Source organism: Phenylobacterium haematophilum (assembly GCF_014196295.1).
In the GTDB taxonomy this organism is placed as follows: Bacteria; Pseudomonadota; Alphaproteobacteria; order Caulobacterales; family Caulobacteraceae; genus Phenylobacterium; species Phenylobacterium haematophilum.
This window is the reverse complement of the sequence record NZ_JACIDK010000002.1, coordinates 659679-767188: the sequence shown is the minus strand read 5'-3', so window position 1 is coordinate 767188 and position 107510 is coordinate 659679. Positions and strand designations below refer to the sequence as shown.

115 protein-coding genes, 1 tRNA gene and 1 riboswitch (2 of these 117 cut by a window edge) are annotated in these 107510 nt (G+C 68.7%); of the genes, 64 read left to right on the top strand and 52 right to left on the bottom strand.

Annotated features, from left to right (window positions below; genetic code table 11):
- A protein-coding gene (locus GGQ61_RS09745; RefSeq protein ID WP_221220934.1) for a TetR/AcrR family transcriptional regulator C-terminal domain-containing protein crosses the window boundary here: on the top strand, positions 1-169 show its final stretch. Its footprint begins 446 nt before the window's first position; only the last 169 of its 615 coding nucleotides appear in the window; its start codon lies beyond the left edge, outside the window; it ends in the stop codon at positions 167-169.
- Entirely contained in the window at positions 169-1101 is a 933-nt protein-coding gene (locus tag GGQ61_RS09740) for a fatty acid desaturase family protein (protein ID WP_183771934.1), read from the top strand. Before GGQ61_RS09745 ends, GGQ61_RS09740 begins: the two co-directional genes overlap by 1 nt.
- Here the strand turns inward: GGQ61_RS09740 and GGQ61_RS09735 are convergent.
- The gene (locus GGQ61_RS09735) at positions 1098-1685 is read right to left on the bottom strand and encodes an HdeD family acid-resistance protein (protein WP_183771932.1); all 588 of its coding nucleotides are present in this window, start codon (positions 1683-1685) and stop codon (positions 1098-1100) included. The genes GGQ61_RS09740 and GGQ61_RS09735 overlap by 4 nt on opposite strands.
- Positions 1686-1783: 98 nt before the next feature.
- Between GGQ61_RS09735 and GGQ61_RS09730 the strand changes: the two genes are divergently transcribed.
- Positions 1784-2446, top strand: coding sequence for a 50S ribosomal protein L11 methyltransferase (locus GGQ61_RS09730; protein WP_183771930.1), 663 nt, complete (start codon positions 1784-1786; stop codon positions 2444-2446).
- A gap of 46 nt (positions 2447-2492) precedes the next feature.
- Positions 2493-2834: a VOC family protein gene (locus GGQ61_RS09725; RefSeq protein ID WP_183771928.1), complete on the top strand. Its 342-nt coding sequence runs from the start codon at positions 2493-2495 to the stop codon at positions 2832-2834.
- A 116-nt stretch (positions 2835-2950) separates the two neighbouring features.
- Here the strand turns inward: GGQ61_RS09725 and GGQ61_RS09720 are convergent, their stop codons facing one another.
- Complete coding sequence (locus GGQ61_RS09720; protein WP_183771926.1) at positions 2951-3352, bottom strand: hypothetical protein; 402 nt, start codon at positions 3350-3352, stop codon at positions 2951-2953.
- Positions 3353-3406: 54 nt separating this feature from the next.
- Here GGQ61_RS09720 and ggt point away from each other — a divergent pair, with 54 nt between their 5' ends.
- The 4 genes from ggt (at position 3407) to GGQ61_RS09700 (ending at position 6373) form a co-directional block, all read left to right on the top strand.
- On the top strand, positions 3407-5170 hold the full coding sequence (ggt, locus tag GGQ61_RS09715) for a gamma-glutamyltransferase (RefSeq protein WP_183771924.1): 1764 nt from the start codon (positions 3407-3409) through the stop codon (positions 5168-5170).
- On the top strand, positions 5170-5745 hold the full coding sequence (locus GGQ61_RS09710) for a YdeI/OmpD-associated family protein (RefSeq protein WP_183771922.1): 576 nt from the start codon (positions 5170-5172) through the stop codon (positions 5743-5745). Before ggt ends, GGQ61_RS09710 begins: the two co-directional genes overlap by 1 nt.
- Positions 5745-6086 (top strand): MmcQ/YjbR family DNA-binding protein, encoded by a 342-nt coding sequence (locus GGQ61_RS09705; protein ID WP_183772470.1) that lies wholly within the window; start codon positions 5745-5747, stop codon positions 6084-6086. Before GGQ61_RS09710 ends, GGQ61_RS09705 begins: the two co-directional genes overlap by 1 nt.
- A 98-nt stretch (positions 6087-6184) precedes the next feature.
- The gene (locus GGQ61_RS09700; RefSeq protein WP_183771920.1) at positions 6185-6373 is read left to right on the top strand and encodes a hypothetical protein; all 189 of its coding nucleotides are present in this window, start codon (positions 6185-6187) and stop codon (positions 6371-6373) included.
- 394 nt (positions 6374-6767) lie between these two features.
- Here the strand turns inward: GGQ61_RS09700 and GGQ61_RS09695 are convergent, their stop codons facing one another.
- Positions 6768-6989 carry a hypothetical protein gene (locus GGQ61_RS09695; RefSeq protein WP_183771918.1) on the bottom strand — a complete coding sequence of 74 codons (222 nt, stop codon included), beginning with the start codon at positions 6987-6989 and terminating at the stop codon, positions 6768-6770.
- A gap of 143 nt (positions 6990-7132) precedes the next feature.
- Between GGQ61_RS09695 and GGQ61_RS09690 the strand changes: the two genes are divergently transcribed.
- From GGQ61_RS09690 to GGQ61_RS09670, 5 genes are all read left to right on the top strand, one after another.
- On the top strand, positions 7133-8656 hold the full coding sequence (locus tag GGQ61_RS09690) for a UbiD family decarboxylase (protein WP_183771916.1): 1524 nt from the start codon (positions 7133-7135) through the stop codon (positions 8654-8656).
- A 95-nt stretch (positions 8657-8751) separates the two neighbouring features.
- Positions 8752-9153, top strand: coding sequence for an MAPEG family protein (locus tag GGQ61_RS09685; RefSeq protein ID WP_183771914.1), 402 nt, complete (start codon positions 8752-8754; stop codon positions 9151-9153).
- 43 nt (positions 9154-9196) lie between these two features.
- Positions 9197-10528 (top strand): TldD/PmbA family protein, encoded by a 1332-nt coding sequence (locus tag GGQ61_RS09680; RefSeq protein ID WP_183771912.1) that lies wholly within the window; start codon positions 9197-9199, stop codon positions 10526-10528.
- Complete coding sequence (locus GGQ61_RS09675; protein WP_183771910.1) at positions 10528-11322, top strand: 3'(2'),5'-bisphosphate nucleotidase CysQ; 795 nt, start codon at positions 10528-10530, stop codon at positions 11320-11322. Before GGQ61_RS09680 ends, GGQ61_RS09675 begins: the two co-directional genes overlap by 1 nt.
- A 17-nt stretch (positions 11323-11339) precedes the next feature.
- Positions 11340-11576, top strand: a complete 237-nt coding sequence (locus tag GGQ61_RS09670) for a DUF4170 domain-containing protein (RefSeq protein ID WP_183771908.1) — start codon at positions 11340-11342, stop codon at positions 11574-11576.
- A gap of 31 nt (positions 11577-11607) precedes the next feature.
- Here the strand turns inward: GGQ61_RS09670 and GGQ61_RS09665 are convergent, their stop codons facing one another.
- Together GGQ61_RS09665 and GGQ61_RS09660 are read right to left on the bottom strand one after the other, a co-directional pair.
- Complete coding sequence (locus tag GGQ61_RS09665) at positions 11608-12273, bottom strand: fused DSP-PTPase phosphatase/NAD kinase-like protein (protein WP_183771906.1); 666 nt, start codon at positions 12271-12273, stop codon at positions 11608-11610.
- Between the two features lie 79 nt (positions 12274-12352).
- Complete coding sequence (locus GGQ61_RS09660; protein ID WP_183771905.1) at positions 12353-12910, bottom strand: hypothetical protein; 558 nt, start codon at positions 12908-12910, stop codon at positions 12353-12355.
- Positions 12911-13071: 161 nt separating this feature from the next.
- Between GGQ61_RS09660 and GGQ61_RS09655 the strand changes: the two genes are divergently transcribed.
- Genes GGQ61_RS09655 through lpxK form a run of 5 tightly spaced genes read left to right on the top strand, consistent with a single transcriptional unit; the run spans position 13072 to position 18825 of the window.
- The gene (locus tag GGQ61_RS09655; protein ID WP_183771903.1) at positions 13072-14844 is read left to right on the top strand and encodes an ABC transporter ATP-binding protein; all 1773 of its coding nucleotides are present in this window, start codon (positions 13072-13074) and stop codon (positions 14842-14844) included.
- An 8-nt stretch (positions 14845-14852) separates the two neighbouring features.
- Complete coding sequence (locus tag GGQ61_RS09650; protein ID WP_183771901.1) at positions 14853-15542, top strand: lysophospholipid acyltransferase family protein; 690 nt, start codon at positions 14853-14855, stop codon at positions 15540-15542.
- Positions 15543-15572: 30 nt separating this feature from the next.
- Positions 15573-16577 carry a cation diffusion facilitator family transporter gene (locus tag GGQ61_RS09645; RefSeq protein ID WP_183771899.1) on the top strand — a complete coding sequence of 335 codons (1005 nt, stop codon included), beginning with the start codon at positions 15573-15575 and terminating at the stop codon, positions 16575-16577.
- An 8-nt stretch (positions 16578-16585) separates the two neighbouring features.
- Positions 16586-17836, top strand: a complete 1251-nt coding sequence (locus GGQ61_RS09640; protein WP_183771897.1) for a 3-deoxy-D-manno-octulosonic acid transferase — start codon at positions 16586-16588, stop codon at positions 17834-17836.
- A complete protein-coding gene (gene lpxK / locus GGQ61_RS09635; RefSeq protein WP_183771895.1) occupies positions 17833-18825 on the top strand; it encodes a tetraacyldisaccharide 4'-kinase in 993 nt (330 codons plus the stop codon). The genes GGQ61_RS09640 and lpxK overlap by 4 nt, the downstream gene beginning before the upstream one ends.
- Here the strand turns inward: lpxK and GGQ61_RS09630 are convergent.
- From GGQ61_RS09630 to GGQ61_RS09615, 4 genes are all read right to left on the bottom strand, one after another.
- Positions 18822-20768, bottom strand: a complete 1947-nt coding sequence (locus tag GGQ61_RS09630; RefSeq protein ID WP_183771892.1) for a transglycosylase domain-containing protein — start codon at positions 20766-20768, stop codon at positions 18822-18824. The genes lpxK and GGQ61_RS09630 overlap by 4 nt on opposite strands.
- A gap of 66 nt (positions 20769-20834) precedes the next feature.
- Positions 20835-21902 (bottom strand): phosphotransferase family protein, encoded by a 1068-nt coding sequence (locus tag GGQ61_RS09625; protein WP_183771890.1) that lies wholly within the window; start codon positions 21900-21902, stop codon positions 20835-20837.
- An 88-nt stretch (positions 21903-21990) separates the two neighbouring features.
- Positions 21991-23265, bottom strand: a complete 1275-nt coding sequence (gene purD, locus GGQ61_RS09620; RefSeq protein WP_183771884.1) for a phosphoribosylamine--glycine ligase — start codon at positions 23263-23265, stop codon at positions 21991-21993.
- Between the two features lie 186 nt (positions 23266-23451).
- Positions 23452-24465: a 2'-deoxycytidine 5'-triphosphate deaminase gene (locus GGQ61_RS09615; protein WP_183771882.1), complete on the bottom strand. Its 1014-nt coding sequence runs from the start codon at positions 24463-24465 to the stop codon at positions 23452-23454.
- Between the two features lie 137 nt (positions 24466-24602).
- Between GGQ61_RS09615 and metZ the strand changes: the two genes are divergently transcribed.
- Complete coding sequence (gene metZ / locus GGQ61_RS09610) at positions 24603-25787, top strand: O-succinylhomoserine sulfhydrylase (RefSeq protein WP_183771881.1); 1185 nt, start codon at positions 24603-24605, stop codon at positions 25785-25787.
- Here metZ and GGQ61_RS09605 read toward each other — a convergent pair.
- From GGQ61_RS09605 to GGQ61_RS09590, 4 genes are all read right to left on the bottom strand, one after another.
- A complete protein-coding gene (locus GGQ61_RS09605) occupies positions 25762-26850 on the bottom strand; it encodes a carboxylesterase family protein (protein WP_183771879.1) in 1089 nt (362 codons plus the stop codon). The genes metZ and GGQ61_RS09605 overlap by 26 nt on opposite strands.
- Positions 26851-26893: 43 nt before the next feature.
- A complete protein-coding gene (locus GGQ61_RS09600; protein WP_183771878.1) occupies positions 26894-27802 on the bottom strand; it encodes an Hsp33 family molecular chaperone in 909 nt (302 codons plus the stop codon).
- A 66-nt stretch (positions 27803-27868) separates the two neighbouring features.
- The gene (gene argF, locus GGQ61_RS09595; RefSeq protein WP_183771877.1) at positions 27869-28798 is read right to left on the bottom strand and encodes an ornithine carbamoyltransferase; all 930 of its coding nucleotides are present in this window, start codon (positions 28796-28798) and stop codon (positions 27869-27871) included.
- Positions 28799-28896: 98 nt separating this feature from the next.
- Positions 28897-30075, bottom strand: coding sequence for an aspartate aminotransferase family protein (locus GGQ61_RS09590; protein WP_183772468.1), 1179 nt, complete (start codon positions 30073-30075; stop codon positions 28897-28899).
- A gap of 226 nt (positions 30076-30301) precedes the next feature.
- Between GGQ61_RS09590 and GGQ61_RS09585 the strand changes: the two genes are divergently transcribed.
- Positions 30302-30712, top strand: coding sequence for a YbaY family lipoprotein (locus GGQ61_RS09585; RefSeq protein WP_183771876.1), 411 nt, complete (start codon positions 30302-30304; stop codon positions 30710-30712).
- Here the strand turns inward: GGQ61_RS09585 and GGQ61_RS09580 are convergent.
- From GGQ61_RS09580 to GGQ61_RS09570, 3 genes are all read right to left on the bottom strand, one after another.
- Positions 30709-31227, bottom strand: a complete 519-nt coding sequence (locus tag GGQ61_RS09580; protein ID WP_183771875.1) for a hypothetical protein — start codon at positions 31225-31227, stop codon at positions 30709-30711. The two genes, GGQ61_RS09585 and GGQ61_RS09580, sit on opposite strands and share 4 nt — an antisense overlap.
- The gene (locus tag GGQ61_RS09575) at positions 31224-31868 is read right to left on the bottom strand and encodes a TetR/AcrR family transcriptional regulator (protein ID WP_183771874.1); all 645 of its coding nucleotides are present in this window, start codon (positions 31866-31868) and stop codon (positions 31224-31226) included. Before GGQ61_RS09575 ends, GGQ61_RS09580 begins: the two co-directional genes overlap by 4 nt.
- Before the next feature lie 93 nt (positions 31869-31961).
- Positions 31962-32783 (bottom strand): ABC transporter permease, encoded by an 822-nt coding sequence (locus GGQ61_RS09570; RefSeq protein ID WP_183771872.1) that lies wholly within the window; start codon positions 32781-32783, stop codon positions 31962-31964.
- Between the two features lie 254 nt (positions 32784-33037).
- Between GGQ61_RS09570 and gcrA the strand changes: the two genes are divergently transcribed.
- The 4 genes from gcrA (at position 33038) to GGQ61_RS09550 (ending at position 36217) form a co-directional block, all read left to right on the top strand.
- Positions 33038-33553, top strand: a complete 516-nt coding sequence (gene gcrA / locus GGQ61_RS09565; RefSeq protein ID WP_183771870.1) for a cell cycle sigma 70 cofactor GcrA — start codon at positions 33038-33040, stop codon at positions 33551-33553.
- Between the two features lie 97 nt (positions 33554-33650).
- Positions 33651-35111, top strand: coding sequence for an exodeoxyribonuclease VII large subunit (gene xseA, locus GGQ61_RS09560; RefSeq protein WP_183771868.1), 1461 nt, complete (start codon positions 33651-33653; stop codon positions 35109-35111).
- A 46-nt stretch (positions 35112-35157) separates the two neighbouring features.
- On the top strand, positions 35158-35376 hold the full coding sequence (locus GGQ61_RS09555; protein WP_183771867.1) for a DUF2093 domain-containing protein: 219 nt from the start codon (positions 35158-35160) through the stop codon (positions 35374-35376).
- Positions 35377-35470: 94 nt separating this feature from the next.
- On the top strand, positions 35471-36217 hold the full coding sequence (locus GGQ61_RS09550; protein WP_183771866.1) for a M23 family metallopeptidase: 747 nt from the start codon (positions 35471-35473) through the stop codon (positions 36215-36217).
- On the opposite strand, the gene GGQ61_RS09545 is transcribed toward GGQ61_RS09550, so the two are convergent.
- On the bottom strand, positions 36214-37128 hold the full coding sequence (locus GGQ61_RS09545; protein ID WP_183771865.1) for a lysophospholipid acyltransferase family protein: 915 nt from the start codon (positions 37126-37128) through the stop codon (positions 36214-36216). The two genes, GGQ61_RS09550 and GGQ61_RS09545, sit on opposite strands and share 4 nt — an antisense overlap.
- Before the next feature lie 125 nt (positions 37129-37253).
- Between GGQ61_RS09545 and GGQ61_RS09540 the strand changes: the two genes are divergently transcribed.
- Both GGQ61_RS09540 and hisN read left to right on the top strand, forming a co-directional pair.
- Positions 37254-37655, top strand: a complete 402-nt coding sequence (locus GGQ61_RS09540) for a helix-turn-helix domain-containing protein (RefSeq protein WP_183771864.1) — start codon at positions 37254-37256, stop codon at positions 37653-37655.
- A gap of 80 nt (positions 37656-37735) precedes the next feature.
- The gene (hisN, locus tag GGQ61_RS09535) at positions 37736-38551 is read left to right on the top strand and encodes a histidinol-phosphatase (RefSeq protein WP_183771863.1); all 816 of its coding nucleotides are present in this window, start codon (positions 37736-37738) and stop codon (positions 38549-38551) included.
- Here hisN and GGQ61_RS09530 read toward each other — a convergent pair whose 3' ends face one another.
- From GGQ61_RS09530 to GGQ61_RS09520, 3 genes are all read right to left on the bottom strand, one after another.
- Entirely contained in the window at positions 38552-40003 is a 1452-nt protein-coding gene (locus tag GGQ61_RS09530; RefSeq protein WP_183771862.1) for an alpha/beta fold hydrolase, read from the bottom strand.
- Between the two features lie 2 nt (positions 40004-40005).
- Positions 40006-40317, bottom strand: a complete 312-nt coding sequence (locus GGQ61_RS09525) for an SCP2 sterol-binding domain-containing protein (protein WP_183771860.1) — start codon at positions 40315-40317, stop codon at positions 40006-40008.
- Positions 40318-40418: 101 nt separating this feature from the next.
- On the bottom strand, positions 40419-40862 hold the full coding sequence (locus GGQ61_RS09520) for a DUF3617 domain-containing protein (protein ID WP_183771858.1): 444 nt from the start codon (positions 40860-40862) through the stop codon (positions 40419-40421).
- 158 nt (positions 40863-41020) lie between these two features.
- On the opposite strand from GGQ61_RS09520, the gene GGQ61_RS09515 reads away from it, so the two are divergent.
- Complete coding sequence (locus tag GGQ61_RS09515) at positions 41021-41632, top strand: MSMEG_1061 family FMN-dependent PPOX-type flavoprotein (RefSeq protein WP_183771856.1); 612 nt, start codon at positions 41021-41023, stop codon at positions 41630-41632.
- Here GGQ61_RS09515 and GGQ61_RS09510 read toward each other — a convergent pair.
- Together GGQ61_RS09510 and GGQ61_RS09505 are read right to left on the bottom strand one after the other, a co-directional pair.
- Complete coding sequence (locus GGQ61_RS09510; protein ID WP_183771854.1) at positions 41629-42516, bottom strand: class I SAM-dependent methyltransferase; 888 nt, start codon at positions 42514-42516, stop codon at positions 41629-41631. The genes GGQ61_RS09515 and GGQ61_RS09510 overlap by 4 nt on opposite strands.
- A gap of 66 nt (positions 42517-42582) precedes the next feature.
- Entirely contained in the window at positions 42583-43425 is an 843-nt protein-coding gene (locus tag GGQ61_RS09505) for a class I SAM-dependent methyltransferase (RefSeq protein ID WP_183772466.1), read from the bottom strand.
- A 260-nt stretch (positions 43426-43685) separates the two neighbouring features.
- Between GGQ61_RS09505 and GGQ61_RS09500 the strand changes: the two genes are divergently transcribed.
- A complete protein-coding gene (locus tag GGQ61_RS09500; protein ID WP_183771852.1) occupies positions 43686-44141 on the top strand; it encodes an Hsp20 family protein in 456 nt (151 codons plus the stop codon).
- A 116-nt stretch (positions 44142-44257) separates the two neighbouring features.
- Here the strand turns inward: GGQ61_RS09500 and GGQ61_RS09495 are convergent, their stop codons facing one another.
- From GGQ61_RS09495 to gpmA, 4 genes are all read right to left on the bottom strand, one after another.
- A complete protein-coding gene (locus tag GGQ61_RS09495) occupies positions 44258-45025 on the bottom strand; it encodes a crotonase/enoyl-CoA hydratase family protein (RefSeq protein WP_183771850.1) in 768 nt (255 codons plus the stop codon).
- 62 nt (positions 45026-45087) lie between these two features.
- Positions 45088-46347, bottom strand: a complete 1260-nt coding sequence (locus tag GGQ61_RS09490; protein ID WP_183771848.1) for a pentapeptide repeat-containing protein — start codon at positions 46345-46347, stop codon at positions 45088-45090.
- 80 nt (positions 46348-46427) lie between these two features.
- The gene (locus GGQ61_RS09485) at positions 46428-46871 is read right to left on the bottom strand and encodes a bifunctional diaminohydroxyphosphoribosylaminopyrimidine deaminase/5-amino-6-(5-phosphoribosylamino)uracil reductase RibD (protein WP_246370597.1); all 444 of its coding nucleotides are present in this window, start codon (positions 46869-46871) and stop codon (positions 46428-46430) included.
- Complete coding sequence (gpmA, locus tag GGQ61_RS09480; protein ID WP_183771846.1) at positions 46868-47581, bottom strand: 2,3-diphosphoglycerate-dependent phosphoglycerate mutase; 714 nt, start codon at positions 47579-47581, stop codon at positions 46868-46870. Before gpmA ends, GGQ61_RS09485 begins: the two co-directional genes overlap by 4 nt.
- A gap of 102 nt (positions 47582-47683) precedes the next feature.
- On the opposite strand from gpmA, the gene GGQ61_RS09475 reads away from it, so the two are divergent.
- The 4 genes from GGQ61_RS09475 to GGQ61_RS09460 all read left to right on the top strand — a co-directional run bounded on the left by GGQ61_RS09475 (position 47684) and on the right by GGQ61_RS09460 (position 51929).
- Positions 47684-47929 (top strand): hypothetical protein, encoded by a 246-nt coding sequence (locus GGQ61_RS09475; RefSeq protein WP_183771844.1) that lies wholly within the window; start codon positions 47684-47686, stop codon positions 47927-47929.
- Between the two features lie 14 nt (positions 47930-47943).
- Positions 47944-48906, top strand: a complete 963-nt coding sequence (locus GGQ61_RS09470) for a KpsF/GutQ family sugar-phosphate isomerase (protein WP_183771842.1) — start codon at positions 47944-47946, stop codon at positions 48904-48906.
- 96 nt (positions 48907-49002) lie between these two features.
- Positions 49003-50502, top strand: a complete 1500-nt coding sequence (locus GGQ61_RS09465; protein WP_183771840.1) for a phosphomannomutase/phosphoglucomutase — start codon at positions 49003-49005, stop codon at positions 50500-50502.
- Positions 50503-50624: 122 nt separating this feature from the next.
- Entirely contained in the window at positions 50625-51929 is a 1305-nt protein-coding gene (locus tag GGQ61_RS09460; protein ID WP_183771838.1) for a UDP-glucose dehydrogenase family protein, read from the top strand.
- A 57-nt stretch (positions 51930-51986) separates the two neighbouring features.
- On the opposite strand, the gene GGQ61_RS09455 is transcribed toward GGQ61_RS09460, so the two are convergent.
- Positions 51987-52142 (bottom strand): hypothetical protein, encoded by a 156-nt coding sequence (locus GGQ61_RS09455; RefSeq protein ID WP_183771836.1) that lies wholly within the window; start codon positions 52140-52142, stop codon positions 51987-51989.
- A 169-nt stretch (positions 52143-52311) separates the two neighbouring features.
- On the opposite strand from GGQ61_RS09455, the gene GGQ61_RS09450 reads away from it, so the two are divergent.
- Positions 52312-52506 (top strand): DUF2891 family protein, encoded by a 195-nt coding sequence (locus tag GGQ61_RS09450; protein ID WP_221220933.1) that lies wholly within the window; start codon positions 52312-52314, stop codon positions 52504-52506.
- Positions 52507-52575: 69 nt separating this feature from the next.
- Here the strand turns inward: GGQ61_RS09450 and GGQ61_RS09445 are convergent, their stop codons facing one another.
- Both GGQ61_RS09445 and glmM read right to left on the bottom strand, forming a co-directional pair.
- The gene (locus GGQ61_RS09445) at positions 52576-53589 is read right to left on the bottom strand and encodes an adenosine deaminase (protein WP_183771834.1); all 1014 of its coding nucleotides are present in this window, start codon (positions 53587-53589) and stop codon (positions 52576-52578) included.
- Positions 53589-54941 carry a phosphoglucosamine mutase gene (glmM, locus tag GGQ61_RS09440; RefSeq protein ID WP_183771832.1) on the bottom strand — a complete coding sequence of 451 codons (1353 nt, stop codon included), beginning with the start codon at positions 54939-54941 and terminating at the stop codon, positions 53589-53591. The genes GGQ61_RS09445 and glmM overlap by 1 nt, the downstream gene beginning before the upstream one ends.
- Before the next feature lie 111 nt (positions 54942-55052).
- On the opposite strand from glmM, the gene glmS reads away from it, so the two are divergent.
- Positions 55053-56873 carry a glutamine--fructose-6-phosphate transaminase (isomerizing) gene (gene glmS / locus GGQ61_RS09435; RefSeq protein WP_183771830.1) on the top strand — a complete coding sequence of 607 codons (1821 nt, stop codon included), beginning with the start codon at positions 55053-55055 and terminating at the stop codon, positions 56871-56873.
- 4 nt (positions 56874-56877) lie between these two features.
- Here glmS and GGQ61_RS09430 read toward each other — a convergent pair whose 3' ends face one another.
- Positions 56878-57177 (bottom strand): hypothetical protein, encoded by a 300-nt coding sequence (locus GGQ61_RS09430; protein ID WP_183771828.1) that lies wholly within the window; start codon positions 57175-57177, stop codon positions 56878-56880.
- A gap of 282 nt (positions 57178-57459) precedes the next feature.
- Between GGQ61_RS09430 and GGQ61_RS09425 the strand changes: the two genes are divergently transcribed.
- Positions 57460-58329: a UTP--glucose-1-phosphate uridylyltransferase gene (locus GGQ61_RS09425; RefSeq protein WP_183771826.1), complete on the top strand. Its 870-nt coding sequence runs from the start codon at positions 57460-57462 to the stop codon at positions 58327-58329.
- A 10-nt stretch (positions 58330-58339) separates the two neighbouring features.
- The gene (locus GGQ61_RS09420; protein WP_183771824.1) at positions 58340-59206 is read left to right on the top strand and encodes an NAD-dependent epimerase/dehydratase family protein; all 867 of its coding nucleotides are present in this window, start codon (positions 58340-58342) and stop codon (positions 59204-59206) included.
- 135 nt (positions 59207-59341) lie between these two features.
- Here the strand turns inward: GGQ61_RS09420 and chrA are convergent, their stop codons facing one another.
- Complete coding sequence (gene chrA, locus GGQ61_RS09415) at positions 59342-60679, bottom strand: chromate efflux transporter (protein ID WP_183771822.1); 1338 nt, start codon at positions 60677-60679, stop codon at positions 59342-59344.
- Between the two features lie 3 nt (positions 60680-60682).
- Positions 60683-61429: an alpha/beta fold hydrolase gene (locus tag GGQ61_RS09410; protein WP_183771820.1), complete on the bottom strand. Its 747-nt coding sequence runs from the start codon at positions 61427-61429 to the stop codon at positions 60683-60685.
- A gap of 72 nt (positions 61430-61501) precedes the next feature.
- Between GGQ61_RS09410 and GGQ61_RS09405 the strand changes: the two genes are divergently transcribed.
- The 3 genes from GGQ61_RS09405 to infC all read left to right on the top strand — a co-directional run bounded on the left by GGQ61_RS09405 (position 61502) and on the right by infC (position 64301).
- Positions 61502-62692 carry a glycosyltransferase family 4 protein gene (locus GGQ61_RS09405; protein WP_183771818.1) on the top strand — a complete coding sequence of 397 codons (1191 nt, stop codon included), beginning with the start codon at positions 61502-61504 and terminating at the stop codon, positions 62690-62692.
- Positions 62692-63666, top strand: a complete 975-nt coding sequence (locus GGQ61_RS09400) for a glycosyltransferase family 9 protein (protein WP_183771816.1) — start codon at positions 62692-62694, stop codon at positions 63664-63666. The genes GGQ61_RS09405 and GGQ61_RS09400 overlap by 1 nt, the downstream gene beginning before the upstream one ends.
- Before the next feature lie 113 nt (positions 63667-63779).
- Positions 63780-64301, top strand: coding sequence for a translation initiation factor IF-3 (infC, locus tag GGQ61_RS09395; protein WP_183771814.1), 522 nt, complete (start codon positions 63780-63782; stop codon positions 64299-64301).
- A gap of 36 nt (positions 64302-64337) precedes the next feature.
- Here infC and GGQ61_RS09390 read toward each other — a convergent pair whose 3' ends face one another.
- Positions 64338-64964, bottom strand: a complete 627-nt coding sequence (locus GGQ61_RS09390) for a TetR/AcrR family transcriptional regulator (protein ID WP_183771812.1) — start codon at positions 64962-64964, stop codon at positions 64338-64340.
- Between the two features lie 96 nt (positions 64965-65060).
- Between GGQ61_RS09390 and GGQ61_RS09385 the strand changes: the two genes are divergently transcribed.
- Positions 65061-65552 (top strand): PaaI family thioesterase, encoded by a 492-nt coding sequence (locus tag GGQ61_RS09385; protein WP_183771810.1) that lies wholly within the window; start codon positions 65061-65063, stop codon positions 65550-65552.
- Here the strand turns inward: GGQ61_RS09385 and GGQ61_RS09380 are convergent.
- A complete protein-coding gene (locus GGQ61_RS09380) occupies positions 65549-66487 on the bottom strand; it encodes a homoserine O-succinyltransferase (RefSeq protein WP_183771808.1) in 939 nt (312 codons plus the stop codon). The genes GGQ61_RS09385 and GGQ61_RS09380 overlap by 4 nt on opposite strands.
- A gap of 43 nt (positions 66488-66530) precedes the next feature.
- Positions 66531-66636: riboswitch (SAM-I-IV-variant riboswitch) on the bottom strand.
- Positions 66637-66917: 281 nt separating this feature from the next.
- Here GGQ61_RS09380 and GGQ61_RS09375 point away from each other — a divergent pair.
- From GGQ61_RS09375 to GGQ61_RS09365, 3 genes are read left to right on the top strand one after another with little or no spacing between them, the layout of a single operon-like run.
- Positions 66918-68159: an MFS transporter gene (locus tag GGQ61_RS09375; protein WP_183771806.1), complete on the top strand. Its 1242-nt coding sequence runs from the start codon at positions 66918-66920 to the stop codon at positions 68157-68159.
- Entirely contained in the window at positions 68156-69361 is a 1206-nt protein-coding gene (locus GGQ61_RS09370; RefSeq protein ID WP_183771804.1) for an MFS transporter, read from the top strand. The genes GGQ61_RS09375 and GGQ61_RS09370 overlap by 4 nt, the downstream gene beginning before the upstream one ends.
- A 35-nt stretch (positions 69362-69396) precedes the next feature.
- Positions 69397-70296: an EamA family transporter gene (locus GGQ61_RS09365; protein ID WP_425500992.1), complete on the top strand. Its 900-nt coding sequence runs from the start codon at positions 69397-69399 to the stop codon at positions 70294-70296.
- Here GGQ61_RS09365 and GGQ61_RS09360 read toward each other — a convergent pair.
- A complete protein-coding gene (locus GGQ61_RS09360; protein ID WP_183771802.1) occupies positions 70293-71000 on the bottom strand; it encodes a DUF1345 domain-containing protein in 708 nt (235 codons plus the stop codon). The two genes, GGQ61_RS09365 and GGQ61_RS09360, sit on opposite strands and share 4 nt — an antisense overlap.
- 192 nt (positions 71001-71192) lie before the next feature.
- Here GGQ61_RS09360 and rpmI point away from each other — a divergent pair, with 192 nt between their 5' ends.
- The 5 genes from rpmI (at position 71193) to GGQ61_RS09335 (ending at position 76112) form a co-directional block, all read left to right on the top strand.
- On the top strand, positions 71193-71393 hold the full coding sequence (gene rpmI, locus GGQ61_RS09355; protein WP_183771800.1) for a 50S ribosomal protein L35: 201 nt from the start codon (positions 71193-71195) through the stop codon (positions 71391-71393).
- Between the two features lie 13 nt (positions 71394-71406).
- Entirely contained in the window at positions 71407-71763 is a 357-nt protein-coding gene (rplT, locus tag GGQ61_RS09350) for a 50S ribosomal protein L20 (protein WP_183771798.1), read from the top strand.
- 117 nt (positions 71764-71880) lie between these two features.
- The gene (pheS, locus tag GGQ61_RS09345; protein WP_183771796.1) at positions 71881-72984 is read left to right on the top strand and encodes a phenylalanine--tRNA ligase subunit alpha; all 1104 of its coding nucleotides are present in this window, start codon (positions 71881-71883) and stop codon (positions 72982-72984) included.
- Between the two features lie 155 nt (positions 72985-73139).
- Entirely contained in the window at positions 73140-75515 is a 2376-nt protein-coding gene (gene pheT, locus GGQ61_RS09340; RefSeq protein WP_183771794.1) for a phenylalanine--tRNA ligase subunit beta, read from the top strand.
- A gap of 51 nt (positions 75516-75566) precedes the next feature.
- Complete coding sequence (locus tag GGQ61_RS09335; protein WP_183771792.1) at positions 75567-76112, top strand: TIGR00645 family protein; 546 nt, start codon at positions 75567-75569, stop codon at positions 76110-76112.
- A gap of 11 nt (positions 76113-76123) precedes the next feature.
- Here GGQ61_RS09335 and GGQ61_RS09330 read toward each other — a convergent pair whose 3' ends face one another.
- Both GGQ61_RS09330 and GGQ61_RS09325 read right to left on the bottom strand, forming a co-directional pair.
- Positions 76124-76882, bottom strand: coding sequence for an alpha/beta fold hydrolase (locus GGQ61_RS09330; RefSeq protein ID WP_183771782.1), 759 nt, complete (start codon positions 76880-76882; stop codon positions 76124-76126).
- 21 nt (positions 76883-76903) lie between these two features.
- On the bottom strand, positions 76904-77530 hold the full coding sequence (locus tag GGQ61_RS09325) for a DUF1134 domain-containing protein (protein ID WP_183771780.1): 627 nt from the start codon (positions 77528-77530) through the stop codon (positions 76904-76906).
- Between the two features lie 143 nt (positions 77531-77673).
- Here GGQ61_RS09325 and lepA point away from each other — a divergent pair, with 143 nt between their 5' ends.
- Positions 77674-79479 carry a translation elongation factor 4 gene (gene lepA / locus GGQ61_RS09320; protein ID WP_183771778.1) on the top strand — a complete coding sequence of 602 codons (1806 nt, stop codon included), beginning with the start codon at positions 77674-77676 and terminating at the stop codon, positions 79477-79479.
- Here lepA and GGQ61_RS09315 read toward each other — a convergent pair.
- Complete coding sequence (locus tag GGQ61_RS09315; RefSeq protein ID WP_183771776.1) at positions 79448-79849, bottom strand: DUF2784 domain-containing protein; 402 nt, start codon at positions 79847-79849, stop codon at positions 79448-79450. The genes lepA and GGQ61_RS09315 overlap by 32 nt on opposite strands.
- Positions 79850-79956: 107 nt before the next feature.
- On the opposite strand from GGQ61_RS09315, the gene GGQ61_RS09310 reads away from it, so the two are divergent.
- Complete coding sequence (locus GGQ61_RS09310) at positions 79957-80094, top strand: hypothetical protein (protein WP_056017034.1); 138 nt, start codon at positions 79957-79959, stop codon at positions 80092-80094.
- Positions 80095-80098: 4 nt separating this feature from the next.
- Here the strand turns inward: GGQ61_RS09310 and GGQ61_RS09305 are convergent, their stop codons facing one another.
- Positions 80099-80260, bottom strand: coding sequence for a hypothetical protein (locus GGQ61_RS09305; RefSeq protein ID WP_183771774.1), 162 nt, complete (start codon positions 80258-80260; stop codon positions 80099-80101).
- Positions 80261-80420: 160 nt separating this feature from the next.
- On the opposite strand from GGQ61_RS09305, the gene GGQ61_RS09300 reads away from it, so the two are divergent.
- Positions 80421-80801: a DUF983 domain-containing protein gene (locus GGQ61_RS09300; RefSeq protein WP_183771772.1), complete on the top strand. Its 381-nt coding sequence runs from the start codon at positions 80421-80423 to the stop codon at positions 80799-80801.
- Between the two features lie 56 nt (positions 80802-80857).
- Positions 80858-81571 (top strand): DUF599 family protein, encoded by a 714-nt coding sequence (locus GGQ61_RS09295; RefSeq protein WP_183771770.1) that lies wholly within the window; start codon positions 80858-80860, stop codon positions 81569-81571.
- On the opposite strand, the gene GGQ61_RS09290 is transcribed toward GGQ61_RS09295, so the two are convergent.
- Both GGQ61_RS09290 and msrA read right to left on the bottom strand, forming a co-directional pair.
- The gene (locus GGQ61_RS09290) at positions 81568-81906 is read right to left on the bottom strand and encodes an MmcQ/YjbR family DNA-binding protein (RefSeq protein WP_343056102.1); all 339 of its coding nucleotides are present in this window, start codon (positions 81904-81906) and stop codon (positions 81568-81570) included. The two genes, GGQ61_RS09295 and GGQ61_RS09290, sit on opposite strands and share 4 nt — an antisense overlap.
- Positions 81903-82556: a peptide-methionine (S)-S-oxide reductase MsrA gene (msrA, locus tag GGQ61_RS09285; protein WP_183771768.1), complete on the bottom strand. Its 654-nt coding sequence runs from the start codon at positions 82554-82556 to the stop codon at positions 81903-81905. The genes GGQ61_RS09290 and msrA overlap by 4 nt, the downstream gene beginning before the upstream one ends.
- 155 nt (positions 82557-82711) lie before the next feature.
- Between msrA and GGQ61_RS09280 the strand changes: the two genes are divergently transcribed.
- Positions 82712-82801: transfer RNA gene (locus GGQ61_RS09280), tRNA-Ser, on the top strand.
- 9 nt (positions 82802-82810) lie between these two features.
- Here GGQ61_RS09280 and GGQ61_RS09275 read toward each other — a convergent pair.
- Positions 82811-83914 carry a S1C family serine protease gene (locus tag GGQ61_RS09275; protein ID WP_183771766.1) on the bottom strand — a complete coding sequence of 368 codons (1104 nt, stop codon included), beginning with the start codon at positions 83912-83914 and terminating at the stop codon, positions 82811-82813.
- Positions 83915-84074: 160 nt separating this feature from the next.
- On the opposite strand from GGQ61_RS09275, the gene GGQ61_RS09270 reads away from it, so the two are divergent.
- Positions 84075-87998: a CHAT domain-containing protein gene (locus GGQ61_RS09270; RefSeq protein ID WP_183771764.1), complete on the top strand. Its 3924-nt coding sequence runs from the start codon at positions 84075-84077 to the stop codon at positions 87996-87998.
- A 3-nt stretch (positions 87999-88001) separates the two neighbouring features.
- On the opposite strand, the gene GGQ61_RS09265 is transcribed toward GGQ61_RS09270, so the two are convergent.
- Both GGQ61_RS09265 and GGQ61_RS09260 read right to left on the bottom strand, forming a co-directional pair.
- Positions 88002-88397, bottom strand: coding sequence for a DUF6491 family protein (locus tag GGQ61_RS09265; protein WP_183771763.1), 396 nt, complete (start codon positions 88395-88397; stop codon positions 88002-88004).
- A 101-nt stretch (positions 88398-88498) separates the two neighbouring features.
- The gene (locus GGQ61_RS09260) at positions 88499-89890 is read right to left on the bottom strand and encodes an L-serine ammonia-lyase (RefSeq protein WP_281372649.1); all 1392 of its coding nucleotides are present in this window, start codon (positions 89888-89890) and stop codon (positions 88499-88501) included.
- Between the two features lie 88 nt (positions 89891-89978).
- Between GGQ61_RS09260 and GGQ61_RS09255 the strand changes: the two genes are divergently transcribed.
- The 7 genes from GGQ61_RS09255 to GGQ61_RS09225 all read left to right on the top strand — a co-directional run bounded on the left by GGQ61_RS09255 (position 89979) and on the right by GGQ61_RS09225 (position 96903).
- Positions 89979-90515 carry a GNAT family N-acetyltransferase gene (locus tag GGQ61_RS09255; RefSeq protein WP_183771761.1) on the top strand — a complete coding sequence of 179 codons (537 nt, stop codon included), beginning with the start codon at positions 89979-89981 and terminating at the stop codon, positions 90513-90515.
- 425 nt (positions 90516-90940) lie between these two features.
- Positions 90941-92515, top strand: coding sequence for a flavin monoamine oxidase family protein (locus tag GGQ61_RS09250; RefSeq protein ID WP_246370596.1), 1575 nt, complete (start codon positions 90941-90943; stop codon positions 92513-92515).
- 56 nt (positions 92516-92571) lie between these two features.
- Complete coding sequence (locus tag GGQ61_RS09245) at positions 92572-93063, top strand: RidA family protein (protein ID WP_183771757.1); 492 nt, start codon at positions 92572-92574, stop codon at positions 93061-93063.
- A gap of 102 nt (positions 93064-93165) precedes the next feature.
- Positions 93166-93681, top strand: coding sequence for a Rid family hydrolase (locus tag GGQ61_RS09240; RefSeq protein ID WP_183771755.1), 516 nt, complete (start codon positions 93166-93168; stop codon positions 93679-93681).
- Entirely contained in the window at positions 93678-94877 is a 1200-nt protein-coding gene (locus GGQ61_RS09235; RefSeq protein ID WP_343056101.1) for a DSD1 family PLP-dependent enzyme, read from the top strand. The genes GGQ61_RS09240 and GGQ61_RS09235 overlap by 4 nt, the downstream gene beginning before the upstream one ends.
- Before the next feature lie 69 nt (positions 94878-94946).
- Positions 94947-96059 (top strand): S-(hydroxymethyl)glutathione dehydrogenase/class III alcohol dehydrogenase, encoded by a 1113-nt coding sequence (locus tag GGQ61_RS09230; RefSeq protein WP_183771753.1) that lies wholly within the window; start codon positions 94947-94949, stop codon positions 96057-96059.
- A 19-nt stretch (positions 96060-96078) separates the two neighbouring features.
- Positions 96079-96903 carry a phosphate/phosphite/phosphonate ABC transporter substrate-binding protein gene (locus GGQ61_RS09225; RefSeq protein ID WP_183771751.1) on the top strand — a complete coding sequence of 275 codons (825 nt, stop codon included), beginning with the start codon at positions 96079-96081 and terminating at the stop codon, positions 96901-96903.
- Between the two features lie 55 nt (positions 96904-96958).
- Here the strand turns inward: GGQ61_RS09225 and GGQ61_RS09220 are convergent, their stop codons facing one another.
- On the bottom strand, positions 96959-98041 hold the full coding sequence (locus GGQ61_RS09220) for a hypothetical protein (RefSeq protein WP_183771749.1): 1083 nt from the start codon (positions 98039-98041) through the stop codon (positions 96959-96961).
- A 408-nt stretch (positions 98042-98449) separates the two neighbouring features.
- On the opposite strand from GGQ61_RS09220, the gene GGQ61_RS09215 reads away from it, so the two are divergent.
- Positions 98450-99241: a hypothetical protein gene (locus GGQ61_RS09215; protein WP_183771747.1), complete on the top strand. Its 792-nt coding sequence runs from the start codon at positions 98450-98452 to the stop codon at positions 99239-99241.
- Here GGQ61_RS09215 and GGQ61_RS09210 read toward each other — a convergent pair.
- Genes GGQ61_RS09210 through GGQ61_RS09195 form a run of 4 tightly spaced genes read right to left on the bottom strand, consistent with a single transcriptional unit; the run spans position 99214 to position 104685 of the window.
- Entirely contained in the window at positions 99214-100014 is an 801-nt protein-coding gene (locus GGQ61_RS09210) for an aminoglycoside 3'-phosphotransferase (protein ID WP_221220932.1), read from the bottom strand. The genes GGQ61_RS09215 and GGQ61_RS09210 overlap by 28 nt on opposite strands.
- Before the next feature lie 41 nt (positions 100015-100055).
- Positions 100056-101936 (bottom strand): acetyl/propionyl/methylcrotonyl-CoA carboxylase subunit alpha, encoded by a 1881-nt coding sequence (locus GGQ61_RS09205; protein WP_183771745.1) that lies wholly within the window; start codon positions 101934-101936, stop codon positions 100056-100058.
- Positions 101937-101938: 2 nt separating this feature from the next.
- Positions 101939-103531 (bottom strand): carboxyl transferase domain-containing protein, encoded by a 1593-nt coding sequence (locus GGQ61_RS09200; protein WP_183771743.1) that lies wholly within the window; start codon positions 103529-103531, stop codon positions 101939-101941.
- Positions 103528-104685: an isovaleryl-CoA dehydrogenase gene (locus tag GGQ61_RS09195; RefSeq protein WP_183771741.1), complete on the bottom strand. Its 1158-nt coding sequence runs from the start codon at positions 104683-104685 to the stop codon at positions 103528-103530. The genes GGQ61_RS09200 and GGQ61_RS09195 overlap by 4 nt, the downstream gene beginning before the upstream one ends.
- Positions 104686-104794: 109 nt before the next feature.
- Between GGQ61_RS09195 and GGQ61_RS09190 the strand changes: the two genes are divergently transcribed.
- Together GGQ61_RS09190 and GGQ61_RS09185 are read left to right on the top strand one after the other, a co-directional pair.
- A complete protein-coding gene (locus tag GGQ61_RS09190) occupies positions 104795-105649 on the top strand; it encodes a LysR family transcriptional regulator (RefSeq protein WP_183771739.1) in 855 nt (284 codons plus the stop codon).
- A gap of 81 nt (positions 105650-105730) precedes the next feature.
- The gene (locus tag GGQ61_RS09185) at positions 105731-106111 is read left to right on the top strand and encodes a YidH family protein (protein WP_343056120.1); all 381 of its coding nucleotides are present in this window, start codon (positions 105731-105733) and stop codon (positions 106109-106111) included.
- Here GGQ61_RS09185 and GGQ61_RS09180 read toward each other — a convergent pair.
- The 3 genes from GGQ61_RS09180 to GGQ61_RS09170 form a co-directional block, all read right to left on the bottom strand.
- Positions 106108-106533, bottom strand: a complete 426-nt coding sequence (locus GGQ61_RS09180) for an META domain-containing protein (RefSeq protein WP_221220930.1) — start codon at positions 106531-106533, stop codon at positions 106108-106110. The genes GGQ61_RS09185 and GGQ61_RS09180 overlap by 4 nt on opposite strands.
- The gene (locus GGQ61_RS09175) at positions 106533-107114 is read right to left on the bottom strand and encodes a beta/gamma crystallin-related protein (protein WP_183771735.1); all 582 of its coding nucleotides are present in this window, start codon (positions 107112-107114) and stop codon (positions 106533-106535) included. The genes GGQ61_RS09180 and GGQ61_RS09175 overlap by 1 nt, the downstream gene beginning before the upstream one ends.
- A gap of 157 nt (positions 107115-107271) precedes the next feature.
- Positions 107272-107510 carry the 3' portion of a GNAT family N-acetyltransferase gene (locus GGQ61_RS09170; protein ID WP_183771734.1) on the bottom strand. It continues 289 nt past the right edge of the window, so 239 of the gene's 528 nt are visible here — the last part of the coding sequence; its start codon lies off the right edge, out of view — the gene reads right to left on this strand; its stop codon occupies positions 107272-107274.

The following is a 107510-nucleotide window of genomic DNA, read 5'->3' as shown; positions in this document are numbered from 1 at the left end:
GGCGCGCGGATGGAGCGGCGGCGATGATCCCGCCGTCACCGCCCGCCGATTCTGGACCCTCGCGCTGGGCGTGACCCTGCGCGACGGAGCGACCGGCGCCACGACCCAGGAAGCCGTCGATGAGATGCTGGCCCTGCTGCGGCTCGGCTCGGGAGGAGGAGAAAACTGATGGCCGCAGCCGCCCGCCTTGCGCCCAAGGACTTCTTCACCGACCAGGAATGGGCGCCGATCTCGGCCCGTTCATACTGGCGCGGTCCGGCGATGATCGCCCATGCCTGGGCGCTGATCATCGCCGCCGGCGCCATGGTGGTCATCTGGCCGCTGACCCTGCCGCTGGCGGTGATGATCATCGGCACGCGCCAATTGGGACTGGCCATTCTCATGCATGACGCCGCGCACGGCGCGCTGCACAAGAACCTCAGGGTCAACGACTTCATCGGCGAGTGGCTGACGCCCGGCGGCCTGCACCGCTATCGCCCCTATCACCTGACCCACCACCGCTTCGCGCAGCAGGGCGAGGATCCGGACCTGGTGCTGTCAGCGCCGTTCCCGATCACGCCGCTGTCGCTGCGGCGCAAGATCATCCGCGACCTGACCGGCCAGACCTTCTTCAAGCAGCGGTTCGGCGCGTTCGTCGCCAAGCTGAAGATGCGCAAGGCCGGACAACCGATGCTGCCGATCATCGTCCAGGAGATCAAAGACAAGCGCCGCTGGCTCGGCTTCGGTCTGGCGGTGACGGCCGCCGGCGCGCCGTTCGGGCTGTGGTGGATCTGGCCGGTGCTGTGGGTGTTGCCGCAGGCGACCTGGCTGCCGCTGGTCACCCGGCTGCGCAACATCGCCGAGCATGCCTGCATCGACGTGGGCGAGCCCGACCCGATGCGCCAGGCGCGCACTACCCAGGCGAACTTCCTCGAGCGGCTGCTGATCGCGCCCTACTACGTGAACTATCACTGCGAGCATCACATGTTCATGCATGTGCCTTGCTACAACCTGCCCCGGGTGCACCGCGCGCTGCGCGCAAAAGGCGTCGACGAGCGCATGCTGATCGAACCGGGCGGTTACCTGAAGGTGCTGAAGCTGGCCTCGTCGAAGGCGGCCTAGAGGCCGGCCTTCTTCCGCGCCGACCGGAGCTGGAAGGCGAGAAACAGCAGCACGACGCCAAACACCAGGCCATAGATCCCGAGCCACCAGGTCAGCACCACTCCGCCAGCCATCGGCGCCAGGATCAGAACAATCCCGAACAGCAGCGACACCACCGCCGAGAAGGCCAGCCATCCGCGCGCCGGCGCCGGCCCGCGGCGCATCGCCGTCACCAGCTTCACGCCGCCGGCGAACAGCGCCCAAACCGCGACGATGAGGACGAAGGTGATCATGCCGAGGCCCGGCATGAAGAACAGGATCAGGCTGGCCAGAATATTGGCTATCCCTTCGACCGCCAGCAGGCCCCAGGAGTGGCGCTCGCGCATCGCCCGAAAGGCGCTGGCGATAGACAGGAAGCCGTCCGCCATCAGGTAGATCGAGAACACCAGCACCAGCGACAGCGCCGTCGCCACCGGCGCGAAGATCGCCAACAGTCCGAACAAAATCCCGACGACGCCGCGCAATGCGATCGCCTGCCACGAGACGCCTTCGAACATCGAGGTCAGCACCGGGTTGGGGGAACGCAATCCTTGATCTGTCGTCATGGCCTTCTCCCGCTTGGAGGGAAAAAGGCGAAACCTGGGCGTTCGGTTCCCGCCAATCGCGGCGCGCGCGCTTCGCTCGCGCATGCTAGGGGGCGCGGGTGATCATCCAGACCTTCGAAGGCCGCCGCGCCTTCATCCTCGAAAACACCCGCATCCAGCCCCCGCCGCACACGCCGGAGCTGAACCTTCACCTGGCCGACGAGGTGACGCCGATCTGGCGTCTGACCGAGGAGGCGCTGGCCGAAATCGGTCTGCCGCCGCCGTTCTGGGCCTTCGCCTGGGCCGGCGGCCAGGCCTTGGCGCGTTATGTCCTCGACCACTCGGACGAGGTGGCGGGCAAGCGGGTCCTCGATTTCGCCTCGGGTTCGGGCATCGTCGGCATCGCCGCGATGCGGGCCGGCGCCGGCCACACCTTGGCCACCGACATCGACCCGTTCTGCGGGGCCGCGCTGGCCGTGAACGCCGAACTCAACGACGTGCGGATCGACTTCACCGACCAGAACCTGCTGGACGCTCCGCCGCCCGACGTCGACGTCATCCTGGCCGGCGACATCTGCTACGAGAAGCCTCTGGCCGACCAGGTCATGAACTGGCTGGCCGCCGCGCACGTGCGTGGGACCCGGGTGCTCATCGGCGATCCAGGCCGCAGCTACTTCCCGCGCGTCGGGCTGGAGAAGCTGGCCGAATACGAAGTGCCGACCACGCGCGAACTCGAAGACCGCGAGGTGAAAAAGACCGCGGTGTGGACTCTGCCGGCCTGACCGGCGAGATTGGAACGAATTGAGAACTGAGGTAGCGGAGAGCGTCATGCGCGAAGACGGCAAGATCGACTATGTGGAGCTGCCGGGCGGCGACCTCGTCGCCACCAAGAGTTTCTACCAGTCGGCCTTCGGCTGGACCTTCACCGATTATGGCCCCAGCTACGCCGCCTTCGAGGAAGGCCTGGACGGCGGGTTCGACGCCGACGCCGTGGCCCAGGCCGAGAAGCCGCTGGTGGTCCTCTACGCCCATGACCTGGAGGCCATGGCCGCCAAGGTGCAAGCCGCCGGCGGGGCCGTCGTCAAACCGATCTTCAGCTTCCCAGGCGGCCGGCGCTTCCACTTCCGCGACCCGTCGGGCAACGAACTGGCGGTCTGGTCGGAGAGCTAAGCCGTCGCCGAACCATCACGCGCACCGACTATCGTCGCGTTCAGGACGATGGCGCGCGGGCCGGCATAAGCTGCGGCGAGCGCCGGACGCGATATCCTCAGCGATATCGTCGCCGACTAGGTCAGTTGCGAGATCATGGTCGGATCGCAGGTCGTGGCGAGCGCCACACCCGCACGATCTTTGGCGAGCGGCAGGAGCCCTTCATGCGCGCTGGCCGAAGGCAAGGTCATCGCGTAGCAGGCCTCGGCCGGGCCGCTCATCGCGCCCAGCAGCCGGACCATGTCCTGCTCAATAATCCAAGTTTCGGCGGCGATTTCGTCGGGCGACGCCTGCTGGCCCGCCATCTGGCTGAACGCCAGAACGGCAAGCAACGCCGCCGACGCCGCCAAGGCGTCGATTGTTCGCATGTCTATCCCCAAAGCCGGCATATAGCCGAGCCACCCCGCAAAGGGCAATCGAACGGGCACGGAAAGTCCCTGCGACAAGGTTGGAACGGCCCGCAGAACCAGCGCGCGCAAGGCAAACTTCACCTTATAGTGCCGCGTCGCCGAGCATCGATTTGTGGAGTTCCCATGCGCCGCCGCACCTTCCTCGCCGCCCTGCCCGCCACGGCCCTCGCCGGCGGCGCGATGGCGCAGAGCCGCGCCGACAATCCCAACCGCGACCGGCCCGACGTTCACGGCGGCGACCGCATCGACGGCGCGACCTTCGCCTCGCGCAGCGCCGCCTGGGGCGCGAACGGCGCTGCGGCGACCGCTCACCCGCTGGCCAGCATGGCCGCGCTCGACGTCCTGCGGCTGGGCGGATCGGCGGTGGACGCGGCGATCGCGGCCAATGCGGTGCTGGGCCTCGTCGAGCCCATCGCCTGCGGCATCGGCGGCGACTGCTTCGTCATGGTCTGGGACCCGAAGACCCGCCGGGTCGAGGGGCTGAACGGTTCCGGCCGCAGCCCAAAGGGCCTGTCGCTGGAAACGGTGCGCGGCCGGGCCAAGAACGGCCTGACCCCCCCCTACGGCGCAGTGTCGGTCAGCGTCCCTGGCGCAGTCGACGCCTGGTGGACCCTGCACCTGCGTTACGGGAAACTGCCGTGGAAGGACCTGTTCGCCCCGGCGATCATCTATGCCGAAGAGGGGCACGCGGTGTCCCAGAACGTCGCCTACTACCTTGACCGCTCGCTCAAAAACTTCTCGCGTCCGACGGCGGGTATCGAGGAGGTGGAGAACTTCAGGAAAGTCTGGGCGCCGGACGGCCGCACGCCGAAGGAAGGCGAGGTCTTCAAGAACCCGGCGCTGGGCCGCACCTATCGCCAGATCGCCGCCAATGGGCGCGACGGGTTCTATGGCGGCGAGGTCGCCCAGACCATCGAGACCTATTTCAAGCGGATCGGCGGCTGGATGACCAAGGCCGATCTGGCCGCCCACCACGCGCGCTGGGACCCGCCGCACAAGGTCAACTACCGCGGCGTCGATGTCTGGGGCCTGTCGCCCAACAGCCAGGGCCTGGCGACGCTGCAGATGCTCAACATCATGGAAACCTTCGACTTCAAGGCGATGGGCTTCCAGTCGGCGGCGGCGATCCATCATGCCGTCGAGGCCAAGCGCCTGGCCTTCGAGGACCGCGCCAAGTTCTACGCCGACCCCGACTTCTTCGAGGTCCCGACCGAATGGCTGCTGTCGAAGGAGTATGCGCGCGAACGCGCCAAGCTGATCTCACCCGGCAAGATCCTGACGCCGGTTTTCCCCGGCCAGGCGCCGAGCCGCGGCGACACCACCTACTTCACCACCGCCGACAGGAACGGGATGATGGTTTCGATCATCCAGTCGAACTATCGCGGCATGGGCTCGGGCCTGTCGCCCGACGGCTTGGGTTTCATGTTCCAAAACCGCGGCGAGTTGTTCGCGCTGGAGGACGGCCACCCCAACATCTATGCGCCGGGCAAGCGGCCATTCCAGACCATCATCCCGGGGTTTGCGACCAAGGGCGAGGATCCCTGGCTGTCGTTCGGGGTGATGGGCGGCGACATGCAGCCCCAGGGCCAGGCGCAGATCATCTCCAACATGGTCGACTTCGGCCTCGGCGTGCAGGAGGCCGGCGACAGCCCGCGCTGGCGCCACGGCGGCTCGAGCGAGCCGACCGGCGAGGCGCAGAAGGGGATCGGGGTGCTCAACCTTGAGAGCGGCGTGCCGGAGGCGACCAAGGCGGCGCTGGCGGCCATCGGCTGGAACCTCGCGCCCGATCCCGGCGGCTATGGCGGCTACCAGGCCATCGAACGCTGGCCCGGCCGCTACGCGGCGGCGACCGAGATGCGCAAGGACGGCGTAGCGTTGGCCTACTGATGGCGCCGACCTTCTTCGAGACGCCCGAGGCGTTCCGCGCCTGGCTGGAAGAAAACCACGAGACGGCGATCGAGCTCTCTGTCGGCTTCCGCAAGAAGGTTACGGGCCAAGCCTCCATCACTTGGCCGCAGGCCGTCGACCAGGCGCTGTGCTTCGGCTGGATCGATGGTGTTCGCCATTCGATCGACGAGGATAGCTACCGCATCCGCTTCACGCCCCGGCGTCCAAAGGGGATCTGGAGCCAGATGAACATCCGCAGGATCGAGGAGCTGCAGGCCTTGGGCCTGGTTCATCCTGCGGGACTGGCCGCGTTCGAGGCGGGTAAAGGCCGCACGAACGAGTACTCGCATGAGCGGGGCGCACAGGTCTTCTCCGAGGCCGAGACGGCGAAGTTCCAGGCGAATGCGCCAGCCTGGGCCAACTTCCAGGCCTTCCCGCCGTCGTATCGCAAAGTCGCCATCCACCGCGTGGTCAGCGCCAAGGGAGCCGAAACCCGCGCCAGGCGGATGACGATCCTGATTGACGCTTGCGCGGATGGGGTGAAGCTGGTCTCGGCGACCAAGAGGCAAGCGTGATGACCCCCGATGAAGTCCGCGAACTGGTGCTGGCGTTTCCGGGCGCCGAAGAGGGGACATCCTACGGCCAGCCGTCGTTCAAGGTGAACGGCAAGTTCTTCACCCGGCTGCGTGGCGAGGACCAGAGCCTGGTGCTGCTCGACGTCGGCCACGATGAGCGCGAGATGCTGATGGAGGCCGCACCGGCGACCTTCCACATCACCCCGCACTACAAGGACTATCCCAGCGTCTTGGCGAGGATCGAGAGTCTTCATCCCGGATCGCTGCAGAACTTCCTGGATCGCCGTTGGCGCAAGATCGCGCCGAAGAAGCTCATCAAGGCCCGCGACGCAGGCGCCTGAGCGCCCTACGGAAGATTTCGTGGAACGGAGATGGCGCGCAGCCGCTCAGAGGGGCGATGGTCCGCGCACTTCGCGACGCCAACGGACAGGAGATCCCCATGGCCCAGCCGAAACCGCTCGAACGGTTTGAGTTCGAGGAAACCGACGAGGGCTATCTGCTGACGGTCGCCGGCGCTGGCGGCGAGCCGGTCGCGCTTGAGGTCTCGCCAGACCAGATGGACGCCATCATCGACGCCCTGAACGAGGTCCTGGGCGGGGACGACGACTTCGACGATGACGACGACTGAACCCTACGGGTCGCCAGGCCGGTCTGCACCTGGGCTGAAGCCTGAGCGAGGGTCGCGATAGCAGTCCGAGCGTGATGGCCTGCTTGACCATCCGGACGTTGCCAGCTTGAGCGCCGCCCGCTTCCAGAGCGGCGGCCTCCAGGCGCTTCTGAAGACGCGCGACGTCGGGAGGACTGGCTGCGTCGATGTCCCCGACCCGCACGAAGGCAGAGCCGTATCCGGCGGGAGGGGCGACCGCGGCGCCCGCGACCATGGCGAGCGCAGTCGAAACTTTTGAGCACGGCGTTTCGCTACCGCCAAAGTAAGTCGCAGCGGCGAGGGACGGCAGCCTCGTCGCGCACAACGCTTGACAGATATGGGGTTTGCGGCCGCCGCACCATTGAAAGCCGGACGCCTAGAACTCGTCTTCCATCGCCGAGCGGAACTGCTCGAAGATCTCGGCGGCGCGTTCGTTGCTCGGCTGCTCCGGCTCCGGAGCAGGCTGCGGCGCGACCGCGCCGACCAGCCGGCCCGCCACCGCGCCGTTCTGGACCAGAAGCAGTTCCTCGCCCTCCCCTACGGCGACGAGCAGTTGGGCGAGCTTGGGCGGGAGATCGTCGAGGTCGATGCGTTTCATGACCCTCCGATTTTATCGGCGGCGTGCAGGTGACACCAGACCCGCCCCGCCTTTGCGGCACTGGAGCAGGTTGCGGGCGGAAAACCGCTTCGCACTTTTCCTCAACCCGATCTAGACCAAACGACAGCACGAATGGAGAGCGCATGGCCTATCGGTCGCTGAGGGATTTCATCGCCAAGCTGGAAGCGGCGGGCGAGTTGGTGCGGGTCAGCGAACCGGTCTCCAGCGTGCTGGAGATGACCGAGATTCAGCGCCGCTTGCTGGCGACCGGCGGGCCCGCGGTGCTGTTCGAGAACGTGATCCGCGCCGACGGCGAGCGCTCGACCATGCCGTGCCTGGTCAACCTGTTCGGCACCGTCAAGCGGGTGGCCATGGGCGTGACCCTGGAGGGCCAGGAGCGCACCACCGCCGGGGAACTGCGCGAGGTCGGCGAACTGCTGGCCTTCCTGCGCAGCCCCGAGCCGCCGCGCGGCCTGAAGGACGCCTTCGAGATGCTGCCGCTGGCGAAGACCGTGATGTCGATGCGTCCGGCCACGGTGAAGAAGGCGCCGGTGCAGGAGGTCGTCTGGACCGGCGACCAGATCGACCTAACCAAGCTGCCGATCCAGACCTGCTGGCCAGGCGAGCCCGCGCCGCTGATCACCTGGCCGTTGGTGGTGACCAAGGGCCCGTCGGACGAGCGCGAGGACGACTACAACCTCGGCATTTACCGCATGCAGGTGCTCGGGAAGGACAAGACCATCATGCGCTGGCTGGCGCACCGCGGCGGCGCCCAGCATCACCGCCGCTGGAAGGCGGCCGGCAAGCCCGACGCCCTGCCTGCCGCGGTGGTGATCGGCGCCGATCCCGGCACCATCCTGGCCGCCGTGACGCCGGTGCCCGAGACGCTGTCGGAGTATCAGTTCGCCGGCCTGATGCGCGGCGCCAAGGTCGACCTGGTCCAGGCCAAGACCGTACCGCTCCTGGTCCCGGCCCAGGCCGAGATCGTCATCGAAGGCCACGTCATGCTGGACGAGTACGCTGACGAAGGTCCCTACGGTGATCACACCGGCTACTACAACTCGGTCGAGCAGTTCCCGGTATTCAAGGTCAGCGCCATCACCATGCGCAAGGACCCGATCTACCTGACCACCTTCACCGGCCGTCCGCCGGACGAGCCCAGCGTGCTGGGGGAGGCGCTGAATGAGGTGTTCATTCCGTTGCTGCGCCAGCAGTTTCCGGAGATCATCGACTTCTGGCTGCCGCCTGAGGGTTGCTCGTACCGGATCGCCGTGGTCTCGATGAAGAAGGCCTATCCCGGCCACGCCAAGCGCGTGATGATGGGCGTCTGGAGCTTCTTGCGGCAGTTCATGTACACCAAGTGGGTGATCGTCGTGGACGACGACATCAACGCCCGCGACTGGAAGGACGTCATGTGGGCGCTGTCGACCCGCATGGATCCGGCCCGCGACATCACCCTCGTCGAGGGCACCCCCATCGACTATCTCGACTTCGCCTCGCCGGAGAGCGGCCTCGGCTCGAAGATCGGCCTGGACGCGACCAACAAGTGGCCGCCCGAGACCCATCGCGAATGGGGCGAGAAGCTGGGCATGGACGAAGCCACGGTGAAGGCCGTCACCGAGAAGTGGGCGCGACTGGGACTGCCCGGCGGCGGAGCAGAGGTCTGACCTCACGAAGGACGTGACCGGGGCAAGCCTTGCCCTTTGCATGAATCCAAGTCCAACTGCGCGCCTTCGCGGGGGCGAAAGAGGGACAATCGAGTATGGACGCCGTGACATCCGGCCACGCCGCGGCCCTATGGGTCGGGCTGCACCTGATCCTGCTGCTGGCGCTGTCGCTGCTGGTCGTGCGCCAACGCCGACGCCACAAGGTGGCGCTGGGCGACGGCGGAGTGCCGGAACTGGCCCAGGCGATCCGCGCCTTCGGCAATGCGACCGAATACGTCCCCGCCGCCATGGTCGGCATCGCGGTGCTGGCCATGGTGGACGCGCCGCCGCTGGCGGTGCACCTGACCGGCCTTCTGTTGTTCGTCGGACGGGGCCTGCACGCCTTCGGGCTGTCACGCAGCGGCGGCGCCTCGTTCGCCCGCTCGATCGGGGTCACCCTCACCTGGCTGGCCTATGTCTTCGCCAGCGTCGCCCTGCTGTTCTACGCCATCGCGTGAGCCGCCGCTTGCCGCGGGGCGCACATCCCGCCATATGGCCTTGATGGATGAAAACCTCCTCGCCGATGTCGTTTCCGCCGCGCTGAAAGCCGGCGCCGACTCCGCCGAAGCCGTCGGGGCGCAGCGCGCCGCCCTCGGCATCAATGTCCGCATGGGCGAACTGGAAGAGGTGGAGCGCGAAGAGAGCCGCGATCTCGGCCTGCGGGTCTTTGTCGGCCAGCGACAGGCGACCGTTTCCGGATCGGACATCTCGCCCGAGGCCCGCGCTAAACTGATCGAGCGCGCCGTGGCGATGGCCAAGCTGGCCCCCGAAGATCCCTATGCGACCCTCGCCCCCAAGGAGCGTCTGGCCCGGGGCCCGTTCCCCGACCTGGACCTTTACGATCCGCAGGAACCGTCTCCGGAATCGCTCGAGGAAGTCGCCCGCGCGGCCGAGGACGCCGCCCGCGCCAACCCCAAGATCACCAATTCCGACGGCGGCTCCGCCTCCGCCTCCTCGTCGCATTGGCGGCTTGTAACTTCGGAGGGCTTTTCCGGCGTCTATCAGGCCTCGGCCTTCTCGATCACCGCTTCGGCGATCGCCGGCGACGGAGAGACCATGGAAAGCGGCTACGACGGCCGTTCGGCCCGCTGGCGTGGCGATTTGCCGAGCGCTCAGTCGATCGGCGAAGAGGCCGGCCGCCGCGCCGCTCAGCGCCTCGGCGCGCGCAAGATCGACTCCACGACCGCTCCGGTGATTTTCGAGAACCGCGTGGCCATGTCGCTGATCAGCCCGCTGATCGGGGCGATCGCCGGCCCGTCGATCGCGCGCGGCACCTCATTCCTGAAGGACAAGCTGAACGCCCAGCTCTTCGCCAAGGGCGTGAACATCATCGACGATCCCCACAAGGTCCGCGGCCTCGGATCCTCGCCGTTCGATGACGAGGGCGTCGCCAACCGCCGCTGGGCGCTGATCGAGGACGGCGTTTTGACCACCTGGCTGATGAACACCTCATCGGCCCGGCAGCTGGGATTGGAGACGACGGGCCACGCCTCGCGCGGGCTGGCCGGCGCGCCCGGCGTGTCGACCACCAACCTGACCGTCGAGCCTGGCGCGCAAAGCCAGGCCGAACTGATCGCCGAGGCTGGCAAGGGCCTGCTGATCACATCGATGTTCGGCCCGTCGCTGAACGGCAACACCGGCGACTGGTCGGTCGGCTGTTCGGGCTTCTGGTTCGAGAACGGCGAGCTAGCTTATCCGGTCGCCGAGATCACGGTCGCCGGCAACCTGATCGACATCTACGGCCGGCTGGTGCCGGGCTCCGACCTGGAGATCCGCGGCTCGGCCAATTCGCCGTCGCTGCTGGTCGACGGACTGGCCATCGCCGGGCGCTGATGACGGACCCGGCCCAGGACCTCGAACTGATCACCCAGGCGGCGTTCGACGCCGGAGTGCTGGCCCAGAAGCTGCGCCGCGAGGGCCTTGAGACCGCCTACAAGGAAGGCGACTCGCCTGTCACCAACGCAGACCTCGCCACCGACGCGCTGATCAAGCAGATGCTGACCAGCGCTCGACCCGACTATGGCTGGCTGTCCGAAGAGACCGCGGACGACCCGGTTCGCCGCTCGCGCCGACGGCTGTTCGTGGTCGATCCAATCGATGGGACCCGCGCGTTCATCAAAAGCCGCCCCTGGTGGGCCGTGTCGATCGCCGTGGTCGAAGACGACAAGCCGATCGCCGGCGTGGTGTTCGCCCCGGACCTCGACGAGACTTACCGCGCGACGGCCGGCGGAGGCGCGTCGCTGAACGGCCAGTTGATCCGCGCCTCGCAGGCCGACACGGTCGAGGGCTGCGGCATGGTCGGCGATGCGCGGATGTTCGCCCATCCGGCCTGGCCGACGCCTTGGCCCCAGATGCGCATCGAGGCGCGCAACTCCACCGCCTATCGCCTGTGCGTCATCGCCGCAGGCGCGTTCGACGCCACCATGGCGCTGGTCGCCAAGTACGACTGGGACCTGGCCGCCGCCGACCTCATCGCTCGTGAGGCGGGCGCCTTCGTGGGCGATCACCGAGGGCAGCCGTTCGTGTACAATGGCGTAAAACCTGCACAACCGAGCCTAGTTTGCGCCGCTCCGCGCCTGGCCCCATTGATCCTTGAGCGCGTACGGCATATCGACCTACCCAACTGACCATTTTGGGGAACATCATGCCCGAGAAGCAGCTTCTACACCTAGTCATCGGCGGAGAACTTGAGGATCTGGAGCACAACACGTTCCGTGATCTTACCAAGATCGACCTTGTCGGCGCCTATGCCAGCCACGGCGAGGCGGTCGCCGCCTGGCGCCGCAAGGCGCAGGAAACCGTCGACAACGCGCTCATGCGCTATTTCGTGATCCACGCCCACAAGCTGCTCGATCCCGACAAGGATCCGCAGGACGATTAGAGCGGACGTGCAGCCTCCTCCTCGGGGGAGGCTATTCGCGCTTCAGGATGCCTTCGGTGAGCAGCCGGCCCCACATCTGGGCGCGGAAGTCTGCCTTGATCGCCGCCTCGTCGTAGGCCGGACTGTCGACCCAATCCAGGAAGCTCTGCCCCTTGGGCTCGCCCTCGGCCAGATAGCGCTCGAAGGTGTAATCCAGCACCCCGGTCTTGCCCTGCTTCACATGCAGGTAACGGATGTGCAACTGGTCCAGGGCTTCGCGGATCGGCAGGCCCTTGCGGAAGTGCATGTAGAACACGCTCATGATGCCGGCCCGATCCGCGCCGGACTTGCAGTGCATCAGCGCCGGGTACTCGATCGTCTCGAACAGTTCCTTGGCGCCATGCACGCGCGCGCGGCTAGGCACCTCGCGCGAGGTGATGGTGAAGTCGACCATCTTCAGGCCCAGGCGCTTGCAGGCGTCCTTCTCCAGCGCATGGAAGCTGGCGTCGAACCCGCCGCGCAGATTGATCACCGTCTTGATGCCGCGCTTCTTCCACTCGGCCAGTTGATGGGGCCACGGCTGATTGGTGCGCACCAGCTCGTCGCTGATCCAGTGGGCGTTGGAGAAGCCCAGGCGCAGGTAGGCGTGATCCTTCCAGAGATAGTCCAGAAGGGCGGCGATGCGCCCCTTGGGCGTGGTGAGGTCGAAATCGGCCAAGCGAGCTTCCTGCATTGCGCGCGCCTAGATAGGCGGTTCGAGGCGGCAGCGGAAGCCAGGCGCGACGTCTGGTCCTAGGTCACGGCTTCAGCACAGCGGTGAAGCCAGCGACCTTGCCGCTGCTGGGCATCAAGGCGCAAGTGAAGGTGAAGTCGCGCCAGGCCGAACCCGAGCGCACCTGCCCCGCGCCCGTCAGGCTGCGGGTGCTGACCAGGGTCAGGGTCTTGGGATCGTCGGTGCCCAAGAACACCCGGTCGGCGTTGGGCACCTGCTTCTTCAGCGCCGGCAAAGCGGCGGGCCGGCAGATCACCTCCGCGACCTTCTTGGTATTGCTCCATTTGTTCGCCAGGCGCCGTTCCTCGGGCGTCTTCAGCGCAGCGATCGACTTGGCGATCGCGATGTTCTGAGCCCGCGACAGCTCCGGCTCGCCGCCAAGCACGGTCGGGGGCGCGGCCGGCGGCGTCGCGACCGTCGTTGAGACAGGCGCAACCTTGACCAGCGGCGTCGCGGATGCGGCCTTGGCGGGCGTCGGGGCGGCCGGCTTGGCGACAGGCGCTGCGGGCGCGGCCGGCGTCGGCTGCGCGGCGGCGACCGCCGGTGCGAGCGCAAGGGCCAAGGCGAATGCGACGGTGCGCATAACAGTCTCCATATGGGGTGCGGATCGCCGCTGCGCCCGTCATACCGGGCCTGGATCGGCGGCGCCCCTCGGTTTCACCCGGACCGACACCATATGCCGCCTTTGCGTCGGGCCAAGACGCCTTCTTGACTTCCCCGCGCCGAGAGCCGACCCCAGGACCGATGAGCGAGCCCGCCGCCGAACTTTCCACCCGCGCCGTCGTCGCCCGTATCGCGCGCGTTTACATGGCGCCGCGCTGGAAGGGCTGGACCGTGGCCATGATCGCGGCCATCGCGGTGGCCTATCTGAGCGCCAGCCTGATCCAGATTCTGGAGCCGGCTATCAACGACCTGCTGGTCAACCACAAGCCCGGAACCCTGCTGGCGGTGCCGCTGACTATCGCCGGTCTCGCGCTGGCCCGCGGCCTGTCGCAGGTGATCCAGGCGACTCAGGTCAACCGCATCGGCAATGAGGTCGTCGGCCAGGTCCAGGTGCAGCTGTTCGGCAAGCTTGTGCGCGCCGATCTGGCGCGGCTGCGGGCCGGTCACACTGGATCGTTCGTCTCCTCCGTGCTCTACGACGCGGGCCTGATCCGCGAGGCCGCGACGGCAGGCGTCATCAACTACACCCAGCACCTGCTGACCGTGATCGGGGCGATCATTGTTATGGTCAGCAACGACCCGGTGCTCTCTCTGACCCTGGTGGTGGCCGCGCCGCTCTCAACCTGGGTCATGCGCCGGTTCTCCAAACGAACGGTCAAGGCCACCAAGGGCGCCATGGCCGAGACCTCGGCGCTCTCGACCGCGATCATGGAGAGCCTCGACGGCGTGCGGGTCGTGAAGATCGAGAACCGCGAAGCCTACGAGGAAGAGCGTGTCGCGGAGGTCGTCAAGCGCCGTCAGAAGTTCCTGGTCAAGGGCGCCAACGCGCGCGCGCGCGCCGCGCCAGCGACCGAAACCCTGATGACCCTGATCACCGCCGGCGTCATCGCCTATGCCGGCTGGCGTTCGCAGTCAGGCGGCATGAACGTCGGGGCCTTCGTCGCCTTCATCGGCGCCCTGGGGCTGGCGTCGCAATCGCTGCGCCAGCTCGCCAACCTGCAGACCGTGATGGCTGAGGGGCTGTCGGCCGCCCGTCGGCTGTTCGCCGCGCTCGACGTCGAACCCGAGGTCCGCGAACGCCCCGGCGCCAAGCCGCTGGTGATCACCGACGGCACCGTCGCCTTCGAGGATGTCGGCTTCGCCTACGGCGCCGAGGATCGCCCCGCGCTGCAAGGCGTCAGCTTCGAGGTTCGCCGCGGCGAGACCGTCGCCCTGGTCGGCCCGTCCGGCGGCGGCAAGACCACGATCCTCAACCTGATTCCGCGCTTCTACGACGCCAGCAGCGGCAAAGTGACGATCGACGGCGTTGACGTGCGCGACGTGACCCTGGCCTCGCTGCGCGACCACGTCGCCCTGGTCACCCAGGAGCCGTTCCTGTTCGACGAAACCATCCGCGCCAACATCGCCTATGCCCGGCCCGGCGCCACGCAGGAGCAGGTGATCGAAGCGGCCAAGGCCGCCGCCGCGCACGAGTTCATCAACGCCCTGCCCGACGGCTACGACACCCTGGTCGGCGAGGCCGGCGCGCGGCTGTCCGGCGGCCAGCGCCAGCGCATCGCGATCGCCCGCGCCTTCCTCAAGAACGCTCCGATCCTGCTGCTGGATGAGGCCACCAGCGCGCTTGACACTGAGAGCGAGGCCCAAGTCCAGATGGCGCTGTCGCGACTGATGCATGGACGCGCCACGATCCTGATCGCGCATCGGCTGTCGACCGTCCGCGGCGCCGACCGCATCTATGTCATCGAGAAAGGCAAGGTCGTTGAAACCGGCGACCATGCGAGCCTGATCAAAAGGCGGGGCCTTTACGCCCGGCTGGCCAAGAGCCAGGACCTCGACATGGAAGCTGCGCTTTGAAAAACCTGTTGCGTAACCCCGGCGTCCAGACGTTCCTGAGCTGGCTGCTGTGGCTGCACCTGGTCGTCACGCTGAAGAGCCGGCGTTGGACGCACGACAACCTAGCCTGCGTGGAGCCGATCCTGCAGGACGGCAAACCCGCGGTGGCGCTCTTCTGGCACGGCAGCATCCCACTGTGCCTGGGCTTGGCGCCCGTCTGGTGGCGGCGCGACAAGGTGCGTTGCATGGTCTCCCCGTCCGCCGACGGCGAGTTCATCGCCCAGGCGCTGTCGCGGGCCGGCTTTCCGGCCATCCGCACCTCCTCCGCCAAGAAGGGCGACACCACCAAGGCCCGCCAAGCCGTCGCGGCGATCCGCGAAGCGATGAACTGGGTCAATGACGGCGGGGTCCTGATCGTGACGCCGGATGGTCCGCGCGGTCCGGCCGAGGTGATCGCGCCCGGCTCCCTGCAGATCGCCCGCAAGACCGGCGCGCCGATCTACCTGATGGGCCTGGCGGTTTCGCCGGCCATCTTGCTCGACACCTGGGACAAGGTCACCTTCGCATGGCCGTTCGGCCGCGGCGCGACCGCCTGGGATGGCCCATTCTATGTGCCCGCCGACGCCGGCGAGGCCGAGATCGCCGCCCTGATCGCGGATCTGTCGGCCAAGCTGACGGCGACCACCCAGCGGGCCGAGGCCCTGGTCGGGCGGCGTTGATCCTTCCGCGCCAGGGTGACACATAGGGTCATGGCGCACGACCGTCACAACCATCGGCACGACGACCATGATCACGACCACGATCATGGCGCGCACGACCACGCGCACAGCCATGGTCATGCGCACGGCCACGCCCATGGTCCTGGCGGTCACAGTCACGCGCCCAAGGACTTCGGACGCGCCTTTGCGATCGGCGTCGGGCTGAATTTCGCCTTCGTCCTGGCCGAGGCCGCCGTCGGCATCTGGTCGGGCTCTTTGGCGCTGCTGGCCGACGCCGGCCACAATCTATCGGACGTGCTGAGCCTGCTGCTGGCCTGGGGCGCGACCATCCTCGCCAAATCGGCGCCGACCTCGCGCCGCACCTACGGCCTGCGCAAGGCGACGATCCTCGCCTCGCTGGCCAACGCCGTGCTGCTGCTGGTCGCCGTCGGGGTGATCGTGTCCGAAGCCGTTCACCGGTTCACCGAGCCCGCCCCCATCGCCACCTGGCCGGTCATGGCCGTCGCCGCGATCGGGGTCGTGATCAACACCGCCACGGCGCTGATGTTCATGAAAGGGCACGAGGACCTCAACATCCGCGGCGCCTTCCTGCACATGGCCGCCGACGCGGCTGTCTCGCTGGCCGTGGTGATCGGGGCCGGCGCGATCGCGCTGACCGGCCTGCTGTGGATCGACCCGGCGCTGAGCCTATTGATCGCCGCCGTCATCGTCATCGGCACCTGGGCGCTGTTGCGCGACTCCGTCGACCTCGCCCTAGACGCGGCTCCGCGCGGGCTGGACGTCGAGGCGGTGCGCACCTGGCTGCTGGCCCGGCCCGGCGTGACTGAGGTGCACGACCTGCACGTCTGGGCGATGAGCACCACCGAGACGGCGATGACCGCCCATGTCACCCGTCCGGATAACATCGACGGCGACGACTTCCTGCACGCCGCCTGCGAGGGTCTGGCCCACAAGTTCGGCATCGGCCATGCGACCCTGCAGGTCGAGACGGGCCACTCGGCGGCCTGCCGGCTCGCCAGCGCCCACGCGATCTGAGCCGGCCCTTGCGTCCGCTCTCCCTCGCGCTCTACGCCGCCGCCACCGGGCTGGCCGAACCGCTGGCGCCCAGCCTGCTGCGCCGGCGCGCCGCTCGCGGCAAGGAAGACCCGGCCCGCATCGGCGAGCGTCTCGGGCGCGCCGGCGTCCCCCGCCCGCCCGGACCGCTGGTCTGGCTGCACGGCGTCAGCGTCGGCGAGAGCCTGTCATTGCTGCCGCTGGCCCAGGCCTTGGCCCGGCCTGGCCTGACTTTGCTGGTCACCTCGGGCACCCGCACCTCAGCCGAGTTGCTCGGTAAGCGCCTGCCGCCAGGCGCCATTCACCAGTACGCGCCGGTCGATGCGCCGGGAGCCGTGCGACGCTTTCTCGATCACTGGCGCCCCGACGCCGCCATCCAGGTCGAGAGCGAGCTCTGGCCGAACCTGATCCTCGGCGCGAAGGCCCGCGGCGCAAAGCAGGCGCTGATCTCGGCCCGCATGACCCAGGCCAGCGCCGACGGCTGGGGCCGCGCGCCGGGCGCCGCCCGGGCGCTGCTAAGCGCCTTCGACCTCGTCCTGCCGCAGGATGACGACACCGAAGCGCGACTGCGGACCCTTGGCGCGGCCACCGGCCCGCACCTCAATCTCAAGAATATCGGCGAGGCGCTGCCCGCCGATCCGGCCGAGCTCGAGCGTCTGAAGACCGCGATCGGCGGGCGCCGCGTCGTGCTGGCCGCCAGCACCCATCCGGGCGAGGACGAGATCGTCGCCCGCGCGGCCGCCGGGACCGGCGCGCTGCTGATCGTCGCGCCCCGCCACCCCGACCGTGGCGAGGCGGTGGCCGCCCTGCTAACGCGAGCGGGCTACCGGACGGCCCGACGTGCTGCGGGAGAGCCGCTGACCGAGGCGACCACGGCATATGTCGCCGACACCCTGGGCGAGATGGGCGTGTTCTTCCGCGCCTGCGACGTCGCGGTGATGGGCGGCAGCTTCGTGCCCGGGATTGGCGGCCACAATCCGCTGGAGCCGGCCCGGCTCGGCGTTCCGATCCTCACTGGCCCCGATGTTTTCAACGCCGCCTCGACCTATGAGGAGATGTTCGAGCGCGTCGCGGCGATCAGCTGCGCTGATCAGGCCGCCTTGGCGCGCGACCTGCGAGGTCTGCTGAACGAGCCGCTGATCGCGCCGCGGATCGGCCGCGCCGCCCTCGCCTACGCCGAACGCCAGGGCGCGGCCCTGGACGAGGCGCTGGCCCTGCTCAAGCCCCTGCTGCCCGCATGAAGCTCTCCACGCCGCGCTGGTGGTACGCCCGCGAGGGCGCGCCGGCCCCGATCACCCGCGCCCTGCTGAAGCCTGTCTCCTGGGCTTGGGCGGCGGTCACGGCACGGCGTATCGCCGAGGCCGAACCCGTCGATCCCGGCGCGCCGGTGATCTGCGTCGGCAACCTGACCGTCGGCGGTTCGGGCAAGACGCCGGTCGTTCGCGAGCTGCTGCGCCGCCTGCCCGACGCGCACGGCCTGTCGCGCGGCTATGGCGGGTCCGAGCGCGGCCCGCTGCGGGTCGATCCCATCCGCCACACCGCTGCACAGGTCGGCGACGAACCGCTGATGCTGTCTGCGGATGCGCCGATCTGGGTGGCCCGCGACCGGGCCGCCGGCGCGCTGGCCGCCGTCGCGGCTGGAGCGAGCGCGATCGTCATGGACGACGGCCATCAGAACCCACGCTTAAAGAAGACCCTGTCGCTGGTCGTCGTCGACGGCGAGACCCGCAACAACGTCTGGCCGCTGGGCGACGGGTCGGTGTTCCCGGCCGGACCGTTGCGCGAGCCGCTGGCGGTCGGGCTGGCGCGAGCCGACGCGGTGATCGTCATGCTGCCGGCCGACCTGGCGCAGCCAGACCCGGAACTGCTGGCCGCGCTCGTCGCCAAGCCGGTGCTGATCGCGCGCCTGGAACCGGCGGAGCCGCCTCCGCCGGGGCCGCAGGTGGGCTTCGCCGGCATCGGCATGCCCTGGAAGGTCGAGCGGGCGCTGAAGGCGGCCGGCTGCGAACTGGTCGACTTCGTGCCGTTCCCCGACCACTTCGCCTATGACGCCGCCGCTCTGAAGCTCATCGAGGGCCGCGCCGAGATCTTCGACGCCGGCCTCGTCACCACCGAGAAGGACTGGGTGCGCCTGCCGCCGGCCTGGCGCGAGCGCGCCAAGGCCTGGCCCGTGCGGGCGGTGTTCGAGGACGAAGCCGCGCTCGAACGCCTGATCGCGCCGTACCGCTAGAAGATCGGCTGAACGGGCTGCTGGGCCGGCTGCTGCGGCGGAGTCGGCGCGGGCGCCGGCGCGGGCTCGGCCGGCGTCGCGACCGGGTCGGTCGGCTCCACCGGCATCAGATCGTCGATCGTCAGTTCCGGCGCCTCGACCGCGGGCGGCGCGACCGGGGCCAGACCGATCTGGCGGCCGTTGGCCCGCACCACGCCCTTGCTCATCGCGAACCGCGCAAAGTCGCGCCAGATCTCGGCCGGCAGGCCGGCGCCGGCCACGCCGTTCATCGGGCTGTTGTCGTCGTTGCCGACCCAGACGCCGATCACGAGATCCCCGACGTAGCCGAGATAGAGCGCGTCCCGGTAGTCCTGGGTCGTGCCGGTCTTGCCGTAGGCGTACGGCGAGACGTTGCCGCCGTTGGCGGTGCCGAAGGTGACCGCCGCACGCAGCATGTCGCGCAGGCCGTCGCGCTCCTTGGCCGGCAGTTCGTGCGCCGCGGGCTTGCGGGCCTGGATCACGCCGTAGGGCGTCACCGGATAGCGGCCGCCCGCGACGCCGGCATAGGCCGCCGTCAGGTCGAGCAGCGTCGTCGGCGCGGTGCCGAGCGCCAGCGTCAGGTCGGGCGGGAACTGCGAGTGCAGGCCCATATCCTCGGCGGCCTTGATGATCGCCCCGCGGCCGACCTGCTGGGCCAGACGCGCGGCCGCCACGTTGGACGAGCCGGCGAAAGCATTACGCAGGCGGATCTCTCGGTTGGCGTAGTGGCCTTCGTGGTTCTTCGGCGACCAGTCGGCGATGGTGACCGGCGCGTCGAGGATAAGGCTGTCCGGCGTCATGCCCTGGCGCAGGGCCGCCTGGTAGACGAAGAGCTTGAAGGCCGAGCCCGGCTGGCGCTGAGCGTCGGCGGCGCGATTGAACTGGCTGGTCTTGTAGTCGTCGCCGCCGACCATCACGATCACCCGGCCGTCCGGGCGCATGGCGACGAGCGCCGCCTGAGTGGCGTGCAGATAGCCGCCGTGGCGCTTCAGAGCGGTGCTGACGATCTCTTCGGCGCGGTCCTGCAGGACCGAATCCAGTGTCGTCGGGACCATCACTTCGCCATAGGCGGCCTCGAACGCCTCGCGGGCCTGGGACGAAACCCAGTCGGCGAAATAGGAGCCGACGGGCAGCTTCTCGCGGCCCGAGCGGACGCTGGCCGGGCGCACGCCGCGGGCCTGCTGCGGCGTTATGACGCCCTGCTCAGCCATCGCCGCGACGACGATCCTGGCCCTGGCGCGGGCCGCCTCAAGGTCCTCGGTCGGCGCCAGGCGCGAGGGCGCCTTGACCATGCCGGCCAGCATCGCGGCCTCGCCGATCGAGAGCGTTTCGGGCGTCTTGTCGAAGTAGTGGCGCGCGGCGGCCCGCAGGCCAAACACCCCGTCACCGAAGTACACGGTCGAGAGGTAGCGCGAGAGGATCTCGTCCTTCGACAGCCGCGCCTCAAGATAGAGCGCGATCATCGCTTCCTGAGCCTTGCGGCGCAGGCTGCGCTTGTTGCTGAGAAAGGCGTTCTTCGCTAGCTGCTGGGTGATGGTCGAGCCGCCCTGCTGGACCTCGCCAGCCGAGACGTTGCGCTGGAGAGCGCGGGTCAAGGCCTTCAAATCAATGCCGAAATGGCTGTAAAAGCGCCGATCCTCGATGGCGATGAACGCGCCGGGGACATACTTGGGCAGCTTGGTCGCATCGACCGGCTGCTCCTTGTACGAGCCGCGCCGGGCGAACGGTTTGCCGTCGGCGGTGACCAGCACCAGCGTCGGGTCAGGCAAGGGCTCCAACGCCCGCCCGAGCGGTAGCGACCAGACCATGAAGACGATCACGGCGGCCATCGCGAGCAGCGCGCCGGCAGCAAACTGCCAAGGGCGACGACGCCAGATCGGAGGCCGTTCGCGCACGACTTCTGGTGCGCCGGTAAGCTCGGTCATGGGGCTCCGTACTCGGACGTTGGGCGATCGGCCGATCGCCCTCTTCGCACGCCGCGGAGACGGTTGCTAGGCCCCCGCCCGCTGGGCGTAGTCCCAGGCCGACTTGGCCAGCAGCGGCACCCGTTCGGCCATCGCCGCGGCCTGCGGGCTGTTGGCCGTGCCGTCGCGGACCCGGCCGACGATGCCCTGGCAGATCCCTGCCAGGCGGAACATGTTGTAGGACAGGAACCAGTCGAGGTGATGCAGGCCCGAGCGACCGGTGCGGGCGCAGTAGGCCTCGACCGCTTCCTCGATGGTCGGGATGCCGTGCGCCTTCAGATCCGGTAGCTGCGAGATCGTGCCGTTGACCCAGTTCATCAGAAGGTAGGTGAAGTCGGCAAGCGGCTCGCCGAGCGTGCCCAGTTCCCAGTCGAGCACCGCGATCACGCGCGCTTCGGTCGGGTGGATGACCATGTTGTCCAGGCGGTAGTCGCCGTGGACGATCGAGGTGCGCTCCTGCTCGGGCAGGGTCTTGGGCAGCCACTCGATCAGCCGCTCCATCTCCTCGATATGGACGGTTTCCGACGCCTTGTACTGCTTGGTCCAGCGGTCGACTTGCCGGCCCATATAGTTCCCGGGTTTGCCGTAGTCGCCGAGGCCGATGGCCTGGTAGTCGGTGTTGTGCAGGTCGGCCAGGGTGTTGATCTTGGCCATGAAGATCGCATGGCGCTCGGCCGGCTCGTACTGCGGCAGCTGCTGGTCCCAGAGGATGCGGCCTTCGACCATGTCCATCACGTAGAACATGGTGCCGATGACGCTGTCGTCGGTGCACAGGCCGTATGAGCGCGCCACTGGGAAGCCGGTCGGATAGAGCGCCGTGATCACCTTGTATTCGCGGTCGACCGCGTGAGCCGACGGCAGCAGCTTGCCCGGCGGCTTGCGCCGCATGACGTACTTCTTGGTCGGGGTGATCAGCTGGTAGGTCGGGTTCGACTGACCGCCCTTGAACTGACGCACTTCCAGCGGCCCGGCATAACCCTCGACATTGGCCTGCATCCAGGCGGCCAGGGCGGCCTCGTCAAAGCGATGGGACTCCGCGACCTCCTTAGTCCCGCTGTTGAGCTGTTCGCGCTGCTGCTCGGCGGTGTCGGACATGGCGGTTCCCTCGGCGGTTCGTACACTTGTTTGAACCACCATACCGAGGCCAAGGCATGGCGAGCAAGCCGTTCCGCCGCGGGAACCGTCAGCGAGCGGTGAGCGCCCGCCAGCCGATGTCAGTGCGGTGGAAGCCGCCAGGCCAGTCGATCTTCGCCACCGCCGCATAGGCCCTGTCTCGGGCCTCCTGCAGGGTCGCCCCGAGGGCGCAGACATTCAGCACCCGCCCGCCCGAAGCGCGCAGGGTCCCGTCGGCGTCGCGCGAGGTGCCCGCGTGGAAGACCACCACCTCTGGCCCGAAGTCCTGTTCGGCGCCGCGGATGATCGAGCCGGTGACCGGGCTTTCCGGATAGCCGTCGGCGGCCAGCACGACGCAGATCGCAGACTCAGCGCGCCAGACCGGTGGCGGCATCTGGCCCAGCGTGCCGTTGGCGCAGGCGACGAGATAGGGAACCAGATCGCTTTCCAGGCGCAGCATCAGCACCTGGCATTCCGGGTCGCCGAAGCGAACGTTGAACTCGACGAGCTTGGGACCGTCCTTGGTGGCCATCAGCTCGACGAACAGCACCCCCTTGTACGGGGCGCCTTCCGCGGCGATGCCGGCGAAGGCGGGCGCGGCCAGCCGCGTACGGACCTGCTCGATCAGTTCCGGCGTGAAGACCGGGGCGGGCGAGTAGGTGCCCATGCCGCCGGTGTTGGGACCAAGCTCGCCGTCATAGGCGCGCTTGTGGTCCTGGACGCCGCCAAAGACGATGGAGTCCTTGCCGTCGCAGAGCGCGAACAGCGAGCCGATTTCGCCTTCGAGGAATTCTTCGATCACCACGCGGGCCCCGGCGGCGCCGAAACGACCGCCCAAGGCGTCGTCGATGGCGGCTTCAGCTTCGGCGCGGTCCTGGGCGATCACGACGCCCTTACCGGCGGCCAGACCGTCCGCCTTGATTACGTAGGGTGGGCTGAAGGCGTCGAGCGCGGCCTTACCGGCCTCTGCGGTTTCGCAGACCTTGTAGCCGGAGGTCGGGAGGCCGTGACGGTCGGTGAAGGCCTTGGCGAAGGCCTTGGACGATTCCAGCTGGCCGGCCGCGGCCACGGGCCCGAAGCACGGGATTTGGGCCGCATTCAACGCATCGGCCAGCCCGGCCTCGACCGCGGTCTCCGGGCCGATGACTACCAGGTCGGCGGCGATCTCCTTGGCCAGCGCGACCAGGGCGGGAACGTCAGTGACCTTGAGCGGCCGCAGTTCACCCAGCGAGGCCATGCCCGGATTGCCCGGAGCCATTACCAGACGCTTCACCAGCGGCGAGGCCGCGATCTTCCAGGCCAGGGCGTGTTCGCGCCCGCCCGAGCCGACGAGGAGGATGTTCATGCGCGAGCGTTTGGCGCGCGCAGGCGCAGCGGTCAAGGACGGGCCGCGCCGGAGCCCGCTTCGATCCAGCGCCGGACCGTCGCGCGGGCGCGCTCAGACGTCTTTGCCGTCGGCCGGCTTGGCGGAGCGGTGGGCCCTCGAAGTAGATCGACTGCTGGGCGCAGGCGGCCAGCATAGCACAAGCGCCTAGCGCCAGACCCGGAAATGCTTGGAGAGCTTGAGACCCTGGCGCTGATAGTGAGACCCGCCCTCGCCGTAGAGACGGGCAGGTTTTGCGGTCAGCGGTTCATAAACCAGCCGAGCGACGGTCTGGCCGTCCTCGAGCAGGAACGGGGTCTCGTGGCTGCGCACCTCGAGCACGCCGCGCGAGCCGACGCCGCCCGCCTCCTCGGTGCCGAAACCGGGATCGAAGAAGCCGGCGTAGTGGACCCGGAACTCTCCGACCGACGGGTCGATCGGGGTCATCTCCGCCGCCTCCATCACCGGGATCTCGACCGCTTCCTTCGAGGCCAGGATGTAGAATTCGCCTGGATCGAGCAGCAGTTCGCCGCGGCGCGGGATCAGCGGCTCCCAGAAGTCCTTGGGGTCGTGGCCGTCGACATGGTCCATGTCCACCACGCCGGCGTGACGGCGGGCCCGGAAGCCCGCGACGCCGTCTGAGAGGTCGACCCCGACGCTGCGGACCTGGAGCTTCGGCGGCTCGCCGCGCTTGAGGCGCAGCTGATTGAGGCGCGTGGACGTGCGCACCAGGATCGAGAAGGTCTGCGGGGCGATCTCGATGAAGGTGGGGCCGGCATAGCCCTCGGCGACATCGTCGAAGGCGACGGAATTGTTGGTCAGCAGCCGCACGAACACGTCGACCCGGCCGGTCGAGCTCTTGGGATTGGCACGAGCCGAAATGCCCTTCGGCAGCGCCAGGGCCTCCTGCAGTTCGGCGATATAGACGCAGCCCTTTTCGAGCACCGCGCCCTTGGTCAGGTCGAGCTCGTGCATCGCCACGTCCTCGATGCGCTGGGGCACCGTGCGGCCGAGGCCCGGCAGGAACGATGCGCGCACCCGCCAGGCCCGCGCGCCGAGGCGCAGGTCGAGGCTGGCCGGCTGCACCTGGTCGGCGTCGAACGGACGGGAGGACGTGATGGCGCCCGCGGCGATCAGGTCATCAATGGACTGGGAAGGCAGGATACCGGGGGCTTCGCTCATCGCCGCGACACTCGCCGCCCGCCACGAGTCTGGCAAGGCTTCGCACCGGCCTGGCTGCAAGCTGCGGCAGATTTTCACTGGTGGCGAAGGCCCAGGTCGAGGTTTAGAACCCCCAGCCTAAGCTGAAAGGAACCGCCATGGCCGAAGACACGCGCGATTGGGAACTCGAGACCAAGCTGGTGCGCGGCGGCATGGTGCGCACGCCCTACGGAGAGATTTCCGAGGCGCTGTTCCTAACCCAGAGCTTTTCGTACGAGAGCGCCGGCGCCGCTGACAAGCGTTTCTCCGGCGAGGAGCCGGGCTTCATCTACCAGCGCTTCGGCAACCCGACGACACAGATGTTCGAGGACCGCCTCGCGCTGCTGGAAGGCGCCGAGACCTGCAAGGCGACCGCCTCGGGCATGGCCGCCGTGCACGTGGCCCTGCAGGGCCTGGTGCGGGCCGGCGACCACATCGTGGCCGGGCGGGCGCTGTTCGGCTCCTGCCGCTGGATCCTGTCGGAGTGGATGCCGCGCTTCGGCGTCGAGGTGACCTATGTCGACGCCACCGACCTGGACGCGTGGAAGAACGCCGTCCGCCCCAACACCAAGGCGTTCCTGGTCGAAAGCCCGGCCAACCCGCTGCTGGAAGTGACCGCCATCGGCGCAGTCGCCGAGATCGCCCACGCGGCCGGCGCCAAACTGGTGGTCGACAATGTATTCGCCACCCCGGTCTTCCAGAAGCCGTTGGCCCTGGGCGCCGACATCGTCGTCTATTCGGCCACCAAGCACATCGACGGCCAGGGCCGGGTGTTGGGCGGCGCGATCCTGGGCGCCGAACCGCTGATGACTGAGTCCTACAAGGACATCCTGCGCCACACCGGGCCGGCGCTGTCGCCGTTCAACGCCTGGGTCCTGCTCAAGGGCCTGGAGACGCTGGAGCTGCGCGTCACCCGCCAGGCTCAGAACGCGGCCAAGATCGCCGACGTCATCGCCGCCCATTCCAAGGCCAAGACTGTGCTCTATCCGGGCCGTCCCGACCACCCGCAGGCGGCGATCATCGCCAACCAGATGACCGGCGGCGGCAACGTCGTGGCCTTCGACCTTGGCAGCCGCGAGGCGGCCTGGAGGTTCCTGGACACGCTGGAGATCGTCGACATCTCCAACAACCTCGGCGACGCCAAGTCGATGGCCACTCACCCCTGCACCACGACACACCGCTCGATGCCCGAGCCCGAGCGCCTGGAAATCGGATTGAACGAGGGCTGGGTGCGCATGAGCGTCGGCCTGGAAGGCGCCGGCGACCTCACCCGCGACGTCAGCCGGGCGCTGGACGCGGCGTAAGCGCGAGCCATTCGAGGATATGGCCGCTCATCTCTACCGGATAGGTGTGGGCGAGATCTTCGATCTCTCGATAGGCGACGTCGGCGCCGGCGGCCTCCAAGGCGTCGACCGCGGCGCGCGCCATGTCGACCGGAAACATCCAGTCGCGCGCGCCGTGCACGACCTGGATCGGCAGCCCGCGCAGACGATCCCCGTCGGCCGCCTGGGCCAGCATCGGATGGAAGGCGGCCGCGACGGCCGCGAGGTGCGTGAACGGCGAGGTCGGCTCTAGCCCGCTCACATAGCTGAAGGTGCCGCCGTCGCTCATGCCGGTGAGCAGCAGGCGGCGGCGGTCCAGGTTCCACCGCGCGCCGATCTCGCCGACGATGTGCGCCAGGTTGGGCGTGTCGAAGTCGGGGCCCGTCAGCGCCCAGGTCTGGCCGGCGGCCGTGGGCGCGACCACGATCGCGCCGCGGCTGCGGGCGGCCCGCAGCCAGCTCCACAGAAAGGCGCGGCCGTTCCCGGACCCGCCGTGCAACGCAACCACCAGCGGCCAAGTGCGGTCTGCCGTGTAATACTCTGGCACGTAGAGCGAGAACGCCCCACGCGCGCCAGGCTCGCCCCCCGCATGCATGACGCCGGTGTGAGGCGCAGGCGCATGAAAGCGGGCCTGCAACGCCGTATCCCCGCGCACCCCGGGCTCCAGGAAGAAGCGGTTCACGGGCGGCAGCAGGCCGGCCAGGGGATAGAGCGCCTCCTGAGCCCTGGGGGCATGGCGCAGGCCCCGGAACGCTTGCATCACATCGCCGGCTGCGACGCCCGCACGAAGCTCCTCGAAGCCTGACGTCACGGCGAGGCCGGCTTCCTCGAGCGGCTCACGGAGCGCCACCACCTGGCCCTGCCAGGCGGCCATCCGCTGAAGGGACTCACGCAGCGCATCCTCCGGGGTTCCGACCGCGGCCAGCAGCGCAGGCAGATCCGGCGGGTTCAGCCGCCGACCGATGAAGGCAAGCGCCTCCAGCGCACTAAGCAGCGCGCCGGTCAGGGCGGCCAGTTCGTCAAATTCGCGGTCGGCGTCGTGCATGACGCCATAGTCGCGTCGGCGGCGGCCGGAGGCCAGCCTGGTGTTAGGCCAGTCCGGCCGGATCGATCGCGTAGACCCGCGAGCAGTACTCGCAGGTGACCCGGATCTGACCGTCGTCCTCGACCATGTCGGCGCGCTCGTCCTCGCCGAACGACTTGAGAACTGTCTCTATGCGGTCCTGCGAGCAGCGGCAGAAGGCCTGCAGCGACTTAGGTTCAAACACCCGCACGCCGTCTTCGTGGAACAGGCGGAACAGCAGGGTTTCGGCCGAAATAGTCGGATCGAGCAGTTCGTCCTCACCGATCGTCTCGAAGAACGCCTGGGTGCGGACCCACGCTTCGGTGGTCGAGCCGCGGGCGTCGTCCTCGGCGATGTTCTGGATCAGCATGCCGCCGGCGCGCCATTGCGGGCCCTGACCGACGTCGGCCTGGCCCACGGCCAGGCGCACGCGGGTCGGGGTCTGCTCGGACTGGGCGAAGTACTGTTCGGCGCAGAGCGCCAGGGTCTCGCCCTCGATCGCCGTGACGCCCTGGTAGCGGTCCATGTCCGGGCCCTGGTCCACAGTCATGATGAACACGCCGCCACCCAGCAGACTCTTGGCGCCGGGGCGCACGAAGCCGGTCGTCAGCTTGGCGACCTCTTCCTCGTCGTATCGGCAATAGCCGCGCAGGGCGCCGCTGGTGTCGTAGTCGACCACCACATAGCGTACCGGGCCGTCGCCCTGGGCTTGGACGATCAGCCGGCCGTCGAACTTCAGGCTGGAGCCGACCAGCGCGGCGAGCGCGCAGGCTTCGCCCAGCAGGTTGGCGACCGGCTCCGGATAGGCGTGGCCGGAGAGGATTTCGTGCACCGCCGGGCCCAGCCGGACCAGGCGGCCGCGCACGGCTTCGCCTTCGATCTGGAAGGGGGCGACGATGTCGTCGGGGATGGCGTTCATGACGGTGTCGGACATGGTGGCGGCATATAGGGAGGCGCGGCCGAAGTTGCGAGCTTCAGCCGCCGCCTCCCCTTGTCGCGGTTAGATCGCCCCGAAGCACCAGGCGAGAATCGACTTCTGAGCGTGGATGCGGTTCTCCGCCTCGTCCCAGATCAGCGACTGCGGACCATCGATGACGTCGTCGGTGACTTCCTCGCCGCGGTGGGCGGGCAGGCAGTGCAGGAACACCCCGTCCTTGGCGGCCAGCGACATCAGGTCGCCGTCGACCTGATAGGGCTCCAGCGCCTCCATCCGCTCGGCGTGATCGACGTCGCCCATCGAGACCCAGGTGTCGGTGATCACACAGTCGGCGCCGCGAACGGCTTCGCGCGGGTCGTCGGTGGTGAACACCTGGCCCTGCAGGTCGGCGGCGCGAGCCAAGTCCATCAGGTCCGGATGATACAGCGCCGGGCTGGCGATGTTCAGCTTGAAGCCCAGCTTGGGCGCGGCGTGGATGAAGCTGGAGCAGACGTTGTTGCCGTCGCCGACCCAGGCCAGGGTCTTGCCGGTCACCGGGCCGCGATGCTCCTCGAAGGTCATCAGGTCGGCGATGATCTGGCAGGGATGTCCCTTGTCCGAGAGGCCATTGATGACCGGAACGGTGGAGGCGTAGGCCAGCCGTTCGACGTCCTCGTGGCTATTGGCGCGCAGCATGATCGCGTCGACCATGCGCGAGAGCACCTTGGCGGTGTCCTCGATGGTCTCGCCGCGGCCGAGTTGCATGTCGTTGGCCGTGGAGATGATGACGTCGCCGCCGAGTTGGCGCATGGCCGCGTCGAACGAGAAGCGGGTGCGGGTGGAGTTCTTCTGGAAGATCATCGCCAGCGTGCGCTCACGGCACGGGGCGTCGCCGTCGGGGCGCCCCTGCGGCCAGCCGCGGCGCGCGGCCTTGCGCGCCTTGGCGTCATCTAGGATGGCGCGCAGGTCGGAAGCTTCGATCTTCCAGAGGTCGACAAAGTGTCTCGGGGACATTGGATCCCTCCAAGCCGCCCGCGTCCGCAGTCAGCGGCGACGGGCGGCGGTGCTCAGGATGGGTTCCCGGCCGCGCCGGGAATGAGCGGGTCTATGGATCAGGCGGCGGCTTTGGCCTTGGCGCGAGCGGCTTCGCAGGCGCGGTCGAGCTTCTCCACCGCCTCGCGGGCCTCTTCGAGAGTGAGGGTCAGCGGCGGCAGCAGGCGCACGCAGTTGTCGCCGCCGCCGGCGATCAGCAGATGCTGGTCGCGCGCGTGCTGCATGAACTCGCGGTTGTTGGTGGCGAGCTTCAAGCCGATCAGCAGGCCCTTGCCGCGGATGTCGAGCACGACGTCCGGATAGCGGTCCTTGAGACCGTTGAACTGCTGGGTGAAGTAGCCGGCCAGCTCACGAACATGGTCCATAAGCTCGGGCTTGGACAGCTCTTCCATCGAGGCGAGAGCCACCGCCATGGCCAGCGGGTTGCCGCCGTAGGTGGAGCCGTGCGAGCCGACGGTCATGCCAGCGCCCGCCGCCGCCGAGGTCACGCAGGCGCCGACCGGGAAGCCGCCGCCCAGCGCCTTGGCCAGGGCCACGATGTCCGGCTTCACGCCCGCAGCCCATTCCCAGGCGAAAAGCTTGCCGGTGCGGCCGAGGCCGCACTGGATCTCGTCGAGGATCAGCAGCGTGCCGGTCTCGTCGCAGAGCTGGCGCATCGCCTGCAGCTGATGCTCGGTCAGGGCGCGGGCCCCGCCCTCGCCCTGCACCGGCTCGACGATGATCGCCGCGGTGGTCGGGCCGACGGCGGCCTTCAGCGCGTCCATGTCGCCGAACGGCAGCTGTACGAAGCCCGGCATGCGCGGGCCGAAGCCTTCGAGATAGGCCGCGTTGCCCGAGGCGTTGACCGCCGCCAGCGTGCGGCCGTGGAACGAGCCGTCAAAGCCGATGATGTCGATCCGCTCCGGCTGGCCCTTGGCCCAGTGATACTTGCGCGCGGTCTTGATGGCGCACTCGATCGCCTCGGCGCCGGAATTGGTGAAGAACACCTCGTCCAGGCCGGTGGCGTCGGTCAGCACCTTGGCCAGCTTTTCCTGGCCCGGGATCTTGAAGACGTTGGAGACGTGCCAGAGCTTCTCAGCCTGATCCTTGACCGCTTGAACCAGCTTCGGGTTCGAGTGGCCCAGCGCGTTCACCGCGATGCCGGCCATGCAGTCGAGATAGGCGTCACCGTCCGTGGTGAACAGGCGCGCGCCCTCGCCTCGTTCGAACGCCAGCGGGGCGCGGTTGTAGACGCCCATGATGTGGTCGCTGGGAACGGTCGCGGCTTGTTGCGCGGTCTTTTCAGTCACGGGGATCGCCCTCCGAAAACGTAAGCGTCCCCGCAGCGACGGCGGCGGGGACTGGAAGGCTTGGCGTTTTCCGCTGGGAACGCCGGTCTGTCAATGACCGCTTCTGTGAAGCTTCATGGACCACTCGGTCGCAGGGGTCCATGTTTGGCCACGTTTTTCGTCGAGGAGGCCCCGGATGAAGACTCTCTACGCTCTGGCTCCGCTCGCGGCCCTGGCCATCGCCGGGTGCGCCAGCACCGCCCCCGCCCCGGTCGCCAAGGGGCAGGTCACCGGCTCGGTGCTCTATCGTGAACGGATCATGCTGCCGCCGACAGCAACCGTGACCGTCAGTCTGGCAGATACTTCGCTGATGGATGCGCCCGCCAAGATCATCGACACCCAGGTGCTGACCGGCGGGTCGCCGCCCTACAAGTTCACCCTAAACTACGACCCCGCCCAGATCGTCGCCAACCACACCTATACGGTCTCTGCCCGCATCGAGGTCGACGGCAAGCTGCGCTTCATCACCGACACCCACACGCCGGTGATCACCCGCGGCGCTCCGAACCACGTCGAGATGATCGCCGTGGGCGTGCCCCAGAACTAGGGCGCCGGCGGCGGGCCGAGGAACATCGCGGCTGCCGCCTGCGGGTTGTAGAAGGCGAGATAGCGCGCCGTGCCCTCGGGTGGCAGCACTTCGACCAGCACACGGTTGTCGACCCAGAGCTCGACCAGATCGAAGACCCCGCCGCGATCGCAGTGCACGGCCCGCCAGCCGGCCGCGCGCCCCAGCTCCAGCACCTCGTCCACCGACAGCGCCGTCGTCAGGGCGACGTGCAGGCCGCTTGCGGCGTGATCGTCGCCGTCTTGGCGAATCTGGGTCTCCCAAGGCATGACTTCCGGGCCGTTCGCCGCGCGCTCAGGATCGCGGTCGCCCGCGCCTTGATGATGGGCGGTTGCAGCCGGCACCACCTCAACGCCGACGCCGGAGCCATCGCGGGCGATCGCCACCCATGAACCGGGGACGACGGGAAACGGCATCACTTCGCCGTCGATGATCTTTCCAAAGAGCTCGGCCGTTGCGCGGGTGTCGCGGGCCGGAATGGAGAAATGCGCAATCATGGCTTGCTCCGGGTTGTCCCGCGCTCGGCGGGCTTGATAGGCGCCGCGCCGCGGCGGCGAAGATCGTCCAGCAGGGTTTCGGCGGCCCAAGTCGCCGCATCGGCCGCCCGCTCGCCGGTAACGCCCCACTGCTCACGCAGCGAAACCCACCCATAGGCGGAATAGATCAGCTGCAGCATGGCGGCGGCTTTCTCCTGCTCGCTCGCCGGCAGGTCGGGCGCCGCCTCGGCGACCGCCGCCAGGAAAGCGGCGCGGCGCGGCTCGTTGAGGCTCTCACGCATCTCCCGGCCCTGCTGGCTGGTGATGGAGGCGACGATGTGCGCCGGCGCGGCGTCGAACGTCCCATAGAGTGCGGGCAGCTTGGCGACGATGTCCTCGGCGCTCTCGGGCATGCCGACCGTCACGCCGTTGCGGCGGTTCAGCCACTCCCACAGACCGCGCAGCAGCACGTCGCGGCTCGGGAAATGCCGATAGACGGTGACCTCGGTGACGCCCGCCGCGCCGGCGACGGCGCGATTGGTCACCAGCTCCACGCGGCCCTCGGCCTGCAGCAGGTCGGCCATCGCCGCCAGGATCCGCTCCCGCGTCGCCTCGGCCTGCTCCCGGCGCAGCCGCGAATTATATGTGCGTACGTCCGACATGATGTAAGTCAATATAACATCAATATGGATGGCACAACATGAAAAAGCCCTCCCAGACGGGAGGGCTTTGGCAGGTCGACAGGAGGGATGGCTTCAGGTCTTCAGCTTGTAGCCGGTCTCGAACATCCAGAGGCACAGGCAGGCGAAGGCGATCACCAGGCCCGCGGTCATACCGACCCCGGCGATCAGCGAGCCTTCCGCATGGCCGATGAAGCCGTAGCGGAAGCCGTCGATCAGGTAGAAGAACGGGTTGTAGTGGCTGGCCGTGCGGAACGGCTCGGGCAGCTTGTCGACCAGGTAGAAGGTCCCCGACAGGAAGGTCAGGGGCATGATGATGAAGTTGGTGACCACCGCCATGTGGTCGAACTTCTCGGCCCAGAGCCCGGCCATGATGCCCAGCATCCCCAGGATCAGCGCCGCGCCGATCCCGAAATAGAGCACCGCCCAGATATGGGTGATCGGCAGAGCCGCGAACGGCAGGATCGCGGCGAAGGTCACCGCCCCGACCACCACGCCGCGCGTCGCCGCGCCGAGCGCGAAGGCCAGCACCTGCTCCACAGGCGTCAGCGGCGGGGTCATGAAGTCGCCGACCAAGCCGTTGAACTTGGCCTGCAGAAGCGAGGACGAGGAGTTGGCGAAGGCGTTGTTGAGGACCTGCATCATGATCAGGCCCGGCGCCACGAACACCGCGAACGGCGTCCCATGGATCGGCGGGGCCGCGCCACGCACGGCGACCACGAACACCATCATGTAGAGCAGCGCCGTCACCACCGGGGCGGCCAGGGTCTGCATGCCCACTTTCCAGAAGCGGCGCACCTCGCGGGTGTAGAGGGTTCCGAATCCGGCCCAATTGAACCCGTGATAGTTGCGGGGCTGAGGCGGGATGACGGCGTCGGCGGCGGGCATGTCCTTCATGGCCCAGGATGTGCGCCCGCTTTCGGAACTTCGCAAGCGCCCGTCACGGCGCCGCTTTTCGGGCGAACCCTGTGGACAGAATCAATATCTGGTTTCTGTGGACGAAGCTGAGGGCGCCTATTGTGGCCGTTAATGGATGAGTTACGATATCTAGTAGTTGATGGCGGTCGGACTTTCGGACTGCCACAAGATGTAGATCCTGGCCACCCGCGGGGGCGGCGCTGGGAAAGCTTGCAAGCGGGTGGAGGCCAGACATGGGTTGGACTGACGAACGCGTCGAGAGTCTGAAGAAACTCTGGCAAGACGGCCTTTCGGCCAGCCAGATCGCGAAACAATTGGGCGGGGTGACTCGCAACGCCGTCATCGGCAAGGTCCATCGCCTGGGCCTGTCGGGGCGCGCCGCGCCGTCGAAGCCGGCTCGCCCGGCGTTCAAGGCGCCGCGTCCGGCCCGTCCTGCCGCCGCGGCCCCGGCCGCGCCGCGCCGCATCGCCGAGCCGACCGCGGTCGCCGCGGCCGCGCCGACCCCGGCGCCGGCGCCGGTGCGCTACGTCGAGGAAGCCCCGGGCACCGCGACGGTGCTGACCTTGGGCGCCCACATGTGCAAGTGGCCGATCGGCGATCCGTCGAGCGACAGCTTCACCTTCTGCGGTCGCCGGCAGGACGAGGGCCCCTACTGCATGGAGCACGCCCGCGTCGCCTACCAGCCGGTGCAGACCAAGAAGCGCGGCGGCGCCAACGAACTGGCCCGCTCGCTGCGCCGCTACATCTAGTATCCGGGGGGATGGGTTCCGGGCGCGCCATGCGGCAGCTTCGCTGCCGGGCGCGCCCGAACTTCTTTTTGACGGCGCACGCCGCTATCTCTGCCCTATGACCGACGTCGCGACCGACACCGACAGCAACGCCAAGGCCTATTCGGTTTCCGAGCTGGCCTTCGCCCTGAAGCGCACCCTCGAGGACGCTTACGGATTCGTCCGGCTGCGCGGCGAGCTTTCGAAGGTCACTCACCACTCCAACGGCCACGTATACCTGACCATCAAGGACGAGCGCGCCGCCATCGACGGCGTCGTCTGGAAGGGGTCGGTCAAGAACCTCTCCATCCGCCCCCAGCAGGGCATGGAGGTCGTGGTCACCGGCAAGATCACCACCTATCCGGCCGGCTCGCGCTATCAGATGGTCATCGAGACCATGGAAGCCGCCGGCGTCGGCGCGCTGCTGGCGCAGCTTGAGCGGCTGAAGGCCAAGCTGCACGGCGAGGGCCTGTTCGAGCAGGCGCGCAAGCGTCCGCTGCCGACCATGCCGGCCGTGGTCGGGGTCATCACCAGCCCGACCGGCGCGGTGATCCGCGACATCCTGCATCGCATCCGCGACCGCTGGCCCTGCCGGGTCATCGTCTGGCCGGTCGTGGTCCAGGGCGATGCGGCCGCCGGGCAGGTCGCCAACGCCATCGCCCGCTTCAACGCCATGGCTGCGGACGGCCCCGTGCCCCGGCCCGACGTGCTTATCGTGGCCCGCGGCGGCGGTTCGGTCGAAGACCTATGGGCCTTCAACGACGAGGCCCTGGCCCGCGCCGTGGCCGCGGGGACCATCCCGCTGATCTCGGCCGTCGGACACGAGACCGACACCACCCTGATCGACTTCGTCTCCGATCGGCGCGCGCCGACCCCCACTGCCGCGGCCGAGATGGCCACACCGGTCCTGGCCGAGCTTAAGGCCTATATCGGCGACCTCTCGGGGCGCCTGCACCGCTGCGGCGGACGCACGGTCGAGGACCGCCGCGGCCGCGTCGAGCATGCCGGGCGTGCGCTGGCCCGCGTGCCGGACCTGGTCGAAATGGCGGCCCAGCGGTTCAACCTCGCCTCGAGCCGGCTGGGCGCGGGACTGTCGCGCAACGTCGCGGCGCATCACACCGACCTGGTGCGGGTCTCTTCGCGGCTGTCGCCCGGTCTGCTCCAGCGGCCGCAGCAAGTTCACGCCGACCGGCTCGCGCGGCTGGTCCTGCGGCTGAAGCCGGCGATGGAGCGCGGTCTAGACCGCACCGCTGAGCGGCTCTCCAGCCTCGCCAAGCTCTATGCTTCGGTAGACCCCAGCGCGCCCTTGAAGCGCGGTTTCGCCCGCGTGCATCGCCCGGATGGATCGCTGGTGCGCGAAGGCGCCTCGCTGGTCAGCGGCGAGGGCGTGAAACTGGTCTTCGCCGACCAGAGCCGCGAAGCGACCATCGACGGGACGCCCAGCGCGCCCCCGCCGCCGGCGGTCCCCTCGGCGGCGCCAAAGCCGGCTCGTGCGCCCAAGCCGCCGCCTGCCCCGTCAAACCAGGGCGACCTGTTCTAGCCGCGACGCCCTGTTCTCGCCGCGCACGGCGCGCTACATAGACCTCATGAACGCCCACGACCGCGACCTCACCGGCTCCGATATCGCCTCGCTCCACTACGGCGACGGCGAATTCGTCGTGCTCAAGCCGGGACGCTACGTGATCTGCGCCGTCTCGAAGGTGAAGATCCCGGTGGAGGCCCTTCGCTACTGGAACCCAGCCCTCCAGGAAGCCTACGCCACGCCGGTCGAAGCGCTGGCGCGGTGGAAAGAGCTGCATCCCTGACGTACCGCTGAACCGCCGCACGGCGGTTCTCGGGCTGGCCTCCGCCGCACTCGCCGCTCCTGCTCGGGCAGCGGATCTGGCGCTGAACGGACGCATGCAGCAAAGCGGCTTCGCTATCGGTCGCACCTCGCCGCGCGCCAAGGTGTTCCTCGACGGCCAAATGCTCACCCGCGCCTCGGACGAGGGGTTCTTCTATCTCGGCTTCGACCGTGACGCCGGACCCAGCGCCCAGTTGCGCATCGACGCGCGCGGCGCCGACGTCGTGCGCCAGCTGCAGATCGACCGCGCCGAATACGACATTCAGCGCATCAAGGGCCTGCGACGGGTCTATCAGGGCCAGGCGAGCCCCGAGCTCGAAGCCCGGATCGCCGACGAAACCAAGCGCAAGGCCGCCGCCTTCGCCAGCGTCACCGACCGCGACGACTTCAAGAGCGGCTTCTCCGCGCCGTTGCGGGACTTTCGGGTCACCGCGCGCTTCGGCGGTCAGCGGATAATCGACGGGCGCCCGCGCCCGCCCCACTACGGAATCGATCTGGCCGCTCCCACCGGTACGCCCGTGTCGACCCCCGCCGGCGGCCTCGTAGTGCTGGCCGATCCCGGCATGCTGTTCGAGGGCGGACTGGTCATGATCGACCACGGCCAGGGGCTGGTGTCAGCCTACCTGCACCTCAGCAGCGTCGACGTCTCCAGCGGGCAGATTCTAGCCCGCGGCCAGCGCCTCGGCGCGGTCGGTTCCACCGGCCGGGCGACCGGACCGCACCTGTGCTGGCGGCTGAAGTGGCGCGGGCGGCACATGAACCCGATGCTGATGGTGGGGGCGCGCGGCCCGGCTGCGGCCTAGCGATTGCGCCGGTAGGTCTCGTTCGGCCAGCGCTTGTGGGTCCAGAACCACTCCGCAGGCCGTTCGCGCACCCACCCCTCGATCATGGCGTTGATCTTGCGCACCCCCGCGTCGATGTCGGCGGTGGTGTTGCCAGTGTGCTCCAGGTGGATCGGATCGTGCACCACCACTCGAAAGCGCGCCTTGCGCCCCCGCTGGACCGACATCGGCTGCAGCACTGTGTTGAAGCGCAGCGCCAAGCGCGAGGGCCCCGGCGCGGTGTGGCAGGTCACGCCGAAGAACGGCGCCGCCACACCGCCGTTGAATTTCTGATCGTTCATCAGCGCCACCGACTCGCCGCGCCCGAGCGCGGCCAGGAGTTCGCGCGCGCCGTCGCCGCCCTTGGGCGCAAAGTAGCGGACGCCGTAACGGAATCGATAATCGCGCACCCGCTTCTCGACATGCGGATTGTTCATCGCCCGATAGGTGATCTGGCACTTCACCGGTGAATTGACGATCGCCGCCGGCATCACCTCGAAATTGGCGAAGTGGCCCGAAACGAACACCACCGGCTCCTGGTTGGCGGCGATTTCGTCGAAGCGTTGGCCGTTTACGATCTCGACCCGGCCGGGCGAGCCGATGATCCGGTCCATGATCAGCAGTTCGAGGAAGGTGCGGCCGGTATTGTCCCACTGCGCCTTCAGCAGGTCGGCGATCTCCGCGTCTGACGCCTCGGGAAAGGCGATGCGCAGATTCGTCTCCGCCACCTTCTGGGCGCTGGTCAACGGGCCAACGGTCTTGAAGAACCACGCGCCGAAATCCGACACGAGATCGACCGGCAACATCCGCGCGAAGGCGATCACCACATCGAAGGCCAGGGCCTCCAACCGCCACAAAAGATCCTGCGCCACCGGGGGCTTGGCCTGCGTCATGTCCTCTACTAGTCGCGTCGTTCCCTGTCGCGCAACGCGAACAGCGCTCGCTTGGCGCGCGACTTGCGAATTTCCCTGCAGGCCGTCTCGCTTTGGGACGGGCGGCAAGCAGAGGGATTGGGGCGATGGAGTCCATGGGCAGCAATATCGACGTTCATCTCGGCAAGCGACTGCGCCGTCGGCGGCGCCTGCTGGGGCTCACCCAACAACAACTGGCTGGCGCCTGCGGCGTGCGGTTCCAGCAAATTCAGAAGTACGAGTGCGGCGCCAACCGCATCTCGGCGGCCCGTCTGTGGCAGCTGTCCGAGGCGCTCGAAGTGCCGGTCGGATACTTCTACGACGGCCTGTCCGACACTGCGCAGCGCGAGCATGCGCTGGGCGAAGGCCCGGGCGAGGCCGGCGGCGAGATGCTGGCCAGCAAGGAAACCCTGGACTTGATCCGCGCCTACTATCAGCTCGGCGAACGTCCGCGCCGCCGCCTGCTCGACCTCGCCAAGTCGCTGAACGGCGAACACGAGGCGGCCTGACGCCCGACTGCTTGCGCCCGACCAAGCGATCCCAGACATGGGGATATCGCGGAGGCCGGCGGCGAGGTAAAGCGGATGCCATGCCCACCCTTGCCGCCGGCCGTCTGGCCGAACTCGACGCCTTTCTTCTCGAACTCAACGCCGCCGCGGCGCGCGTGACCCTGCCCTATTTCCGGTCCGACCACGGACTGGAGGACAAGGGCGGCGTGCGCGGCTTCGACCCCGTCACCGCCGCCGACAAGGGCGCGGAGGCGGCGATACGCAAGCTGATCTCGGCCCGCTTTCCCGATCATGGCGTGATCGGGGAGGAATACGGCGAGGATCGCCCCGCCGCCGAGTTCGTCTGGGTGCTGGATCCCGTCGACGGCACCCGCGCGTTCATCGCCGGCCTGCCGCTTTGGACCACGCTGATCGGCCTGCGCCACCAGGGCCGCCCGGTCCTGGGCTCCATCGGCCAGCCCCATCTGGACGAGGTCTTCATCGGCCACGCGGGCGGATCGCGATTGGTCGCCAAGGGGCAAGTCACCCCCCTGAAGGTCCGCGCCTGTCCCAAGCTGACTGACGCGATCATCGCCACGACTGATCCCGAAGGCTGCTTCGACGGCGCCGAACTGGGCGCCTGGACCCAGGTGCGCGCGGCTGCGCGGCTGGCCCGGCTCGGCTGCGACGCCTACGCATACGCCATGGTCGCCATGGGCAAGATGGACATGGTGATCGAGGCGGGACTGAAGTCGTGGGACATCGAATCCGCCATTCCCCTGATCGAGGGGGCCGGCGGCCTTGTCACCAACTGGCGCGGCCAGCCGGTAGGGCCGAACGGTGGACAGATCGCCATCGCCGGGGACCGGGCCTGCCTCGACGAGGCCTTGGTCGCCCTTCGCCGCTCGGCCAAATAGTTAGTTCTTAGCCGGAGCCTTCTTGGCGGCCGCGGGCTTCGCAGTCGTCTTCGGCTTCGCTGCAGGCTTCGTTGCCGCAGCCTTGGGAGCGGCAGCCTTGGGAGCGGCAGCCTTCGCGGCGGCGGGTTTGGCTGCGGATTTCGGAGCCGCGGCCGGCTTGGACGCGGCCGCCTTGGCCGGGGCAGGCTTGGACTTGGCCGCCGCCTTAACGGCCGCAGGCGCCTTCGAGGCAGCAGGCGCCTTCGCGGCAGCAGGCTTAGCCGTTGTCTTCGCCACCGGCTTGGCGGCCGGCGCTGCTTTGGGTTTCGCGGCCTTCGTGGCGGCAGGCTTGGCTTCGGCCTTCGGCTTCGGCGCGGCCTTCGGGGCGGCCGGCTTCACCGCGGCTGCCGTCGCGACCGGCGCGGGCTCGGCAGCCTTGGGAGCGGGCCCTGGCTCGGCGTCAGCAGTCAGCGCTGGTGCGGGAGCCGGCGCGGCCGCAGGGGCCGGCTCAGCCGGCTTGGGCGTCGCCGGCGCAGGAGCCGAACGGCCCAGCAGGGCGTCCAACGCACGCAGGAAGATATTCCGCATTGTGTCCGTCTCCATCAGGATCTCGTGGAACGCGCCGGCGACACTGACGAACTCGCCAGCAGGCAGGTTCCTCGCGGCCGCGCGCTGGGCGGCGTTGTCGACGAGCCTGTCCTGTTCGGCAGAGACGATGACGACGGGAATCGTGACGCTTTTCAAGTTCTCGGGTCGCGACAGATAGGCCGTGGCCTTGAGCGCGAAGTCGATCCATCCCCAGGTCGGCCCGCCGAGGTCGAGCTCCGGCTCGGCGCGAACCTGCGCCCTGGCCCGCTCGTAGCGCGCCCGGTCGTGGGTTAGGATGTTGGTCTCGAAGGTTTCAGCCGGGCCGGCCGGCCGCGCGAAAGCGCCGCCGCGGCCGAGCAGAACGTTGAGGCCGGCCATCAACCGCGCCGCCGTCATCGGCGTCTTGCCGAGTTGCAGCCCCAGCATCGGGGCACAGAGGATCGCGCCCTGGAAGCGGGCCGCCTCGCCCTTGGCCAGCGCCAGCAGAGTCAGGCAGCCCCCCATTGAGTGGCCGATGGCGAACCATGGCTTGGGCAGCTGCGCCTCGTAGGCGGACAGTAGAGCCCGATAGTCGGCAAGGAAGGCGTCATAGCCGCGCGCGTGGCCGGCCAAACGATCTTGCAGTTCGCGATGGGACAGACCCTGGCCGCGCCAGTCGTGCGCCAGAACGACGTAGCCGCGCCCGGTGAGGTCCTCGATGACCTCGAAATACTTCTCGATCGGCTCGGTGCGTCCGCCGCTGAGCACGATGGAGCCGCGCACCTGACCGCGAGCAGGGAACAGCGCCGCCCGGAGCCGGGCCTTGCCCGCGCCCTCGAACCAGGTCGCCTCGCCGCCGGCCGGAACCGGCGCGCTTGGAATGGAGATCAAAGGCGCCGGCGACATGCTCATCCCAGTTTGGCGAACAACGCCTGCATCTGCGGCTGCAGCGACATGGCCAGGCCCATGTCCGAGACCTTCAGGCGGCCGGTGATGACCGCGGTCATCGGATTAAGTTCGCCCGCCCCGAGCGCCTTGAGGTCCTTGCGGCTGATCGAGACCGTCAGGTCAGCCGGCTTGTCCTCGTTGGTCACGCTCGCGCCGTCGATGTGGATGAAGCCTTCGCCGCGCAGATCGACCTTGAACGTCTTGCCAAGGCCGGCGTCCTCGCCCACGGCGGCGGCCACGCGCTGGGTCAGTTCTTCCAGGGTCGTCGTCATACGCACCGTCTCACATGCTCGTGAGCGTCAGCTTCGCCTCAAGCGCGAGCCAAGTAAACGGCTCAGCCAGGGTTTGAGCGGCGAATTCGACTCCGGCTTGGTTAAGAGGCGGGCGCGGCCGCCGGACAGGTCTCGCTGATGCGCTTGGCGGTGGTCGTGGCGTTGGCGCTCAGCGGCACCCCGGCATAGGTGGTGCTGATCTTGGCGTTCATCGTGAAGGTGGTCGGCGAGTAGGTTCCGGTCGCCTCCAACGCGGCCTGGCTGCCGTTCTTGGTGGCGCAGTTTCCCTTCAGGCGGATCTTGCCGTCCTTGAACACCCGGGTCGGGTAGTCGCACTTGTAGTGGCGATTGGACGGCCCCATCACGAACTTCGAGACCTCCGACGGCGTGATGCAGCGCTTCTCGGTCTTGGTCTGGCTGATGATCGCCGAGACCTTGTTCGTCACGTCCCAGTATCCAGGCAGGATGGTCTGCTCCTGCGCGGCGGCGGGAGCAGCCAGCATAAGGCTGGCGGGGATCAGGGCGAGCAGGGCGTTGCGGATCATATCTGGCCTTTAGCGCATCGAGTTCGCGCCAAGCTAGCAGCTTGCAGGTGACTGCATGCTGACAGAGCTGGGCGCAGGCTCGTTCATCTTGGGATGACAGCGCGCCGGTTCAAGCTCATACTTGCGAATAGATCTCAACAAGAGCGGGGAGAACGCATATGAAGACCCTCGATCTCGCCGGCATCGACGAGCTCTACAAGCAGCCGGGCAAGCTGGTTCTCGACAAGGTGTTGGACCATGTCGAGAAGCACGGACGGGCCTTCATCGGCCTGTCGCCGTTCTGCGTGGTCAGCTCGTCCGGGCCCGACGGCGCCGTCGACGTCTCGCCCCGTGGCGGCGAACCGGGCTTCGTGCACGTCAGCGAAGACGGGCGGACGCTCTATCTGCCGGACCGGCCGGGCAACAACCGGCTCGACACCATCCGCAACCTGCTGTCGGGCCCTGGCCGCATCGGCCTGATGTTCATGATCCCCGGCTTCGACGACGTGCTGCGGGTCAACGGCCGGGCGAGCGCCACCGCCGATCCGGACCTCCTCGCCAAGTTCGTCGAGTTCGGCAAGACGCCGCGTCTGGTGCTGATGGTCGCCGTCGAGGAGGCCTTTCTGCACTGCCCCAAGGCGATCATGCGGGCCCGGCTTTGGGAGGCCCAGGCGCAGGTCGAGCGGACCGCCCTGCCCTCCGGCGCGGAAATGATCTTCGACCAGCTGAACATGGGCAAGGTGCCCGTCCCGGACGAGCAGATCATCGCCAGCTACCGCGAGCAGCTCTAGGCGGCGGGCTTCACCAGCCGCAGGGTCATACGGTCGCTCTCGCCGACGGCGTCGTAGGACGTGCGATCGAAGTTCGGATCGGCCGGCTCGCCGCGCGGCGCGGTGAGCCTTACCGGCGGCAGGGTCCAGACCCCGAACGGGTGGTCGCGGTCGTCGGCCGGGTTGGCGTTGATCTCGCTGGTCTTGTCGAGCACGAAGCCGGCTTCCTGGGCCAGACGCACGACGTAGGCCTCTTGGACATAGCCGTTGGCGGCCAGGACGTCCTGCACGCCGCCAGGCGCGGCGCGGTGCTCCTCGACCCCCAGCACGCCTCCGGGCTTCAGAGCGGCGAAGGCGTCGCGGAATGCCTTTTCGGCGATGCCGGCGGCCATCCAGTTGTGCAGGTTGCGCAGGAACAGCACCAGGTCGGCGCTGCCGGCCGGCGCCACCGGGCCGCTGGTCGGCCCGAAGGCGGTGATCTCGACGTCGCCGTAGATCTTCGGCTTGGCCTTCAGGCGAGCGCGATAGGCCTCGACGATCTCCGTCGAGGCGGGATCGGTCGGTTCAAGATCGGCCGCGATCAGCTTGCCCTTATTGGCCGCCAGATAGGGCGCGAGGATGTCGGTGTACCAGCCGGCGCCGGGCCAGAACTCGACCACCGTCTGGCCCGGCTGCAGGCCCCAGAACTCCAGGGTCTCGATCGGATGGCGCCAGGCGTCGCGCGCCTTGTCGGCGGGCGAGCGCCAATCACCGGCCACCGCGTCCTGCAGCGTCATGTTGCGTGCGGCTTTGGTCGGCGCGGGCTCAGCCTCCCCCTTCTTGCCGCACGCGGCGAGCGCCAGGGCGCCGATCAGAGCGCCCCGCCGCGAGAAGGAAACCGCCGAACCTGCAAGAATACGCCGCATGTAATTCCAAACCCGCCATCGTCCCGAGCGGCTTACCTGACCCGGGACGATGGTCAAAGCGTGGCCCTACTGTTTGACGAACCGCAGGGTCATCCGGTCGCTCTCGCCGATGGCGTCGTACTTGGCGCGATCGAAGCTCGGATCGGGCTTGTCGGCGGCGGGCGAACGGCGGACCGGCGGCAGCGTCCAGACCCCGAACGGGTGGTCCTTGGTGTCCTTGGGGTTGGCGTTGATCTCTGACTTGGCGTCGAGCTTGAAGCCGGCCTTCTCGGCCGTGGCGATCACGAAGTCGGTCGCGACATAGCCGTCCGACGCCCCCGGAACCTGGGCGCGGGTGGGGTCGGAACGATGCTCTTCGACCGCCAGCACGCCGCCGGGCTTCAGCACGTCGTGGAAATCCTTGAACACCTTGTCGAGCATGCCCGGCTGGCCCATCCAGTTATGGACGTTGCGGGCGGTGATGACGACGTCGGCGGAGCCCGGCGCGCCGAGCGGCCCCGACACCGGCCCGAAGCCGACATAGGTGATGGGGCCGAACTTGGCCTGGTCGGCGTACTTGGCCTCGAAGTCGGCGCGGCCCTTGCGGGCGCCGTCCGACAGCTTGGGGTTCGCCAGGTCGGCGACGCCGGCGACATAGGTCCCGCCGGTGGCTTTGGCGTAGGGGGCGAGGATCTCGGTCCAATAGCCTGAGCCGGGCGAGATCTCGATGACCGTCGCCTTGGGCTTCACGCCCCAGAACTCAAGGCTCTCGTAGGGGTGGCGCGCCGCATCGCGGGCGACGTGGTCGGCGCCGCGCTGCGGACCGGCGATGGCGGCCTTGAGGGCGGCGTCTTCAGCCGAGGCGATCGCCGGCTGGGCGATGACGGCGATCGCCGCGGCGGTGGCGAGCGCGAACATACGGGGGGACATCTGCATCGAGCCTTCTGGTTGTTTTCCTGGACGTGGCGCAGCCTAGAGGGGTCGGCGCGGCTGGCAACCCGGCTTGCGCGCTTGGCAGCCAGGCCATGCAAGATTGTTGCGCCCCGCAGGTCTTGAACCGCGCAAATCGCCTCCCACCTAGACATCCGAAGGCGCTGGACACCCGGGCCTTCCGGACACCGCCGAGGCCGATCCCGGCTCGCGCTCCGTCCGACATCGCAACCTTGCTTGAGACAAGAAGGTATCTGGAAATGCGTACGATCGACTTCTCCCCCCTCTATCGCTCTGTCGTGGGTTTCGACCGCCTGGCTTCGCTGCTGGAAACCGCCAGCGCTGACGCCGCGGCCGGCTATCCGCCCTACAACATCGAGCGCACTGACGAGAACGCCTACCGCGTCGAAATCGCGGTCGCCGGCTTCCGTCCCGAGGAACTGAACATCGAGGTCAAGGAAAACCTCCTGACCGTCCAGGGCCGCAAGGCCGCCAACGACGACCAGCGCCGGTTCCTCCATCGCGGCTTGGCCGAGCGCAACTTCGAGCGCCGCTTCCAACTCGCCGACTACGTGGTGGTCACCGAGGCAAAGCTCGCAGACGGCCTGCTCTCCATCTCGCTGAAGCGCGAACTCCCTGAAGCGCTGAAACCCCGCACGATCGCGATTTCGACCGCGACCGAAGCCAACCTGATCGAAGGCGAGAAGGCCGCCTAACCTCCCCCTGAGGCGGCCCTCCAGCCCTCCGGGGCGGCGCAGCGACCTGCGCCGCCCCGCTCCCCTCCCAGACTTCGCAGGGCGGCTCCGAAAGGCGCCGTCCTTTCTTTTTCGCCTCAGAATGTCCCGTGCCGGCCTTGGCCGGACGTGAAGCGAGCTGCACCGTCGCGCGCCTCGCCGCTGGCCAGGGTGGCGCGGCCCAACTCCACCTCGAAGCGGGCGGCCGCCTCCCAGTCCATCGACCACTGGGCGATGGCCGAGGCGCGATCATTGCGCAGGCAGGTCTGGGGAAAGCCGCCGATCCTGGCGGCCAACTCCAGCGCTGCGTCGAGCGCGCCGCCGCTCGACGCCAAGCGATTGGCCAGCCCGATCTCGAAGGCTTCGCGCGCACCGACCGGGCGGCCGGTCAGGATCAGGTCCATGGCCCGCGAGTGGCCGATCAGCCGTGGCAGCCGCACCGTCCCCAGGTCGATCAGCGGCACGCCAAAGCGGCGGCAAAACACTCCGAACACCGCGTCCTCGGCCGCGACGCGCAGGTCGCACCAAGCCGCGACCTCTAGCCCGCCGGCGACCGCGTGGCCTTCGATCGCCGCGATCACCGGCTTGGAGAGGGCCAACCGCGTACAGCCCATCGGCCCAAGGTCGCCGTCGACATGGACCGGATTGCCCCGTCCCTCGCTGACGCCTTTGAGGTCGGCGCCGGCGCAGAACGCGCCGCCGCGGCCCTGCAGCACCGCGACGTCCAGCGCCTCGTCGGCGTCGAAGCTCTTGAAGGCTTTGTAGAGAGCTTGCGCCGTAGCCCCGTCGACGGCGTTGCGGCGCTCGGGGCGCTCGATGGTGACGATCGCGGTGCGGCCGCGGACTTCGACGCTGACGGTTTGCATAGGCGCAGCCTCCTTGGCGGAGGCCGAAGATAGCGCCTTGCCCGGGCGTCAGCCCAAGGGGCTCAGATCACGTCTTCAAGCCCGCGCGCGCCCCACTTCTGGGCGTTGGTCAGGTTGGCGTTGCGGACCATGGCGCTGGTGAAGTTGGCGCGGCTAAGGTCGGCGTCGACGAATATCGCGTGGCGGCAGTCGGCCCGCGCCAGGTCGGCGTTCTTCAACGTCGCGCCGGTGAGGTTGCTCGGCAGGGTGCGGTCCGCGCCCAGGAGCAGCGGCCCCATCTGCGCATCGCGAAGGTCCGCGCCCGACAGCTTGGCCCCGATCAGGCGCGCCCCGCGCAGGTCGGCCCGGCGCAGGTTGCAGTTGCGGAGGTCGGCGCCATCGAGTTGGGCGCCCTGCAGCTGCACGCCTTCCATGTCGAGGCCGTAGAACACCGCGCCCTTGGCCGAGAGGGCCGTCAGGTTGAAGCCGCGGATGGTTTCCAGCGCCCGCAGGTCGGCGTTGTCGAACACGCTCGGCGTGCCCTCGGCGCCGCCGGTCTCGCACCATTTGGCGTGGTCGCGGATCATGGTCTTGTAGGGCAGGTCCTGCACCGACTTGCCGACCGGGTCGTCGGTCAGCACGCCGCGCATGTCGGCCTGGGACACGTTCCAGGCGAAGGTCTTCGCGCCGACCAGGATCACGTCGCGCATGTCCGCGCCGGCGAGATCGGCGCCGGACAGGTCGCAGCCGGCCATATTGGCGCCGGACATATTGGCCTGCTTGAGGTTGGCCCGCACCAGCTTGGCGTCCTTGAGGATCGCGTCGCTGAAGTCGGCCTTGATCGCCATGACCCCCGAGAGCCGGGAGCGTTCGAGGTTGGCGCCCGCCAGAATCGCTCCGGAAGCCTCGCCCACCCGGTTGATGTGCTCGAGAACGCGCAGACCCTTGTCGCGGTCGCCGACGGCGATCGAGCCTTCGCGCAGGTCGGCCTCGAACATGTCGGCGCCGGTCAGGTTGGCGCCGCGCAGGCAGGCGCCGCGCAGGTCGGCCCGGCGCAGCGAGGCGTCGGTCAGGTTGGCGTTCTGCAGGTCAGCGCCGAACAGGTTGGCGTGATCGAGGCGAATGCCCTGCATCTGGCAGTCGGCGAGCACCGCGCCGGTCAGGTCGGCGTCGCAGAGATTTTTTCCGCGGAGGTCGAGCCCCGAAAGATCTTTCCAGGCGAACACGGCGCGGGCGCCGCCCGGCTTCGAGGTCCAAAGGCGGTCGTGCTTGGCGCAGACGGCGTCGAGCTCGTGCTGATCGAGCCTGCGCAACTCCTGGGCTGGAGCGCTCTGGGCGGACATCGGAAACCCCACTGACTTTCAGGGCCCGATCCTAGGTCCGCGTAATTAACACGCTCTTTCCGCGGGTTAGCTTGCGGTGGTTAATTTCGCGGCGGTTGGTAGGTTTCGTATAGGCCCGCGGCCTCGTCGGCGAGCACCCCGAGGCGGAGTAGAACCCCCGCGCCCGCCAATCGCTCGGCGCCCTGCCCGGAGGCGTAAGGCGAGGCGTCTTCGCACGCGATCACGACTTCCGCCACGCCCGCGCTCACCAGGCGCTGCGAGCATGAGGCCGCGCCCGACGAGCGCGCGCCACACGGCTCGAGCGTCACGTAGGCGACGGCGCCGCGCGCCAGATCGCCAGCCTTTTCAATAGCCTGCTCTTCAGCATGGGGCCGCCCGCCTTCGGCGGTCACCCCTTCGCCAACGATGACGCCGTCCTTGACCAGCACGCAGCCGACGCTGGGATTCTCCCCGGTCAGACCGACGTGCGTGCGCGCCAGGGCGATGGCGCGGCGCATGTGCACAAGGTCGGCGTCCGAGGTCATCCGATCGTCGGCAGGGCGGTGGCGCGGGCCTCGTCGAGGTAGCGTGCCGAGGTCGGCTTAAGGTTAGCGTCAAGTTCGATCAGCAGCGGATTTCCGGTAGGGATTTCCACAGCGATGATGCCTTCGTCCGACAGTTCGAACAGCAGCTTCACAATCGCGCGTAGAGAGTTGCCGTGCGCCGCAACCAGCAGGGTTTCCCCGGCCTTCAGGTGCGGAGCGATCTCGGCGTCCCAGTACGGCTGCACCCGGTCGAGCGTGGTTTTAAGGCTCTCGGTGTCAGGCAGCACGGCGCCGGCGTAGCGGCGGTCCTTGGAGAAATCGAACTCGCCGCCCGGCGCCAGCGGCGGCGGCGGCACGTCGTACGAGCGGCGCCACACCTTCACCTGGTCCTCGCCGTGCTTGGTGGCGGTCTCGGTCTTGTTGAGGCCGGTCAGCCCGCCGTAGTGGCGCTCGTTCAGGCGCCAGTCCTTAGTTTCCGGCACGAACACTTGGCCGGCGGCGGTCAGGGCCAGCCACAGGGTGCGGATAGCGCGGGTCAGGACCGATGTGTAGGCGCGGTCGATCTGCAGGCCGGCCGCCTTGATCAGTTCGCCGCCCTTCTTCGCCTGGGCTTCGCCCTCGGCGGTCAGGTCGACATCCACCCAGCCGGTGAAGCGGTCTTCGAGGTTCCATTGGCTCTGGCCGTGGCGAAGAAGGATCAAGGTGGGCAAGGCGCGGCGCTCCGTCTGTGGGTCGTCAGCGGGCTAAGGCCCGGCGCCCCCAGCGTCAAGGTCCGCTGGCCCCTGAGGGCGGCGCTGTCTATATGAGCATCCATGTCCAATCGCCTGTTCTTCCCCTTCGCCGCGCTGGCGGCGCTCGCGCTGGTGGCGCTGGGCGCCGTCTGGCCGCAAGGCCTGGGCGCGCGCTCGCCCGGCCCCTTCGGCCACACGCCGGTGCAGCAGACCGCCCAGGCCAAGGCTGCGATGCAGCGCGAAACCGAAGCCTCCGAACAGCGGATAAAGGCCGCGCGTGAGGCCGTCGCGGACATCCAGACCCAAAAGCTCAGCCCCACTAGATGACGGACGCCGCCCAGATGACCCAATTCGACGCCGTCGCCGTGGGGCGGCGGGTCCTGACCGCCGAGGCCGACGCCCTGCGCCTGCAGGCCGACACCCTCGGCGAGGCCTTCGAGAAAGCCGTCGATCTGCTGTACGCCGCCAAGGGGCGGGTGATCTGCACCGGCATCGGCAAGTCGGGCCACGTGGCCAAGAAGATCGCCGCCACCTTCGCCTCCACCGGCGCGCCGGCCTTCTTCGTTCACGCCAACGAGGCCAGCCATGGCGATCTGGGCATGATCGCCGAGGGGGACGTGATCCTGGCGCTGTCGAAGTCCGGTCAGAACCAGGAGCTGGCCGACGTCATCGCCTATTCGCGGCGCTTCCACATTCCCCTGATCGCGCTCACCGCCTTCGCCGACAGCCCCCTCGGCCAGGCGGCCGACGTGGCGCTGCTGCTGGCCGACGCCACCGAAGTCACTTCCGAGGTCAAGGCGCCGACCACCTCGACCACATTGCAGATCGCCATCGGCGACGCCCTGGCCGTCTCGCTGCTGGAGCGCCGGGGGTTCAGCGCCAAGGACTTCAAGATCTTCCACCCCGGCGGCAAGCTGGGTGCGATGCTGCGCACGGTCGGCGACCTGATGCACGGCAAGGAAGAACTGCCGCTGGTCGGCGAGGCGACGCCGATGTCCGAGGCGCTGCTGGTGATGACCGAGAAGGCCTTCGGCATCGTCGGGGTCACCGATGCAAGCGGCGCGTTGAAGGGCGTGATCACCGACGGCGACCTGCGCCGCCACCTCGACGGCCTGCTGACCCACACCGCCGGCGAGGTGATGACGGCGGGGCCGAAAAAGACCGCGCCTCCACAGATGCTGGCGGCAGAAGCCCTCGCGCTGATGAGCGACCCGCTGCCGATGGTCACGGTGTTGTTCGTCGTCGAGAACGGCCGGCCGGTCGGCATTCTTCGGGTTCACGACCTGGTTCGCGCCGGGGTCTGACCGATCGTCACGAAACGGGCGCCGAAGGTTCGCGTTCGCATGGTCTTAAGGTCTACGGGCCTTTAAGAACCTCGAGACAGAGATAACGGAGTTACGATGCTGCCCGTCCCGCGCGCCGATCTCACGCCCAATACGTTCGAATACGAAATCACCCCGCTGGTGAAGGCGACCGGCTTCCGCGAATACGACGCGCGCTGGCTGTTCGGGCCGGAGATCAACCTGCTGGGCATCGAGGCGCTGGGGCTTGGCCTGGGAACCTACATCCACGAACTCGGTCAGAAGAAGATCGTCGTCGGCCACGACTACCGGTCCTATTCGCTGTCGATCAAACAGGCCCTGACGGTTGGGCTGGTCGCCGCCGGCTGCGAAGTCATCGACATCGGCCTGGCGCTGTCGCCGACCGCCTACTTCGCACAGTTCGCGCTCGATGCGCCATGCGTGGCGATGGTCACCGCCAGCCACAACGAGAACGGCTGGACCGGCGTGAAGATGGGCGCCCAGCGGCCGCTGACCTTCGGCCCGGTCGAGATGGGCCGCCTGAAGGAAATCGTGCTCGGCGGCGAGGGCAAGGCTCGCGAGGGCGGATCGCTTACCCATGTCCAGGGCTTCGCCCAGACCTTCATCGACGACGTCTCCAAACGCGCCCAGATCAAGCGACCGCTCAAAGTCGTCTGCGCCTGCGGCAACGGCACGGCCGGCGCCTTCGCGCCGCAGGCCCTGCGCAAGATGGGCGTCGAGGTCGTCGAGATGGATTGCGACCTCGACTGGACCTTCCCGCGCTACAACCCCAACCCCGAAGATCACGAGATGCTCAAGGAGATGGCCAAGGCCGTCAAAGAGCATGGTGCGGATCTGGCGCTGGGCTTCGACGGCGACGGCGACCGCTGCGGCGTGGTCGACGACACCGGCGAGGAGATCTTCGCAGACAAGATCGGCCTGATGCTGGCCCGCGACCTCTCGGCCCTGCACAAGGACGCGACGTTCGTAGTCGACGTGAAGTCTACGGGACTGTTCGCGACCGATCCGGTGTTGGCCGCCAACGGCGCGACGACCGTCTACTGGAAGACCGGCCACAGCTACATCAAGCGCAAGACCGCCGAGATCGGCGCCCTCGCCGGGTTCGAGAAGAGCGGCCACTTCTTCTTCAATCCGCCGCTGGGCAACGGCTACGACTGCGGTCTGACCGCAGCGGCCGCGATCCTGTCGATGCTGGACCGCAACCCAGACAAGAAGCTCTCGGAACTGAAGGCCGCCTTGCCGGTCGCCTTCACCTCGCTGACCATGTCGCCGCATTGCGCCGACGAAGAGAAGTACGGCGTCGTCGATGACGTGGTCGCCGAATACGAAGCGCTGGCCGCCGCCGGCGGCACGATCCTCGGCCGCAAGATCGTCGAGGTGATCACCGTCAACGGCGTGCGCGTGGCGCTGGAGGACGGCTCATGGGTGCTGGTGCGGGCCTCGTCCAACAAGCCCGAAATCGTCGTCGTGGTGGAAAGCACGCAGTCGGAGGACGACATGCGCGCGCTCTTCCGCCAGGAAGTAAAGCCGCGCCTGGCCAGACGTCCGCAGGTCGGCGCCTATAATCAGGAAGTCTAGCGCCCCTGGCGCGCAACTTGCCTACTCAAAAGACCAATGTCCTATTCTGGATCGGCGTTCGATTGCGGGGATGCTCGCGGCGTGGTGAAGGACGGGGCGGGAACGGATCTCAAGGATAACCCATGCACGTCACTATGATCGGCACCGGCTATGTGGGCCTGGTGAGCGGGGCCTGTTTCGCCGACTTCGGTCACACCGTGACCTGCATCGACAAGGACGCCAGCAAGATCGAGCGTCTGCGCGCCGGCGGCATCCCCATTTACGAACCGGGCCTCGACGTCCTGGTGGCCAAGAACGTGCAGGCCGGCCGCCTGTTCTTCGACACCGACGCCGCCGAAGCGGTGAAGAAGGCCGACGCGGTGTTCATCGCCGTGGGCACGCCCTCGCGGCGCGGCGACGGCCATGCCGACATGTCCTATGTCCACGCCGCCGCCGAGGAGATCGCCGGCCTGCTGGACGGCTTCACCGTCATCGTCACCAAGTCCACCGTGCCGGTTGGCACCGGCGACGAGATCGAGCGCATCGTGAAGGCCAAACGGCCCGACGCCCAGTTCGCCGTTGTCTCGAATCCCGAATTCCTGCGCGAAGGCGCGGCGATCGAGGACTTCAAGCGCCCGGACCGCGTGGTGGTCGGCATGGAGGACGAACGCGCCCGCCCGGTGATGACCGAGCTCTACCGCCCGCTATTCCTCAACGAGACGCCGATCCTGTTCACCGGCCGGCGCACGAGCGAGTTGATCAAGTACGCGGCCAACGCGTTCCTCGCCATGAAGATCACCTTCATCAACGAGATGGCCGACCTCTGCGAGGCGGTGGGCGCCGACGTCCAGCAGGTCGCCCGCGGCATCGGCCTCGACAAGCGGATCGGCAGCAAGTTCCTCCACGCCGGTCCCGGCTACGGCGGCTCCTGCTTCCCGAAGGACACCCTCGCCCTGGTCCGCACCGCCGCCGACGCTGGCGCGCCGACCCGGCTGATCGAAACCACCGTCGCGGTGAACGACGCGCGCAAGAAGGCCATGGCGGCGAAGGTCGCCGACACCATGGCAGGCGACCTGAACGGCAAGACCGTTGGGGTGCTGGGCCTGACCTTCAAGCCGAACACCGACGACATGCGCGACGCGCCGAGCCTGGACATCATCCCGGCCCTGCAGGTGCTGGGCGCCAAGGTCCAGGCCTACGATCCGGAAGGCGCGCATGAGGCCCAGCACATGCTGCCGGGCGTCGAGTTCAAGTCCGATTCGTATGAGGCGGCGGCCGGCGCCGACGCGCTGGTGATCATCACCGAATGGGATCAGTTCCGGGCGCTGGATCTCGACCGCGTGAAGGAGGTCATGCGGACTCCGGCGCTGATCGACCTGCGCAACATCTATCGGCCGGACGACGTCCGCGGACGCGGCTTCAAGTACGCCTCCATCGGCCGCGCCTAGAAGATCGACAATCCGAGTACTGAAGGCGGCGCTCGCACAGGCGCCGCCTTTTTCGCGTCAGCCGGCCAGCACGCGAATGAGGGTGTTGCCGATCCAAAGAGCGCCAGCCCAGAAGGCGATGGCGAGCATTCCGACAAAGGCGAGGCAGGCGATCGAGGTCAGACCCCGAGCAGCACCCCGCGAAGCGCCTCCAAAGGCGACGGGTCGTGGCATGTTTCGCTCCCAGACTTTTCTTTTGTTCCCCGCCGGTCGAGCGGCGGGGACGGGAAGAGGCTGACACGAATTAACCGATCTGCAAAGACCCGCGCCCGGACGCGACAAATAGGCGCAAGAACAGAGACGGAGCTCACACCGATCTTCACGGTGGATAACTCGGCCGCCCTTGGCTCTTCCTGCCATTACGCAACGCACGGCGGCGTTTAGAGTTCACAACCTGCGCTGCACAGCCCGCGACTGGCGCCTCGGCGACGCCGGCGCCGACGCTTGGGAGCCGAGCGGAGACGCCTTCCTGTCGCCGACATTAGTGGAAGCCGAATGCCTTCGCCGGGTGGCGCCATCGGCAAATTTTCGAGCCTGAGCCGCTTCTTGGACGATCAGGTGATCATGGGGCCCGGTCTTGCTTCGCAAACCAGGATGACACCGATGATCAGGCCTTGGCCACGTAGGCGTCGATCTCGGCGAGGTGTCGGGCGATTTCGTCTGGGGCGAGGAACGAGCCGGTGAAGCTGTTCTTCGCCAGCGTGATCAGGTCATCGCGAGACAGGTCCAGGGCCTCTGCGGTTTCGATCCAGTTCTGGCCGAGATAGCCGCCGAAATAGGCTGGATCGTCGGAATTGATGGTCGCGCGCAGGCCGAGGTCCAGCATCCGCTTAAGCGGATGGGCGGCGAGGTCGTTGACCACGCAGAGCTTGAGGTTGGAGAGCGGGCACACGGTCAGGGTCATGCCCTCGCGCGCCAACCGCTCGGTCAGGGCGTCGTCCTCCAGGGCGCGGTTGCCGTGGTCGATGCGGTCGACCTCCAGCAGGTCGAGCGCCTCGTAGACATAGTCGGGCGGGCCTTCCTCGCCGGCGTGGGCCACGACCTTGAGGCCGAGCTTGCGGGCGGCGGCGAAGACCCGGGCGAACTTGGCCGGCGGATGACCGACCTCGGACGAATCCAGGCCAACGCCGGCGATGCGGTCGAGCCAGGGCTGCGCCCGTTCCAGGGTCTCGAAGGCCGCCTCTTCGGACAGGTGGCGCAGGAAGCAGAGGATCAGCTTGGAGGTGACGCCCAGCGTCTGCTCGGCCTCGTCCATGCCCGACAGAAGGCCCTCGATCACGACGGCGAACGGCACCCCGCGGTCGGTGTGGGTCTGGGGATCGAAGAAGATCTCGGCGTGGCGCCCGCCGTCGGCGGCGACCCGGCGGAAATAGGCCATCGCCAAGTCGTGGAAATCGGCCTTGGTCAGCAGCACCTGGGCGCCCTGGTAGTAGATGTCCAGGAAGTCCTGCAGGTTGGAGAAGGCGTAGGCGGCCCGCACCTCCTCGACAGTGGCGAAGGGCAAGCTGACGCCATTGCGCTGGGCGAGCTCGAACATCTGCTCGGGCTCGAGACTGCCCTCGATGTGCAGGTGCAGTTCGGCCTTGGGCAGGCCGCGGACGAAGGCGGCCAGATCGCCCATCAGGCCGCCGCCTTCTTCACCGCCCCGACGATGTCCTTGACGACCGCATGGACCAGCTTCTCGTCGTCGCCCTCGGCCATGACGCGGATCAGCGGTTCGGTGCCAGAGGCGCGGACCACGATGCGGCCGGTTCCGTTGAGGCGCTGCTCGGCGTCGGCGATGACGCCCTTCACGTGCTCGGTCTCCAGCGGCTTGCCGCCGGCGAAGCGGACGTTTTCGAGGATCTGCGGCACCGGCTCGAACTGGCGGGCCAGTTCGCTCATCGGCTTGCCGGAGTCCTTGAGCACGGCCAGCACCTGCAGCGCGGCCAGCAGGCCGTCGCCCGTGGTCGAGAAGTCGGACATGATCATGTGCCCGGACTGCTCGCCGCCGAGGTTGAAGCCGCCCTCGCGCATGCGGGCCATGACATAGCGGTCGCCAACCTTGGTGCGCTCGAGCTTGAGGTTGCGAGCGGCCAGGAAGCGTTCGAGGCCGAGGTTCGACATCACCGTGGCGACCACGCCGCCGCCATTGAGGCGATCGCGTTTGGCCCAGTAGTCGGCGATCAGGGCCATGATCTGGTCGCCGTCGACCACGTGGCCCTTCTCGTCGCAGATGATCAGCCGATCGGCGTCGCCGTCGAGGGCCACCCCGATGTCGGCGCGGAATTCCTTGACCGCACGCGCCACCGCTTCCGGGTGGGTCGAGCCGCAGTCCTCATTGATGTTGGTGCCGTCCGGACTGACCCCGATCTTGATGACCTCGGCGCCCAGTTCGTAGAGCACCACCGGAGCGACCTTGTAGGCCGCGCCATTGGCGCAATCGATGACGATCCGCAGGCCGGCCAGCGACAGGCGGCGCGGGAACGTCGCCTTGGCGATCTCGACGTAACGGGCCTGGCTGTCCTCGACGCGGGCGACGCGGCCAAGCTCCGTAGGCGGAGCGAGACCGACATGAAGATCCTCGCCCATCAGCGCCTCGATCTCGAGCTCGCGGTCGTCGGAGAGCTTGTAGCCGTCCGGGCCGAACAGCTTAATGCCGTTGTCGGTGTAGGGGTTGTGCGAGGCCGAGATCATCACCCCGAGATCGGCGCGCAGGCTGCGGGTCATCATCGCCACGCCCGGGGTCGGCATCGGGCCGAGCAGGCGCACGTCCATGCCGACGCTGGCGAAGCCGGCGACCAGGGCCGGCTCGACCATGTAGCCGGAGAGCCGGGTGTCCTTGCCGATCACCACCAGGTGGCGGCGCTCGTCCTGGGACTTGAACAGCTTGGCGGCGGCCAAGCCGACGCGCAGGGCCACTTCGGCGGTCATCGGATGGCTGTTGGCCTGGCCGCGGATACCGTCGGTGCCGAAATAGGCGCGTTTGGACATTCGTGTTCCCGAAACGATGCGAAACTCAGATTTAGTCGACGCCGCGTTTGCGAATGCTAAAGGCGACGCAGGATTATCACGCTTTCGAGCGACGAAAGGAACCAGGGCGACATGTGCGGCATCATCGGAATCGTCGGCAAGTCCCCGGTGTCCGGGCGCCTGGTCGAGAGCCTCAAGCGCCTGGAATATCGCGGCTACGACAGCGCCGGCGTCGCCGCGCAGGTGAACGGCGTGCTGGAGCGCCGCCGCGCCCCGGGCAAGCTGCGTGAACTGGAGGCGGTGCTGGAGCGCGAACCGCTGGTCGCCGCCACCGGCATCGGCCACACCCGCTGGGCCACCCATGGCGCCCCGACCGAGCGCAACGCCCACCCGCACATCGCCGGGCGCGTGGCCGTCGTGCACAACGGCATCATCGAGAACTTCGCCGAGCTGAAGGCCGAACTGCAGGACAAGGGCCGCGTGTTCGCCAGCGACACCGACAGCGAGGTGGTCGCCCACCTGGTCGACGAGAACCTGAACAGCGGACTGGAGCCGCTGTCCGCCTTCAAGGCGACCCTGGACCGGCTGAGCGGCGCCTACGCCCTGGCCGTGCTGGTCATCGGCGACGGCGACGTGATCATGGGCGCGCGCAACGGCCCGCCGCTGGCGGTCGGCTATGGCGACGGCGAGATGTTCGTCGGCTCGGACGGCATGGCGCTGGGCCCGTTCACCAACCGCGTCGCCTATCTGGACGACGGCGACTACGTGATTATCGACCACGCCGGAGCGAAGATCTTCGACGCCAGCGGGGCGCCGGTCGAGCGGCCGATCAAGACGCTCGCCGCCTCGGCCGCGGTCATGGAGAAGGGCAACTACCGCCACTTCATGGAAAAGGAGATCCACGACCAGCCGGAAGGGTGCCAGCGCACCATCGCGGCCTATGTGGACGCCCTGACCGACCGCACGACGATCCCGGGGGACATCGACTTTTCCAAGCTGGAGCGCATCCAGATTGTCGCCTGCGGCACCGCCTACATCGCCGGCATGCTGGGCAAGTACCTGATCGAGCGGATGGCCGACCTGCCGGTCGACGTCGAGGTCGCCTCAGAGTTCCGCTATCGCGAGCCGGCCCTGCGGCCGGGATCGCTGGCCATCGCCATCTCGCAGTCCGGCGAGACCGCCGACACCCTGGCCGCCTTCCGCTACTGCCAGGCCAAGGGCATGCAGAGCGCGGCCCTGGTCAACACCGTGGAGTCGACCATCGCGCGAGAGGCCGACGTGATCTGGCCGATCCATTGCGGGCCGGAGATCGGGGTCGCCTCGACCAAAGCCTTCACCGCCCAGGTCAGCATGCTGACCGCCCTGGCCGTCGCCGCCGCCCGCGCGCGCGGCAAGATCGACGAGACCGAAGAGAACCGGCTGGTGAAGGTGTTGCTGGAGGCGCCGCGGCTGATCGCCGAGTCGATCAACCTGGAAGACGCCGTCCGCGCCATCGCGGTCGAGGTAGCCAAGGCTCGTGACGTGCTCTATCTGGGCCGCGGCCCAATGTATCCGCTGGCCCTGGAAGGCGCGCTGAAGCTGAAGGAAATCAGCTACATCCACGCCGAGGGCTATGCTGCCGGCGAACTGAAGCACGGACCGATCGCGCTGGTCGATGAGGCCACGCCGATCGTGATCCTGGCGCCCTTCGACAGTTACTTCGAGAAATCCGCCTCGAACATGAGCGAGGTCATGGCCCGAGGCGGTCAGGTCGTCTTCATCACCGACCCCGAGGGCGAGCAGAGCGCCCCCGCGGGCGCCCGCGTGGTGGTGACCGCGCCCAAGTGCGACCCCCTGATCGCGCCGCTGGTCTTTTCCGCGCCCATCCAGCTGCTGGCCTATTACGTGGCCGTCCAGAAGGGCGCGGACGTCGACCAGCCGCGCAACCTGGCCAAGTCGGTGACCGTCGAGTAGCCGGCTACTTCGCCGGCGGCGTCGCCGGGGGAACTTCGGTGGCCGGCGGCGGCGTTGTCGCCATCGAACCGGTGGCCGGCGGGGTCGCCATCATGCCGTCGGCCGGGGGCGTGGTCGCCATCGACCCCGCGGGGGGCGTCGCCATCATGCTGTCGGACGGCGGGGTGGCGGCCATGCTGTCGGCCGGCGGTGTCACGGCCGTGTCGGCGGCCGGAGTCGCCTCCTCCGCCTTCTTGCCGCAAGCGGCCAGAGTCAGGGCGAGCGCGGAAGCCGCCGCGAGCGCGGTGTAGGTGCGAAGTTTCATGGGAAGCCCTTCGTTTGAACTGCGGATGGCGGATCGTGAACCGTTCACGGCCTCGTGAGTTCCGGTCCGAGGTTCACGAAACACCCTTGAATAGCGCATCATAGCTGAGCTTCAGCAAAAGCACCCACAGACAAAGCTTAGCTTTCGCGCAACTCTATCCGTCGAAAAGCTCTTCCATCTTGCGAAGCCTGAGCTTGGTCGAAACCTGATATCCACTTTCGGCTGACATGCTGCGGCCTCGCCTATCGAGCATCCCGTACGGGGGATTGCGGGAGAGCTTGGATGACCAAACGTGTGCGCAAGGCCGTGTTGCCGGTGGCTGGACTGGGAACCCGTGTCCTGCCCGTGGCGCGAGCCACGCCGAAAAACCTGCTGAATGTCTTCGACCGGCCGATCCTCTCCTATGTGGTCGAAGAGGCGCGCGCCGCCGGTATCGAGCACTTCGTGTTCATCACTAGCCGCGGCCAGGGACCGATCGAGGACTATTTCGACGGCAACCCCGAGATCGAGGGGGCGCTGGAGGCCAAGGGCAAGACCGACGTCCTGGCCGAGGTCCGCCGGGACATCCTGCCGCCCGGATCGATGAGCTTCATCCGCCAGATGGCGCCGCTGGGCCTCGGCCACGCAGTGTGGTGCGCACGCGACATCATCGGCGACGAGCCGTTCGCGGTGATCCTGCCCGACATGCTGATGGCCGCGCAGACCCCGGCCCTGGCCCAGGCGGTCGCCGCCTATGACCAGGTCGGCGGCAACATCGTGGTCGTCGAGCCCGTGCCCGAGAGCGAGACCCACAAGTACGGCATCGTCGCCCTGGACGGGCGCGAGGGCCGGCTGAACCGCATGACCGCCATGGTCGAGAAGCCGAAGCCGGGAACGGCGCCGTCGAACCTGATCATCTCGGGCCGCTACATCCTGCAGCCGGACATCTTCCCGCTGCTGGAACGCCAGGGGAAAGGCTCGGGCGGCGAGATCCAACTGACCGATTCCATGGCCGAGCTGATGAAGGTCCAGGACTTCCACGCGCTGGAATACGACGGGACCACCTATGACTGCGGCGACAAGATCGGCCTCCTGAAGGCCAACGTCGCCTTCGCCCTGCAACGCCCGGACTTCGCCGACGCCGCCCGCAAGGCGATCGCCGAGCTGCTGTAGGCGGTTCCGGGTGCGCCTGTTCATCTATGGCTACGGGTTCGTGGGCCGCGCGCTGGCGCGGCGGATGCGGGCCAAGGGCTGGGATGTCAGCGCCACCTATCGCAACCCCGCCGACGGCGAGGCGATGCGCGCCGAGGGCGTCGATGCGGTGGCCGCCGAGGACAAGGACGCCATCGCCGCGCGGCTGAGCGACGTGCAGGCCGTGCTGGTGACACCGCCGCCGGGGCCCGAGGGCTGCCCGGCGCTGCAGGTTCTGGTCCCGGCGCTGGCTAAGGCCGGGGCGTTTCCCGACTGGATCGGCTACATCTCGACAACCGGGGTCTATGGCGACCGCCGGGGCGGCTGGGTGTTCGAGGACAGCCGGCTGGCCGCGCAGTCGCCGGAGGGCGCGCGGCGGGTGGCGGCCGAACGCGACTGGCTGGAGGTCGGGCGCGGCATGGGCCTGACCGTCACCGTGCACCGCTTGCCGGGGATCTACGGCCCTGGGCGCTCGGCGTTCGACCGCCTGCGCGAGGGGCGCGCCAAACGCTACGACGCCCCCGGCCACGTGGTCGGCCGCGTGCATGTCGACGACGTGGCGGCGGGGCTGGCGGCCTCGATCGCTAGGCCGCGGGCCGGCGGGATCTACAACCTGGTCGACGACGAGCCCGCCGCCAACAGCGTTGTCATCGCTCATGCGGCGACGCTGCTGGGCCTGCCCGAGCCGCCGCTGACCCCGCTGGATATCGACGCCTTGCCGGTCAAGGCGCAGCGGTTCTACCGCGAGAACCGCCGGGTCTCGAACGCGCGGGCCAAGTCCGAACTGGGCTGGCGGCCGGCCTATCCGACCTATCGCGAGGGGCTGGCGGCGATCTTGGCGGGCGAGCGTCCGTCTTAGTTGCTCCCCCGCTGGGGGAGCTGCCAGCCGAATGGCTGACTGAGGGGGACTTTGACTCAAGCAGCTTGAGAGCAGTCCCCTTCCGTCCCCATGCTGCGCATGGATCCACCTCCCCCAGCGGGCGAGGACCTTTGTTCAGAGCGATCCGAGCGCCAAGCCGCCGAGCGCGCAGGCGATCAGGGTCGTCGTCAGGCCGGCCTTGAAGCGCAGCATGGCGAGCGCGGCGGCGGCGGCCAGCAGGGCCGGACGCCAGTCGAAGCTGGCCAGCACCGGGACGTCGGGGCCCCAGCCGCCGAGCCGCGCGACCTCGCCGAACAGCAGGTGCAGGCCGAACCATAGGGCGAGGTTGGCGATCACCCCCACCACCGCGGCGGTGATGGCGGCGAGCGCGGCGGCGGCCGGGCGATGGCCGCGCAGCGCCTCGACATAGGGCGCGCCGAGGAAGATCCACAGAAAGCAGGGCGCGAAGGTGACCCAGGTGGTCAGTAGGGCGCCGAGGGTTCCGGCCGCCAGCGGGTCGAGGTCGCCGGCCTGGCGATAGGCGGCCAGGAAGCCGACGAACTGCAGCACCAGGATCAGCGGACCGGGCGTGGTCTCGGCCAAGCCCAGGCCGTCGGCCATCTCTCCAGGCCGGAGCCATCCGAAGCCGTCGACGGCCGCCTGGGCGACATAGGACAGCACCGCATAGGCGCCGCCGAAGGTGACCACGCCCATGGTCGAGAAGAAGCCGGCCAGCCGGGTCCAGACGCTGGTCTCGCCGGTCAGCAGGTAGAGCGCCGCGAGCGGGGCCAGCCAGACCGGCAGCCAGACCGCCAGCACCCGCAACGCCCGGCCGCGCGACGGCGCCAGGTGACCGCCCTGCCCGGCGGCGATCGCGGCGTCGACCAGGTCGGGGGCGTCGGGGGCGTCCTGCCCTTGGGCCGGCGGCGCCATCAGGGCGGGCGCGAACCAGCCGAGCAGGCCGGCGGCGAGGATGACCAGCGGGAACGGGACGCGCAGGACGTAGAGGGCCAGGAAGGCGGCGACCGCGATCAGCACGGCGGCCTTAGTCTTCAGCGCCCGGCGGCCGACCCGCAGCACCGCCTCGACGACGATGGCCAGCACCGCCGACTTCACGCCCAGGAACAGGGCCGCGGCCAGCGGCGTGGCGCCGAGCAGCACGTAGGCGATGCTGAGCCCCAGCATGACCAGGGCGCCGGGGATCACGAACAGCAGGCCGGCCAGCAGCCCGCCGGCGGTGCGGTGCATGAGCCAGCCGACATAGGTGGCCAGCTGCTGCGCCTCGGGGCCGGGCAGCAGCATGCAGTAGTTGAGCGCGTGCAGGAACCGCCGCTCGCCGATCCAGCCGCGTTCCTCGACCAGCACCTTGTGCATCAGGGCGATCTGGCCGGCCGGGCCGCCGAAGCTCAAGCACCCGATTCGGGCCCAGACCTTGGCGGCCTCCCAGAAGCTCGGGATCTGGGACGGGGCCACTGCCTAGGCGCCGAGCTCGTCGAGGGCGCCGGCGAGGCGGGCGAGGTCCTGGGGCCGCGACAGCCGGTGGTCGCCGTCCTTAATGAGGGAAAAGACCACGTCGTCGCCGCGGATCGCCTGGGCCAGCTCCAACGCATGGCGCCAGGGCACGTCGGGGTCGGCCCCGCCTTGGAGGATGCGGACCGGACAATCGATGTTCACCGGCCCCGGCAGGATCGACCAGCGGGCCCCGTCCTGCAGCAGCTCGCGGGCGATGGGATAGGGCTCCCCGTACTCGGAGGGGCGCAGCCAGACTCCGGTGGCGGCCATCTGCGCGCGGTCGGCCGGGGTCATTTCCGGAGCCATCAGCTTCTCGGTGAAGTCGGGCGCCGGGGCGACAAGCACCATGGCCGCGACGCGCTGCGGAACCGCTCCGGCGACCAGGCAGGAAATCCAGCCGCCCATCGACGAGCCGACCAGCACCGCCGGCCCCTCGACCAGCGTCTCCAGCACCGCCAGGGCGTCGTCGCGCCAACGGGTGATCGTGCCCTTGGCGAACTCGCCCTCGGATTCGCCGTGGCCGAAATAGTCGAAGCGCACATAGGCGCGGCCGCGGTCCTGAGCCCAGTCGGCCAGGGCCTGCGCCTTAGTCCCGGCCATGTCCGAGCGGAAGCCGCCCAGCCAGACCACGGTCGGGCCCGCGCCCGCCACCGCCCGCCAGGCCAGTTTCGCCCCGTCGGGCCGTTCCAGAAATCCGCTCGTCTCAGCCATGGAGCGGTCATAACGCGCGGATGTGACATCGTTAAGCGCGCGCAGAGGGTTTACCAAACCGAGGCTTGCGCTATGCAGAACCTCGTGACGCTTCCCCCAGACTTCACTCTCCTGCAGGTCGTGCCGGAACTCGAGACCGGCGGGGCCGAACAGACCACCATCGATGTGGCCAATGCGGTCGTGCGCGCCGGCGGCAAGGCGCTGGTGGCGACCCGTGGCGGACGCATGGCCGCGCGGCTCGAAGCCGACGGCGGGCGGCTGGCCCAGATGCCGGTGCAGACCAAGAACCCGCTGGTGATGCTCGGCAACGCCGCGCGGCTGGTCGACCTGATCCGCAAGGAGAAGGTGTCGATCGTCCACGCCCGCAGCCGCGCGCCGGCGTTCTCGGCGCTTTGGGCGGCGCAGGCGACCAAGACCCCGTTCGTGGCGACCTATCACGGCGTCTACGGGGCCAAGAACAGCGTCAAGCGCTGGTACAACGCGGTGATGACCCGCGGCGACTTGGTGATCGCCAATTCCGACTACACCCGCGACCACGTACTGGCCGAACACAAGCTCGACCCGGCCAGGATCGTCTCGATCCCGCGCGGCATCGACCTGGAGCGCTTCAACCCCAGTTGGGTGACGCCCGAGCGCGTGCAGGCGCTGCGCGAGGCCTGGGGCGTGGAGGCGCGCGACCGGCGCGTGAAGCTGCTGCTGGCCGGCCGGCTGACGCGCATCAAGGGCCACCTGTTGATCATCGAGGCGGCCAAGCGCATGCGGGCAGCCGGCGTCGAGGACTTCCTGATTCTATTCGCCGGCGACGACCAAGGCCGCACCGGCTATCGTGAAGAGGTCGAGGCGACGGTGGTCGCCGCGGGCCTGGCGGAACACGTGCGGCTGGTCGGCCATTGCGACGACATGCCGGCCGCCTACCAGATCTGCGACATCGCCATGCTGCCCACCACCAAGCCGGAGTCGTTCGGCCGCACGGCGGTCGAGCCGCAGGTGATGGGCAAGCCGGTGCTGGCCTCGGACCATGGCGGCACCACCGAGACGGTGCTGAACGGCGAGACCGGCTGGCTGGTCAAGGTCGACGACCCCGACGCCTGGGCCGCAGCGATGGGCAAGGCGATCGAAATGGGCGGGTTGCGGCTGGCGGCCATGGGCCAGGCGGCGGCCAACCGCGCACGCCGGCTCTATTCAGTCGACGCCATGTGCGAGGCGACGCTGGACGCCTACGCGCGCGTGCTGGCCGCCCGCCATGCGGGATCGCACGGCTGATGTCGCGCGAGATCAAGAAGATCCTGGTCATCAAGCTGTCGGCGCTGGGCGACTTCGTGTTGGCGCTGGCGGCGATGAAGAAGATCCGCCAGGCGCACAAGCGGGCGCACATCACCCTGCTGACCACCCCGCCGTTCGAGAGCTTGGCCAAGGCCTGCCCCTACTTCAACGCCGTCGAGACCGACGGGCGGCCCGAAGGGCTGGGCGAGTGGCTGGCGCTGCGCAAGCGCATCAAGGCCGCCAAGTACGACCGCGTCTACGACCTGCAGACCTCGGCGCAGTCGGCGCGCATCTTCCACATGCTCTCGCCGTTCCCGCCGGAATGGTCGGGCATCGCCGCCGGCTGCTCGCTGCCGCACAAGAACCCCAACCGCAACCGCATGCACACGCTGGAGCGCCACGCCGACCAGCTGAAGTACGCCGGCATCTGGCCCGACGCCCCGACCGAACCCGGCAGCGCGCCGGGACCGGACCTGTCGTGGGTGCTGCCCAAGCCGAGCCAGACGCGGCCGGTGCCGGGCGGGGTGCGGCCCAAGCCCTATGCGCTGTTCGTGCCCGGCGGCTCGGCCCACCGGCTGGACAAGCGCTGGTCGGCCGAGCGCTACGGCCAACTGGGCAAGATCCTGGCGGAGCGCGGCTACGACATCGTCATCATCGGCGGCCCGCAGGAAAGCGCCCTCGCCCGCCAGATCCAGCGCGAGGTCGGACACGTCCGGGACCTGACCGGGCGCACCGACTTCGCCAAGATCGCGATGCTGGGCGCCAAGGCCGCGCTGGTGGTTGGCAACGACACCGGCCCGCTGCACCTGGCCGCGGCCGCCGGCGCGCCGACGGTGGTGCTGTTCTCCAGTGCTTCCGACCCGGAGCTGGCCGCCCCGCGCGGCCACGTGACCGTGCTGCGGTCCGGCGACCTGAGCGACCTTTCTGTGGCCGAGGTCCTACAGGCGGCGAACGCTTTGCTGCCTCAATCCTAGCACCGCTTGATTGGGGCCATCCCCTTCGTCATATATGGCTGCCGACCGGAGCCTCGCGCTGCCGGCCGAACCTGTTTCAACAGCTCTAGGAGCGAAAGCCTATTCGCCGCCCCATGCAGGCGCCGCCCGTCAAAGACGGACCGCGCATCAATGATGAGATCCGCGTCCCCAAGGTTCTGCTTATCGACCAGCACGGCGAGAAGCAGGGCGTGATGCCGACGTCGGCCGCCATGGAGGCCGCTGAGGAAGCCGGCCTCGACCTGGTCGAGATCGTGCCGAATGCGGATCCGCCGGTCTGCAAGATCCTGGACTATGGCAAGTTCAAGTTCCAGGAGCAGAAGAAGAAGAACGAGGCGCGCAAACGCCAGAAGGTCGTCGAGATCAAGGAGATCAAACTCCGCCCGAACATCGACATTCACGACTATGAAGTGAAGACCAAGGCGATGCACCGGTTCTTCGAGGAGGGCGACAAGGTCAAGGTCACCCTGCGCTTCCGCGGTCGCGAACTGGCTCACCCGGAACTCGGGATGAAGCTGCTCCAAAAGGTCAAGGCCGACTTCGACGAATTCGCCAAGGTCGAATACGAGCCTCGCATGGAAGGCCGCCAGATGATCATGATCCTGGCCCCCCGCTAGGCGCGAAGACCATCGACAGATAAACGAGCGGCCGCCCTACGGGGTGGCCGTTTTCGTTTGCGAGGAGCCTGGCCGCGCCGAATAGCCCAGATAGGCGCGGCCCAGGCGCACCAGCTCGTCCTCGAACTCCTGGCTCTGCAGGAAGTCGACCCCTTCGAGCACGGCGGCCCGCATCGCGCCCTGAACCGCCCGGCCGAGCACGAAGGCCTGGACGGGGGTCAGCGGGCGGCCCTCGGCGTCGGTCATGCCGTCTTCCACCGCCGCGAACTTCGCCGCCAGTTCGCCGTGATCGGCGTGGGCCAGCAGGGCCGACACAGCGATCCTCCGCGCCCGATGGCGTCCCGCGAAGGCCTGGACGAAGGCGCGAATGATCGCGCGATCCCGCGCCACTCCGGAGCCGCCGCCCTCCAGCGCCGCCATCACCGCGCTCCGGTGCGCTTCGGTCTCCCTGAGCGCCAGCGCCCGCAGCACGGAGTGCTTGTCCGGGAAGTAGCGATAGAGCGTTCCGATGCTGACGCCGGCCCGTTCAGCGACGGCGTTGGTGTTGAACCCCGCCTCGCCGGTCGCCTCCAAGACCTGAGCCGCCGCCTCCAGAATGACGTCGACGGAGTACCTCGCCCGCTGCTGGCGCGGTGTTTTGCGAGCATTTTCAACGCTGCTCATGTCCGCTCCCTCCGACCGCTCCCGGCATTGTAAGTCGAGTAACAGAGCCCGCGCGGCGTCCCTACCCTCACCTGAGCAATTTTGGGGGAGGATCGAATGACCTGGGCGACCGACCGACTGGATGCCTTAAAGACCGGGCGCGCCACGCCGCCCCCGGTGGTGCGAACCTTAAGGCTCGGCCTGATCGACGATTGGGGCGAGGGCTGGGTGCGAAAATCCTGGAGTCCCGCGCCGGAGCTTGCGACCAGTGACGGCTCGCTGTTCGGTGGATACCTCGCGGCCCTGGCCGATCAGGTGCTGTCGTTCGCGACAATGACGGTCGTTCCCGACGATAGGCTGTTTCGCACCGTCAACCTGCAGCTCAATTTCCTGAGGGTGGGCCGCACCCATCCGCTGACCATCGAAGCCCGCGTCGTCGCCCACACCCAACAGCTGATCACCGTCCGCGCCGAGTTCCGGCGCGGCGACGGCGAGCTAATCGCCGACGCCACGGCGCAGCAGATCCTCATGACCTTCGACCGGTGGCCCGCCGAAAGGGCCGCGATCGAGGCGATGGCCGGCGGGGCCCGCCAGGCCCGGGAGGCCTAGATGCGGCGCCCGGAGTTCGAACCGCCGATGTCGTTGAGGTCGTACGGGGTCGTGCGGTAGATTTCGTTGATCCAGTTAGCGAACAGCAGGTGCGCGTGACTGCGCCAGCGGTTGGCTGGCGGCCGGCCGGCGTCGCCGTCCGGAAAATAGTTCAGGGGCTGCGGCGTGGCCGGATCCCTGGCGCGGTCGCGGACGAACTCATCGGCTAGGGTCGTGGCGTCGTATTCGAGGTGGTTGAACATGTGCAGCCCGCGATGCTGCGCATCCTCGACCAGACAGAGGCCGGACTCGTCGGACTCCAGCAGCACGTTCAGCCCCGCGCCCTCGGGCAACTCTTCGGCCCGCACCTCGGTCCAGCGCGAGACCGGCACGTCGACCTCGTCGGACATGCCGCGGAGGTACGGAGACGCCGGCGCGGCCAGCCGGTGAGAGAAGACCCCCCAGCGCTTGGCCGCCAGTATGTGCTTGCCGACGCCGTGGAAGTGGTGAAGCGCCGCCTGGGCGGCCCAGCAGATGTTTAGACTGCTGTGCACATGGCTCTGGGTCCAGTCGAAGATCCGGGTCAGTTCGTCCCAGTAGTCTACCTGTTCGAAGGGCAGCGTCTCGACCGGCGCGCCCGTCACGATGAAGCCGTCGAACCGCTCGTGCCTGACCTCGTCCCAGGTCCGATAGAAAGCGGCCAGGTGTTCAGGCGGTGTATTGCGCGGCGTGTAGCTGGCCAGTTGGACCAGCGAGAGCTCGACCTGCAGGGGAGTGGCGCCCAGCAGGCGAGCGAACTGGATTTCGGTCTTCGGCTTGTCGGGCATCAGGTTCAGCAGCCCGATGCGCAGCGGCCGGATGTCCTGGCGCGCGGCCTGCGTCTCGGCCATGACGATAACGCCCTCGGCTTCCAGTGTGGCGCGCGCAGGCAAGGCGTCGGGAATCTTGATCGGCAAGGTTCAGCCCTCAGTCATTCAACTCGGACCGGGACGGAGCTGGGATCACCCGTTGGATTGCCGCCGCGGCCACATCCTCCCGGGAGGGAGCGCCACCTTGCTCGGGAAGCAGGTTGGCGTTGGGCGACGCCCAACTCTTGATGCGAGGCCAGCAATAGAAAATGCGCGGCTCCCCCACAAGCCCCGAGATGCCGCCGCCGAGCCGGGCCCTGGGCCTGACGCCGAACCGACGGCACGAACCGTCCGACATCGGGGCTGCGCAGGGTGGGATCATGCCGTTACGGCAGCTAGGCCGGAGGGGTTCGTGCGCGACGCCGATTAGCCCCCCTCGCCCCCATACTGAGGCCTTGAAGCCGCACCCCCGCGACCGAACAACCAAGCCCCGAACTCGGGCTTGCGGCGTAACGCGGGTCGTCTTAACAGCGCTCACATGTCCGACACCGCGCCGCGCGGGAAGGTTCCGTCCCGCTGGGCCGCGCCGTCCCTGATCGCCGTCATTTTCATCAATATGCTCGGCTTCGGGATCATCGTCCCGTTGCTGCCGTTCTACGCCAAGTCGTTCAACGCGCCGGGCTGGCAGATCGGCCTGATCTTCGCGGCCTATTCGGTCGGCGCGTTCTTCGGCGAACCTTTCTGGGGCCGGTTGTCCGATAAGTACGGCCGCAAGCCGCTACTGATCTCGACGATCTGCGGCAACTGCCTCTGCTATCTGGCCCTGGCTTTCGCCCCCAACATCTGGGCGGCGTTCGCGATCCGCCTGATCGGCGGCTTGGCGGCCGGGAACGGCGCGGTCGTGCAGGGCTACCTTGCCGACGTCACCCCGCCCGAGAAGCGCGCGCGGCAGATGTCGTACCAGAGCGCGGCCTGGAACGTCGGGCTGATCGTCGGGCCGTCGGTCGGCGGCCTGTTCGTCCACACCGGCGCGGGGCCGGCCGGCTTCCGCATTCCGCTGTTCATCGCTTCGGGCCTGGCCCTGCTCTGCGTCGTCGCGATCATGCTTTTCATCCGCGAGAGCCGCATCCGCGACACCAGCATCACCGACCGGCCCAGCCGTTGGTCGGCGATCGGCGAGGCGGTCGGCCATCCGGTGATCGGCCGCCTGATGCTGCTGACCTTCCTTGTCGGCTTCGCCTTCACCGGCATCGAGTCGATGTTCGGTCCCTGGGCCAACGCCCGCTTCGGCTGGGAGCCGCGCGACATCGGCGTCTGCTTCGCCTTCGTCGGCGTGGCCGCGTTCCTGACCCAGACCCTGGTGACGGGCCAGATGTCCGAGCGGTTCGGCGAGGGGCCCATGCTGGCCGTCGGCATGAGCATGACCGTCATCGGGGCGCTGCTGCAGACCGTGTCCACCGGTGGCCCCATGACCATCGCCCTGATGTGCTTCACCGCCGTCGGACAGTCGGTCGCGTACCCGAACGTAGGGGCGCTGATCTCGCGCACCGCCGACCCGCACAAGCAGGGGCAGATCCTGGGCTTGAACAACGCGTGCGGCGCGGCCGCACGGGTGGTCGGACCGATCACGGCCGGTTTCGTCTTCGAGCACGTCCTCAACGGGCCCTTCATCATCGGCGCCCTGGTGGTGGCGCCGGCGATCTTCCTGGCGCTGTCGGCCAGCCGCAAGGCCCGCGCCCACCTGCAGGCGCAGCAGGCGCAGGCGGCGGAACAGTCATGACCCCGCCCCCCGTCTCGCGCGGGGAGGAGACGCGGGCGCTGCTCGTCCTGTTGTCGGTGATCTTCCTGAACATCGCCGGCTTCGGCCTGGTGATCCCGCTGCTGCCGTTCTTCGGTAAGTCGCTGGACGCGCCGGCCTGGCAGATCGCCATCCTGTTCTCGGCCTTTTCGTTCGGGCAGTTCCTGGGCGAGCCGTTCTGGGGGCGGATGTCCGACCGCGTCGGCCGCCGCCCGGTGCTGATGATCACCATCGCGGGCGGGGCGCTCGCCTATGTGGCGCTGGCCTTCGCGCCGAACATCTGGCTGGCGTTCCTCGCCCGCTTCGTCGGCGGCGTCCTGTCCGGCAACATCTCGACCCTGCAAGGGGCGCTGGCCGACATCACCCGCCCGGAAGAGCGGGCGGCGAAAATGGGCCTGATGGGCTCTGCGTTTTCGCTCGGCTTCATGGTCGGGCCGGCGCTGGGCGGGCTGCTGGCGCATCCGGAACTGGGACCGCTCGGCTTCCACATCCCGCTGTTCGCGGCCGCAGGCTTCGGCCTGCTGTCGGCGCTGGCGGTGCTGGCCTTCGTGCGCGAGAGCCGGCCCGAGCCGCGGCAGGGCCGCCAGCCCAACCGCCTGGAAGTGCTGCGCGTCTCGCTGGCCGACCCGATCATCCTGCGGGTGATGCTAATCAGCTTCGTGGTCATCTCCGGCTTCGCCGGGATCGAGGCGACTTATGGCCTGTGGACTGAGCACCGGTTCGGCTGGGGACCGCGCGAGATCGGCTTCGCCTTCATGGGCATCGGCGTGCTGGGGGCGTTCTGCCAAGCGGTGCTGACCGGAATGCTGGTGCGCCGGCATGGCGAGACCACGGTGCTGACCGCCGGCCTGGCGGCCATGTGGATCGGCATGCTCTTCCAGTTCCTTTCGCCCAACTGGCCGGTGGCGATGGTCGGGTTCGCGTTCGTTTGCTTCGGGCAGTCGATCTGTTTCCCCTGCCTGACGGCGCTGATCTCGCAGGCGGCGCCGCCCGAGCGGCAGGGCGAGACCCTGGGGCTCAACATGTCAAACATGGCCCTGGCGCGGATCGGCGGGCCGATCTTCGCCGGTCAGCTGTTCTCGCTGGTCGATCCCGGCGCGGCCTTCGTGGTGACCGCGATCCTGATCGTGCCGGCGGTGGTCATGGCGCTGCAGATCCTCAAGCGAATGCCGCGGCCGGCGTGACGAGGCGGGCCGCCTTCCGCTAGGAGGTCGCCGTCATGTCCATGTCTTCCGCACCAGCCCCGCGCGCCCTGATTCCCTATGCGGCGCTGATCGGCGCGATCGTCTCGCTGTGCGCTGGGACTTCGTTCGCCAAGCAGCTGTTTCCACTGGTCGGGGCGCAGGGGGCGACCGCCTATCGGGTCGGGTTCTCGGCGCTGCTGCTGTGCCTGATCTGGCGGCCGTGGCGTCAGCCGCTGAGCCGCGACGACCTTGGCCGGCTGGCGCTCTACGGGAGCGTTCTGGGGCTGATGAACCTCAGCTTCTACATGGCGATCCGCACCATTCCGCTGGGGCTGGCCATCGCCATCGAGTTCATCGGGCCCCTGAGCCTGGCGCTGATCCATGCGCGCCAGCCGATCCATTTCGTCTGGATCGGGCTGGCTGCTCTAGGGCTGCTGTTGCTGCTGCCGTGGCGCGACGCGGCCCATGCGCTCGATCCGGTCGGGGTGGGCTTTGCGGCCGCCGCGGCGGTCTGCTGGGCGCTCTATATCGTGCTGGGCAAGAGGACCGGCCATCTGCCGGCCGGGCAATCGGTGGCGCTGGGCATGAGCACCGCAGCGCTGATCGTCGTGCCGTTCGGCCTGGTCGAGGCCGGCGCGCGGTTGTTCGATCTGAAGCTGCTGGCCCTGGGGCTGATGGTGGCGATCGTCTCGAGCGCCATCCCCTACTCGCTGGAAATGGTCGCCCTGCGCGGCATTCCCAAGCGCAGCTTCGGTGTGATGCTGAGCCTGGAGCCGGCCGCTGGCGCGGTGGCCGGGCTGCTGATCCTGGGCGAGCACCTGGCGCTCTCGCAGTGGCTGGCGATCGGGCTGATCATCGCCGCCTCGGTCGGCGTGATCCTGACCGATCCGGCCGCCGCCGGGCAGATCGCCGAGGACGGCGCGCCCGCGCCCTAGAACAGTCCGGCCAGCAGGTTGATCGTCAGGGCCAGGACCACGGTGTTGAACACGAAGGCGACGACGCCGTGGACGGTGCCGATGCGGCGCAACTCCTTGGAGGTGAAGGAGACGTCCGCCGTCTGGCAGGCGACACCGATGACCACCGAGAAGTGCAGGAAGTCCCAGTAGTCGGGCAGCTCGCCGCCCGGGAACTGCAGGCCGCCTGCGTCGCGCGGGGTGTCGTCGTCTGGGGCGTAGTACTCGTGCGCGTAGTGCAGGGCGAAGATCATCTGCACCATGAACCAGGACGCCGCGACGGTGGCGAAGACCAGACCCACGCGCAGCGCCTTGACCAAGCCCTCGTCGGCCTTGGCGGCCGACAGCTCGCGGGCGATGGCCCAGATGCTGGCGGCGGCCGCGGCGACGGCGAGCGCCAGGATCACGCCCTGGCCCTGGTCCTGCGTCGCGGCGATGGCGCGCATGCGGGCCGGGTCGGCGCCCCACATCATGGTGATCGCCAGCACGATGAAGGCCAGGCAGGTGGCGTCCCAGGCCAGGATGGCCGCCGTGACCAGGCTGAGCTCGTTGGGAATCAGCAGGCAGGCGGCCCAGACGACGAGACCGGCGGCGACGCCGGCCAGCAGCCGCGGCCGGGCGACGAAGGCCCCGAGCATGCGCCGGCGGCGCGGCGCGGCGGCGGGCGGTGCGGACGTGGACGCCATCGAAAGCCTCGTAGCGGACCGGTCGGGCGACTATATCCCAGCCGACGCCGAGTCGCCGCAGGCGGACTCAAAGCCTTGCCTTCCCTCACCCTTTCGCGTAAACGCCCCGCTCTTCGGAGTCGTCTGGCCAAAGGCATGCCAGGGCGGTTCATCAATACACCAGAGGACGGGGCCGCGAGGCTCCGCAGAGAAATGCCCAAACTGAAGACTAAGTCGGGCGTGAAAAAGCGCTTCAAACTGACCGCGACCGGCAAGCTGAAGGCCGGGGTCGCTGGCAAGCGTCACCGTCTGATCAGCCACAACGCGAAGTACATCCGTCAGAACCGCGGCACCAAGGTGATGACCGAAGCTGACACCAAGATCGTCAAGCTTTGGCTCCCCTACGGCCTTTAAGGAGAACTGACACATGGCTCGCGTGAAACGGGGCGTTGTCGCCCACGCCAAGCACAAGAAGGTTCTCGAGCAAGCCAAGGGCTTCTACGGGCGCCGCAAGAACACCATCCGCGCCGCCAAGGCGGCCGTGGACAAGGCCGGACAGTACGCCTACCGCGACCGCAAGGTCCGCAAGCGCAACTTCCGCTCGCTCTGGATCCAGCGCATCAACGCCGCTGCGCGTCTGGAAGGCTTTACCTACTCGCAGTTTATCTTCGGCCTGGACAAGGCCGGGATCGAAATCGACCGCAAGGTCCTCTCGGACATCGCGGGTAACGATCCCACCGGGTTCAAGGCCATCGCCGACAAGGTTCGCGCCGCGCTGGCTTGAGGCCGTTTGAGTCGTCAGACTCACTGAGCATTCGAGAAGCCCTCCGGCGAGGACCGCCGGAGGGCTTTTTGCTGTCTCCGCTTCCCGCGCTCCATCCGATCCCTTAGACGAGCCGCTATGACCGCCCAACTCGAAGCTGACATCCTCGCCGCCGTCGAAGGCGCGGGCGACGCCGCCGCCCTTGAGGCAGTGCGCGTCTCCGCCCTCGGCAAGTCCGGCTCCATTTCCGACCTGCTCAAGTCGCTGGGGGGCATGAGCCCCGATGAGCGGCGCGAGCGCGGCCCGCAGATCAACGGCCTGCGCGACCGGGTTCAGGCCGCCATCGCCGCGCGCAAGCAGGTGCTGGAGGCGGCCGAACTCGACGCCAAGCTGGCGGCCGAGAAGGTCGACCTGACCCTGCCCGCGCCGCCGCGCCGCAAGGGCAGCGTCCACCCGACCATGCAGGTCATGGACGAGATGATCGCGGTGTTCGCGGAGATGGGCTTCTCGGTCGCGGAAGGCCCGGACATCGAAACCGACTTCAACAACTTCACGGCGTTGAACTTCCCGCCCAAGCACCCGGCGCGGGAGATGCACGACACCTTCTTCCTGCCGGAGGACGCCAACGGCGAGCGAAAGGTGCTGCGCACGCACACCAGCCCGGTGCAGGTGCGGGTCATGCATGCGGTCAACGAGAAGCTGCCGAGCTGGATCGCCAACGGGCAGGAGCCGCCGATCCGCGTGATCGTGCCGGGCCGCACGTTCCGCAAGGACAGCGACCAGACCCACACGCCGATGTTCCACCAGATCGAAGGCCTGGTGATCGACAAGGCGATCCACATGGGCCACCTGAAGTGGACGCTGGAGACCTTCCTGTCGCGCTACTTCGAGACGCCCGAAGTGGTCACCCGCTTCCGCCCGCACCACTTCCCGTTCACCGAGCCCAGCGCCGAGATGGACGTGCAGTGCGATCGCTCCGGCGGCGAGGTGAAGATCGGCCAGGGCACCGACTGGCTGGAGATCCTCGGCTGCGGGATGGTGCATCCGAACGTGCTGCGCAACTGCGGCCTGGATCCGGACGTCTGGCAGGGCTTCGCGTTCGGCTGCGGCGTCGACCGTCTGGGGGTGCTGAAGTACGGCATGCCCGACCTGCGCGACATGTTCGCCAGCGACGTGCGATGGCTGGAGCACTACGGCTTCAGCCCCTATGCGGCGCCCAACCAGGCCTCGGGGCTCTCCTGAGCCTTACCGATCAGATGCTCCCCCGCTGGGGAGCTGTCCGCGAAGCGGACTGAGGGGGCCTTCGAACCCAGCGGCCGCTGGCCCCCTCAGTCGTTCGTCGCTTCGCTCCGAACGCCACCTCCCCCAGTGGGGGAGGATCTAGAGAGACGCACTCGATGAAATTCACGCTCTCCTGGTTGAAAGACCACCTCGAAACCGACGCCACGACCCAGCAGGTCGTCGACGCCATGACCATGGCCGGGCTGGAGGTCGAACACGTCGACGACCCGGCCGCCAAGCTGGCCGCGTTCTCGGTCGCCAAGATCGTCGAAGCCGTGCAGCACCCGAACGCCGACCGCCTGCGCGTTTGCCAGGTCGACACCCGCGACGGCCGCAAGGAGATCGTCTGCGGCGCGCCGAACGCGCGGGCCGGGATCACCGTCGTCTACGCCCCGATCGGCGCCTATGTGCCGGGCCTGGGCGTGACCCTGGTCGAGAAGCCGGTCCGCGGCGTCGTCTCGCACGGCATGCTGTGCTCGGCCTCCGAGCTGGAGACTGCGTCGGAGTCCGACGGCATCATGGAGCTGCCGGACACGCTGGCGGTCGGCACGCCGGTGGCGCAGGCGCTGGGCCTGGAAGCGGTGATCGACTTCGAAGTGACCCCCAACCGCCCCGACTGGCTGGGCGTGGTCGGTATCGCGCGCGACCTGGCCGCCGCGGGCCTCGGCAAGCTGAAGGACGTCTCGGTCGCGCCGGTGGCGGGCACGTTCGCCAACCCCATCGAGATCCGCCTGGACGGTTCGGACGGCTGCCGCCAGTTCACCGGCCGGCTGATCCGCGGCGTCAAGAACGGCCCCTCGCCGGCCTGGCTGCAGCAGAAGCTGACCTCGATCGGCCTGCGCCCCATCAACGCCCTGGTCGACGTCACCAACCTGATCTCCTACGACCGCGCCCGGCCGCTGCACGTCTATGACGTCAGCAAGCTTTCCGGCGGCTTCATCGAGGCCCGCGCCGGCAAGGACGGCGAGAGCGTCGAGGCCCTGGACGGCAAGACCTATGCGGTCACGCCGGAGATCACCGTCATCGCCGACGGCTCGGGCGCCATCGGCCTGGGCGGGGTGATGGGTGGTCTGTCGACCGGCTGCAGCGACGAGACCACGGACGTCTTCGTCGAGAGCGCCTGGTTCGACCCGATCCGCATCGCGCAGACCGGTCGCACGACCGGGATCACCTCGGACGCCCAGTACCGCTTCGCACGCACGGTGGATCCGGCCAGTCAGGTCCCCGGCCTGGAGCTGGCCACCAAGCTGATCCTGGAGCTCTGCGGCGGCGAGCCGTCGGAAGTGACCGTGGTCGGCGAGGCCCCGGCCGCACCGGAGGCCGTCGTCTTCGACCGGGCCTATGTGAAGCAGCTGTCGGGCCTGGACCTGCCGGCCGCCCGCATCGACCAAATTCTGACCGACCTCGGCTTCGTCATCGACGGCGACAAGGTGCAGCCGCCGACCTGGCGCCGCGACGTGGAAGGCAAGGCCGACCTTGTCGAGGAAGTGGCGCGCATCGAGGGCTACGACGCCCTGCCCGCCTCGGCCCTGCCCGAGATGGCGCGGCCGGCCGGCGGCGTGCTGACCGTCCGCCAGGCGCGCATGCGCACCGGACGCCGGGCGATGGCCGCCAAGGGCTATGCCGAAACCATAACCTGGAGCTTCACCAAGCGCGAGACCGCGGCCCTGTTCGGCGGCGGCCAGCCGGAGCTGGTGATCACGAACCCGATCGCCTCGGATCTCGACTGCATGCGGCCCTCGATCCTGCCGAACCTGATCGAGGCGGCCGGCCGCAACGCGCGCCGCGGATTCCCGGACGTGGCGCTGTTCGAGATCGGCCCGATCTACAAGGGCGACCAGCCGGCCGACCAGCTGACCGCGATCAGCGCCGTCGTCGCCCCCCACCCGCCGCGGCGCTGGGACGGCGGGGCGGCCGACGCCCTGTTCGAACTGAAGGCCGACGTGCTGTCGCTGTTGGAGGACCTGGGCGCGCCGACGGGCTCGCTGCAGACCGTCCAGGGCGGGCTGTCGGACTGGTGGCATCCGGGCCGTTCGGCGGCGCTGCGGCTGGGCAAGAACGCGCTGGTCGAGTTCGGCGAGATCCACCCGCGCATCCTTAAGGCGCTGGACGTCGAGGGGCCCGTGCTCGGCTTCGAGCTGGTGCTCGACAACGTGCCCGAGCCGAAGAAGAAGTCGACCAAGACCAAGCCGGCGCTGGAGCTGTCCGCCCTGATGCCGCTGTCGCGCGACTTCGCCTTCGTGGTCGACGAGGCGGTGACCGCCGGCGACCTGATCAAGGCCGTGGCCAGCGCCGACAAGGCGCTGATCACGCAGGCCCGCGTGTTCGACGTCTATCGCGGCCAGGGCGTGGCCGAAGGCTCCAAGTCTGTGGCGGTGGAGATCCTGCTGCAGCCGCGGGAGAAGACCCTGACCGACGCCGAGATCGAGGCGCTGTCGGCCAAGGTTGTCGCCGCCGCTGAAAAGGCCGTGAGCGCCAAGCTGCGCGCTTGACGTGAAACTGCGCCTTGGGGTCTCTCCAGATCGATGAGAGACCCCGAGGCCATGCCCCAGACCCCGAGCCGCAAACAGAAACCCGCCGCCGAGCGTTGGCTGGAGTCCGGGCTGTTCCATTCGCGCTGGCTGATGGCGCCGTTCTATGTCGGGCTGGTCGGGGCGCTGGCGGCGCTGCTGGTGGTGTTCTTCAACGAGGCGGTCCACGAACTGTCGGGCCTGCTGACCATGACGCCCAACCAGGCGATCATGATGGTGCTGAAGCTCATCGACCTGTCGCTGGCCGGCAACCTTCTGCTGATCGTGATATTCTCGGGCTACGAGAACTTCGTCTCCAAGATCGACACCGCCAACGACGAGGATCGGCCCGGCTGGATGGGCACGGTCGACTTCTCCGGCCTGAAGATGAAGCTGATCGCCTCGATCGTGGCGATCTCGGCCATCGCGCTGCTGAAGGCGTTCATGGAGCTGTCGGAAGGCAAGGAGCTGTCGGACCGCAGTCTGATGTGGCTGGTGGTCATCCACGTGACCTTCGTGTTCTCCGGCGTGCTGCTGGCGCTGATGGACTGGCTGGCGGCCAAGGTCGACAAGCACTGAGGCGTTGAGCGTCAGGCGCGGGCCAGCTCGTCGAGGATGATGTCGCGGCAGAGGTCGGTCGCTTGGCCGAGGACGTCGTGGCCGCAGCCCGGAGCGATCTTCACCCGCAGGTTCGGATAGGCGGCGAGCAGAGCGTGATCGGCCTCATCCATCAGCGAGGGGGCCATGGCCAGGTCGCGCGGCGGGGCGAGAGGCACGTCGCCGCAAACGATTAGGGCCGGCGCCTTCAGGCGGTCGAGCAGGCCGCCATAGCTGCGATTCTGGACGATCGCCCCGTCGCGCCAGCCGAGCGCCTCGAACATGAATTCGGGAACTGGCAGTTCGCCGCGCGCGGCTGTGCGCTCGAGCGCGATCTCCAGCGGCCAGCGGCCGGCGGTGGCGAAGAAGGGGTCGAAGGCGACCGCGGCGTAGCCGTGTGCGCCGAGCGCAAGGGCCAGGACACCGCCGAGGCCCAGCCCAGCCACCAGAACGCGCCGGCCTGGCACCACAGTGCGCAGACTCTGGTGCAGGCCGGCGACCAGTTCGTCCCAGCCGGGCGAGGACAGCGGCGGGGCGACGCCGTGGCCTGGCAGCGAGGCGAGCATGACCTCGGCCTCGGGCTCCAGGCGTGCGAACCAGGGGGCCATGGCGCCGGGCGTGCTGAGCACGTCGTGGATCAGCACCACCACCGACTTGTGGCGATCGCGAAGTTCAGGCCGCGCGGCGAAGACCAGCTTGTCGCCGGCCGGGGTCATGCAATGGACCCACTTGGTGTCGCTGACCGGCCGCATCGCGCCGCCCCCTCAGGTTCCTCAGAACGGCAGGGTGCGCCGAGTCCTGCTGAATCCAAGATAGCCGACATTGGCGCCGAGGCGGACGCCGACGCCGGTGCGGATGGGCGCCAGGATGATGTCATCCGAGCGCAGGTAGTTCACGCCCAGGCCGGCGACCAGATAGGCCGAGCCCTCGACACCCGGGAAGCGCTGGAAGATCACTTCCGGATACTGGAGATTGTAGCAGAGCGTGAAGACCCGGCTGGCGTTGCCGCCGAAGTCCCAGCCGACCGACGGACCCTGCCAGAATACTTCGATTGGCTGGCGGTTCTTCATATAGAGCAGGCCGCGGCCGTAGCGCGCCCCGCCCACGAAGGCGCCGGAGGCTTCCTCGCCGGCGATATAGGCGGTCGGACGGCCGTTGTCCTGGAAGGCGCGCTCGACGGCGCCGCCGGCCGCCTCGGCGGTGACGCCCAGGAAGTCGGAGACGTTGTTGACGAGTTCGTCACGGCTATAGGTTTCGGCCTGACCGGTCGAATAGCTCGGATTGGCGGTGGCGCTCGGGCTCGGCGGCGGCAGTTCGCCCGGCCCGCCCGGCTGGGCGGTCGCGCAGCCCGCGGTTCCAAGCGTGGCCAGTCCCGAAACGATCAGCGTGCGGCGGTCCATGAAATTCCCTTGAAGCTTGAACGAGCCTCACATCCCCAGAGGGCATGAATGCGGCGGTCAGGCTTAACGGGCGATTAACCATGAGGTCCCGTCGCAGACGGCCTACTCGCGAACCGCTCCGAATGTGGTAGAGGGCGGGCGCAATGACGACGCCCCTTTCCCGCATCCGCAACTTCTCGATCGTGGCTCACATCGACCACGGGAAGTCGACCCTCTCCGACCGGCTCATCCAGGAGACCGGCGCGCTGACCAAGCGCGAGATGACCGAGCAGGTTCTGGACAACATGGAGATCGAGCGCGAGCGCGGGATCACCATCAAGGCCCAGACCGTGCGCCTGGAGTACAAGGCACAGGACGGCGAGACCTATGTCCTGAACCTGATGGACACCCCCGGCCACGTCGACTTCGCCTATGAGGTCAGCCGCTCGCTGGCCGCGTGCGAGGGCTCGATCCTGGTCGTCGACTCCTCGCAGGGCGTCGAGGCCCAGACCCTGGCCAACGTCTATCAGGCGATCGACAACAACCATGAGATCGTGCCGGTCCTGAACAAGATCGACCTGCCGGCGTCGGAGCCCGACCGGGTGCGCCAGCAGATCGAGGACGTCATCGGCATCGACGCCTCGGACGCGGTGCTGTGCTCGGCCAAGACCGGCGAAGGCATCGCCGAGGTGCTGGAGGCCGTCGTCGCCCGCCTGCCCGCGCCGAAGGGCGACCGCGAAGCGCCGTTGAAGGCGCTGCTGGTCGACGCCTGGTACGACCCCTACCTGGGCGTCGTGGTGCTGGTGCGCGTGATCGACGGCGTGCTGAAGGCCGGCATGAAGGTGCGGATGATGAACGCCGGCGCCACCCACCAGGTGGACAAGATCGGCGTGTTCCGGCCCAAGCAGACCGAGGTCGCCGAGCTCGGCCCCGGCGAGATCGGCTACATCACCGCCCAAATCAAGCAGGTGGCCGACGCCGCCGTCGGCGACACCATCACCGAAGAAAAGCGCCAGACCGAGCACTCGCTGCCCGGCTTCCGCGTCGCCCAGTCGGTGGTGTTTTGCGGCCTGTTTCCGGTCGACGCGGCCGACTTCGAGGACCTGCGCGCGGCCATCGGCCGTCTGCGCCTGAACGACGCCAGCTTCACCTACGAGATGGAGACCAGCGCCGCGCTCGGCTTCGGCTTCCGCTGCGGGTTCCTGGGGCTGCTGCACCTGGAGATCATCCAGGAGCGGCTGAGCCGCGAGTTCGACCTGGACCTGATCGCGACCGCGCCTAGCGTGGTCTACAAGATCCACATGACCGACGGCAGCGAGATCGAGCTGCACAACCCGGCCGACATGCCCGATCCGGTCAAGATCGCGGACATCAGCGAGCCGTGGATCAAGGCGACGATCCTGACCCCGGACGAGTACCTGGGCTCGGTCATCAAGCTCTGTCAGGACCGCCGCGGCGAGCAGCGGGAGCTGAGCTATGTCGGCAGCCGCGCGCTCGTCGTCTACGACCTGCCGCTGAACGAGGTGGTGTTCGACTTCTACGATCGGCTGAAGAGCGTCTCGAAGGGCTATGCGTCGTTCGACTACACGATCGAAGGCTACCGGGTCGGCGACCTGGTGAAGATGTCGATCCTGGTGAATTCCGAGCCGGTCGACGCGCTGTCTATGCTGGTCCACCGCGACCGGGCCGAGACCCGCGGCCGCGGCATGGTCGAGAAGATGAAGGACCTGATCAGTCCGCACCAGTTCCAGATCCCGCTGCAGGCGGCGATCGGCGGCCGGATCGTGGCCCGCGAGACCATCCGCGCGCTGCGCAAGGACGTGACCGCCAAGTGCTATGGCGGGGACATGAGCCGCAAGCGCAAGCTGCTGGACAAGCAGAAAGCCGGCAAGAAGCGCATGCGTCAGTTCGGCAAGGTCGAGATTCCGCAGGAAGCGTTTATCGCCGCCCTGAAGATGGACGCCGATTAGAGCCACCCGGCGGGACCAGCTTCCACAGGGCCAACACGTAGACGAACACCGCGGCGTAGGCCACGGTGAACGCCCATATCGGCAGCGGCCAGTAGATCAGGCCGTTGACGACCCGCATGATCAGCGGGGCCCGCCCGCTCGCGCCCGAAAGATCGTCCTGCCAGACTGTGAGGAAACAGGCGCGGCCGGCCAGGGCCTGGACCGCCACCATGGCCATCGAGGCCAGGTGCAGGCCCCGCCACCAGCGCACGCGCACGAACGCCCACCCCCGTGCGGCCCCCAGCGGAATGGCGACCAGTCCGAACAGATTGAAGGCGATGACCGCCAGGTGGGCGGCCAGCACCAGCGCGGCGAGCGGTTCGCGGTCCATACATCAGCCTAACGTCGATCGCGCCGGTTGATCAGAGGCCCGGCGCAGGCCTAAAAGCCGCCAGGAAGCTTGGCCAAGACGCGGCCGAACCATTCGGGGGACTTTCCATGCGCAAGATCATCGTCCTGGCCGCCGTCGCCGCCGCCCTGATGACCTCGGCCTGCAACACGGTGGCCGGCATCGGCCGTGACGCCCAGGCCGCCGGCGCAGCTGTCACCGGCGCCGCCAACGACATGAAGCGCTAAGCGCTTAGGCGTCCTCCTCGCGGGACGCCTCCTCGGCGATACGGGCCTTGTCGTTCGGCGGCACCACCGCCGGATCGGCGCCGCGCGAGACGTCCTCGGCCGGGGTCGCGGGGCCCACGTGGCCGTGCGGATCCTTCTCGGCAGGGGTATGGCGTTGCTCGCTCATCGGGCGCTCCCTTGCACCGGGGGACCGGAGATCGGTCGTCCACCTGCAGATTTAAAGCCGGCGGCGCGGCGATGTTCCTGCAGATGCGGCCGCGCAGCCCCTTTCATTGACGTCCGTCAAGGCGCATATCCCGGCGCCACGTCACCCAGGTATCGTGTCCATGTTCGTGCAATCGATGCTCCGCGGCCTGAAGGGCCGCTGCCCGGCCTGCGGTGAAGGCAGGCTGTTCAGCCGCTATCTGAAGGTGCAGCCCACCTGCCCGCACTGCGAGCTGAACCTGGCCAAGTATCCGGCCGACGACGGCCCGGCCTATTTCACCATCCTGATCGTCGGCCACCTGGTCGTCGCCCCTCTGCTGATCTTCCCGGTGATCTGGGAGGCCTCGCCCGTCATCGTGCTGCCGGCGACGCTGATCCCGCTGGCGATCGTCACCCTGTTGCTGCTGCACGTGACCAAGGGCTGGTTCATCGGCCTGCTGTACGCGCTGGGCGTCAAGCAGGGCGACGGCGCCATCCACACCGCCGACGTCGCCGACCGCTAGCCGATTTGGCGCGAGGCGCCGTACCATTGGGCCGCTAGCCACCGGAACGAACCTCAGTGAAGCTGATCGATGTCCTTTCGAGCGCGGATATCGTCGCGCTCGCCTTATTCACGGTCGTCTGGCTGGCCTATGAGCCGCTGCTGAAGACGCTGGCCCGCGGCAAGGGGCTGATCAACACCGACATGACCGTCGTGCGCGCCGCCTGGATGCGGACCATGGCCGGCCGTGAGAACAAGTTCATGGACGGCCAACTGCTGGGCCACACTCTGAACTCGGCTTCGTTCTTCGCCTCGTCCAACCTGATCCTGATCGCCGGCGCTGCCGGCGTGCTGTTCGGCGGCGAAGGCGCGTTCCGCAGCGCCTCGAGCCTGATGGTGCTGAAGACCTCCTCGCGGATGCTGTTCGAGGCGCAGATCGCGCTGGTGCTGCTGGCCCTGGCCCGCGGGCTGCTCGATTTCATCTGGGCGATCCGGCAGATGAACTACTGCCTGGCGGTGATAGGGGCGACGCCGACCACCGAAGACAAAGGGTTCCAGCGCGCCTATGGCGAAGCCGCGGCCCGCCTGCTGAACCCGGCGCTGTCGTCGTTCAATCGCGGGGTGCGCGGCTACTACTTCGCCCTGGCCGCCGCGGCCTGGCTGTTCGGTCCGTTCGCCTTCCTGGCGGTGACGATATCGGCCGTCGCGCTGCTGTTCATGCGCCAGCGACACTCGCCTTCGGCCCGGGCGGTGAGCGACATCCGCGGGCTGCTCGAGAACCGCAACGACTAGAGGCCGAGTTCGGCGCGCGCCTTGCGAGTCAGCTTGGCGGCGATCAGTTCGTGGGAGGCGGCGACCCAGCCCCGCGCTTCGTCGGCCCCGGCGTCGTCCAGGTCGACGATCACCCAGCTGCCCTTGGCGAGATAGGGCGCCTGACGGCCCGGCCCGCCCTCGTCGGTCAGCGCCATGAAGCCGATTTCACTGACCTTGAAAGACAGGCCACCGCGCAGGCCGCAGATGGCGAACACCTTGCCCCCGACCTTGTAGACCTCCGACCCGCCCCACTGGATGACCTTTTCGGCCGCCGGCAGGGCCAGGGCGATCGCCTCGACCTCCTCGCGCGTCACGCGCTGACGCCGACGCCGATCGGACAGGTGACGCCGGTGCCGCCGATGCCGCAGTAGCCGGCCGGATTCTTCGCCAGGTACTGCTGGTGATAGTCCTCGGCGAAATAGAACTCCGGCGCCTCGTCGATTTCGGTGGTCACCGCCCCGTAGCCCTTGTCCGACAGGGCCTGCTGGTAGGCTTGCAGCGAGGCGACCGCGGCGGCGGCTTGGGCGTCGTTGTGGACGTAAATGCCCGAACGATACTGGGTGCCGATGTCATTGCCCTGGCGCATGCCCTGGGTCGGGTCGTGGTTCTCCCAGAACACCTTCAAGAGATCCTCATAGGTGACCACGCGCGGGTCGTAGACGACACGGACCGCCTCGGCGTGGCCGGTGCCGCCGCTGCAGACCTCCTCATAGGTCGGATTGGGGGTGATCCCGTTCTGATAGCCGACGGCGGTCACCCAGACGCCGGGGACCTGCCAGAACTTGCGCTCCACGCCCCAGAAGCAGCCCATCGCAAAGTCGGCGACTTCCAGGCCGTCCGGATAGGGGCCCTTCAGCGGGCGGCCATTGACGAAGTGGATTTCGGCGGTCGGCAGCGGGGCCGGTCGGCCCGGCAGGGCGGTGTCGACAGTGGGTAGCTCGAGGTTTTTCTTGGCGAAGATCATGGCGCGCCCGATCGATGTGAGTTGGCCCGGAACATAAGATCGCCCGCGCCCGATTGCACGTCCGGCGAATTCGCGCGGAACGCGGCTTGCCCGTGAGGGCGTCATGAGTATATTGCGCGGCTTCCGCGAGGGGCCATGGGCCTCTCAAGGCCTGTGGTGAGGTGGCGGAGTGGTCGATCGCGCACGCTTGGAAAGCGTGTATAGGTGAAAGCCTATCGAGGGTTCGAATCCCTCTCTCACCGCCATCCCCGCCCTCATTTTGCAATGCGTTCGTAGCGGTAGGGGTCGGACTCGCCGGGCTTGAATTCGCCGATCAGGTCGTATTCCCCGTCGCCGTCGACATCGAGCAACGCTTGGTCGAAATCGCCGTCGCGGCCGAGGTCGGTGATCTCGGCGTCGATCCTGCCGTCGCCGTCGTGGTCGAACAGGTAGGTGTGCGGGTCGCTCTTCCGGGCCGGCTCGATCAGCACGAAGTCCCCCCGCCCATCGCAATTGAAGTCGATCAGGTAGCCGAGACCCTTGGGGTCGCTGACGGCCCATTCCTTGAGGGCCGCAGGCTCGCAGTCGCCGCTGGCCGAGGTCGCGCGCTGCGCGGTCGAACGGGCGGCGCGGCGGTCTTCCTTCAAACCCAGAAAGATGCGCACGTCGTCGGCCGAGACGGCGAAGTTCAGCCCCTCGCCGTCACTCTTGAAGCTGTTAATGCCGATGATCTTGAGGTTGTCGTCGAGCAGCGGACCGCCGGAGTTGCCCGGATTGATGGGCGTCTGGGTCTGCACGACCGTCGCCTTGTGATCGATACCCATCTCGGTGCGCCAAGCGTAGTCCTTGCGCACCTGGCTGACGATGCCGCGCGTGTAGGTCCAGGCCTGACCGGTCGGGTGGCCGATCGCGTGGACGTCCGAGCCGACCTGCACCGCCCCGGGGGCGGCCACCGCCAGCGGCTTGACCCCGGCCGGAACTTCGGAGACCTGCAGCAGGGCGAGGTCGGCGACCTCGTCGCGGCGGATCACCTTGGCGCGGCGCACATCGGCCTTGCCGAAGGACGCCCCTTCAGCCGCCGGCTTGAACACCACCCCGACCTCCTTGGCGTCGCCGACGACATGAAGGTTGGTGATGATCTTGCCATCGGCGCTGATCAGCGCGCCGGAGCCGAAGGCGGCGCCGGCCAGCACCAGCACCACGGAGGGCGAGGCGGATTGATAGACTTGGGCGTCCTTGACCCCGCGAGTGACCTGCCGGGTCTCGGCCGCCGCGCCGTCCAGCGCCGCGGCGTAGCGCGCAGCTTGCGCGCCGGGCAGCGACGGAGCAGCACCGATCGGGCGCTTGGCGTCGACCGCATCAGGGCCGGGGGCGGGCATCGCGCCGCCCGCACGGCCTACCGCCGATTGCGCTAGGCCGTAGGATGGTGAAGCTAGGAGCAACACCGCCGCGCAAATCTGGAGCCGCCGCATGGCGCCTTTCCCCCTGATGACTTCGCCCGCGCGAAGCCTAGCGGCATGGAGCGCCCTCGCAAGCGCCATGTTGCTCAGCTCGCAACCGGCGGTGGCGGCCGAGCCGTCGGCCTGGGGTCTGTATTTTCAGGGCAAGGGCCAGACCGCTCGGCAGATGCTGGAGCAGCGGTTGGCCGGCGACGGCCTGGATCCGGCCGCCCGGCGGTCCACGACCCGCACCCTGCTGGAACTTTGCATCCACGCTCGCGCCGACGACTGCGTGATCGCGCAGGTTCCGAAGTACCTGGCGATGGCCCCGCCAGCGACGCCGAACGATCTGCAGCGGCGCGAGGACATCCGTCAAACCGGCTACTTCCAGGACTACGGCCGCTTCGTCTACGGCGCGCCGGGCGTGACCGCGCGGATTCTCGACGGCGAGCTTTGGCGCCAGGAGAACGCCTACAATCCCGGGCTCTATCTGCGCCGCCAGGTGCTGGCGACCAACATCCGGCTGGAGCGCAAGGACTATGTCGGGGCGCGGAACAACGTCGACAAGACGCTGTCGCTCATCGCGTCCCTGCGCAATCCGCAGGAGGATAGGTTCCTGGTCGCCTGGGCGCTCTCGGACGCCATCGACAGCCTGCGGGCGCTGGGCGAGAGCGATCGGGCCTATGGGCTCTACCGGGCCGGCGGCGGGTTCATCGCCGCCTCGCTGCCGCCGCTCAGCGTCGATGCGCTCAACTATCGGCTCATCGAGGCCGAGCAGCTGCTGGAGCGCGGCGACTTCCGGCGGGCGATCGCGGTGCTCGACGTGGCGAGCGCCACAGTTCAGGCGATCGAACTGGAAGACGCCGACCGCGACTACGTCCTCGCCCAGGCCCTGACCCGCAAGGCCGCGGCCTGCGCGGCGCTGCTAAAGGTGGACTGCGCGCGGGCGGCGCTGGACGAGCATCCCTACGCCAAGCTCTACCGCCGCGGAGCCCGCACGCCCGCGCAGTTCGAAGAGACCGCCTATCTGGCGACGCGGACCCTGGTCGCGGCGATCGAACAGCAGCCCGACCCGGTCGCGGCCGAGGCGCTGGCGAAGCCAGCGCCCTACGAGCCGGACGCGGGCGCGAACGCGGCCATCGCCGGGATCTATCGCACGGCCGGTCGCGCCCTGGCGCTGCCGCCGGGTGCGGCGCGGCAGGCCGGCCTGGGCGAGGCCGGGCGCCGGATCGTAGCGGCGGCCCGGCAGACACAGCCAGCTGGCGTCGGCTCGGCGCGACGGCCGGGCGCGATCGAGCAGATTCTGATTTCCTTCGCACTCACCCAAGCCGACCAGAGCGCGACCGGCGCTGACGAGACGATCTTCGCGCTGTTCCAACTGGCCGGTCAGACCGGGGCCAACGGCGACGCCGAGGCGCTGACCACCCTGGCCGGAGCCGGCGACAGCCTTCAACGCCGGGCGATCCATCAGGGTCTGAGGCTGCGCGCACGCCGTGACGCCTTCGAGCGCGGCGAGATCGCCAAACTGCCAACGCGTGCGCAGGCGGCGGCCATCGAGGCGCCGCTGACCCACGACGCCGCCGTGCGCGGGACCCTGCGCGACTTCGCCGTGCGGCTCGAGAAGATCGACGCGGCGGCGACGGGCCCGAATCTGGTCGACCTGAAGCGCTTTCAGGCTGCGCTGCGGCCCGGCGAGGCGGCGCTGAGCGTGGCGATGATCCCCGGCGGCATGGCCTACATGTGCGTGCGACATGATCAGGTGGTGCGGCTGACCGCGCCCGCCGACCTGCCGCAGGCGACGCTGGACATCAGAATCCTGCAGGCGGCGCTGACCGCCAGCCACGCGCCCTCGGACGCGCTCGACGCGCAGTTTCCGGTGCAGGCTGCGATGCGGCTGCACAAGCTGCTGATCGCCCCATTCGAAGGCTGCGTGCGCGACGGCGACCACCTGCTGTGGCTGGCCAGCCCTTCGGTCACGCCGCTGCCGCTGTCGGTGCTGCTCGCCGCCGCGCCGCCGAGGCTGGGTGAGGGCTACGACCTGGCGCAGGCCGACTGGCTCGTGCGGCGCCATGCGGTGAGCTATGCGGGATCGCCCGGCGCGATATTGGCGGCGCGCTCGGGGACTCTGGCCTCAGCCTCGGACTTCGACTTCCTCGGCGTCGGAGACCCGGTGCTAAGCGGGGCGACCGCGCAGGGCGAGGACCGGGCCAGGATGCTGCTGCAGGGATCGCGCAGCGCGGCCCTGGCCGCCCTGGCGCCGCTGCCGGAGACGAAGGACGAGCTGGAGCGCTCCGCCAAGGGGTTCGCCTCGACCAAGCTGCTGGTCCAGAACGCGGCGACCGAGCGCGCGGTGCGCGGGCAGTTGCTGGGCTCCTACCGCTATCTGTCGTTCGCGACCCATGGCCTGATCCGCGACGAGATCGAGGGGCTGAGCGAGCCAGCGCTGGCGCTGACGCCGGTGTCGTCGGCAGACCCGCTCGACGACGGGCTGCTGACCGCCTCGGAGATCGCCGACCTGAACCTGGGGGCGCGGTTCGTGGTGCTGTCGGCCTGCAACACCGCCAACTACGACGTCGCGCAGATGGCCGGCGAATTGCCGGCCCTGGCCTCGGCTTTCGCGGTGGCGGGCGTGCCTTCGACGCTGGGATCGTTGTGGGCGGTGGATTCGGAGACGACGAAGGAAGTCGTCGCCACCACCTTCGCCACGCTGCGGACCGATCACGGCGAGAGCCCGGCCCTGGCGCTGGCGCAGGCGCAGCGGTCGTTCCTGGCCGCGCCGCCGGCGCGGGCCTATCTGCATCCGCGCTTCTGGGCCCCGCTGATCGTGCTGGGCGACGGCGCCCGGCCGCCGCCGCCGCCACCAAGCGCGGGCAAGCTCACGGTGGAACCGATCTCCGGGGTCCAGGGCGAGGTTGTCGCGTTGCAGCGCCTCGGTGAGCAGGTGCTGACCCGATTCTCGGATGGAGCTTCGAAGGCCGGAACGGGGCTGAGCGGCCGTTGGCGGCGCGAGATGCAGCTGTCGGCCCCGACCTGGCTGATGGTCGAGATGGGCCCTGCGATCTTGGTCGGCGGCGGGCACGCTGGCGCCGACGGGCGTACGGCTCCCGTCATCGAGACGCTGGACAAGGCCAGCGGCGCCTTACGGGCGAGCTGGGTCGGGGAGCGGCCCGAAGGCATGGATTCGCTCGCAGCGACAGGCGTGACGCTTGGCACGGGCCAGGCCCTGGTCGCTATCGCCGACAGCGCCGGGCGCACGCGGGCCGCCGGCCGGGACGGCGCCGACCAACTGCGGGTGATGCTGATCGACGGCGCGCAGCCGCCGCGCCTGCTGTTCACGGCCACGCCGCCGCAGGGCGTCGCTATCGAGGACGCCACCCTCACCCCGCTGGGCCATCGCGTGCTGCTCACCTACTCGGTGCGCCACCCGCCCGCCCCGCGGCAGGCGCTGGGCGAGGACGACTATGATCTGGCGCCCTGCATGGGCGTGCCGATCACCTGGGCCGAGTTGCGAGATCGGAAAAGCGGCGCGCTGGTCGCCTCGCAGCAGCTGACCGGATGGACCGCGCCCACGGCGCTAGCGCGGGACGGCCAGGTGCTGTTGGGCGGCGGCTTCATGGCGAGTTGCGAGGCCGACCTGAAAGCAGGCGTGATTGCGCTGGATGCAGGTCTGCAATCCCGGCTGGTCTATCGCGACGAAAGCCTTGGATGGTCGGAGGTGCGGGCGCTGGGGGCGACGACGGACGGCGGCGCGCTGATCGCCGCAGCCAAGCTGAGCCAGGTCGACTACCGCACCGGGCCCCTTGCGCAGCCCGATCCCTACGCCCCGCGCGAGATGAATACCCACGTCGGCGCGATGCTCCTCACGCTCCGGCCCGACGGGGCGGTGTCGGCGCCGAAGTTGCTGGATTCAGGCTCGAACCTCTACCTCTCGGACATCGACGCGAGCCGTCCCGGCGAAGCGCTGCTGGGCGGTTCGCTGGGCGGCCAGGCGGTCGTGTTCAAGCTGACCGTGGAGCGCCCCTGAGCCTCAGGACGCCTTGGTCTTCTTGGCCTTGGCGGGCGGAGGGGCCGAGGTCACCAGGCTGGCGATCTGGCACTTCGAGCCGTCCACCAGAACTTGGCCGAAGCGGTCGAGGGTGCTGGTCCCGCGGGTGACGAAACCGACCTTCATCGCATGATCGAGACCGATGCATGGGCCGAAAAGCTCGGCGCGATACCACTCGCCGCGCTGCCCCTCGATCCAGAGAGCGTTGTCGCCGTCGGCCTGGAAGTTGCGGATGCCGGTGCTGTTGGCGAACGGAATGCGGGCGTCGACGCCAAGCGGCCGCTGGGGCGCGGCGGCGTCCGGGGCGGGGTTCGCCGCCGCGAGCGTCGCGCCGAGCAGCATCGCGCCTCCGGTGAGCGCGGCGATCAGGGTCTTCATCTCGTGTGTCCCTTTCGTAGGACGCCCCAGCCCGTACCTGGAGCGTAGACGGGGCGCCTTGAACTCGCGTTGAGAACGCCGTTCATCGGGCGTTCATCGGCTCAGCACTCGACGATGTTGACGGCCAGGCCGCCGAGCGAAGTCTCCTTGTAGATCTCGCTCATGTCCTCCCCCGTGCGCTTCATTGTGGCGATCACCTTGTCGAGGCTGACGGTGTGCTGGCCATCGCCGAGCAGGGCCAGGCGCGAGGCGTCGATGGCCTTCACGGCCCCCATGGCGTTGCGTTCGATGCAGGGGATCTGAACCAGACCGCCGATCGGATCGCACGTCAGGCCAAGATTGTGCTCCATGGCGATCTCGGCGGCGTTCTCGATCTGGGCGTTGGTCCCGCCGAGCGCGGCGGTGAGACCCGCGGCCGCCATTGAGCAGGCGACTCCGACCTCGCCCTGGCAGCCGACCTCGGCGCCCGAGATCGAGGCGTTGCGCTTGTAGAGCGCGCCGATCGCCGCGGCGGTCAGCAGGAAGGTCCGCCGCCCTTCGGGCCCGCCGCGATGGAAGCGGTCGTAGTAGCGCAAGACCGCCGGCAGCAGGCCGGCCGCGCCGTTGGTCGGGGCGGTGACGACGCGGCCGCCCGAGGCGTTCTCCTCGTTCACCGCCAGCGCCCAGAGGTTGACCCAGTCGAGGGCGGCGAGCGGATCGGAAATGTTGCGCTCCACCTTGGCCATCAGCTCGCTGTGGATCTGGCGCGCGCGGCGGCGGACCTTGAGCCCGCCGGGTAGACAGCCGTCCTGGCGCAGCCCGCGCTCGATGCAGGCCTCCATGGCCGCGAAGATGGCGTCGAGGCCGGCCTCGACCTCGGCCGGCGTGCGCGCCGCGGCCTCGTTGGCGAACATCAGCTCGGCGATGGTCAGGCCGGCGGCATGGGCCTGGGCCAACAACTCGGCGCCCGAGGCGTAGGGATAGGGTTCGGGCGCGGCCCGGGCCGGGGCGGCGTTCGCTACAAGTCCGGCGTCGTCGACGACGAAACCGCCGCCGATCGAGAAGTAGGTTTTCTCGTCGAGCAACACCTCGCCGCCATAGGCGCGGAAGGCCAGGGCGTTGGGGTGCTGCGGCAGGCGGGTGCGGCCTTGCCACAGGATGTCGCGGGATGGGTCGAAGGCGATCTCGCGTCCCTCCCCGCCCAGCCGCAGGCGGCCGCTGGCGGTGATCGTCTCAAGCGCGTCGTCGGCGGCGTCCGGATCGATGCTAGCGGGCGCGAAGCCCGCAAGGCCGAGGATCACCGCGCGGTCGGTGGCGTGGCCGCGCCCGGTCAGGGCCAGGGAGGCGTAGAGCGCGACCTCGACCCGGGTGACCTGGGCGAGCCGGCCCTGGTCGGCCAGCCGCTGCACGTAGCGCGCGCCGGCGGTCATCGGACCCATGGTGTGGGAGCTGGACGGGCCCACACCCAACTTGAACAAATCGAACGCGCTCGCCATGGCCGGTTGGTACGTCATTGCGCGATCTGGGCCAAGTCGGGGCAAGGCGTTCCGCGCGAGCAAGCCGCTGGATGACGGCGACGGTCCGCGCCACTAGCTAGGGGGCATGACCCAGACGCTGCACATCCGCCCCGCCGCGCGCGAGGACATCCCGGCCCTGAAACGGGTCATGGACCGGGCGATCAAGGAGTTGCTGCCGGCCTTCCTGCCGCCGGCGCAGGTGCTGGCCTCGCAGGAGGTCATGGGCCTTGACACTCAGCTGATCGAGGACGGCACCTACTATGTCGTCGAGGCCGGCGACGTCATCGCCGGCTGCGGCGGCTGGAGCCGGCGCGCCACGCTGTTCGGCGGCGACCATTCGGCCGGCCGCGACGCGGCGCTGGTCGATCCGGCCACCGATCCGGCGCGGGTGCGGGCGATGTACACCGATCCCGGCTTCGTGCGCCGCGGCGTCGGGCGGCTGATCCTGGAGACCTGCGAGGCCAAGGCGAAGGCCGAAGGCTTCAGCCGTTGCGAGATGGCCGCGACCATGGCCGGAGAGCCGCTCTATGCTGCCTCCGGCTATAAGCGTATCGAGCCGTTTGAGGCGGAGACCTCGAACGGCGTGAAGGTGCCGCTGGTGCGGATGGGCAAGTCGATCTGAGAAAGTCGGGCGGCCCGGCAGGATCAGAACTTCATCTGGATCTTCTGTCGAAGATGTTCCGAACGCCGAGCGTCACGGTGTAGGTCTCGTCGAGTCCCAGTTGGCCTCGACGTCGACCTGGGCCTCCGGATCCCAGGTCTGTCAATCAGGCCCCCGCATAACGCCGTCGAGGAAATGACTGCTGCCCGAGGTTTGGGCATCTCCCTGCCCGCTTTTAATCAATACCTCCGAGATCGATATTCCGCCGGATTCGAGCAGTGTTCCGGATGCGGAATATTCGGGCCGCCAGCGGCGCGCGAATGGTCACGCCGTTCACCCGAGCGTCCCTAAGTCACCCCGTCGCTTGAACCGCTGCGCTAGCAGGCGGGTCATGAGCGCCTTGGTGGTTGATCTGGGAAACTCGAGAGATGGGGATCAGTCGGCGTTTGTTTCTTCACCGTCTAGGCGCGACCGGCGGGTACGGCGCGACCTATTCGGCGATGCGGACCTTGGGCCTGATGGGCGCGGCAGCGTCAGCGGTGACGCCCGCGATGGCCGCGGGCGCCGGGCGCGGCAAGCGGGTGGTGATCCTGGGCGGCGGCGTCGCCGGCCTGGTGGCGGCCTATGAACTGGAGCGCGCCGGCTACGCGGTGACGCTGCTGGAGGCGCGCGGCCGGCTGGGCGGGCGTAACTGGACGCTGCGCAACGGCGACAAGGTCGAGATGGTCGGAGAGGAGACGCAGACCGTGCGCTTCGCAGACGGTCTCTACATGAACGCCGGGCCGGCGCGGATTCCCAGCCATCACCAGGGCCTGCTCTCGTACTGCAACAAGCTGGGCGTGCCGCTGGAGGTCGAGATCAATTCCAGCCGCAGCGCATATCTCTGGGCCGACGGCGGCAAGAAGCTGCAGATGCGCCAAGGGGTCAACGACACACGCGGCTACATCTCCGAGCTGCTGGCCAAGGCGGTCAACAAGGGCGCGCTCGACCAGGACCTGTCGCTCGAGGACAAGGAGAAGCTGCTGCCGTTCCTCAAGGCCTACGGCGACCTCGGCGACGACATGGCGTTCAAGGGCACCGAGCGTTCGGGCCTGTTGCAAGCGCCAGGCGCGGCCGATCAGTTCGCCAAGGCCCGGGACCCGGCCGCGTTCCGCGACCTGATCGGCCATCCGCAGATCGGGGCGACGCTGTTCGAGGACAACATCAACATGCAGGCGACGATGTTCCAGCCGACCGGCGGCATGGACCAGATCATCGCCGGCTTCGAGCGCGCGATCCGCAGCCCGGTGATCAAGAACGCCGAGGTCACGCAGATCCGCGCCGACGGCAAGGGCGTGAAGATCACCTATCGCGACCGCCTCAGCGGCAAGACCCAGGCGGTCGAGGGCGACTACACGATCATCACCCTGCCGCTGGCCCTGCTGGCCAAGATCGACAACAACTTCGACAAGGACGTGAAGGCGGCGATCGCCTCGGTGCCCAACGACTTCTCCAACAAGATCGGCTTCGACTCGCCGCGTTTCTGGGAGAAGGAGCAGATCTACGGCGGCATCTCGTTCGTCGGCGGCGAGACCAGCCTGATTTGGTATCCGTCCAACGGCCTGCACACCGAACGCGGGATGCTGCTGGCCTGCTACGGTTCGGGCGGTCGCGCCGAGGGCTTCGCCAAACGCCCGCTGGCCGAGCAGATCGCCATGGCCCGCAGCGTGGTCGGCAAGCTGCACCCCGGCCACGAAGGCGACCTGACCAACCCGGTGGTCGTCAACTGGAGCAAGATCCCCTTCAACATGGGGCCCTGGCCGCGCTGGGGCGAACGCGGCGGCATGCAGGAAGGCCACTTCGATTCGGCCGAATACCGGCTGCTGAACCGGCCGCACGGGCGTGTGCACTTTGCAGGCGCCCACCTCAGCCAGACGCCCGGTTGGCAGGAAGGGGCGGTGTACTCGGCGCAACGCACGATCGCAGCGCTCAACGATCAAGTGAAGGAGCGGGCGCTGGTGGAAGCCCGCGCGGCGGCTTGATCGCCGCCGCCATCGCCTGCCCAATAGCCAAGTTCAGTCATAGGAAACCGAAGTTCATGCGAAAGTTCATCCTGCCGGCCGCCTTGCTGGCGCTGGCCGCAGCCACGCCCGCCGCCGCCCAGGTCAAGCGGATCGGCGCGCCGACCTCGCCGATCCTGCAGGCGGCCGTGGTGCCGGCCGGCACCGACATCATGTACGTGAGCGGCATCACCCCGCCGGTGCTGAACCCCGGAGCCCCGGCCGGGACGCCGCCGGAGTTCGGCGACACCAAGACCCAGACCATCGGCGTCCTGAAGCGCATCGAGGACATCCTGAAGGCCGAGGGCCTGACCCACGGCGACGTGTTCATGATGCGGGTGCTGCTGGTCGGCGACCCGGCCAAGGGCGGGGCGATGGACTTCGCCGGCATGATGGAAGGCTACAAGCAGTTCTACGGAACCGAAGCTCAGCCGAACAAGACCGCCCGCATCACGAGCCAGGTCGCCGCACTGGTGGCGCCCGGCATGATGGTCGAGATTGAGGTCCAGGCCGCCAAGCCGAAGAAATAGGCCGCTTGGTCGGCCGGACGACGCGCCCGGTCGACCCTCGCTTCGCCGCTGGCGCGCGCGGGGTTCTTGTCGGAAGCTCAGCTATCCAGACGAGAGCCCCGCATGCGCGCCCTGATCCTCGCCGTCCTGCTGCTGGCCGCCGGCCCCGCCGCCGCCCAGGACTACCCGATCCGCCTCCCCTCGCCCGGCGGCGAGGTGATCCTGCCCAGCGCCGCGGCCAAGAAGGCGCATGACGAGTGGCGCTATGCCGCCGCGCGCCGGGCCGGCGACACGCTCTATGTCTCCGGCGTGGTGGTGTTTCGCGCTCCCGGCGAAGGCAATGACGCGGCCGCCTTCAAGGCCCAGGCCCGGCGCGGCTTCGAGCAGCTGAAAGCCATCCTGACCGCCTCGGGCGCGACCTTCGCCGACGTGGCGATGATCAACTCGTTCCACGTCTGGGAGGGGCCGAACTTCGCCGGGACCAAGGACCAGCAGTTCGCCGCCTTCGAGGAGGTGGTCGGCGAATACCTAAAGGCGCCCTATCCAGCCTGGACCGCGGTTGGTACGACCGGGCTCCTCGGTGAGACCGGGCTCGTAGAAGTCCAGCTCATCGTCCATTCGCCGGCGAGGAAACCGTGACGCAGACCCTGGGCCCCCTCCTCCAATTCCAACCGCCGACGACGCCGGCCCTGGTCGTGCGCCGCGCGGCGCTGGAGGCGAACCTGGCGACCATGCAGGCCGCGTGCAGCGCCGCCGGCGTCGGCCTGCGGGCCCACGGCAAGATGCACAAGTGCACGAGGCTGGGCCGCCGCCAGATCGAGCTGGGCGCGGTCGGCCTCTGCTGCCAGACGGTCGGCGAGGCGCAGGGTTATGCCGCCGCCGGCGTGGGCGACCTGCTGATCACCTCGCCGCCGGCCCCATGGGGCGCCGAGAAGATCGCCGCCATCGCCGCCTCGGGCGTCGACATCGCCGTGGTCGCCGATGACGCCGACCAGATCGCGCGGCTGGGCGCGGCGGCGACGGCGGCCGGGACTAGCGTCGGGCTGGTGGTCGACATCGACCTGGGCACCCATCGCACCGGTGTGCCGCCGGAAGAGGTCGCGGCGCTGGCGCGGCTGGCCGGCCAGACCCCGGGCCTCGTCTATCGCGGCATCCAGGCTTATCTCGGCCATCTGCAGCATCTGGCCGACCTGGAGGCGCGCCGCGCCGCCTGCCAGGTGACCCGCCAGCGGCTGGGCGCGCTGATCGGCGAACTGTCCGAGGCGGGACTGAAGCCCGAGTTGGTCACCGGCGGCGGCACCGGCACCTATGTCGAGGACCTGGCCAGCGGCGTGTTCAACGAGATCCAGGCCGGATCCTATGTGTTCATGGACGTCGAGTACGAGGATTGCGGCGCCATCGACGGCCAGGCCTGGCCGTTCCAACAAGCGCTGTTCATCGCCACCAGCGTGGTCTCGGCCCGCCACAAGACCCACGTGGTCTGCGACTCGGGCCTGAAGGCGCATTCGGTCGACGGCCCGCCGGCCCGCGTGGTCGCCGGAGCGCCGCACGGAACCCGCTGGCGGCCGATGGGCGACGAGCATTCGGCCCTGTTCCACCCGGCGATGATGGGGGCGGTCAAGGCGGCCGGGTCCGACTTCGCCGGCGGGATCACCGCCGCGGACGAGGACGCGTCGATCGCCTGGCCGGCCGACGCGCCGAAGGTCGGCGACGTGGTCTGGCTGCAGCCCGGGCACATCGACCCGACCATCAACCTCTATGACGCGCTGATCGTCGTCGACGAGGACGGGTCGTCGGAAATCTGGCCGGTCGACGCACGGCGCAGTTCACGCTGATCGTGGCTTTCCCTTCGGGAAGCCGCGTCGTAGTGGGGGGCGACACCCCCCGCCGCCCATGAGGACGCCATGAAGACCCGCGCCGCCGTCGCCTTCGAAGCCAAGAAGCCGCTGGAAATCGTCGAGGTCGACCTGGAAGGTCCCAAGGCGTTCGAGGTGCTGGTCGAGATCAAGGCCACCGGCATCTGCCACACCGACGCCTACACGCTGGACGGCCTGGACTCTGAGGGCATCTTCCCCTCGATCCTCGGTCACGAGGGCGCGGGCGTGGTGGTCGAGGTCGGCCCCGGCGTCACCAGCGTCAAGCCCGGCGACCACGTGATCCCGCTCTACACGCCCGAGTGCCGCCAGTGCAAAAGCTGCCTTAGCCGCAAGACCAACCTCTGCACCGCGATCCGCGGCACGCAGGGCAAGGGGCAGATGCCGGACGGCACCAGCCGGTTCAGCTACAAGGGCCAGGCCATCGCCCACTACATGGGCTGCTCGACCTTCTCGAACTACACCGTGCTGCCTGAGATCGCGGTCGCCAAGATCCGGCCCGACGCGCCGTTCGACAAGGCCTGCTACATCGGCTGCGGCGTCACCACCGGCGTCGGCGCGGTGGTCAACACCGCTGGCGTGGAGCCGGGCGCCAACTGTATCGTCTTCGGCCTGGGCGGCATCGGCCTCAACGTCATCCAGGGCCTGAAGATGGTGGGCGCCGACATGATCGTCGGCGTCGACATCAATCCCGACCGTGAGGAATGGGGCCGCAAGTTCGGCATGACCCACTTCGTCAATCCGAACGACATCGGCGGCGCGGACATCGTCCAACACCTGGTCGCCCTGACCGACGGCGGCGCGGACTACACCTTCGACTGCACCGGCAACACCAACGTCATGCGCCAGGCGCTGGAAGCCTGCCATCGCGGCTGGGGCGAGAGCGTGATCATCGGCGTGGCCGAGGCCGGCAAGGAGATCTCCACCCGCCCGTTCCAGCTGGTCACCGGCCGCGTCTGGAAGGGCTCGGCCTTCGGCGGCGCCCGCGGGCGCACCGACGTGCCGAAGATCGTCGACTGGTACATGGACGGGAAGATCCAGATCGACCCGATGATCACCCACGTCATGCCGCTCGAAGACATCAACAAGGCCTTCGACCTGATGCATGCGGGCGAGAGCATCAGAAGCGTCGTGGTGTTCTAGGAACGCTGGCGCGGCGGGCATGATCGCGCTCCTGCTCGCCGCGCAACTGGCCGCCTCCCCGCCGCCGCCGCTGAAGGTGGCGACCTACGCCTATCCGAAATACGACCGCGCCGCGGCTCTGAAGCCGATGGCCGATCAGTTGGGCGCGGCGCTGGGCCGCGAAACGCACGTGGTCCTGCTGGAGACTCCGGACGCCTTGGCCCAGGCGATCGCCGCCGGCGAGGTCGACGTCGCCATGACCAACCTCGCCGCCTATCTGGCGGTGCAAGCTGATCCCAAGGTGCAGGCGGTGGCGGTGCTGGACGTGCCGCCCGCGACCGCCGGGCGCTATCGCGGCGTGCTGGTCGCACGGCGCGACTCCGGGATCGCCGCGATGAGCGACCTGCCGGCCAAGGCGGCGGGCCTGCGCTATGCCGAGGTGCTGCCCGGCTCGACCTCCGGAGCCCTGGTCCAGGCCGCAGCGCTGCGGCAGGCCGGCGTGGCGCCGGGTCGCTTCAAGGAGGTTCGGCAGGCCGGAACCCACGAGGCGGCGCTGAGCGCGCTGCAAGCCGGAACCGCCGACCTCGCCGCCTTCGCCGAGGAACCCTGGCGCCAGCTGAAGGCAGAAAGCCCGCAAGCCGCCGCTGGCCTAGTGGAGCTCTGGCGCTCAGACCCTCTGCCCGCCGGCCCGGTGGTCTGCGTCCGCGCCGCGACGACGCCGTGCGACGAGATCGCGGTTGTGTTGCTGGGCGATGGCGCTGCGGCGGCTGAACTCGCCAAGGGCTGGTCGGAGACGGAGGGAGCGGTGCGGTTTAGGGGCCACGACGCCATGACCTACACGCCGTTTGCCCCCCCAATCCCATAGCGCTTCCCACAACCACGGCGGCCAACTCATGCCGCCCGAGGTAACTGCGAACCTCTCAGTGTTGCGGCGGGCCGCGCTCGTCAGGTGCCCGGCCAGCCGCGCCTACCGCCGCGCCAACCCCCACGATGCGGCCGACGTCGCGCGGCAGATAGTGATCAATGATGTACTTGGCCCCCAACGCTCTAAGGGCCGCCTTCTGGCCGGCGCTCAGCTTCGCCCAGCGACCAAACTTCGCTTCGAGAAGCCCGTCCAGCAGCTCCTGATCCGCGATCGTTTTGCGTTTCCCGAATTCTCGCACGACCTGCGTCTTCGGCGCGCGCCTGTCGCGGGCGATCGATTTTGCGTAGGACAGACCTTCGCCAAGATGGCCCTTCCACTTTGGCGACAATGCGCTTGAGCCGTAGGTCCCGATCCCGCCCGCCGCCCGTCCGGCGACAAAGCCGCCCAATGCGCCATGCGTCGCGCGGTCAATCTGCTCCGCTACCGTGCTCGCTTCACCTGCAGCAAGCGATTGGCTCAGCGGGGTGAGGGCTCCAGTGACGGCCGCCGCCGACTTCAAGCCACCGAAGCGACCCGCGACGCCACCGATAGTTCCCGCCGTCATCGCCGCTCCATAGTCGCGTGCGCCGCTCAGCTCGCCCCTGGCGATGTCAGCCGCGAGTTGGCCTCCGCCGCCTACAGTAGCCCCGCCGACTGCTGACAATCGCGTAACGCCGCGCATGTCCAGGCCCAAGCGTTGGACCGGCTGCGCGTTTCTCACAACACGGGATCCGTTCGGTAAGGCGCGGACGATCGCCGCCCCGCTTCCCATGTTGCCGGCCGCGAGCCCAAGCCCCATGCCCGCAACCTGTCCCCCGGACCGTGCGGTCGATCGGTGGGTCTTGTCGAACGCATCGCGTCGCTGCTCGCCGGCGAGTTCCGCCGCGAGGTTCTCCCTGAAGGACCGATCATCTTCCGTCGTCGGCGTCATTCTGCTGAGGGCCGTCGCCCCGGCGGCGTTCAGGCCGGCGGCGATCTCATCCGCCTTGCTGAAGGTGATCACGTCGGCGGCGCCCCGGACGAACGCATCCGCCTGCATCGCCGCCTCGACCAGCGCCTCGCGAGCGTCCGTGCCTCGTTGGGCGAGCGGGCGTGACACAGGCTTCGTCGATGGGCGCGGCGGAGCAGATTTCGCAGGCGCCCGCGCGCCGGGCTTCGGCGTAGCGACCGCAGCCGCAACAAGTAGCGGCGTACGCAGACTCGGTGGAACCCTCGGATCCTGCGCGAGCCGCACCGCAGTCCGGACCGCCTCTGCAGAGACCTGCCGCCCCAGCTTGGCGGCATCGTTTCGCACCGCCGTTATCGCGGCTTGGCCATCTCTCTGCGCCTGTCTCACCCGTTCGCCGGCTTGGCGGATTATCGTAAGCAAACTTGACCTAGGAGCCATCCACCCCGTCCTTTGCCGGCTACGCCGCTATGCGCGCGGAGAGAACAATGTAATCTGAGATTGCAAACTCGACCAGAACAAAATAAGAACATTTACGAGCACTGCTAGGAGACCCGACCTATGTGGCTGTTGGTGTACGCACCCGCGATTCTCGGCGTCCTGCGTTATCGACGCTGGAGCTACTGGCGTTGGGTGGTGGCGATGCTGCTCTGGCAAGCGGCCGCACAGTTTCTGTTCGCCAGCGGTGGCACGCTAGACCACCCCACAGGCGATGGACTGATAAGCCGCGCCATACGGCAGGCCACCGACGACGGCCCCGCGTTCGCCGCCTATGGCGTGGCGTTCCTGGTGCTCTTCTATGGCGGCGTTGTCTACTTCGTCCGTCAGCTCTACCGCGACGCCCACGCTGGGCGAGAGGAAGCCGCCTCGGGTCCGCGCAAATCACTGGAGATCGTAGCGCTGACGGCGGTCACGGGAGTGCTGCTCTACACCAGCCTCCCATTCCTGCACGAAGGTGACGCGAGCAACAGCGCCGACGGCCCGCAGACGGTTGAAGCGGCTCTCGACGCGGCCGTCGCAGAGGCGAAGCCCGGACTTCCATTGAAGCTCGACGACGTCACCACGTGGACCGACGTATCGCGCGAGCGCCAGACCATGGTGTTCGACTACGCCATCAACGCTGAGAACGTGTCACGCGATGCAGCCGCCGAGTACATCAGATCAGATGTGGTCGATGCGGCGTGCGCCCATCCCGCCAACCAAGCCATTCTGAGGACGGGAGCTTCGATAAGGTTCCGCTACCGGCTTGCATCGGGCGGCGAGCCTTTGAGCCACGACTTAACAGCCGACCTTTGTAGTGAGGCGGCGACCAGGAACCCCGCCCCTCAGAAGAACTCGTCCATCAGCCGGTAGAAGGCGCAGGCGGCTTCGTCGACGGCGGCGAGCGGGTAGCGATCGCGCAGGATGGCGGCGGCGTCGAGGCGGGGGTGATTGAACTTCGCCGAGCGCAGGAAGAGGGCGAGGTCCTGGTAGCGGTCGGCCAGGCCGAAGCGGCCGAGGTCGACCATGCCGACCGGGCGGCCGGGGCTCCAGATGAAGTTCGGCAGGCTGGCGTCGCCGTGGGTGAGGACCAGCGCCTCTGCCGCCGGGCGCGTGGCGCGGGCGGCGTCCAGGGCCTGGACGGCGGTCCAGCCGAGGCGCTCGTCGTCGAAGTCCTCCTCGTCGACCAGGCCGGCGGCGACGCGGCGCTCGGCGAGGGCGAACTTGGGCGTGAGGCTCATGTCGAACGGGCATCCCGCCGCATCGAGGCCATGCAGCCGGGCCAACAGGTCGACGGTGGCGGCCAGGGCGTCGGCGGCGTCGTGCGGCGCGACATGCGAGACCGCCTGGCCGTGCAGCCGCTCGCTGATCAGACAGTAGCCGCCCTCGAAGGCGCCGCTCCACACGGTGGCGGCGACGCGCACGCGGCCGGCCAGCCAGCGCGCAACTTCGCCCTCTCGGGCCAGGGTCTCGGCGCTGCCGGGGTGGTCGCCGGGGGCGAACTTGACGACACAGGGGCCGACCGTGGCGATCAGGTCGCCGGACTGGCCGTGGCCGACGATCTCGACCGGGGCGCAGCCGCGCGGCAGGTTCGCGGCCTCCAGCATGCAGAGCACGTACTCTTCGGCGGAAGCGACCTCGTTCATGACCGCCTCTCCTCGCACGCCAAAGTCTAGGTTCAGTGGTCCTAGGTGGTGACGAGCCTGGCCAATGTCACCCCCTCGCTGACCTGGTCGCCCACAGAAACCGACAGGGATTCGACCTGGCCGTCGAAGGGCGCGCTGAGGGCGTGCTCCATCTTCATGGCCTCGAGAGTCAGCAGGGTCTGGCCGCGCACGACCTTGTCGCCGACCGAGACGGCGACGGCCACCACCTTACCCGGCATCGGCGAGGCGATCGCCCCATCGCCCCCGCCGCCGTGGGCCGCGTCCTTGACCGGCGGGCGCGGGGTGAGGACGAAGGTTTCGCCCGCGTCGAAGACCACCACCTCGCCGTCCTGCGTCAGCAGCACGTCGCCCGGCAGGTCGTCGCTGAAGAGCGGCGCGTCGAAGCCCTGGTCGCCGAGATAGAGCCGCATCGCCGCGGCCGGCGGAGCGTTGAGCCGGAAGCCGGTCAGGCCGTCCCACGGATCGGCGGGGGCGTCCTCTTCGTCCAGGGTGACGGCCATCGCGGCCGAGGCGAGCGCGTGTTCCGACGGCGCCGGCTGGGCGGCCAGGACCTCGATCCGCGCCTCGATGAAGCCGGTGTCGACGTCGCCGGCGATGAAATCCGGGTGGTCGAGGCAGCGGGCCAGGAAGCCGGCGTTGGTCTTCACCGGCCAGACCTCGACCTCGCTGCAGGCCTCCGCCAGCAGGTCGCTGGCGCCCTCGCGGGTCGGCGCGTGGGCGATGAGCTTGGCGATCATCGGATCGTAGAAGGGCGAGACCTCGCCGCCCTCCTCCACGCCGGTGTCCACGCGGACCAGGTCCTCCGGCAGCTTGAAGTGCTCCAGCGGGCCGATCGAGGGCAGGAAGCCGCCGGCCGGGTTCTCGGCGTAGAGGCGCGCCTCCATCGCATGGCCGGAGAGCACGATGTCTTCCTGGGCGAGCGGCAGCGGCTCGCCTGCGGCGACGCGGATCTGCCACTCGACCAGGTCGACGCCGGTGACCGCCTCGGTGACCGGGTGCTCGACCTGCAGGCGGGTGTTCATTTCCATGAACCAGATGCGGTCGGGCTGGAGGCCCTGGCTGGCGTCGGCGATGAACTCGACGGTGCCGGCGCCGACATAGCCGACGGCCTGGGCGGCGCGGACGGCGGCCTGGGTGACGGCGGCGCGGGCCGCGTCGCTCATGCCCGGCGCGGGGGCTTCCTCGATGACCTTCTGGTGGCGGCGCTGCAGCGAGCAGTCGCGCTCATAGAGGTGGACGACCTGGCCCTGGGCGTCGCCGAACACCTGCACCTCGATGTGGCGCGGGCGGGTGACGTAGGTTTCCAGCAGCACCCGATCGTCGCCGAACGAGGCGGCGGCCTCGCGCTGGCACGAGATGAGGGCGGCGGCGAAGTCCTGCGCACGCTCGACTTTGCGCATGCCCTTGCCGCCGCCCCCGGCCACCGCCTTGATCAGGACGGGGTAGCCGATCTTGTCCGCTTCGGCCTGGAGCCGCGCGGGGGTCTGGTCCTCGCCGAGATAGCCGGGGGTGACCGGCACGCCTGCATTGGCCATCAGCGACTTAGCGGCGTCCTTCAGGCCCATGGCGCGGATCGCCGCCGGCGGCGGGCCGATCCAGGTCAGGCCGGCGGCGGCCACGGCTTCCGCGAACTCGGCGTTCTCGGAGAGGAAGCCGTAGCCGGGGTGAATGGCGTCGGCGCCCGTGGCCAAGGCCGCGTCGATGATCTTCTCGCCGACCAGGTAGCTTTCGCGCGCCGCGGCCGGGCCGATCAGCACGGCCTGGTCGGCCATGCGCACGTGCGGGGCGTCAGCGTCGGCCTCGGAATAGACCGCGACGGTGGCCAGGCCCATGGCCTGGGCGGTGCGGAAGACGCGGCAGGCGATCTCGCCACGATTGGCGACCAGAATGCTGCTGATCATGGTCACATCCGGAAGACGCCGAACCGGGTTTCCGGGATCGGCGCGTTGAGAGCGGCGGAAATGGAGAGGCCCAGGACGTCGCGCGTCTGGACCGGGTCGATGATGCCGTCGTCCCACAGGCGGGCGGTGGCGAAGTAGGGCGAGCCTTCGTGCTCGTAGCGCTCGCGGATCGGGGCCTTGAAGGCTTCCTCCTCGGCCGGCGTCCATTTGTCGGCGTCGCGGTGCACGGTGGCCAGCACGCTGGCGGCCTGTTCGCCGCCCATCACCGAGATGCGGCTGTTGGGCCAGGTCCACAGGAATCGCGGACTGTAGGCGCGACCGCACATGCCGTAGTTGCCGGCCCCGAACGAGCCGCCGATCAGCACAGTGAACTTCGGCACCTCGGCGCTGGCGACGGCCGTGACCAGCTTGGCGCCGTCCTTGGCGATGCCGCCGGCCTCGTACTTCCCGCCGACCATGAAGCCGGAGATGTTCTGCAGGAAGACCAGCGGAATCTTGCGCTTGCAGGCCAGCTCGATGAAGTGCGCGCCCTTCAGCGCGCTTTCCGAGAACAGCACGCCGTTGTTGGCGAGGATCGCCACCGGCTGGCCCCAGATGCGGGCGAAGCCGCAGACCAGGGTCGTGCCGTAGAGGGCCTTGAACTCGTCGAAGTCCGAGCCGTCGACGATGCGGGCGATGACCTCGCGCACGTCGTAGGGCGCGCGAACGTCGGTGGGCACGATGCCGTAGAGCTCGGCCGGGTCGTAGGCCGGCGGGCGCGGATCGCGCAGGTCCTGGTCGACCGACTTGCTGGTGTTCAGGTTGGCGACGATGGAGCGGACGATGGTCAGGGCGTGCTCGTCGTCCTCGGCCACGTAGTCGACGACGCCGGAGCGGCGGCCGTGGGTGTCGGCGCCGCCGAGCTCCTCGGCGGTGATCACCTCGCCGGTGGCGGCCTTCACCAGCGGCGGGCCGCCGAGGAAGATGGTGCCCTGGCCGCGGACGATCACCGTCTCGTCGGACATGGCCGGGACATAGGCGCCGCCGGCGGTGCACGAGCCCATGACGCAGGCGATCTGCGGGATGCCCTCGCCGCTCATGCGAGCCTGGTTGAAGAAGATGCGGCCGAAGTGGTCGCGGTCCGGGAAGACCTCGGCCTGGTGCGGCAGGTTCGCGCCGCCGGAGTCGACCAGGTAGACGCACGGCAGGCGGTTCTGCATGGCGATCTCCTGCGCCCGCAGATGCTTCTTCACCGTGGTCGGGAAGTAGGCCCCGCCCTTCACCGTCGCGTCGTTGGCGACGATCATCACCTCGCGGCCGGAGACCCGGCCGATGCCGGTGATGATGCCGGCGCCCGGAGCCTCGTCCCGATAGACGCCGTGGGCGGCCAGGGCGGCGACCTCCAGGAACGGCGAGCCTGGATCGAGCAGCCGCTCGACCCGCTGGCGCGGCAGCAGCTTGCCGCGCGCGGCGTGGCGCTGGCGCGACGGCTCCGGACCGCCGAGCGCCGCATGGGCGGTGCGCTCGGCCAGTTCGGCGGCGAGCGCCCGATTGTGGGTGTCGTTGGCCTGGAACGTCGCCGAGGTCTTGTCGATTGAGGTGGCGAGTTTGGTCATGCGCCCAGCAGCTCCCGGCCGATGAGGAAGCGGCGGATCTCGTTGGTGCCCGCGCCGATGTCGTAGAGCTTGGCGTCGCGGACCAGCCGCTCGACCGGGAACTCCTTGGTGTAGCCGGCGCCGCCGAGGGCCTGGACCGCCTCCAGGCTGACCTTCACCGCATTCTCGGAGGCTAGCAGGATCGCGCCGGCCGCGTCGAAGCGGGTGGTGAGCCCGGCGTCACAGGCCTTGGCCACGGCGTAGACGTAGGTGCGGGCCGAGTTCAGGGCGACGTACATGTCGGCGATCTTGCCCTGCATCAGCTGGAACGAGCCGATCGGCTTGCCGAACTGCTTGCGCTCGCGGACATAGGGCAGGACCACGTCGAGGCAGGCCTGCATGATGCCCAGCGGCCCGGCGGCCAGCACTGCGCGCTCATAGTCGAGACCGCTCATCAGCACGCCGGCGCCGCCGTTCAGCGGGCCGAGCACGTTCTCTTCCGGGATTTCGCAGTCTTCGAACACCAGCTCGGCGGTGTCGGAGCCGCGCATGCCCATCTTGTCGAGCTTGGGCGAGACGCTGAAGCCCTTCATACCCTTCTCGACCAGGAAGGCGGTCACGCCGCGGCTGCCCTCGTCCGGCGAGGTCTTGGCGTAGACCACCAGGGTATCGGCGTGCGGCGCGTTGGTGATCCAGAACTTCGTGCCGTTCAGCACGTAGCGGTCGCCGCGATGCTCGGCGTGTGTGCGCATGGAGATGACGTCGGAGCCGGAGCCGACCTCGCTCATGGCCAGCGACCCGACATGCTCGCCGCTGATCAGGCCCGGCAGGTATTTGCGCTTCTGTTCGACCGAGCCCCAGCGGCGGATCTGGTTGACGCAGAGGTTCGAGTGCGCGCCGTAGGACAGACCGACGGAAGCCGAGGCGCGGGAGATCTCCTCCATCGCCACCACGTGTTCGAGGTAGCCGAGGCCGAGTCCCCCGAACTCCTCCTCGACGGTGATCCCGTGTAGACCGAGCTCGCCCATCTGCGGCCAGAGCTCGCGCGGAAAGGTGTTGGTCGCGTCCACCTGGGCGGCGATCGGAGCGATCTTGTCGGCGGCGAAGCGGGCGGTGGTCTCGCGGATCGCGTCGGCGGTCTCGCCGAGGCCGAACTGGAAGGTGGGACCGGACATTCTGCATGCCTTCTGCGGGGCGGGTCGGGGCTAAACTTGCAAAACTAGCGCCGGCTGAGCAATCCACAAAATTGAACGATCATGATGCACATGATAGATGTGATCTATTATGGACCGCTATCTGCTGCGCTACTTCCTGGCCGTCGTGGAGACCGGAAACTTCAGCCGCGCCGCGGCGCGCGAGAACGTCGCCCAACCCACGCTCTCGACCGGCATCGCCAAACTGGAAGGCCAACTGCAGGCCCGATTGTTCGACCGAACCAATCGGCGGGTCCACCTGACCGAAGCCGGCAGCCGGCTCCTGGTCCATGCGCGGCGCATCGAGCACGAGTTCAACCTGGCCCAGGCGGCGGTGTCGGGCGCGGCGCCTGCCCAACTGCTGCGCGTGGCCGTGCTGTCGACCGTTCCAGCGGCGCTGATCGAGGACGTCCTGACGCGCCGGCCGGCCGGCGCTGAGCGCATCGAACTGCTTGAGGGAAGCGAGCGCGAGGTGCTCAGCCTGCTCGACCGCGGGAGGGTCGAACTGGCGCTGACCGCCATCAATCCGACTACGGAGCGTTTCGCCAGCGAGCGGTTGCACGAGGAAGGCTATGGTCTGGCCTTGCCGGCCGGCCACCGCCTGGCCGGGGCCGAAACCGTCGACGGCGAGGCGCTGGCCGACGAGGTGATGATGGTCCGCCGTCACTGCGAGGTGCTGGCCCAGACCAGCCGCTACTTCACCGACCGCGGCGTGCGGCCGTTCTTCAGCTATCGCGGGGCCGGCGACGAAAAGGTGCTGGCCTTGGTGCGCGCCGGTCTGGGGATCACGGTCATGCCCGACAGCTATCGCGCCCCGGGCGTGGCCCGGGTCGGTCTGGAGGGCTTCACCCCACGGCGGGTCATCGGGCTGTGCTATGCGGGGGACGCCGCGCGACCCAGCGCCTTCGTCCAGGCCGCGCGCGAGGTGTTCGGCGAGACGGGCTGACGCCTCCGGGTAACGCCCGATGTCCGTCGCAGCGGCCAAATGCTTCCTTGCGCCGACTGCGACGGGAGCCCCGCCTTGACCGTGCGAACGAAGGGAAATTTGGGCCTGCCCAGCGACCTGGGGACCATGCGGACGATCATGGCCGCGGACCGCACGCTGATGGCCTGGGTCCGCACATCGCTGTCGATGCTGAGCTTCGGGTTTACGATCTACAAGTTCCTGGAGGCGGCCGCGCAGAGTCAGGCGCTGGCGCACCCCAACAGCCCCCAGCACGTCGGGCTGTTCCTGGCCGGGGTCGGCACGCTGTCGATGCTGCTCGGCGTCGTCAGCTACTGGACGACGTTGAAGGACCTGCAGCGCACCGAGGAATTTCGGCTGGGGCGCCCCACCCTGTTCATCTCGCTGGTGATGCTGCTGGCCGGCCTCGCCTTGTTCGTGGGGATCGCCGGCCGGGTGGTCTAGTCCTTGCGGAACTTCAGGGGGCCCTGCGCGGTGGCGATCACCAGCGCGCCGTCGGCGGTGAAGCTGTAGCCCGAGGCGGTCTCCAGCGCCTTCAGGTACTTGCCCTCCTGCTCCATCACCGACGGAGCGCAGGCCATCATGGTCGAGCCCATCTTGCCGAAGCTCAGCGCGTCGCCCTTCTGGGTCCAGGTCCCGAAGTAGCGGTTGCAACCGCCGGCGCCGGCGGCCGAGCCGTCCTTGGCGAGCGTCAGGGTGACGTGCGATCGATCGATGATCCCGCCGCCGAGCAGGTCCTCCAGCCGCCACTGCGGACCGACCAGCGCGCCGCCGCCTCCGGAGGAAGGCGGCGGCGGCGCGGTCGCGCAGGCGGACATGACCACGCCCGCGAAACTCAATCCGGCCAGCGCCGAGACAAGCCGCATCAATTCCACCGGCTGCAGAGGACGTCGGCCAGGAAGATACGGCCCGAGATGGTCTGGGCGGCGCTGTTCCTGGAACGGACGTAGCCCATCGACTTGCAGAAGTTGTCGGCTTCGCGAGTGATGCAGGCCGAGCCGCCGCCCTCACGATCGCAGGCTTCGATGCGGCGTCCGCGCGTTTCCGGCGCCGGGAAGAACTCGGCCGCCATACCCTTGAGCGAGCGGCCGCCGCCGCCCGGAACCGGCTGCGGCAGGGGCGTCGGGACGGCCGCGGCGCGGATCGAGCGCACGCCGCTGACCCCGAGCTGGGCCTGGAGATTGGCGCTGGAGCCGGTGAGCACCGTGCAGCGGCCGCGGAAGTTGGGCAGTTCGCACACCTCCCACGAACTGCCGCCGCCCATACGGATGCTGCGCGCCGACCAGGTGGCCGGGATCACCGGCATGTCGCGCACCACCGTCAGGCTGCGGCCCTGATAATTGGTGGCGGAGAACAGCTGGGCGTTGGGCGCCATTCGGTCCTGGGCCGCGGCCGGGGCGGCGAACGCCAGCAAGGCGGCCGAGGCCAGGATGATCCGAGACAACATGCAGAGCTCCCAAATTGCCCGTCGCGGAGTCTAATGGGCAAGCACGACCGTCGTTCCCGAAGCCGCGCGCGCTCGTTGACAGACGGCCGGCGTCGGGGCGTGGTCCGCGGCTGCTGGATCTGGCGCCGAGGGACTTGGCCGGTCACGTGCCGCTGATCTAGCGGACCTTCAGCGCGGTTAGATCCGCGGTCATGTAGCGCGCGTCCTCACCATAGCCGGTGACCTTGGATCGCAGCGGCTCTTCCAGGCCGTCCTGCACTGCGTAGCCGAGCTTTTCCCAGAATCGCCAGGCGCCCTGCACGGCCACGAGATCGCCGCGCACTAGACCGGCGGCCAGCGCCGCGCCGGAGGCCGACGCCACCAAGTCGCGGCCGAGCCCTAGCCCGCGCGCGGCGG

What these genes read in the sequence shown, in the direction of transcription:
- GGQ61_RS09740 (WP_183771934.1), top strand. Translation starts at nt 169, where the DNA reads ATGGCCGCAGCCGCCCGCCTTGCGCCCAAGGACTTCTTCACCGACCAG.
- GGQ61_RS09735 (WP_183771932.1), bottom strand. Translation starts at nt 1,685, where the DNA reads ATGACGACAGATCAAGGATTGCGTTCCCCCAACCCGGTGCTGACCTCG.
- GGQ61_RS09725 (WP_183771928.1), top strand. Translation starts at nt 2,493, where the DNA reads ATGCGCGAAGACGGCAAGATCGACTATGTGGAGCTGCCGGGCGGCGAC.
- ggt (WP_183771924.1), top strand. Translation starts at nt 3,407, where the DNA reads ATGCGCCGCCGCACCTTCCTCGCCGCCCTGCCCGCCACGGCCCTCGCC.
- GGQ61_RS09710 (WP_183771922.1), top strand. Translation starts at nt 5,170, where the DNA reads ATGGCGCCGACCTTCTTCGAGACGCCCGAGGCGTTCCGCGCCTGGCTG.
- GGQ61_RS09705 (WP_183772470.1), top strand. Translation starts at nt 5,745, where the DNA reads ATGACCCCCGATGAAGTCCGCGAACTGGTGCTGGCGTTTCCGGGCGCC.
- GGQ61_RS09700 (WP_183771920.1), top strand. Translation starts at nt 6,185, where the DNA reads ATGGCCCAGCCGAAACCGCTCGAACGGTTTGAGTTCGAGGAAACCGAC.
- GGQ61_RS09695 (WP_183771918.1), bottom strand. Translation starts at nt 6,989, where the DNA reads ATGAAACGCATCGACCTCGACGATCTCCCGCCCAAGCTCGCCCAACTG.
- GGQ61_RS09690 (WP_183771916.1), top strand. Translation starts at nt 7,133, where the DNA reads ATGGCCTATCGGTCGCTGAGGGATTTCATCGCCAAGCTGGAAGCGGCG.
- GGQ61_RS09685 (WP_183771914.1), top strand. Translation starts at nt 8,752, where the DNA reads ATGGACGCCGTGACATCCGGCCACGCCGCGGCCCTATGGGTCGGGCTG.
- GGQ61_RS09680 (WP_183771912.1), top strand. Translation starts at nt 9,197, where the DNA reads ATGGATGAAAACCTCCTCGCCGATGTCGTTTCCGCCGCGCTGAAAGCC.
- GGQ61_RS09675 (WP_183771910.1), top strand. Translation starts at nt 10,528, where the DNA reads ATGACGGACCCGGCCCAGGACCTCGAACTGATCACCCAGGCGGCGTTC.
- GGQ61_RS09670 (WP_183771908.1), top strand. Translation starts at nt 11,340, where the DNA reads ATGCCCGAGAAGCAGCTTCTACACCTAGTCATCGGCGGAGAACTTGAG.
- GGQ61_RS09660 (WP_183771905.1), bottom strand. Translation starts at nt 12,910, where the DNA reads ATGCGCACCGTCGCATTCGCCTTGGCCCTTGCGCTCGCACCGGCGGTC.
- GGQ61_RS09655 (WP_183771903.1), top strand. Translation starts at nt 13,072, where the DNA reads ATGAGCGAGCCCGCCGCCGAACTTTCCACCCGCGCCGTCGTCGCCCGT.
- GGQ61_RS09645 (WP_183771899.1), top strand. Translation starts at nt 15,573, where the DNA reads ATGGCGCACGACCGTCACAACCATCGGCACGACGACCATGATCACGAC.
- lpxK (WP_183771895.1), top strand. Translation starts at nt 17,833, where the DNA reads ATGAAGCTCTCCACGCCGCGCTGGTGGTACGCCCGCGAGGGCGCGCCG.
- GGQ61_RS09630 (WP_183771892.1), bottom strand. Translation starts at nt 20,768, where the DNA reads ATGACCGAGCTTACCGGCGCACCAGAAGTCGTGCGCGAACGGCCTCCG.
- GGQ61_RS09625 (WP_183771890.1), bottom strand. Translation starts at nt 21,902, where the DNA reads ATGTCCGACACCGCCGAGCAGCAGCGCGAACAGCTCAACAGCGGGACT.
- purD (WP_183771884.1), bottom strand. Translation starts at nt 23,265, where the DNA reads ATGAACATCCTCCTCGTCGGCTCGGGCGGGCGCGAACACGCCCTGGCC.
- GGQ61_RS09615 (WP_183771882.1), bottom strand. Translation starts at nt 24,465, where the DNA reads ATGAGCGAAGCCCCCGGTATCCTGCCTTCCCAGTCCATTGATGACCTG.
- metZ (WP_183771881.1), top strand. Translation starts at nt 24,603, where the DNA reads ATGGCCGAAGACACGCGCGATTGGGAACTCGAGACCAAGCTGGTGCGC.
- GGQ61_RS09605 (WP_183771879.1), bottom strand. Translation starts at nt 26,850, where the DNA reads ATGCACGACGCCGACCGCGAATTTGACGAACTGGCCGCCCTGACCGGC.
- GGQ61_RS09600 (WP_183771878.1), bottom strand. Translation starts at nt 27,802, where the DNA reads ATGTCCGACACCGTCATGAACGCCATCCCCGACGACATCGTCGCCCCC.
- argF (WP_183771877.1), bottom strand. Translation starts at nt 28,798, where the DNA reads ATGTCCCCGAGACACTTTGTCGACCTCTGGAAGATCGAAGCTTCCGAC.
- GGQ61_RS09590 (WP_183772468.1), bottom strand. Translation starts at nt 30,075, where the DNA reads ATGGGCGTCTACAACCGCGCCCCGCTGGCGTTCGAACGAGGCGAGGGC.
- GGQ61_RS09585 (WP_183771876.1), top strand. Translation starts at nt 30,302, where the DNA reads ATGAAGACTCTCTACGCTCTGGCTCCGCTCGCGGCCCTGGCCATCGCC.
- GGQ61_RS09580 (WP_183771875.1), bottom strand. Translation starts at nt 31,227, where the DNA reads ATGATTGCGCATTTCTCCATTCCGGCCCGCGACACCCGCGCAACGGCC.
- GGQ61_RS09575 (WP_183771874.1), bottom strand. Translation starts at nt 31,868, where the DNA reads ATGTCGGACGTACGCACATATAATTCGCGGCTGCGCCGGGAGCAGGCC.
- GGQ61_RS09570 (WP_183771872.1), bottom strand. Translation starts at nt 32,783, where the DNA reads ATGAAGGACATGCCCGCCGCCGACGCCGTCATCCCGCCTCAGCCCCGC.
- gcrA (WP_183771870.1), top strand. Translation starts at nt 33,038, where the DNA reads ATGGGTTGGACTGACGAACGCGTCGAGAGTCTGAAGAAACTCTGGCAA.
- xseA (WP_183771868.1), top strand. Translation starts at nt 33,651, where the DNA reads ATGACCGACGTCGCGACCGACACCGACAGCAACGCCAAGGCCTATTCG.
- GGQ61_RS09555 (WP_183771867.1), top strand. Translation starts at nt 35,158, where the DNA reads ATGAACGCCCACGACCGCGACCTCACCGGCTCCGATATCGCCTCGCTC.
- GGQ61_RS09550 (WP_183771866.1), top strand. Translation starts at nt 35,471, where the DNA reads ATGCAGCAAAGCGGCTTCGCTATCGGTCGCACCTCGCCGCGCGCCAAG.
- GGQ61_RS09545 (WP_183771865.1), bottom strand. Translation starts at nt 37,128, where the DNA reads ATGACGCAGGCCAAGCCCCCGGTGGCGCAGGATCTTTTGTGGCGGTTG.
- GGQ61_RS09540 (WP_183771864.1), top strand. Translation starts at nt 37,254, where the DNA reads ATGGAGTCCATGGGCAGCAATATCGACGTTCATCTCGGCAAGCGACTG.
- hisN (WP_183771863.1), top strand. Translation starts at nt 37,736, where the DNA reads ATGCCCACCCTTGCCGCCGGCCGTCTGGCCGAACTCGACGCCTTTCTT.
- GGQ61_RS09530 (WP_183771862.1), bottom strand. Translation starts at nt 40,003, where the DNA reads ATGTCGCCGGCGCCTTTGATCTCCATTCCAAGCGCGCCGGTTCCGGCC.
- GGQ61_RS09525 (WP_183771860.1), bottom strand. Translation starts at nt 40,317, where the DNA reads ATGACGACGACCCTGGAAGAACTGACCCAGCGCGTGGCCGCCGCCGTG.
- GGQ61_RS09520 (WP_183771858.1), bottom strand. Translation starts at nt 40,862, where the DNA reads ATGATCCGCAACGCCCTGCTCGCCCTGATCCCCGCCAGCCTTATGCTG.
- GGQ61_RS09515 (WP_183771856.1), top strand. Translation starts at nt 41,021, where the DNA reads ATGAAGACCCTCGATCTCGCCGGCATCGACGAGCTCTACAAGCAGCCG.
- GGQ61_RS09510 (WP_183771854.1), bottom strand. Translation starts at nt 42,516, where the DNA reads ATGCGGCGTATTCTTGCAGGTTCGGCGGTTTCCTTCTCGCGGCGGGGC.
- GGQ61_RS09505 (WP_183772466.1), bottom strand. Translation starts at nt 43,425, where the DNA reads ATGTCCCCCCGTATGTTCGCGCTCGCCACCGCCGCGGCGATCGCCGTC.
- GGQ61_RS09500 (WP_183771852.1), top strand. Translation starts at nt 43,686, where the DNA reads ATGCGTACGATCGACTTCTCCCCCCTCTATCGCTCTGTCGTGGGTTTC.
- GGQ61_RS09495 (WP_183771850.1), bottom strand. Translation starts at nt 45,025, where the DNA reads ATGCAAACCGTCAGCGTCGAAGTCCGCGGCCGCACCGCGATCGTCACC.
- GGQ61_RS09490 (WP_183771848.1), bottom strand. Translation starts at nt 46,347, where the DNA reads ATGTCCGCCCAGAGCGCTCCAGCCCAGGAGTTGCGCAGGCTCGATCAG.
- GGQ61_RS09485 (WP_246370597.1), bottom strand. Translation starts at nt 46,871, where the DNA reads ATGACCTCGGACGCCGACCTTGTGCACATGCGCCGCGCCATCGCCCTG.
- GGQ61_RS09475 (WP_183771844.1), top strand. Translation starts at nt 47,684, where the DNA reads ATGTCCAATCGCCTGTTCTTCCCCTTCGCCGCGCTGGCGGCGCTCGCG.
- GGQ61_RS09470 (WP_183771842.1), top strand. Translation starts at nt 47,944, where the DNA reads ATGACCCAATTCGACGCCGTCGCCGTGGGGCGGCGGGTCCTGACCGCC.
- GGQ61_RS09465 (WP_183771840.1), top strand. Translation starts at nt 49,003, where the DNA reads ATGCTGCCCGTCCCGCGCGCCGATCTCACGCCCAATACGTTCGAATAC.
- GGQ61_RS09460 (WP_183771838.1), top strand. Translation starts at nt 50,625, where the DNA reads ATGCACGTCACTATGATCGGCACCGGCTATGTGGGCCTGGTGAGCGGG.
- GGQ61_RS09455 (WP_183771836.1), bottom strand. Translation starts at nt 52,142, where the DNA reads ATGCCACGACCCGTCGCCTTTGGAGGCGCTTCGCGGGGTGCTGCTCGG.
- GGQ61_RS09445 (WP_183771834.1), bottom strand. Translation starts at nt 53,589, where the DNA reads ATGGGCGATCTGGCCGCCTTCGTCCGCGGCCTGCCCAAGGCCGAACTG.
- glmM (WP_183771832.1), bottom strand. Translation starts at nt 54,941, where the DNA reads ATGTCCAAACGCGCCTATTTCGGCACCGACGGTATCCGCGGCCAGGCC.
- glmS (WP_183771830.1), top strand. Translation starts at nt 55,053, where the DNA reads ATGTGCGGCATCATCGGAATCGTCGGCAAGTCCCCGGTGTCCGGGCGC.
- GGQ61_RS09430 (WP_183771828.1), bottom strand. Translation starts at nt 57,177, where the DNA reads ATGAAACTTCGCACCTACACCGCGCTCGCGGCGGCTTCCGCGCTCGCC.
- GGQ61_RS09425 (WP_183771826.1), top strand. Translation starts at nt 57,460, where the DNA reads ATGACCAAACGTGTGCGCAAGGCCGTGTTGCCGGTGGCTGGACTGGGA.
- GGQ61_RS09410 (WP_183771820.1), bottom strand. Translation starts at nt 61,429, where the DNA reads ATGGCTGAGACGAGCGGATTTCTGGAACGGCCCGACGGGGCGAAACTG.
- GGQ61_RS09405 (WP_183771818.1), top strand. Translation starts at nt 61,502, where the DNA reads ATGCAGAACCTCGTGACGCTTCCCCCAGACTTCACTCTCCTGCAGGTC.
- GGQ61_RS09400 (WP_183771816.1), top strand. Translation starts at nt 62,692, where the DNA reads ATGTCGCGCGAGATCAAGAAGATCCTGGTCATCAAGCTGTCGGCGCTG.
- infC (WP_183771814.1), top strand. Translation starts at nt 63,780, where the DNA reads ATGCAGGCGCCGCCCGTCAAAGACGGACCGCGCATCAATGATGAGATC.
- GGQ61_RS09390 (WP_183771812.1), bottom strand. Translation starts at nt 64,964, where the DNA reads ATGAGCAGCGTTGAAAATGCTCGCAAAACACCGCGCCAGCAGCGGGCG.
- GGQ61_RS09385 (WP_183771810.1), top strand. Translation starts at nt 65,061, where the DNA reads ATGACCTGGGCGACCGACCGACTGGATGCCTTAAAGACCGGGCGCGCC.
- GGQ61_RS09375 (WP_183771806.1), top strand. Translation starts at nt 66,918, where the DNA reads ATGTCCGACACCGCGCCGCGCGGGAAGGTTCCGTCCCGCTGGGCCGCG.
- GGQ61_RS09370 (WP_183771804.1), top strand. Translation starts at nt 68,156, where the DNA reads ATGACCCCGCCCCCCGTCTCGCGCGGGGAGGAGACGCGGGCGCTGCTC.
- GGQ61_RS09365 (WP_425500992.1), top strand. Translation starts at nt 69,397, where the DNA reads ATGTCCATGTCTTCCGCACCAGCCCCGCGCGCCCTGATTCCCTATGCG.
- GGQ61_RS09360 (WP_183771802.1), bottom strand. Translation starts at nt 71,000, where the DNA reads ATGGCGTCCACGTCCGCACCGCCCGCCGCCGCGCCGCGCCGCCGGCGC.
- rpmI (WP_183771800.1), top strand. Translation starts at nt 71,193, where the DNA reads ATGCCCAAACTGAAGACTAAGTCGGGCGTGAAAAAGCGCTTCAAACTG.
- rplT (WP_183771798.1), top strand. Translation starts at nt 71,407, where the DNA reads ATGGCTCGCGTGAAACGGGGCGTTGTCGCCCACGCCAAGCACAAGAAG.
- pheS (WP_183771796.1), top strand. Translation starts at nt 71,881, where the DNA reads ATGACCGCCCAACTCGAAGCTGACATCCTCGCCGCCGTCGAAGGCGCG.
- pheT (WP_183771794.1), top strand. Translation starts at nt 73,140, where the DNA reads ATGAAATTCACGCTCTCCTGGTTGAAAGACCACCTCGAAACCGACGCC.
- GGQ61_RS09335 (WP_183771792.1), top strand. Translation starts at nt 75,567, where the DNA reads ATGCCCCAGACCCCGAGCCGCAAACAGAAACCCGCCGCCGAGCGTTGG.
- GGQ61_RS09330 (WP_183771782.1), bottom strand. Translation starts at nt 76,882, where the DNA reads ATGCGGCCGGTCAGCGACACCAAGTGGGTCCATTGCATGACCCCGGCC.
- GGQ61_RS09325 (WP_183771780.1), bottom strand. Translation starts at nt 77,530, where the DNA reads ATGGACCGCCGCACGCTGATCGTTTCGGGACTGGCCACGCTTGGAACC.
- lepA (WP_183771778.1), top strand. Translation starts at nt 77,674, where the DNA reads ATGACGACGCCCCTTTCCCGCATCCGCAACTTCTCGATCGTGGCTCAC.
- GGQ61_RS09315 (WP_183771776.1), bottom strand. Translation starts at nt 79,849, where the DNA reads ATGGACCGCGAACCGCTCGCCGCGCTGGTGCTGGCCGCCCACCTGGCG.
- GGQ61_RS09310 (WP_056017034.1), top strand. Translation starts at nt 79,957, where the DNA reads ATGCGCAAGATCATCGTCCTGGCCGCCGTCGCCGCCGCCCTGATGACC.
- GGQ61_RS09305 (WP_183771774.1), bottom strand. Translation starts at nt 80,260, where the DNA reads ATGAGCGAGCAACGCCATACCCCTGCCGAGAAGGATCCGCACGGCCAC.
- GGQ61_RS09300 (WP_183771772.1), top strand. Translation starts at nt 80,421, where the DNA reads ATGTTCGTGCAATCGATGCTCCGCGGCCTGAAGGGCCGCTGCCCGGCC.
- msrA (WP_183771768.1), bottom strand. Translation starts at nt 82,556, where the DNA reads ATGATCTTCGCCAAGAAAAACCTCGAGCTACCCACTGTCGACACCGCC.
- GGQ61_RS09275 (WP_183771766.1), bottom strand. Translation starts at nt 83,914, where the DNA reads ATGCCCGCCCCCGGCCCTGATGCGGTCGACGCCAAGCGCCCGATCGGT.
- GGQ61_RS09270 (WP_183771764.1), top strand. Translation starts at nt 84,075, where the DNA reads ATGTTGCTCAGCTCGCAACCGGCGGTGGCGGCCGAGCCGTCGGCCTGG.
- GGQ61_RS09265 (WP_183771763.1), bottom strand. Translation starts at nt 88,397, where the DNA reads ATGAAGACCCTGATCGCCGCGCTCACCGGAGGCGCGATGCTGCTCGGC.
- GGQ61_RS09260 (WP_281372649.1), bottom strand. Translation starts at nt 89,890, where the DNA reads ATGACGTACCAACCGGCCATGGCGAGCGCGTTCGATTTGTTCAAGTTG.
- GGQ61_RS09255 (WP_183771761.1), top strand. Translation starts at nt 89,979, where the DNA reads ATGACCCAGACGCTGCACATCCGCCCCGCCGCGCGCGAGGACATCCCG.
- GGQ61_RS09245 (WP_183771757.1), top strand. Translation starts at nt 92,572, where the DNA reads ATGCGAAAGTTCATCCTGCCGGCCGCCTTGCTGGCGCTGGCCGCAGCC.
- GGQ61_RS09240 (WP_183771755.1), top strand. Translation starts at nt 93,166, where the DNA reads ATGCGCGCCCTGATCCTCGCCGTCCTGCTGCTGGCCGCCGGCCCCGCC.
- GGQ61_RS09230 (WP_183771753.1), top strand. Translation starts at nt 94,947, where the DNA reads ATGAAGACCCGCGCCGCCGTCGCCTTCGAAGCCAAGAAGCCGCTGGAA.
- GGQ61_RS09225 (WP_183771751.1), top strand. Translation starts at nt 96,079, where the DNA reads ATGATCGCGCTCCTGCTCGCCGCGCAACTGGCCGCCTCCCCGCCGCCG.
- GGQ61_RS09215 (WP_183771747.1), top strand. Translation starts at nt 98,450, where the DNA reads ATGTGGCTGTTGGTGTACGCACCCGCGATTCTCGGCGTCCTGCGTTAT.
- GGQ61_RS09210 (WP_221220932.1), bottom strand. Translation starts at nt 100,014, where the DNA reads ATGAACGAGGTCGCTTCCGCCGAAGAGTACGTGCTCTGCATGCTGGAG.
- GGQ61_RS09205 (WP_183771745.1), bottom strand. Translation starts at nt 101,936, where the DNA reads ATGATCAGCAGCATTCTGGTCGCCAATCGTGGCGAGATCGCCTGCCGC.
- GGQ61_RS09200 (WP_183771743.1), bottom strand. Translation starts at nt 103,531, where the DNA reads ATGACCAAACTCGCCACCTCAATCGACAAGACCTCGGCGACGTTCCAG.
- GGQ61_RS09195 (WP_183771741.1), bottom strand. Translation starts at nt 104,685, where the DNA reads ATGTCCGGTCCCACCTTCCAGTTCGGCCTCGGCGAGACCGCCGACGCG.
- GGQ61_RS09190 (WP_183771739.1), top strand. Translation starts at nt 104,795, where the DNA reads ATGGACCGCTATCTGCTGCGCTACTTCCTGGCCGTCGTGGAGACCGGA.
- GGQ61_RS09180 (WP_221220930.1), bottom strand. Translation starts at nt 106,533, where the DNA reads ATGCGGCTTGTCTCGGCGCTGGCCGGATTGAGTTTCGCGGGCGTGGTC.
- GGQ61_RS09175 (WP_183771735.1), bottom strand. Translation starts at nt 107,114, where the DNA reads ATGTTGTCTCGGATCATCCTGGCCTCGGCCGCCTTGCTGGCGTTCGCC.